The organism is Aminobacter sp. J41, from assembly GCF_000526635.1.
Taxonomy (GTDB): domain Bacteria; phylum Pseudomonadota; class Alphaproteobacteria; order Rhizobiales; family Rhizobiaceae; genus Aerobium.
The window spans coordinates 1-114,847 of the sequence record NZ_JAGL01000007.1; the positions used below are offsets into that span (position 1 = coordinate 1).

The 114,847-nt window shown below is 63.0% G+C and carries 101 protein-coding genes, 2 tRNA genes and 4 pseudogenes (1 of these 107 cut by a window edge); 62 read left to right on the forward strand and 45 right to left on the reverse strand.

All coding sequences use genetic code 11. From position 1 onward, the window contains the following. The 3 genes and pseudogenes from L630_RS0106805 to L630_RS0106815 all read right to left on the reverse strand — a co-directional run. Positions 1-309, reverse strand: a pseudogene (locus L630_RS0106805) (transposase); the annotation flags it as partial. A gap of 27 nt (positions 310-336) precedes the next feature. Then, entirely contained in the window at positions 337-1,248 is a 912-nt protein-coding gene (locus L630_RS0106810; RefSeq protein ID WP_024847524.1) for a carbohydrate porin, read from the reverse strand. Positions 1,249-1,308: 60 nt separating this feature from the next. Continuing rightward, positions 1,309-3,378 (reverse strand): beta-glucosidase, encoded by a 2,070-nt coding sequence (locus tag L630_RS0106815; protein ID WP_024847525.1) that lies wholly within the window; start codon positions 3,376-3,378, stop codon positions 1,309-1,311. A 197-nt stretch (positions 3,379-3,575) separates the two neighbouring features. Here L630_RS0106815 and istA point away from each other — a divergent pair. Beyond that, positions 3,576-5,062 (forward strand): annotated as a pseudogene (gene istA, locus L630_RS21085) (IS21 family transposase). Then, complete coding sequence (gene istB / locus L630_RS0106825; protein WP_024847526.1) at positions 5,059-5,955, forward strand: IS21-like element helper ATPase IstB; 897 nt, start codon at positions 5,059-5,061, stop codon at positions 5,953-5,955. The pseudogene istA and the gene istB overlap by 4 nt, the downstream one beginning before the upstream one ends. Positions 5,956-5,959: 4 nt before the next feature. Here istB and L630_RS0106830 read toward each other — a convergent pair whose 3' ends face one another. After that, on the reverse strand, positions 5,960-6,247 hold the full coding sequence (locus tag L630_RS0106830; protein WP_024847527.1) for a hypothetical protein: 288 nt from the start codon (positions 6,245-6,247) through the stop codon (positions 5,960-5,962). Positions 6,248-6,529: 282 nt separating this feature from the next. Between L630_RS0106830 and L630_RS22400 the strand changes: the two genes are divergently transcribed. Both L630_RS22400 and L630_RS0106840 read left to right on the forward strand, forming a co-directional pair. Beyond that, positions 6,530-6,736 carry a DUF1236 domain-containing protein gene (locus L630_RS22400; protein ID WP_084465816.1) on the forward strand — a complete coding sequence of 69 codons (207 nt, stop codon included), beginning with the start codon at positions 6,530-6,532 and terminating at the stop codon, positions 6,734-6,736. Positions 6,737-6,867: 131 nt separating this feature from the next. Then, complete coding sequence (locus L630_RS0106840; protein WP_144708893.1) at positions 6,868-7,761, forward strand: MBL fold metallo-hydrolase; 894 nt, start codon at positions 6,868-6,870, stop codon at positions 7,759-7,761. Positions 7,762-8,057: 296 nt separating this feature from the next. On the opposite strand, the gene L630_RS0106845 is transcribed toward L630_RS0106840, so the two are convergent. The 12 genes from L630_RS0106845 to L630_RS23370 all read right to left on the reverse strand — a co-directional run bounded on the left by L630_RS0106845 (position 8,058) and on the right by L630_RS23370 (position 21,084). Continuing rightward, the gene (locus L630_RS0106845; RefSeq protein ID WP_024847530.1) at positions 8,058-8,423 is read right to left on the reverse strand and encodes a hypothetical protein; all 366 of its coding nucleotides are present in this window, start codon (positions 8,421-8,423) and stop codon (positions 8,058-8,060) included. A gap of 52 nt (positions 8,424-8,475) precedes the next feature. Next, positions 8,476-9,420 (reverse strand): toll/interleukin-1 receptor domain-containing protein, encoded by a 945-nt coding sequence (locus tag L630_RS21090; RefSeq protein WP_034329592.1) that lies wholly within the window; start codon positions 9,418-9,420, stop codon positions 8,476-8,478. 451 nt (positions 9,421-9,871) lie between these two features. Then, the gene (locus L630_RS0106855; protein ID WP_024847531.1) at positions 9,872-13,672 is read right to left on the reverse strand and encodes a vitamin B12-dependent ribonucleotide reductase; all 3,801 of its coding nucleotides are present in this window, start codon (positions 13,670-13,672) and stop codon (positions 9,872-9,874) included. A gap of 675 nt (positions 13,673-14,347) precedes the next feature. Then, entirely contained in the window at positions 14,348-15,913 is a 1,566-nt protein-coding gene (locus tag L630_RS0106860) for an inorganic phosphate transporter (protein WP_024847532.1), read from the reverse strand. A 101-nt stretch (positions 15,914-16,014) separates the two neighbouring features. Continuing rightward, positions 16,015-16,509, reverse strand: a complete 495-nt coding sequence (locus L630_RS0106865; RefSeq protein ID WP_024847533.1) for an NUDIX hydrolase — start codon at positions 16,507-16,509, stop codon at positions 16,015-16,017. A 139-nt stretch (positions 16,510-16,648) separates the two neighbouring features. After that, entirely contained in the window at positions 16,649-17,146 is a 498-nt protein-coding gene (gene gpt / locus L630_RS0106870; RefSeq protein WP_024847534.1) for a xanthine phosphoribosyltransferase, read from the reverse strand. 154 nt (positions 17,147-17,300) lie between these two features. After that, positions 17,301-18,140, reverse strand: a complete 840-nt coding sequence (locus L630_RS0106875; protein ID WP_024847535.1) for a universal stress protein — start codon at positions 18,138-18,140, stop codon at positions 17,301-17,303. 133 nt (positions 18,141-18,273) lie between these two features. Then, positions 18,274-19,017: a competence/damage-inducible protein A gene (locus tag L630_RS0106880; RefSeq protein ID WP_024847536.1), complete on the reverse strand. Its 744-nt coding sequence runs from the start codon at positions 19,015-19,017 to the stop codon at positions 18,274-18,276. 67 nt (positions 19,018-19,084) lie between these two features. Beyond that, positions 19,085-19,570 (reverse strand): hypothetical protein, encoded by a 486-nt coding sequence (locus L630_RS0106885; protein ID WP_024847537.1) that lies wholly within the window; start codon positions 19,568-19,570, stop codon positions 19,085-19,087. An 84-nt stretch (positions 19,571-19,654) separates the two neighbouring features. Beyond that, positions 19,655-19,903: a hypothetical protein gene (locus L630_RS0106890; RefSeq protein WP_024847538.1), complete on the reverse strand. Its 249-nt coding sequence runs from the start codon at positions 19,901-19,903 to the stop codon at positions 19,655-19,657. A gap of 134 nt (positions 19,904-20,037) precedes the next feature. Continuing rightward, positions 20,038-20,469, reverse strand: coding sequence for a hypothetical protein (locus L630_RS23575; protein ID WP_024847539.1), 432 nt, complete (start codon positions 20,467-20,469; stop codon positions 20,038-20,040). A gap of 75 nt (positions 20,470-20,544) precedes the next feature. After that, the gene (locus L630_RS23370) at positions 20,545-21,084 is read right to left on the reverse strand and encodes a hypothetical protein (protein ID WP_245263670.1); all 540 of its coding nucleotides are present in this window, start codon (positions 21,082-21,084) and stop codon (positions 20,545-20,547) included. Between L630_RS23370 and L630_RS23375 the strand changes: the two genes are divergently transcribed. After that, complete coding sequence (locus tag L630_RS23375; protein ID WP_245263671.1) at positions 21,079-21,549, forward strand: hypothetical protein; 471 nt, start codon at positions 21,079-21,081, stop codon at positions 21,547-21,549. The two genes, L630_RS23370 and L630_RS23375, sit on opposite strands and share 6 nt — an antisense overlap. Here the strand turns inward: L630_RS23375 and L630_RS23380 are convergent. Both L630_RS23380 and L630_RS0106905 read right to left on the reverse strand, forming a co-directional pair. Further along, on the reverse strand, positions 21,511-22,152 hold the full coding sequence (locus tag L630_RS23380) for an FAD/NAD(P)-binding protein (RefSeq protein WP_245263672.1): 642 nt from the start codon (positions 22,150-22,152) through the stop codon (positions 21,511-21,513). The genes L630_RS23375 and L630_RS23380 overlap by 39 nt on opposite strands. An 86-nt stretch (positions 22,153-22,238) precedes the next feature. Further along, positions 22,239-22,328: transfer RNA gene (locus tag L630_RS0106905), tRNA-Ser, on the reverse strand. A 214-nt stretch (positions 22,329-22,542) separates the two neighbouring features. Here L630_RS0106905 and L630_RS0106910 point away from each other — a divergent pair. Further along, positions 22,543-22,627: transfer RNA gene (locus L630_RS0106910), tRNA-Leu, on the forward strand. 8 nt (positions 22,628-22,635) lie between these two features. Here the strand turns inward: L630_RS0106910 and L630_RS0106915 are convergent. Continuing rightward, positions 22,636-23,808: an alpha/beta hydrolase gene (locus L630_RS0106915; protein ID WP_024847540.1), complete on the reverse strand. Its 1,173-nt coding sequence runs from the start codon at positions 23,806-23,808 to the stop codon at positions 22,636-22,638. Positions 23,809-23,942: 134 nt separating this feature from the next. Between L630_RS0106915 and ilvA the strand changes: the two genes are divergently transcribed. From ilvA to L630_RS0106930, 3 genes are all read left to right on the forward strand, one after another. Next, the gene (gene ilvA / locus L630_RS0106920) at positions 23,943-25,199 is read left to right on the forward strand and encodes a threonine ammonia-lyase IlvA (RefSeq protein WP_024847541.1); all 1,257 of its coding nucleotides are present in this window, start codon (positions 23,943-23,945) and stop codon (positions 25,197-25,199) included. A 338-nt stretch (positions 25,200-25,537) separates the two neighbouring features. Then, a complete protein-coding gene (locus L630_RS0106925; protein WP_024847542.1) occupies positions 25,538-26,959 on the forward strand; it encodes a DEAD/DEAH box helicase in 1,422 nt (473 codons plus the stop codon). A gap of 101 nt (positions 26,960-27,060) precedes the next feature. Then, positions 27,061-28,263 (forward strand): MFS transporter, encoded by a 1,203-nt coding sequence (locus tag L630_RS0106930; protein WP_024847543.1) that lies wholly within the window; start codon positions 27,061-27,063, stop codon positions 28,261-28,263. Here L630_RS0106930 and L630_RS0106935 read toward each other — a convergent pair. Beyond that, positions 28,253-29,068 carry an SDR family NAD(P)-dependent oxidoreductase gene (locus L630_RS0106935; protein WP_024847544.1) on the reverse strand — a complete coding sequence of 272 codons (816 nt, stop codon included), beginning with the start codon at positions 29,066-29,068 and terminating at the stop codon, positions 28,253-28,255. The genes L630_RS0106930 and L630_RS0106935 overlap by 11 nt on opposite strands. Positions 29,069-29,217: 149 nt before the next feature. Between L630_RS0106935 and L630_RS0106940 the strand changes: the two genes are divergently transcribed. The 6 genes from L630_RS0106940 (at position 29,218) to L630_RS0106965 (ending at position 35,313) form a co-directional block, all read left to right on the forward strand. Then, on the forward strand, positions 29,218-30,252 hold the full coding sequence (locus L630_RS0106940) for a cysteine synthase A (RefSeq protein ID WP_024847545.1): 1,035 nt from the start codon (positions 29,218-29,220) through the stop codon (positions 30,250-30,252). After that, a complete protein-coding gene (locus L630_RS0106945) occupies positions 30,252-30,995 on the forward strand; it encodes an alanyl-tRNA editing protein (protein WP_024847546.1) in 744 nt (247 codons plus the stop codon). The genes L630_RS0106940 and L630_RS0106945 overlap by 1 nt, the downstream gene beginning before the upstream one ends. A 95-nt stretch (positions 30,996-31,090) precedes the next feature. After that, positions 31,091-31,942 carry a 3-mercaptopyruvate sulfurtransferase gene (sseA, locus tag L630_RS0106950; RefSeq protein ID WP_024847547.1) on the forward strand — a complete coding sequence of 284 codons (852 nt, stop codon included), beginning with the start codon at positions 31,091-31,093 and terminating at the stop codon, positions 31,940-31,942. Continuing rightward, positions 31,943-32,485 (forward strand): GNAT family N-acetyltransferase, encoded by a 543-nt coding sequence (locus L630_RS21110; protein ID WP_034329597.1) that lies wholly within the window; start codon positions 31,943-31,945, stop codon positions 32,483-32,485. Positions 32,486-32,601: 116 nt separating this feature from the next. Beyond that, complete coding sequence (locus L630_RS0106960; RefSeq protein WP_024847549.1) at positions 32,602-33,159, forward strand: OmpA family protein; 558 nt, start codon at positions 32,602-32,604, stop codon at positions 33,157-33,159. Between the two features lie 186 nt (positions 33,160-33,345). Beyond that, positions 33,346-35,313, forward strand: a complete 1,968-nt coding sequence (locus L630_RS0106965) for a bifunctional 2',3'-cyclic-nucleotide 2'-phosphodiesterase/3'-nucleotidase (RefSeq protein WP_024847550.1) — start codon at positions 33,346-33,348, stop codon at positions 35,311-35,313. A 44-nt stretch (positions 35,314-35,357) separates the two neighbouring features. Here the strand turns inward: L630_RS0106965 and L630_RS0106970 are convergent, their stop codons facing one another. Continuing rightward, positions 35,358-36,611, reverse strand: coding sequence for a cyclopropane-fatty-acyl-phospholipid synthase family protein (locus L630_RS0106970; protein WP_024847551.1), 1,254 nt, complete (start codon positions 36,609-36,611; stop codon positions 35,358-35,360). 156 nt (positions 36,612-36,767) lie between these two features. Between L630_RS0106970 and L630_RS0106975 the strand changes: the two genes are divergently transcribed. Beyond that, positions 36,768-37,715: a nicotinate-nucleotide--dimethylbenzimidazole phosphoribosyltransferase gene (locus L630_RS0106975; RefSeq protein ID WP_024847552.1), complete on the forward strand. Its 948-nt coding sequence runs from the start codon at positions 36,768-36,770 to the stop codon at positions 37,713-37,715. 12 nt (positions 37,716-37,727) lie between these two features. Here the strand turns inward: L630_RS0106975 and L630_RS0106980 are convergent, their stop codons facing one another. Continuing rightward, positions 37,728-39,266 carry a HAMP domain-containing sensor histidine kinase gene (locus L630_RS0106980; RefSeq protein WP_024847553.1) on the reverse strand — a complete coding sequence of 513 codons (1,539 nt, stop codon included), beginning with the start codon at positions 39,264-39,266 and terminating at the stop codon, positions 37,728-37,730. Positions 39,267-39,517: 251 nt separating this feature from the next. Between L630_RS0106980 and L630_RS0106985 the strand changes: the two genes are divergently transcribed. From L630_RS0106985 to L630_RS0106995, 3 genes are all read left to right on the forward strand, one after another. After that, entirely contained in the window at positions 39,518-40,129 is a 612-nt protein-coding gene (locus L630_RS0106985; protein WP_024847554.1) for a glutathione S-transferase, read from the forward strand. Continuing rightward, positions 40,129-40,758, forward strand: a complete 630-nt coding sequence (locus L630_RS0106990; RefSeq protein WP_024847555.1) for a uracil-DNA glycosylase family protein — start codon at positions 40,129-40,131, stop codon at positions 40,756-40,758. The genes L630_RS0106985 and L630_RS0106990 overlap by 1 nt, the downstream gene beginning before the upstream one ends. 100 nt (positions 40,759-40,858) lie before the next feature. Further along, positions 40,859-41,350, forward strand: coding sequence for an Lrp/AsnC family transcriptional regulator (locus L630_RS0106995; RefSeq protein ID WP_024847556.1), 492 nt, complete (start codon positions 40,859-40,861; stop codon positions 41,348-41,350). 45 nt (positions 41,351-41,395) lie between these two features. Here the strand turns inward: L630_RS0106995 and L630_RS23135 are convergent, their stop codons facing one another. Further along, the gene (locus L630_RS23135) at positions 41,396-41,584 is read right to left on the reverse strand and encodes a DUF2735 domain-containing protein (protein WP_024847557.1); all 189 of its coding nucleotides are present in this window, start codon (positions 41,582-41,584) and stop codon (positions 41,396-41,398) included. Between the two features lie 362 nt (positions 41,585-41,946). Here L630_RS23135 and L630_RS0107005 point away from each other — a divergent pair, with 362 nt between their 5' ends. Continuing rightward, entirely contained in the window at positions 41,947-42,981 is a 1,035-nt protein-coding gene (locus L630_RS0107005; RefSeq protein WP_024847558.1) for a glutamine synthetase beta-grasp domain-containing protein, read from the forward strand. Between the two features lie 949 nt (positions 42,982-43,930). Here the strand turns inward: L630_RS0107005 and glnA are convergent. Both glnA and L630_RS0107015 read right to left on the reverse strand, forming a co-directional pair. Next, complete coding sequence (gene glnA, locus L630_RS0107010; protein WP_024847559.1) at positions 43,931-45,340, reverse strand: type I glutamate--ammonia ligase; 1,410 nt, start codon at positions 45,338-45,340, stop codon at positions 43,931-43,933. A 43-nt stretch (positions 45,341-45,383) separates the two neighbouring features. Next, positions 45,384-45,722: a P-II family nitrogen regulator gene (locus L630_RS0107015; protein ID WP_024847560.1), complete on the reverse strand. Its 339-nt coding sequence runs from the start codon at positions 45,720-45,722 to the stop codon at positions 45,384-45,386. 267 nt (positions 45,723-45,989) lie between these two features. Here L630_RS0107015 and L630_RS21115 point away from each other — a divergent pair, with 267 nt between their 5' ends. Continuing rightward, a complete protein-coding gene (locus L630_RS21115; RefSeq protein ID WP_245263673.1) occupies positions 45,990-47,438 on the forward strand; it encodes an NAD(P)H-hydrate dehydratase in 1,449 nt (482 codons plus the stop codon). On the opposite strand, the gene L630_RS0107025 is transcribed toward L630_RS21115, so the two are convergent. Both L630_RS0107025 and uvrA read right to left on the reverse strand, forming a co-directional pair. Beyond that, positions 47,433-48,239 (reverse strand): DUF72 domain-containing protein, encoded by an 807-nt coding sequence (locus tag L630_RS0107025; protein ID WP_024847561.1) that lies wholly within the window; start codon positions 48,237-48,239, stop codon positions 47,433-47,435. The two genes, L630_RS21115 and L630_RS0107025, sit on opposite strands and share 6 nt — an antisense overlap. Positions 48,240-48,249: 10 nt before the next feature. Next, complete coding sequence (gene uvrA / locus L630_RS0107030; protein ID WP_024847562.1) at positions 48,250-51,174, reverse strand: excinuclease ABC subunit UvrA; 2,925 nt, start codon at positions 51,172-51,174, stop codon at positions 48,250-48,252. An 827-nt stretch (positions 51,175-52,001) separates the two neighbouring features. Between uvrA and L630_RS0107035 the strand changes: the two genes are divergently transcribed. Continuing rightward, positions 52,002-52,511, forward strand: coding sequence for a single-stranded DNA-binding protein (locus tag L630_RS0107035; protein WP_024847563.1), 510 nt, complete (start codon positions 52,002-52,004; stop codon positions 52,509-52,511). Positions 52,512-52,863: 352 nt separating this feature from the next. Here the strand turns inward: L630_RS0107035 and L630_RS0107040 are convergent, their stop codons facing one another. Both L630_RS0107040 and L630_RS0107045 read right to left on the reverse strand, forming a co-directional pair. Further along, positions 52,864-54,354 carry a lipopolysaccharide biosynthesis protein gene (locus L630_RS0107040; RefSeq protein WP_024847564.1) on the reverse strand — a complete coding sequence of 497 codons (1,491 nt, stop codon included), beginning with the start codon at positions 54,352-54,354 and terminating at the stop codon, positions 52,864-52,866. Between the two features lie 189 nt (positions 54,355-54,543). Further along, positions 54,544-55,035: pseudogene (locus L630_RS0107045) on the reverse strand (tripartite tricarboxylate transporter permease); the annotation flags it as partial. Positions 55,036-55,214: 179 nt separating this feature from the next. On the opposite strand from L630_RS0107045, the gene L630_RS0107050 reads away from it, so the two are divergent. Next, complete coding sequence (locus L630_RS0107050; protein WP_024847566.1) at positions 55,215-55,763, forward strand: GyrI-like domain-containing protein; 549 nt, start codon at positions 55,215-55,217, stop codon at positions 55,761-55,763. A gap of 8 nt (positions 55,764-55,771) precedes the next feature. On the opposite strand, the gene L630_RS0107055 is transcribed toward L630_RS0107050, so the two are convergent. Next, positions 55,772-56,251, reverse strand: a complete 480-nt coding sequence (locus L630_RS0107055) for an isoprenylcysteine carboxylmethyltransferase family protein (RefSeq protein ID WP_024847567.1) — start codon at positions 56,249-56,251, stop codon at positions 55,772-55,774. Then, positions 56,241-57,224, reverse strand: coding sequence for a DUF1624 domain-containing protein (locus tag L630_RS0107060; RefSeq protein ID WP_024847568.1), 984 nt, complete (start codon positions 57,222-57,224; stop codon positions 56,241-56,243). The genes L630_RS0107055 and L630_RS0107060 overlap by 11 nt, the downstream gene beginning before the upstream one ends. Positions 57,225-57,310: 86 nt before the next feature. Here L630_RS0107060 and L630_RS0107065 point away from each other — a divergent pair, with 86 nt between their 5' ends. Beyond that, the gene (locus tag L630_RS0107065) at positions 57,311-58,141 is read left to right on the forward strand and encodes an aldo/keto reductase (protein WP_024847569.1); all 831 of its coding nucleotides are present in this window, start codon (positions 57,311-57,313) and stop codon (positions 58,139-58,141) included. Positions 58,142-58,160: 19 nt separating this feature from the next. Here L630_RS0107065 and pncB read toward each other — a convergent pair whose 3' ends face one another. Continuing rightward, on the reverse strand, positions 58,161-59,465 hold the full coding sequence (gene pncB / locus L630_RS0107070; protein ID WP_024847570.1) for a nicotinate phosphoribosyltransferase: 1,305 nt from the start codon (positions 59,463-59,465) through the stop codon (positions 58,161-58,163). Between the two features lie 212 nt (positions 59,466-59,677). Here pncB and L630_RS0107075 point away from each other — a divergent pair, with 212 nt between their 5' ends. The 26 genes and pseudogenes from L630_RS0107075 (at position 59,678) to L630_RS0107200 (ending at position 85,289) form a co-directional block, all read left to right on the forward strand. Then, positions 59,678-60,880, forward strand: coding sequence for a TadE/TadG family type IV pilus assembly protein (locus L630_RS0107075; protein WP_024847571.1), 1,203 nt, complete (start codon positions 59,678-59,680; stop codon positions 60,878-60,880). Between the two features lie 71 nt (positions 60,881-60,951). Beyond that, positions 60,952-62,004: an aldo/keto reductase gene (locus L630_RS0107080; protein ID WP_024847572.1), complete on the forward strand. Its 1,053-nt coding sequence runs from the start codon at positions 60,952-60,954 to the stop codon at positions 62,002-62,004. Between the two features lie 64 nt (positions 62,005-62,068). After that, a complete protein-coding gene (locus L630_RS0107085; protein WP_024847573.1) occupies positions 62,069-62,596 on the forward strand; it encodes a protein-tyrosine-phosphatase in 528 nt (175 codons plus the stop codon). A 207-nt stretch (positions 62,597-62,803) separates the two neighbouring features. Continuing rightward, entirely contained in the window at positions 62,804-63,169 is a 366-nt protein-coding gene (locus tag L630_RS0107090; protein WP_024847574.1) for an NADH-quinone oxidoreductase subunit A, read from the forward strand. Beyond that, entirely contained in the window at positions 63,160-63,741 is a 582-nt protein-coding gene (locus L630_RS0107095; protein WP_024847575.1) for an NADH-quinone oxidoreductase subunit B, read from the forward strand. The genes L630_RS0107090 and L630_RS0107095 overlap by 10 nt, the downstream gene beginning before the upstream one ends. 9 nt (positions 63,742-63,750) lie before the next feature. Further along, positions 63,751-64,356: an NADH-quinone oxidoreductase subunit C gene (locus tag L630_RS0107100; protein ID WP_024847576.1), complete on the forward strand. Its 606-nt coding sequence runs from the start codon at positions 63,751-63,753 to the stop codon at positions 64,354-64,356. An 8-nt stretch (positions 64,357-64,364) separates the two neighbouring features. Beyond that, positions 64,365-65,555 (forward strand): NADH-quinone oxidoreductase subunit D, encoded by a 1,191-nt coding sequence (locus L630_RS0107105; RefSeq protein WP_024847577.1) that lies wholly within the window; start codon positions 64,365-64,367, stop codon positions 65,553-65,555. Next, a pseudogene (gene nuoE, locus L630_RS0107110) lies at positions 65,556-66,401 on the forward strand (NADH-quinone oxidoreductase subunit NuoE); the annotation flags it as partial. It lies immediately after the preceding gene. A gap of 76 nt (positions 66,402-66,477) precedes the next feature. Continuing rightward, on the forward strand, positions 66,478-67,782 hold the full coding sequence (gene nuoF / locus L630_RS0107115) for an NADH-quinone oxidoreductase subunit NuoF (RefSeq protein ID WP_024847579.1): 1,305 nt from the start codon (positions 66,478-66,480) through the stop codon (positions 67,780-67,782). A 56-nt stretch (positions 67,783-67,838) separates the two neighbouring features. Beyond that, a complete protein-coding gene (locus L630_RS0107120; protein WP_210164326.1) occupies positions 67,839-68,378 on the forward strand; it encodes a helix-hairpin-helix domain-containing protein in 540 nt (179 codons plus the stop codon). 66 nt (positions 68,379-68,444) lie between these two features. After that, positions 68,445-70,526 carry an NADH-quinone oxidoreductase subunit NuoG gene (gene nuoG, locus L630_RS0107125; protein WP_024847581.1) on the forward strand — a complete coding sequence of 694 codons (2,082 nt, stop codon included), beginning with the start codon at positions 68,445-68,447 and terminating at the stop codon, positions 70,524-70,526. Positions 70,527-70,535: 9 nt separating this feature from the next. Next, complete coding sequence (nuoH, locus tag L630_RS0107130) at positions 70,536-71,585, forward strand: NADH-quinone oxidoreductase subunit NuoH (protein WP_024847582.1); 1,050 nt, start codon at positions 70,536-70,538, stop codon at positions 71,583-71,585. After that, the gene (locus tag L630_RS0107135) at positions 71,582-71,773 is read left to right on the forward strand and encodes a hypothetical protein (RefSeq protein WP_024847583.1); all 192 of its coding nucleotides are present in this window, start codon (positions 71,582-71,584) and stop codon (positions 71,771-71,773) included. Before nuoH ends, L630_RS0107135 begins: the two co-directional genes overlap by 4 nt. Before the next feature lies 1 nt (position 71,774). Further along, positions 71,775-72,266 carry an NADH-quinone oxidoreductase subunit NuoI gene (gene nuoI / locus L630_RS0107140; protein ID WP_024847584.1) on the forward strand — a complete coding sequence of 164 codons (492 nt, stop codon included), beginning with the start codon at positions 71,775-71,777 and terminating at the stop codon, positions 72,264-72,266. A 133-nt stretch (positions 72,267-72,399) separates the two neighbouring features. Then, positions 72,400-73,020, forward strand: a complete 621-nt coding sequence (locus L630_RS0107145) for an NADH-quinone oxidoreductase subunit J (protein ID WP_024847585.1) — start codon at positions 72,400-72,402, stop codon at positions 73,018-73,020. Between the two features lie 4 nt (positions 73,021-73,024). After that, positions 73,025-73,333, forward strand: coding sequence for an NADH-quinone oxidoreductase subunit NuoK (nuoK, locus tag L630_RS0107150; RefSeq protein ID WP_024847586.1), 309 nt, complete (start codon positions 73,025-73,027; stop codon positions 73,331-73,333). Between the two features lie 7 nt (positions 73,334-73,340). Beyond that, positions 73,341-75,323, forward strand: coding sequence for an NADH-quinone oxidoreductase subunit L (gene nuoL, locus L630_RS0107155; RefSeq protein WP_024847587.1), 1,983 nt, complete (start codon positions 73,341-73,343; stop codon positions 75,321-75,323). Next, positions 75,323-76,828, forward strand: coding sequence for an NADH-quinone oxidoreductase subunit M (locus L630_RS0107160; protein ID WP_024847588.1), 1,506 nt, complete (start codon positions 75,323-75,325; stop codon positions 76,826-76,828). Before nuoL ends, L630_RS0107160 begins: the two co-directional genes overlap by 1 nt. A 9-nt stretch (positions 76,829-76,837) precedes the next feature. Continuing rightward, positions 76,838-78,274: an NADH-quinone oxidoreductase subunit NuoN gene (gene nuoN / locus L630_RS0107165; RefSeq protein ID WP_024847589.1), complete on the forward strand. Its 1,437-nt coding sequence runs from the start codon at positions 76,838-76,840 to the stop codon at positions 78,272-78,274. Between the two features lie 4 nt (positions 78,275-78,278). Then, on the forward strand, positions 78,279-79,109 hold the full coding sequence (locus tag L630_RS0107170; RefSeq protein WP_024847590.1) for a biotin--[acetyl-CoA-carboxylase] ligase: 831 nt from the start codon (positions 78,279-78,281) through the stop codon (positions 79,107-79,109). A gap of 17 nt (positions 79,110-79,126) precedes the next feature. Then, the gene (locus L630_RS0107175) at positions 79,127-80,794 is read left to right on the forward strand and encodes a ribonuclease J (RefSeq protein ID WP_024847591.1); all 1,668 of its coding nucleotides are present in this window, start codon (positions 79,127-79,129) and stop codon (positions 80,792-80,794) included. Between the two features lie 79 nt (positions 80,795-80,873). Next, positions 80,874-81,278, forward strand: coding sequence for a methylmalonyl-CoA epimerase (mce, locus tag L630_RS0107180; RefSeq protein WP_024847592.1), 405 nt, complete (start codon positions 80,874-80,876; stop codon positions 81,276-81,278). A 12-nt stretch (positions 81,279-81,290) separates the two neighbouring features. Continuing rightward, on the forward strand, positions 81,291-81,560 hold the full coding sequence (locus L630_RS0107185; protein WP_024847593.1) for a DUF1467 family protein: 270 nt from the start codon (positions 81,291-81,293) through the stop codon (positions 81,558-81,560). A gap of 440 nt (positions 81,561-82,000) precedes the next feature. After that, positions 82,001-83,323 carry a proline--tRNA ligase gene (gene proS, locus L630_RS0107190; protein WP_024847594.1) on the forward strand — a complete coding sequence of 441 codons (1,323 nt, stop codon included), beginning with the start codon at positions 82,001-82,003 and terminating at the stop codon, positions 83,321-83,323. Next, on the forward strand, positions 83,320-84,606 hold the full coding sequence (locus L630_RS0107195; protein WP_024847595.1) for a lipoprotein-releasing ABC transporter permease subunit: 1,287 nt from the start codon (positions 83,320-83,322) through the stop codon (positions 84,604-84,606). The genes proS and L630_RS0107195 overlap by 4 nt, the downstream gene beginning before the upstream one ends. Beyond that, on the forward strand, positions 84,606-85,289 hold the full coding sequence (locus L630_RS0107200) for an ABC transporter ATP-binding protein (RefSeq protein WP_024847596.1): 684 nt from the start codon (positions 84,606-84,608) through the stop codon (positions 85,287-85,289). The genes L630_RS0107195 and L630_RS0107200 overlap by 1 nt, the downstream gene beginning before the upstream one ends. Before the next feature lie 187 nt (positions 85,290-85,476). Here the strand turns inward: L630_RS0107200 and L630_RS0107205 are convergent, their stop codons facing one another. From L630_RS0107205 to L630_RS0107215, 3 genes are all read right to left on the reverse strand, one after another. Next, on the reverse strand, positions 85,477-86,091 hold the full coding sequence (locus L630_RS0107205; RefSeq protein ID WP_024847597.1) for a transglutaminase-like cysteine peptidase: 615 nt from the start codon (positions 86,089-86,091) through the stop codon (positions 85,477-85,479). A 261-nt stretch (positions 86,092-86,352) separates the two neighbouring features. Continuing rightward, positions 86,353-86,952, reverse strand: a complete 600-nt coding sequence (locus L630_RS0107210) for a PilZ domain-containing protein (RefSeq protein ID WP_024847598.1) — start codon at positions 86,950-86,952, stop codon at positions 86,353-86,355. Positions 86,953-87,080: 128 nt separating this feature from the next. Further along, a complete protein-coding gene (locus tag L630_RS0107215; RefSeq protein WP_024847599.1) occupies positions 87,081-87,722 on the reverse strand; it encodes a PAS domain-containing protein in 642 nt (213 codons plus the stop codon). Between the two features lie 452 nt (positions 87,723-88,174). Between L630_RS0107215 and L630_RS0107220 the strand changes: the two genes are divergently transcribed. From L630_RS0107220 to L630_RS0107240, 5 genes are all read left to right on the forward strand, one after another. Further along, entirely contained in the window at positions 88,175-88,921 is a 747-nt protein-coding gene (locus L630_RS0107220; RefSeq protein ID WP_024847600.1) for a rhomboid family intramembrane serine protease, read from the forward strand. 76 nt (positions 88,922-88,997) lie between these two features. Further along, the gene (locus L630_RS0107225) at positions 88,998-89,429 is read left to right on the forward strand and encodes a CBS domain-containing protein (RefSeq protein ID WP_024847601.1); all 432 of its coding nucleotides are present in this window, start codon (positions 88,998-89,000) and stop codon (positions 89,427-89,429) included. A 231-nt stretch (positions 89,430-89,660) separates the two neighbouring features. After that, on the forward strand, positions 89,661-91,160 hold the full coding sequence (gene gatB / locus L630_RS0107230) for an Asp-tRNA(Asn)/Glu-tRNA(Gln) amidotransferase subunit GatB (RefSeq protein ID WP_024847602.1): 1,500 nt from the start codon (positions 89,661-89,663) through the stop codon (positions 91,158-91,160). Between the two features lie 2 nt (positions 91,161-91,162). After that, the gene (locus L630_RS0107235; protein ID WP_024847603.1) at positions 91,163-91,663 is read left to right on the forward strand and encodes a GNAT family N-acetyltransferase; all 501 of its coding nucleotides are present in this window, start codon (positions 91,163-91,165) and stop codon (positions 91,661-91,663) included. Between the two features lie 98 nt (positions 91,664-91,761). Further along, the gene (locus L630_RS0107240; protein ID WP_024847604.1) at positions 91,762-92,595 is read left to right on the forward strand and encodes an EamA family transporter; all 834 of its coding nucleotides are present in this window, start codon (positions 91,762-91,764) and stop codon (positions 92,593-92,595) included. A 5-nt stretch (positions 92,596-92,600) separates the two neighbouring features. On the opposite strand, the gene L630_RS0107245 is transcribed toward L630_RS0107240, so the two are convergent. Continuing rightward, complete coding sequence (locus tag L630_RS0107245) at positions 92,601-93,032, reverse strand: hypothetical protein (RefSeq protein WP_024847605.1); 432 nt, start codon at positions 93,030-93,032, stop codon at positions 92,601-92,603. A gap of 152 nt (positions 93,033-93,184) precedes the next feature. Between L630_RS0107245 and L630_RS0107250 the strand changes: the two genes are divergently transcribed. Then, a complete protein-coding gene (locus L630_RS0107250; RefSeq protein WP_024847606.1) occupies positions 93,185-93,583 on the forward strand; it encodes an NADH:ubiquinone oxidoreductase subunit NDUFA12 in 399 nt (132 codons plus the stop codon). Positions 93,584-93,693: 110 nt separating this feature from the next. Further along, positions 93,694-94,110 (forward strand): DUF2155 domain-containing protein, encoded by a 417-nt coding sequence (locus L630_RS0107255; protein ID WP_051473128.1) that lies wholly within the window; start codon positions 93,694-93,696, stop codon positions 94,108-94,110. Between the two features lie 6 nt (positions 94,111-94,116). Here the strand turns inward: L630_RS0107255 and aat are convergent, their stop codons facing one another. The 6 genes from aat to L630_RS0107285 all read right to left on the reverse strand — a co-directional run bounded on the left by aat (position 94,117) and on the right by L630_RS0107285 (position 99,370). Beyond that, positions 94,117-94,734, reverse strand: a complete 618-nt coding sequence (gene aat, locus L630_RS0107260; RefSeq protein WP_024847608.1) for a leucyl/phenylalanyl-tRNA--protein transferase — start codon at positions 94,732-94,734, stop codon at positions 94,117-94,119. 21 nt (positions 94,735-94,755) lie between these two features. Next, positions 94,756-96,114 (reverse strand): acetyl-CoA carboxylase biotin carboxylase subunit, encoded by a 1,359-nt coding sequence (accC, locus tag L630_RS0107265; RefSeq protein WP_024847609.1) that lies wholly within the window; start codon positions 96,112-96,114, stop codon positions 94,756-94,758. A gap of 8 nt (positions 96,115-96,122) precedes the next feature. Further along, the gene (accB, locus tag L630_RS0107270) at positions 96,123-96,593 is read right to left on the reverse strand and encodes an acetyl-CoA carboxylase biotin carboxyl carrier protein (RefSeq protein WP_024847610.1); all 471 of its coding nucleotides are present in this window, start codon (positions 96,591-96,593) and stop codon (positions 96,123-96,125) included. A gap of 35 nt (positions 96,594-96,628) precedes the next feature. Further along, positions 96,629-97,066 (reverse strand): type II 3-dehydroquinate dehydratase, encoded by a 438-nt coding sequence (aroQ, locus tag L630_RS0107275; protein WP_024847611.1) that lies wholly within the window; start codon positions 97,064-97,066, stop codon positions 96,629-96,631. A gap of 111 nt (positions 97,067-97,177) precedes the next feature. Then, positions 97,178-97,972, reverse strand: coding sequence for a DsbA family protein (locus L630_RS0107280; RefSeq protein ID WP_024847612.1), 795 nt, complete (start codon positions 97,970-97,972; stop codon positions 97,178-97,180). 24 nt (positions 97,973-97,996) lie between these two features. Further along, positions 97,997-99,370 (reverse strand): M48 family metalloprotease, encoded by a 1,374-nt coding sequence (locus L630_RS0107285; protein ID WP_024847613.1) that lies wholly within the window; start codon positions 99,368-99,370, stop codon positions 97,997-97,999. Between the two features lie 126 nt (positions 99,371-99,496). Here L630_RS0107285 and L630_RS0107290 point away from each other — a divergent pair, with 126 nt between their 5' ends. Further along, complete coding sequence (locus L630_RS0107290; protein ID WP_024847614.1) at positions 99,497-100,642, forward strand: aminotransferase class I/II-fold pyridoxal phosphate-dependent enzyme; 1,146 nt, start codon at positions 99,497-99,499, stop codon at positions 100,640-100,642. Between the two features lie 97 nt (positions 100,643-100,739). On the opposite strand, the gene L630_RS0107295 is transcribed toward L630_RS0107290, so the two are convergent. After that, complete coding sequence (locus L630_RS0107295; protein WP_024847615.1) at positions 100,740-103,739, reverse strand: ribonuclease E/G; 3,000 nt, start codon at positions 103,737-103,739, stop codon at positions 100,740-100,742. A 644-nt stretch (positions 103,740-104,383) separates the two neighbouring features. Between L630_RS0107295 and L630_RS0107300 the strand changes: the two genes are divergently transcribed. The 3 genes from L630_RS0107300 (at position 104,384) to prfB (ending at position 109,566) form a co-directional block, all read left to right on the forward strand. Beyond that, the gene (locus L630_RS0107300; RefSeq protein ID WP_051473117.1) at positions 104,384-105,628 is read left to right on the forward strand and encodes an N-acetylmuramoyl-L-alanine amidase; all 1,245 of its coding nucleotides are present in this window, start codon (positions 104,384-104,386) and stop codon (positions 105,626-105,628) included. A gap of 246 nt (positions 105,629-105,874) precedes the next feature. Continuing rightward, complete coding sequence (locus L630_RS0107305; RefSeq protein ID WP_024847617.1) at positions 105,875-108,340, forward strand: penicillin-binding protein 1A; 2,466 nt, start codon at positions 105,875-105,877, stop codon at positions 108,338-108,340. Positions 108,341-108,434: 94 nt separating this feature from the next. Continuing rightward, positions 108,435-109,566, forward strand: a protein-coding gene (gene prfB, locus L630_RS0107315) for a peptide chain release factor 2 (RefSeq protein WP_144706127.1) whose coding sequence is annotated in 2 segments (ribosomal slippage) — positions 108,435-108,500 and positions 108,502-109,566 — 1,131 coding nt in all. Because the reading frame shifts where the segments join, the coding sequence is not laid out codon by codon here. A 77-nt stretch (positions 109,567-109,643) separates the two neighbouring features. Here the strand turns inward: prfB and L630_RS0107320 are convergent. Continuing rightward, positions 109,644-110,876: a M23 family metallopeptidase gene (locus L630_RS0107320; protein ID WP_024847619.1), complete on the reverse strand. Its 1,233-nt coding sequence runs from the start codon at positions 110,874-110,876 to the stop codon at positions 109,644-109,646. 81 nt (positions 110,877-110,957) lie between these two features. Further along, positions 110,958-111,425: a peroxiredoxin gene (locus L630_RS0107325; protein WP_024847620.1), complete on the reverse strand. Its 468-nt coding sequence runs from the start codon at positions 111,423-111,425 to the stop codon at positions 110,958-110,960. A 91-nt stretch (positions 111,426-111,516) separates the two neighbouring features. Between L630_RS0107325 and L630_RS0107330 the strand changes: the two genes are divergently transcribed. Further along, a protein-coding gene (locus L630_RS0107330) for a DUF3971 domain-containing protein (protein WP_024847621.1) crosses the window boundary here: on the forward strand, positions 111,517-114,847 show its 5' portion. Its footprint extends 41 nt past the window's final position; 3,331 of the gene's 3,372 nt are visible here — the first part of the coding sequence; it begins with the start codon at positions 111,517-111,519; its stop codon lies off the right edge, out of view.

A 114,847-nucleotide genomic window follows, 5' to 3' on the forward strand; every position in this document is an offset into this window, starting at 1 on the left:
GATCGACGCAACGGCGACGGCGAGCGGGGCTCAGAAGTTTCCCGAGGCAGCCTCTTTCAGGATCAGCTTCTCGAGTGTCAGGTCCGACACCGCCTTGCGCAGCCGGTCATTCTCTTTCTCAAGCTCNTTNAGNCGCTTTACCTGGTCACCCTTCAGGCCGCCGAACTCCTTGCGCCACCGGTAATACGTAAACTGCGTCACGCCGATCAAACGGACCGCTTCTCCGACCGATCGGCCTTGCGACAACAACACGTCGACCTTGCGCAGCTTCGCCACGATCTCTTCGGGTTTGTGCTTCTTCTGGGGCATTCAAACGTCCTCCTACGGCTCAATAGCCTACTTCAGGGAGGACCACTTTTCAGGGGGCAGACCAATCTCGCTGAAATCGGTCCCCGTCCTCGTACTGTAGACGCCCTTTATCGAGTAGTATCCGGGCAGCCCGCCAATGGACGTCGCCAGTGTGGCCCCACCATTGATCGTGACGCCGTTCTCGAACAGGTCCGAGAACAGAGGTTGGTTGGTTGCGTCAGTCGGATCGTAGATCATCAGGGAGTAACTAACCGGCTTGGTGGGTACGCTGATTAGTGCCCCGTTGAATGTAGCCGGGGTTATGCCGGAGATCGGGGCGGCCAGATTCCCCCAGAACGTATCGATGCCACCGCCGCCCTTGAGTGGTGTCGCACGCGCCAGTTCGAGGCCTTTGAACTTGCCGACGCTCACGCTGACCTGGTCACTCAGTCGTTGGGTGACGAACAGCGCCATCAGATCCCATCGCTCGTCCCATTCCGTGCCGGGAAACAAAAGAGCGACGTTGACCGGGAGCAAGCCGCCACCCATCCCGTTGATGCTGTCCCCATGATTGAAGTAGCCCTGCGCGGTGACGCTCAGCCCATCCCAGAAGCCGAGCTTCGAAAGATCGATCCGCGCCAGCGCATCCACCTTGCCGCCGTATTGCCAGGAGCCGTCGCCCTCTCCCCTGACCATGCCCTGGTAGAACTGGCTCCATTCCAGGCGAAAGTCCAAGCCTGCGTCACGAAGTGCCGGCCCTTGGCCGAACCAGTCGCCAGTAAGTGTTGGAGGCCCTTGGGGCTCGGAGCCCGGCGCGGCATCGGTCGCAAAGGCCGCTCCGACGCCTGGCAACAACAATGCAACCGACAAAAGGCAGCCGCGTATCCCGCGGGTGCTTTGCAGGCGGTGCGGCAGGAATGCTTGCGGGCGCGAGCCTCGCGAGCGTGACAAGAGATCCATGGTCGCTCTCCGATCCCGAGTCATTCTCGAGTCCATCCGGCTGAGACCCGTTCCTTCAGGTCAACGGTCGAACAGATGCTCGTCCAGTTCCGCGGTCCCCGTAAGCACAAGGTCGCCTGCGGATCTGCCGAGCGCGATGTGATGCACGCCTTCCATGATGCGCCACTGGTTCGCCTTGCCCTCAAAGCGGGCAAGCAGGCGCGGGTCGACGGTAAGCGTCACCTGCTTCGACTCGCCCGGTTTGAGCACCACGCGCTCGAAGCCGAGCAGCCGCATGCGCTTCTCGTTCGGAGCTGCGGTCAGATAGAGCTGCGGCACGTCGGCACCCTCCCGCTCGCCCGTGTTGGTCACGGTGAAGGTCGCGGTGACGGTCTCCTCGCCGGAGAGGAGACTGGCTTTCGCTTCGGTCGTGGTAACGGGCGCGTCCGCGCTGGCGGATGTCACCGCCGGCTGCCCGCTTCCCGCCGCCGCGGTTTCAGCGGTGCCGCCGGATATTCTAAGGTCGCTATAGGCGAAATTCGTGTAGCTGAGACCGTGCCCGAAGGGGTAGAGCGGCTTGACATCCTTCTTCGCGTACCAGCGATAGCCCTCGTCGTATCGGATTGTGACGGGCGTGCGCCATGGGGTGCCAAGCCCCGACAGCGTCGGCCGTGGCGTATCGGCCAGGCTCGCAGGCCAGGTGATCGGCGTTCGGCCTGACGGATTGACCTTGCCGGCAAGCAGCTCGGCGACCGCCTGTGCGCCTGCCTGGCCCGGATACCAGGCCTGCACGATTGCGTTCACCTTGTCCCGCCAGGGCATCGATACCGGATTCCCGGTTTCGAGCACGACGATGGTGTCAGGGTTTGCCGTCGCAACCGCATCGATCACCGCATCCTGGCCCCAAGGCAGCGACAGGTCGGGCAGGTCGAATCCCTCGCCCTCGACGCGGATGTCAAACGCTATGACGGCATCGGCACGCCTCGCCGTCAACGCGGCCTCCGCCGGCGTGTAGCCGGGGTCGAATTCGACCTGAGCGTTCGGGAACGCCTTCTGTAGGGCCTCCACCGGGGATGGTTGGAACAGGTAGAGGTTGCGGTGTTTGCCCATGACGCCGGCGCCGCCGATCTTGGTCGTGCTGGCAAAGCCGCCGACCGGCGCAACCGCGCCGGAGCCTGTCCCGCTGATCACTCCCTGCTGAGCGTAGCCGCCAATGACGGCGATCTTCAGCGGCTTGTCGGCCGGAAGCGGCAGCACGTTTTCGTTCTTCAGAAGGACGATGCCCTGACGAGCAATTTCAAGCGCGATCTCGTTGTGCCTCGCCATGTCGACCGCCGGGGCCGCTTCCCACTGGTCGATACCCACCGCATAGGCCGAGCGAAGGATGCGGCGCACCATGTCCGACAGACGCTCCTTGGGGAGTTTGCCCTCAGCATAGGCTTGCCGCAGCGGTGCCGCGAAAGGCTCGGCATCCAAGCTCCACATGAACCGATCGGCCTGGGCGCCGGACTCCTGGTCGAGACCGTGGAGCGCGTATTGCCATTCCGGCGTCGCACCCCAGTCTGACATCACGTAGCCTTGGTAGCCCCAGGTGCCCTTGAGCACTTCGTTGAGCAGGTGATGGCTGCCGCCGGCATACTCGCCGTTGATCTTGTTGTAGCCGCTCATGATCGCGCCCGGCTCGGAAAGCTCAATAGCTATCTGGAATGCGAGCAGGTCCGACTCGCGATGTGCTATCGGGTCGATGATCGCATCGAGCCAGTGACGGTTCGTCTCGTTGGCGTTGAGCGTATAGTGCTTGAGGGTCGAGATGATCTGCTGGCTCTGGATGCCGTTCACCTGCTCGGAAGCGAGGATCGCGCTCAGCAGGGGATCTTCGCCGTAATATTCGAAGTTCCTGCCATTGCGGACCTCCCGGGTCAGGTTCATCCCGCCGGCGAGCATGATGTTGAAGCCGCGGCTGCGCGCCTCGCGCGCGATTGCGATGCCACCTTCGCGAGCGAGCTCGGGGTTGAAACTGGAGCCGACGACAATGGATGCCGGGAATGCCGTCGCCCCCGGGTCGTCAGGCCGATAGCCAGGGTTCGTAATGCCCATGCTGGCATCGCTGGACTGCAGATCCGGGATGCCGAGCCGCGTGCTGCGCGTCAAACAGGGTGAGACTCAGCGTCAATCAGGATGAGACGGAGCTGTTGGTGCGTGTCGCAGGCAGGGCGTAGCCCGACCGGAGGCACGTACCAACAGCTTTGCCCGATTACGGGGTCTGTGATCGCGGTCGTCCCAGTACAGTGGTGGTTTTCAGGAGGGGAACCACCTTTGTGCCGGGGCGCCATGTAACCGATCATCAGATGAGGCTTTTCATGAAGCTCAGACAAAACCACACCACCGAGACGGCGTCAGCCAAGGCCGGGCTAAGCCGCGCGACAGGCTACCGGCTGCTCCATAACCCGGTTTGCCTTCCCAGAGGCGAGAACCCCGAGGACGCCGACGTCCCGATCCCCTGGAGCACATCTTCGAGGCTGAAGTTGTGCCGTTGCTGCAGGCAGCGCCGGGGCTGCGAGCTGTGGCCATTTATGAGGAACTGTTGCGCCGCCATCCCGACCTGCAGCCTGGTATCCGTCGCACGCTGGAGCGTCGTATTCACGCCTGGCGCGCCATCCATGGCGCCGAGCGAGATGTTATTTTCCGGCAGGTTCACGAACCGGGACGGCTGGGGCTTTCGGATTTTACCGATATGGGTGGGCTTGGTGTGACCATTGCCGGGCAGCGGCTGGATCACCTGCTGTACCACTTCCGCCTACCCTGGTCTGGCTTCGAACACGCCCATGCCATTCTGGGCGGGGAAAGCTTTGTTGCTCTGGCCGAGGGGTTGCAGAATGCCTTGTGGTCGGCCGGTGGTGCTCCTCATTATCACCGCAGCGACAGCCTCTCGGCCGCCTTCCGCAATGTCGACGCCGAGGCTCGAACAGATCTCACGACGCGATACGAGGCCCTTTGCTCGCACTATGGGATGACCCCGACGCGGAATAACAAGGGTGTGGCCCATGAGAACGGTTCGATCGAGAGTGCTCATGGCCATCTCAAAGGCGCGATCCGGGATGGTTTGCTGATGCGTGGCAGCCCCGACTTCGAGGATCTGGGCTCCTACCGCGCCTTTGTCGACGAGATCATCGGCCGCCGCAATGCGAACCGCGGTAAAGGCATCGAGGCGGAGCGAGCGCATCTGCAGGTCCTGCCTGAGCGCCGCACCACGGACTTCGAGGAGGTGATCGTCACCGTTTCCAGCACGGGCGGGTTCACCTTGCGTAAGGTGTTCTACACCGTGCCTTCCCGTCTGATCGGCCACCGGTTGAGGGTACGTCTGTTCGATGACAGGCTGGAAGTGTTCATGGGCGGAACGCATTTGCTGACCCTGCCCAGAGGGCGCGCTCAGGCCAACGGCAAGCATGACCAGGTGGTGAACTACCATCACGTCATCCACTCCTTGCGCAAGAAGCCCATGGCGCTGCTGCACCTGGTTTATCGCGACAAGCTCTTCCCCCGACCGGAATATCGTCGTGCGTTTGAGGCGCTGTGTGCCGCGATGCCGGAACGGCCAGCCTGCAAGATCACAGTCGAACTCCTGGCGCTTGCCCATGAGCGCAACTGTGAAGGAGAGCTGGCCAATGAGTTGGGTCAGGTGCTCCGTTCCGGTAGCCTGCCGGATCTGGCGACATTGCGGACAAAGTTCTCTCCAGATCCCGCCGACTTGCCCCAGGTCTGGGTGCAGCCCGTCTGTCTGGACAGCTACCAGGTCCTGGTCGGAACCCAGGGCATGGCGGGAGAAAGCGCATGAAAGCCAATACCCATCCAGTCGATGAAGCTCGCCTCGGCATCATGCTCAACGAGCTAAGATTGCCCACTATCAAGACCCTCTGGCCCAGGTTCGCCGAGCAATCCGATCGCGAAGGCTGGCCCGCGGCACGATTCCTGGCGGCCATTGCAGAGCATGAGCTTGCCGAGCGAGCCCACCGGCGGATCGAGCGGCATCTGGCCGAAGCCCACTTGCCGCCGGGAAAAACGCTGGACAGCTTCGACTTTGAAGCCGTGCCCATGATCTCGAAGGCTCAGATCGTCGCCATGGTGGCCGGTGACAGCTGGCTCGCCAAGGGCGCCAATGTGTTGATGTTCGGCCCGCCGGGCGACGGCAAAAGCCATCTCGCCGCAGCCATCGGCCTGGCGTTGATCGAAAATGGCTGGCGCGTGCACTTCACCAGGACCACCGATCTCGTCCAGAAGCTACAGGTCGCCCGGCGCGAACTGCAGCTCGAGGCGGCCATTGCCAAGCTCGACAAGTTCGATCTGCTGATCCTGGATGATCTCGCCTACGTCACCAAGGACCAGGCCGAAACCAGCGTTCTGTTCGAGCTCATCTCGGCGAGATACGAGCGACGCTCGGTCATGATTACCGCCAACCAGCCCTTTGGAGAATGGAACAGGGTCTTCCCCGATCCAGCCATGACGCTGGCCGCTGTCGATAGGCTGGTCCATCACGCGACCATCTTCGAAATGAACGTCGAAAGCTACCGGCGGCGATCGGCCCTCGAGGCTAAACGGCAACGGGGAAGACCGGCATCTTTTGCGACAATCAAGAACACACCTGTGACTGACGCTCCGCGTCAATCACAGGAAGACGGCGAGGTTGCCCGCGACAAACAACCTGATAACATCACAAACGCCGCGACGTAGAATCTCATCCTGATTGTCGCCAGCGTCTCATCCAGATTGCCGCGCTATACCGCGGGACTCCGGGCGTCCAGCCCGCGCTGGCGTTTTCGAGATCGGCGACTCGCGGGTCCGCAGGGACCGAGGCGCCCGGCACGTTACCGAGAACGCTGATGAGGAGCGAGAACCGCTCGTCATCGGTCATCTGCTGCTCGGTTTCCCGAGCCCGCACATCAGCGTCCGATTCCTGCGAAAACGCCTGCATGCCGCCGAGGATCAGCGGCAACCCGGCGAGAGATGCGAGCAACCTGCTCATGTCATTCTCCTTGGGATCCTCAGCCTCTGGGCAGCAGTCGAGGTCCCCACACTCGGCCCTGCAGGGAGGATGAGTGGCATCTTAATCATTATCACAATCGAGCGGCACGAGCCAGACAGTCCCCCTCCGGCGCGATCTGGAAGTGGGCGAATCGATCTGCCCGCGGATCCGAAGGAGCCACCGCCCGCTGATGGTCAGTTCCTGAAAAGGCAGCTTCTGGGAACGCACCGGACGGACGAACCTACGGTATGAGGTCGGTGCCGAACTGCGGTATCTGGCACCTTGAAGCCGGTCGCCGACAGTCCGGTACCAAGTGAATGTCAGCGTCGTGTTGAAGTCCCGCGCACGATTGAGCTGCGGCCTCTTCCACCGCGAATTGTAGAAATCGTTCCAGCCTACGAAGGCTACGAGTTCTTCTTGCTGCCCGACGGCCGGATCGTCATTGTTGAACCGGACACGCCCAAGGTGGTTTACGTCCTTGTCAGCTGATGTCTGGTGCGCGGAGGTGCGGGGGGCCTCCGCTGCCATCACGTGGTTTCGAGTTCGCCGCTCCAAGGCCTTCTCCACGTCACTGGAACCATCACCAGCTGCCCATGTTGGGGTGGTAGAAGGAGAACTCCCTGATGGCTCAGATACCGCTCGACCGTGACCAGCAGGCCTTTGACGAGCGACTTGACGCTGCACGGAACGACCATACCCATGAGATCGCACCTGACATTGCTTATCGCCGTCTTGGCATCGTCAATGTTGTCTATATCGGCCCTCCCGGCGCGGGCGACCGGAGGTGGGTCCTGGTTGATGCGGGGCTAACGGGTACAGCCCGCTTGATCATGCAGGCTGCCGAGGAACGGTTTGGCGTCGCGGCGCGTCCCGCCGCTATCGTGATGACGCACGGGCACTTTGACCATGTGGGCGCGCTCGAAGAACTGGCAGAGCACTGGGATGTTCCGGTCTACGCGCATCCCCTGGAAGAGCCCTACCTCAACGGAAGCGCATCCTATCCAGACCCGGATCCAAGTGTCGGCGGCGGCCTGATGGCGCGGCTCTCCTCGTTCTATCCAACGAGCCCTGTCGATGTGGGCAGCAGGCTCAGGATACTTCCTCCTGACGGTGGCATTCCCGATCTGCCGGATTGGCAATGGCTTCATACCCCGGGTCATGCTCCGGGACACATCTCGCTTTGGCGGAAGGCGGACAAGGTGCTGATCGCCGGAGATGCCTTCATCACGACGCGCCAGGAATCTGCCTACGCAGTGGCAACCCAGACTCCCGAAATGCACGGCCCGCCGATGTATTTTACCCCCGACTGGCCAAGCGCGCGATCATCGGTGCAGATGCTGGCCGATCTCGAACCGGAGATTGTGGTCACTGGACACGGCCCCGCGCTGGGAGGGGCGGATATGCAGCGGGCCCTGCATGAGCTTGCCCGGAATTTCGACAAGATCGCTGTGCCGGAACAGGGCGTCTATATCGGCAACCCGGCGCGTGCAGCGGATGGTAGCGCGTATAGGTAGTCGATCACCCTTTCGCGGACTGAGTTCAGCCCGCAGCCTTCGAAGCTCTCGATTTAACGCCAGGAGCGCTATAGCCCAGTTCTGCGGTGTCCGCGACGATGTCCCTGGAATCCTTTCAGATTCGTGCGTATCCGCTCACGGTTGGGCTTAAGTTAAGCTTTGTGCTGCGCGCGCATCGTCTTAAGCGGCGGCTTCAACGACTCTTGAAAAATCTAAAGTGATGCCATATACAGTATGCATGGCTTTGCCACGGGGTCAGGCTTTACGCCGACCGCCTTAAGGGACCTTCGGGTCCCTTATGTGTTTCTGGGGTTCATCCATACCTTGTACGGACCATCATAGCAGGAGTACTTAACAGCGATCGTCTCGTCGCCGTTGCTTCTGAAGTCGATGATCTGCCCTGCTTCAGACATACGGTCATGTGCTCGATTTTTTAAGCCAGTTGGGCGGTGACCGAGGGGGTGTAGCACGAGATCGGCCAATTGCAGCATGGGATTGCTTTTGCCGTCTGGCCAAATTGTCAGAAGCGTCTCCGTCAGCTCATCTTTCGTCAAAGGCCTATGCTTTGCTGAGCTTGTAGCGTCAAAGCCAGTTCCGTTTTTGAGAAGTCCCTCGAAATAGTTCTCGATTAGGCGGTCTTCCTTTTCTGGTGTAGAAGTCATTCAGGGTCCTTCGTTGTGCCGCTCATATCACAATGCTCGCTTCACGCTTTCGCTACTGCAAGGGCGCGATCAGCATCTCCCAGAAGTATTCGGCACTCCCTTCGAAGGTCAGGTGCTGCTTACCTCCGGAGCCGAAACGAGCCGGCCCCATCAGCGGATTTAGGTAGAGGCCTTGATCATCATCCACGACACTGAGGCCATCATTCATTGTATTGTCTGGAGCCTGATCGTTGCTGGCGTAGTAGATGCCGGTCCCCATCATGCCTCCTAGGCCGATCTTACACCTCGCCCGTGCTTTGCCGTCTCGATATACGACGGCGGTGAACCTGTTTGCATCCACACGCTTGAAGGTCGTCTCGATGCCCTCGTTCCGGGCAGACAACTCCGCCAAGGAACCCTCAAAGAAGTCCGCAATGTATTCGAACGTTTGCTGTAGAAAGCGATCGCGATCCGATTCCGTGAACTGTTTTGAAAGGCGCAGATTGCTAGACCTCGGCAGCGCCTTAGCCACTGGGAATTGCATTAGGTCGGCGGCCGTCGGCTTGCGAGCAGGCGCGTTCTGCTGCTTGGGCAGGGCCTTCCGGATCGCGCTCACGATGTCCTGAAAGGCTTCATCAGGGTCGGGCCATTTGGTGACTGGCTTCCCATCCCTAGGTGCTGCAAGGAGCTTGGCGAGGGGCGACACTTCCCAGTCGCAAGGCCGGAGGATGATCGGCATTACACGGGCTTCGCCTGCCTCGTGCCGTTGCAGGGCTCGCCCCATCTCGACATCGTAGCAGTATTTCGAGGCGAGAAAGTCAGGCGAGACAAGCAGCAGGATCAGGTCCGCGCTTTCGATTGCCGCGCTGATTGAGCCGCCGAGCTCGTCGCCAGCGAGGATTCTTCTGTCGTGCCAGGTGTCGATTGCACCTTGGTGTTTCAGCATCGAGAGGCACTTCTCGAGCTGATTTCGCAGGCCTTCGTCGGCGTGGGAGTAGGAAAAGAAGACTGAAGTCATGATTCCTCTGATGCTTACCAGCCGGGACGTAGGTCGGTGCGCTTGCATTCGGGGCATTGGACTAGTCCTGCCCGACGGAATTCCTTCTCGAGTTCTTCCACCTCTTCACGGGTGAGAACCTCTGCGGCGAAACGATGCCCGCAGTTCAGGCACTGGTAGCGACGGAATTCAGGCACGTGACCTCCTGGATGCTACGGGTTTCCGTTTCGTTCCCTCTGCCATTTCCCAGGCGCATGGCCGCGCCTGGGGAGCCTTGTTTTTGAGGCTCACCCGACCCTTTGCGGCCGGGTGAGCAGACTTCGTGTGTCGAATGAACAGTCTACCCTGACGTTGAGCGAGCTTCAGTGACGCGTCAGGGCGTGAGAGACAGACCTTAAGTCGCACTGGAGCCAGAATGCATCACCGAGAGCCAAAATCAGGTCGCATCGTCAGGCCTCTAAGTTTTGATTGATCAGCTGCAGCCGCTGGTCGCGCCGCAGGTGTCGCACTTCTCGCAGGTGCCGTTGCGCACCATCGTGAAGTTCTGACACTCCGAGCACGAGTTGCCGGTGTAGCCTTGCATCATCGACTGCTGGCGGCGCTCGGCGGCGATCGCCTTGGCGTCAGCTGCCTCGCGGGCCGCCGCGTCGGTGAAGAGGCCTGCGGTCGCCGTATCGGCGGCTGCTGCCTCGGCAACATCCTTTGCACGCTCCTCATAGTCGCGCTTGAAGGCCGTGGCGCTGTCCGGCTGCTCCGACGTCAGCGGCTTCAGGGCCGTCACAGTCGCACCCGAGCTGATCGAGCGCACGTTGGAGGCCTGGGCCGAGCCGGCGGGGGCGGTGCGGCCTGCCGTGTTGCCCGCAGGAGCGTTGGTGGCCGGGGTGGTTGTGGCGCCAGAGACGATCTTCAGCGGCGAGGCGCCACGGACGAGACCGCGCGAGTACGGGCTTGCCTTGCCCTCGTTGATCCCCTTGCCGAGTGCCGTGTTGGAGAAGTCCGACAGGTCGACATGGGCGAGGTCGTGGCGGCCGAGATAGGACACCGCCAGCTCGCGGAACACGTAGTCGAGGATCGACGTCGCGTTCTTGATCGCGTCGTTGCCGATGACCATACCGGCCGGCTCGAACTTGGTGAAGGTGAAGGCCTCCACATATTCCTCGAGCGGCACGCCGTACTGCAGGCCAAGCGAGATCGCGATGGCGAAGTTGTTCATCATCGCACGGAAGGCGGCGCCTTCCTTGTGCATGTCGATGAAGATCTCGCCGAGGCGGCCATCGTCGAACTCACCCGTGCGCAGGTACACCTTGTGACCGCCGATGACGGCCTTCTGGGTGTAGCCTTTGCGGCGGTTCGGCAGCTTCTCGCGCAGCGACCGCACCTCGCGCTCGACGATCTTCTCGACGATCTTTTCGGTGACCTGGATCGCCTTGGCTGCGGCCGGGGCGGCTGCGATCTGCTCGACCGCCTCTTCCGCTTCCTCCTCGTCGTCGGAGATCAGCGAGGCATTGAGCGGCTGCGACAGCTTGGAGCCGTCACGGTAGAGCGCGTTCGCCTTGAGGCCGAGCTTCCACGACAGCATGTAGGCGTTCTTGCAGTCCTCGACGGTTGCCTCGTTCGGCATGTTGATCGTCTTGGAGATCGCGCCCGAGATGAACGGCTGTGCCGCCGCCATCATGCGGATGTGGCTCTCGACCGAGAGGTAGCGCTTGCCGATCTTGCCGCACGGGTTCGCGCAGTCGAACACCGGCAGGTGTTCTTCCTTCAGGTGTGGGGCGCCCTCGAGGGTCATCGCGCCGCAGACGTGGATGTTGGCGGCCTCGATGTCCTTCTTCGAGAAGCCGAGCGCCGGCAGGATCTCGAACGAGAAGTCGTTGAGCTGCTCGTCGGTGAAGCCGAAGGTCTGCTTCAGCCAGTCGGCGCCGAGCGTCCACTGGTTGAAGACGAACTTGATGTCGAAGGCGGAACCGAGCGCGGCGTTGATCGCCTCGATCTTCTCGTCGGTGAAGCCCTTGGCCTTCAGCGTCGACGGGTTGATGCCGGGCGCCTGGTTGATGTTGCCGTGGCCAACCGCGTAGGCCTCGATCTCGGCGATCTGGCTCTCGGTATAGCCGAGCGTACGCAGGGCTTCCGGAACGGCGCGGTTGATGATCTTGAAGTAGCCGCCGCCGGCCAGCTTTTTGAACTTCACCAGCGCGAAGTCAGGCTCGATGCCGGTGGTGTCGCAGTCCATGACCAGGCCGATCGTGCCGGTCGGAGCGATGACGGTCGCCTGCGCGTTGCGGTAGCCGTACTCGGCGCCGAGGTCGAGCGCGCGATCCCAGGCAGCGCGGGCGCGCTGGACGAGTTCCTTCTGCCAGACATGCTCTTCCTCGAGCGGCACCGGGGTGACCGCCAGGTTCTCGTAGCCTTCCGTCTCGCCATAGGCGGCGCGGCGGTGGTTGCGGATCACGCGCAGCATGTGCGGCGCATTCGCGGTGTACTCGGGGAAGGCGCCGAGTTCGGCGGCCATCTCGGCCGAGGTCGCATAAGCGACGCCGGTCATGATCGCGGTCAGCACGGCGCAGAGCGCGCGGCCCTCGTCGGAGTCATACGGAATGCCGGAGGTCATCAGCAGGCCGCCGATATTGGCGAAGCCGAGGCCGAGCGTGCGGTATTCGTAAGACAGCTTGGCGATCTTCCACGACGGGAACTGTGCCATCATCACCGAGATCTCGAGGACGATGGTCCACAGGCGCACGGTGTGCTCATAGGCGTCGACGTCGATCGAGCCGTCGCTGTTGCGATAGGTCAGCAGGTTGATCGAGGCGAGGTTGCACGCCGTGTCGTCGAGGAACATGTACTCCGAGCACGGGTTCGACGCGCGGATCGGGCCGGCAGCCGGGCAGGTGTGCCAGTCGTTCATCGTCGTGTTGAAGTGCAGGCCCGGATCAGCCGACGCCCAAGCGGCGTAGCCGATCTTCTCCCACAGGTCGCGTGCCTTGAGCGTCTTCAGCACCTTGCCGTCCTTGCGGGCGGTCAGGTTCCAGTCGCCGTCCTGCTCGACTGCGCGCAGGAAGTCGTCCTTGACCGACACGGAGTTGTTCGAGTTCTGGCCGGAGACGGTCAGGTACGCCTCGGAATCCCAGTCGGTGTCGTAGGTCTTGAACTCGATCGAGGTGTAGCCCTGCTTGGCGAACTGGATGACGCGCTTGATGTAGTTTTCCGGCACCGCGTTCTTCTTGGCGGCGCGGATTTCGCGCTTCAGGACCGGGTTCTTGGCCGGGTCGTAGCAGTCGTCGTTGTCGCCTTCGCAGTTGACGCAGGCCTTCATGATGGCCGTCAGGTGCTGCTTGACGATCTTCGAACCGGTGACGAGCGCAGCAACCTTCTGCTCCTCGGTCACCTTCCAGTCGATGTAGGCCTCGATGTCCGGGTGGTCGATGTCGACCACGACCATCTTGGCGGCGCGGCGGGTGGTGCCGCCCGACTTGATCGCGCCGGCGGCGCGGTCACCGATCTTGAGGAAGCTCATCAGGCCCGACGACTTGCCGCCGCCCGACAGGCGCTCGCCTTCGCCGCGCAGCTGCGAGAAGTTGGAGCCGGTGCCCGAGCCGTACTTGAACAGGCGTGCCTCGCGCACCCACAGGTCCATGATGCCGCCCTCGTTGACGAGGTCGTCGGCAACCGACTGGATGAAGCAGGCGTGCGGCTGCGGATGCTCGTAGGCCGAGGTCGACTTGGTCAGTTTTCCGGTGAACGGGTCGACGTAATAGTGGCCCTGGCCGGGGCCGTCGATGCCGTAGGCCCAGTGCAGGCCGGTGTTGAACCACTGCGGCGAGTTCGGTGCGACACGCTGGGTCGCGAGCATGTACGCGAGCTCGTCACGGAAGGCGAGGGCGTCTTCTTCGGAGTCGAAGTAGCGGCCCTTCCAGCCCCAGTAGGTCCAGGTGCCAGCGAGACGGTCGAAGACCTGACGCGCATCGGTCTCCGAACCATAACGCTTGTCCTCGGGAAGCTCGGCGAGCGCCTCCTCATCGGCCACCGAACGCCAGAGGAACGAAGGGACGTCGTTCTCCTCGACCTTCTTCAGCCGTGCCGGGACGCCGGCCTTGCGGAAATACTTCTGCGCGAGAATGTCAGCCGCGACCTGGCTGAACTGCGCGGGAACGTCGATATCGGCCAGGCGGAACACGATGGAACCGTCGGGATTCTTGATTTCGCTGGTCGCCTTGCGGAACTCGATATCCGCGTATGCCGACTGGCCTGCCTTGGTGAAGCGACGTTCGATGCGCATCTTTTTAGTCCCTATGGTCCCCAAATGTAGTGCCCGGAGATCGCTCGCGCATCTGCGCTGAGCGACTCTCCTGACACCGGTCCGCCGTCTGCCGTCGCCTTGTGGCGGCGGCTCTCTCCTGCCGCAGCGGTTCGAAAAAGATCGGGAAGCCCAAACATGCCGGCTCCCAACGATTTTTCCGCCTGCGGCGGGTCCTGAATCTTACTCGTTTCCGCTACTAGCTCACCGCAGCCGGTGACCCATCGAGCACATTATCTAGTGTTATCTTGGGACGCAAATACTAAATGTACGGTTAACAGCCAATTTACACACCACTTCGTGTACCCCCGGCCGCAGGGCATGGACGCACGAAAGCGCGCCCGGAGATTGAGTCCCCACGACGTTGCCAGCATCTGCAAGACACAGACAGATCGGAAAAATACGGCCAGTGAAAGTACGCGCCGGCCACGTCCGCGAACGGGACGCGCCGACCATAAAAGGCGACTCGAACACCCTCGTCAAGCAGTCGTTTGGAGCACGTTGTGCGCCCCAATATGTTGTGCAGCGGCGTGTGGATAACGGGGAGAAGAGGGGATCTGGCGTTGCCACTTAGGGGGGCCGCTGGGCCGGCCCCGATGGCTCTGAATTCCCGGTGGAAAAGGTACTTTTCGCACCGATTTCCGGAGCTATCTGCCTTTACGGCAGCATATTAAGGGAGACGAACACCAGCGCGGCGAGTGCGGCCGCAGCCGGAACGGTGGTCACCCAGGCGGTTGCGATGGTCGTCACATGCGCTCGGCGGACCAGCTTGCGGCGGGCAATTTCCTCGCGCGACATCGGCGGTCCCTTCTCCTCGAGATCGTAGGCATCCTCGGTGGCGTCATTGCCGTTTTCGCCATTCGCGGCTGCACGCTCGGCGCGGGCACGTGCCACCTTGCGCTCGAGATAGGCGCGGCGGCGGCCGGAATGAGCGGTGTACCACTCCCGGAAGAAGCCGACCCCGAACACGGCGCCGATTGCGATGTGCGTCGAGCTCACCGGCAGGCCAAACCACGACGCCACGATAACCGTGACTGCAGCCGACAGCGCGACGCAGAAGGCGCGGATCGGATTGAGCTTGGTGATTTGCTGGCCGACCATGCGGATCAGCTTCGGGCCGAACAGGACAAGGCCAACCGAGATGCCGAGGGCGCCGATCACCATCACCCACAGCGGAATAACCACTTCACCGCTCGTCGTTCCATCCTGCGTCGCGTGGACGAGCGCGGCCAGCGGGCCGACGGCGTTGGCGACGTCATTGGCGCCGTGGGCGAAGGAAAGCAGGGCAGCCGACAGGATCAGCGGCATGTTGAACAGCTTGCGCAGCGACTGGTTTCGGTTCTCCATGCCCCGCGACTGGCGGTTCACGCTGATGCGCGAAAAATACCAGGCGACGACGAAGCAGGCGACGCCAACCAGCGTGATCTGCAGTGCCGAAAGATCGATGACGCGCTTCAGGCCCTTAGTCACGAGATAGGCGGCAAACGAGCCCGCCATGATCGCGATCAGGACCGGCACCCAGCGGCGCGCGGCCGTGATCTTGTCGTCCTGATAGATGATCGTCGTCTTGATGAAGAACAGGAATAGGGCGGCAATGATACCGCCGAGGAGCGGGGAGACGACCCAGCTGAGGGCAATGTTTCCGATCATCGCCCAGTTGATGGAGTAGAAGCCCGCCGCGACAATGCCAGCACCAACCACGCCGCCGACCACTGCATGGGTGGTGGAGACGGGCGCGCCGATCCAGGTGGCGAGATTGACCCAGAGCGCGGAAGAAAGGAGGGCCGCCAGCATCAGGCGGATGAACGCGTCGCCGGTCGGCAGGCTGGCGGGCGCGACAATGCCACTGGAAATCGTGGTGACGACGTCGCCGCCCGCAATAAGCGCGCCGGCACTCTCGAACACGGCAGCGATGGCCAACGCGCCGCCCATGGTCAGCGCCTTGGCGCCGACGGCCGGGCCGACATTGTTGGCGACGTCGTTGGCGCCGATGTTGAGCGCCATGTAGCCGCCGATTGCGGCCGCGATGATGACGAGCACCGCGCGCGGCTCACCGATGGCGAAGAAGGAGGCGACGATCGCGGCGAGCGCCAGGAACAGCAGGCCGAGGCCAGGTGCCACCAGCCCGCGTGACAGAAACGACGCCGCTTCCTCGACATGGACGAGCTTGTCCAGATCCTTGTCGAGCGTTTCTTTGCGCGCTTCCGTGGCGTTGACAGTCATCGAGCGTCCTATCGGTTAGCCGCCGCCAGCAACTGTGACAGCGGCCCCTCGCTTAAGAAAGCGGCATTCCGATAGCAAGACGACTTTCTTGTGTCAGATGCTCAGGCTGCAGATTGCCGTGGATTGGCGGCGAAATATTCAATGAGCTCGCTAAGGTCCGGCTCGTCGACGAGCCGGGCCGCGTCCCTCGGCGCAAACCAGCGCCGCTTGCGCTTCTTCCGCTCCGGCCACTTGTCGGCAACCTCGTCGACCTCGAGTGGGAAGACTGAAACCTCGCAGCCCCATTCCATGCCGGAGGGCAGCTTCTTCTGGTAGAGGTAGGTGCCGATCGGGCGCCGGGAGATGCCGCCGGAAACGCCCGCTTCCTCTGCCGCCTCGCGCGCGGCGGCCTCGTAGGGCTCCTCGCGCTTTTCCGGCCAGCCCTTGGGCAGCACCCAGCGGCCGGTGCCGCGGCTGGTGACGAGCAGGATCTCGAAGTCACCTTTTTCCGTCAGCCGCCAGGGAAGGGCAGCGACCTGCACGCGGCGCGGCAGCCCGCCGAAGAGACGCCTGACACGCTCCTTCAGCCATTTGCGCCTGCCACGGGTGAACACCATGATCTCCTCAACCAAACAATTTTGCCGACTTACGAATATTGCCGGCACGGTGCCCGGAAGGGAAGCGCAAAATGTGTGAAATTCAATAAGATCGCGAAGCCCTGCATCAGCGTCAGCAAGCTCGCGCAAGATCTGGCGGTCAGCGAACCGCGCTGTCTGCAATCGGCTTCTGGTAGGTGAACCCCATGTCCCACGGGAAGTAGATCCAGGTGTCCTGCGACACTTCGGTGACGAAGGTGTCGATGATCGGGCGGCCTTTCGGCTTGGCATAAACCGCGGCGAAGTGCGCCTTCGGCATCATCGCGCGAACGATTGCGGCCGTCTTGCCGGTGTCGGTGAGGTCGTCGACGATCAGCACGCCTGCGCCCTCTTCCTTCATAAGCTCGGCGTTGATTTCCTTCAGCACGCGCAGGTCACCCTGGTCGGTGTAGTCGTGATACGAGGCAACGCAGACTGTCTCGATCAGGCGGATGCCGAGCTCGCGTGCAATCACTGCTGCCGGAACGAGCCCGCCGCGCGTGATGCAGACGATCGCCTTCCACTGCATGTTCAGGCCGGACAGGCGCCACGCCAGAGCGCGGGCGTCACGATGAAACTGATCCCAGGAGACGGGGAAAGCCTTTTCGGGAAGGGACATGAGACTGCACTCCGGTTGGCGCATATGCGTAGGCTGGAATGCAGCCGGAATTAGCCGGAATACTGGTCTCTTGGCAAGATGGGCTCGCCGAACCGCGGCATTACATGCAGCGCCGGCAGAATTACTCTGCGGGCAAGACTGCGAAAACTGGCTGCTATCGGGCCATCAGCGTCGGAACCAGCATCGAGCGCATCATGGTGCGCGTGGTGCCGCCGAAGAACAGCTGCTTCAGCCAGGACTGGCTGTAGGCGCCCATCACCAGCAACTCGGCGCCGCTCTCGGCGACGCGGTTCTCGATCGCTGCACCCACTCCGATCTCGCCGGAGGTCGAGGGCGAATAGGTGATCTTCGCACCGTGGCGGGCAAGCGCAGCAGCAATGTCGACGCCGGCAAGCGCACCGTCTTCATGACCGCTGTCAGACGCGTCGAGGGTAAGGATTTCCGTCTCCTCAGCCTCGCGGATGAAGGGCAGGGCGTCGAACACGGCGCGTGCTGCCTGCTGCGTGCCGTTCCAGGCGATCAGCACCTTGCGGAATGAGGTCTTCGCCGGCATCGCATAAGGCACGAACAGCACCGGGCGGCCGCTCTCGAACAGCAACGCCTCGACATCCGCGTAGGAGCCCGCTTCGGCTTCCGGATTAACCTGCTGAACGATGATGAGGTCGCAGGCGCGGGCGACGATCAGGGAGCCGACGGCGCTGTCGCCCGAGACGCTTTCAAGCGCATGCCACTCATGCGAGATCCCTTCCCGCTCAGCGCGACTCTCGAACAGCTTCTTCAGCTCGTCGCTGTGCTTCTGGTTGGCCTCGGAGTCGAGGGTCATGAAATTGGTGTCGGGGAAGCCCATCGGCGAGACGTAGGGCAGGGGGATTGCCTCCGCATGCACGGCAATGACGTGCGCGGAGAAGCGACTGGCGAGGGGCAGCGCGCAATCTAACACGCGCTCGGCATCCGACTTGTCCTGCAGTACGACGAGAATGGTCTTGTAGCTCATACTGGCCTCCGGCTCCTGCGCTGATCGCGCATCCACTGCAACACTCTGCGCACCCCGAAGGTTTCGCTTTGACCGAGGTCAATGGCGGATCATAAACCTGCCGTTGGGGCATTCAAGCCGGAGGAAGGGTAGCTCAGGGCTGCTTCGACTTCAGCGCGTCGACCATCGTCTGCACCTCGCCAGCGGCGGCATCCAGTGCCTCTTGCGTGCGGGCACGCACCACGAGCTCCGTCCAGAAGCTGCCGTCCAGAAATTTTGGGTACGACCCGATGATCGTGTCGGGATGCGCCTTCTGGATCTCGGCGAGCGGTCCGCCGATGACGCCTTCGCCGAACGGGCAGTGGATCATCGCCGACAGCATCTTGGTACCGGTCTTCAGCGTCGGCACGACATTGTCTAGCATCGCCTGGAAGATCGAGGGCACGCCCGCCATGACATGGACGTTGCCGATCCGGAAGCCGGGGGCGATGGAGATCGGGTTGTCGATGTGCTCGGCGCCAACCGGCATGCGCGCCATGCGCTTGCGCGCCTCGGTGAACTCGAGCCCGCGCTGGGCGTAATGCGCCTCAAGCAGCTTGTAGGCCTTCTCGTCGTATTCGCACGGGACGCCAAAGGCCTTGGCGATCGAGTCTGCGGTGATGTCGTCATGCGTCGGGCCGATGCCGCCGGTGGTGAACACATAGGTGTATCGCGCCCGCAGCGCATTCACCGCCGCGACGATGTCGTCCTCGTCGTCGGACACGATCCGCACTTCCTTGAGGTCGATGCCGATAGCCGTCATCACGTCCGCGAGGTGTCCGATGTTTTTGTCCTTGGTCCGGCCGGAGAGAATCTCATCTCCGATGACGATCATGGCGGCGGTAATGATTTCGGACATGGCGTGCCTCTCGGGAAACTGCGTCGAGCAATATCCCCGCGCGCCGGCCGCAGCAATGGGCCTCGTGCTAGAGCCGGAATGTCCAGAACAGGCAGGCCAGGCACGCCGCGAGGAAGACGACGAAGAACAGCGTGCGCAGCAGCACGTTCCGCCTGAGCTCGTTCATGGCGAGATGGGCACCGATGATGACCACCGCGAAGATGAACTGCCAGTCGATGAGCACCGACAGCGCGCCGCTGTTGCCGAAGGCGAAGCGCGCCAGCTGCACGCCGATGATCGTCGCAAGCAGAACCAGCGTCGTGGAAAAGACCGGCACGGCGCCATTCGCCATCACAAAGCCCGCCGCGCGCAGCGGCAGCAGCATCATCAGCGCGCCGCAGATGGCGTAGAGAGCAGCAAGCGGAATGAAGGTGGCCGCGCTCGCGACATTGTCGAGGCGGGCGATTCCGAACTTGCCGAAAGGATAGCCCTTGAGTTCGACGGCGATGCTGAGGGCGGCAAGCAAGCCGGTCAGCACCAGCACGAGGGCAAAGGCGGCGAAGGTGCGGTTCATGCGTGGTCCCCGAAGCAGAATCGGTCTTCACGCATAAGACAGCGCCGATGCTTAACGAAATCGCACCGGCGCCGGATGATAGCTCTACCTGATCAGGTAGTAGGTCGAGACGAGACCGAGGACGCACGCGCCAGCCAGCAGCCAGCGAAAGGCGCTCGGCTTGTTGTAGATCATCGCGTAGCCCGCCACCCATGCGCAGGTGGAGCTGCCGAGCGCAAACAGGACGCCAGTCCTGTGCCCATAGACGAGATTTGCCGCCATCAAGCCGCCGAGCGTGAGCGCACCGAAAACGACGATGATGAAAATGGCGGATTTCTCGAAATCGTCTGTCATATGGGTCTCCTGAATTGGCTTGCGCCACGGATACGAAATCGCCGGTACAATACCGGGCATCCGCGGCGCATTCCACCCGTCGCGCACGACTTTTGGGAACGTGCGACGCAAAGGTCACAGGAGATGGTTCTGCATCAGCGGCGCCACGCGTCCTTGTCGTGATGCCCCGTCTCGCGGCCGCCGCCCGGCAGCGGCTGCTGCGAGGCGGGCTCGGCATTCACGCCATCGGAATGCCGCGTCTTCGCGTCGACATCGTCGGCAGGTTCACTGTTGCCAAAGCCCTCTGGCGGCTTGTTGCCGGCGGCATCCTGGGAAAACTCCTCGTGGCCGGTATACTGCGTGTCCTGCGGCGCCTTTGCCGCCTGCTCACGGTTGCGCATTGCAACGGCATCGGAAAGCGAGTTGCGGTCCGGATTGGCGTTGGTCTCGCCGGCAGCATCCGGCTCATGGTCGGGATCATCGATTGCCGGCAGGTATCCTGAGGGACGGGTCTCTTCCGGACCCTCCCAGCGCGGGGACTGGTCGGTGGTGCCGGGCTTACCGTCTCTTGGGGAATTGGGGGACATCGTTGCCTCCTGTCGTGGTTTTGTTAAGACCAACAGGAGGCGAGGCGGATGGTTCCGCATCGGGGCTTCACGTTCTCACGCCGCTTCGAGCCGGCGCCGCTTGCGGCTTGATTGCTTGCGCACGGCATGGCCCATGGCAGCGCCGATCTCGGCACACGCAGTGATGCCCTGCACGAACGGCCGGTCGTGCATCAGGAAAGGCAGCGCGCCCAGGCTAACCAGCCCCTCGAGCTCGGGCGGATCGAGCAGGCTGTAATCGTCTCCCACTTCCGGAACCTCGCTGCCGGCACCCAGCAGGAGTTCCCGCAGCGTGGGGAAGGGGATGTCTTTTGAGCCAAGACGCTGCTGTCCGCGCGCGTCGATGAACACCGTGAACCGGTATGTCCTGTCTTCGGCTCGGATAACCGTCTCGTCCTCCCGCACGTCCATCTTGTAGTCGCTGCCGATCCCCGCGACCTTCAGCAGCCCTGCGTCGCGTAGCGCCAGCAGACGGCGGATCGATTCCGGCGGCACCGCCGCGTAGTTGTCGACGAACACCCGCTTCAGCCCGCGGTCAAACCGCTTGCGGTCCTCCTCGTCGAGTTCCGGGTAGAGATCCTCGAACTCCTCGTGCATGCGCAGGATCGCGTAGCGCCAGGCGACCGTGACTTTTGCCTCTCGGTTCCGCTCGACCTCGATCAGGTTCTTTCGCGCCCAGCGGAACGGGTCGCTTTGGAGGCGCGCCGCGAAATAAGCGTCGGCGAAGCTGTCAGCGTCGAGCTCATCCAGACCGATCGATTTCGACCAATCGGGATCGTCGTGCTCCAGTTCCTCGGCGAACAGAGCGTAGGCGCGATCGAGCAGCCCCCTGGCCCCGAGTTCTCGTTCAGTGGCGAGCGCGTCGGGCGTGCAGACCGCAAGCGGTTCGTAGGGGATCGGGCAGTAGAAATCGGCCTCGGGCAGAACGCCGGAGCGGGAAAGCAGCGTGATCCGGAGCTTCGTTTCCGCGTCTTTCGGCCGGAAGGAAAGCTCGCCGTCGGGATCCTGCAGGAACTGCCCGTGCTAGCACGCGACCGCCATCGCCGCGTCGATCGCACTTAGCGACGTGCCCATGGCCCCGACCTCCGCCGCCGGAATGTCCGCATCGATGAGGCCGGACCATGGACTCGGATAGTAGTGGTCGGTTGGGTCGTCATCGATCGGGAACATGTGCCCCGTGGCGAGGATCACCCGGTCGAAGTTTTCGTCCGCCGGACCGACCGTCGTTTCCAGCCGAACATGCCGGCCTTCCGGAACGACATCCGCGATTTCGGTTCCTTCGTGGATCGAGACGAAATGCCCCCGCGCCTCCGCCTTGCCGACCAGCGACACGAACTGCGCGCGGAAGTATTCGCCGAGCAGCATGCGCGGCGTGAACGTCCGCACGTCGAAGGTGTCCGGATCGACACCATAGCTGCGCAGGATGGCCTTTGGCTGGCTCGTCAGCCAGTCATGGTAGGACTGGTTGAGCGGCGGGATTTCGATGCTGGCAATGTTTGCCAGCATGCGCCGATCGGCCGTCTCCGAGGTATAGGGCATGCCGATGCCGGCCCGGTCGCCCTTTTCGAAGATGAAGATCGAAAGCGGCTCGGCGGTCTCGATAAGTTTCTGGAAGGTGTAAAGACCCGTGGGGCCGGAGCCCACGATCGCAACGCGCAGTGTCATACGGTCCCTCAATCAACCGGAAATGCGCGGCAGGAACGTTGAGGAAGATGATCCGGTTCCTGAAGAAGCTGGTGAAGAGGAGGAAATGGCAGAAGGGGTGGGATTCGAACCCACGGAGAGCTCACACCCTCGCCGGTTTTCAAGACCGGTGCCTTAAACCGCTCGGCCACCCTTCCAGCACTGGCTTCGCACGCGACGTTGCAGTCGGCGAATGCCCGTGTGCTCCGGCTTTACAGCGCATGCATTCGCCGCGTCAACCTGTTCTGAGAGGGGCGTAGCGATGAGATCGGGCAGAGCCCGAAGGAAACCCCGCAATTTCCCACAACGGCTGACGCGCATCCGCAATAACCGTTGACGTCGGCGCGCAAACGCATGAGAAACGGCGACGTTGCGGACGTGGCGAAACTGGTAGACGCAGCGGACTTAAAATCCGCCGCCTTACGGCTTACGGGTTCGACCCCCGTCGTCCGCACCAGCCGCTGATCAGCGCTCCCCGCCCACTGCAATATTGATCACTTCGAAGGGTGTCGTGATGACGATCTCTGCCGCCGAGCCAAGCGTGCGGCCGACGCCCCGTGTCAGGCGGCCGATGCTTCGGGAGATCTGGTCGCCGCTGCCGCCGAAGTCGTCGCCGGCGTTGAGCCGTTCGCCGAGGAGCTGGATCAGGAGAGGGTTGTCGGCAAAGCGCGCATGGTTGAACGAATCGCCGCTGGAGAGCGACGAAACATCGACCGTGATGATGCCAAGCTCGGCGAGGGCCTTGTCGTCGCCGTAGTCGCCGACGCGGGGCCTGCTGCCGGCGATGATGGAAGAGACCAGCAGCGCGCGGTCGTCGCGCGAGACCATGACGATGAACGGTCGCTCCGGCTTGCCGATGCGGCGCAGCTGGCTCTTGAACACGTCGACGTCGATGTCGGGCGAGGCCAGCACCACGTCGCCGAGGCCGAGCGCCGACTGCTTTTCGCCGGAAATGGCAAACTGGCGCAGGGCTTCCATCGTCAGCCAGTTGCCCATCGAGTGCGCGACAACGTCGATGCGCGTGGCGCCTGCGTCCCGCAGCGTGCGCAGCGTACGCTCCAACCCGTCGCGCGCCATGGTCGCGGAATTGTTGTCGTAGATGTAGTCCACGGTGCGGCCGGTCGAGGCCCAGGAGAACAGGACGGGCGTGCCCTTGTAACCAGAGTCGTGGATGATCTGGGCGGCGCGATAGACGGAGTCGTCGAACAGCGTGCGGTAGCCGTGGATGAAGATCAGCGCGCGTCCCTGCGTCTGCTTCAACCGCTTCTTCAGTTCCGCCTTGAACGCGTCGCCGTCGCGATAAACCGCAACTTCGCTTGGCGCGAAATGCTTGGCCGCGTCACGCTTTTGGCCCGATCCCGGCTGTTCGACTTTCCCTGCCTGGTGGACCGCAGGGATCGTCACGTTGACGCGGGCGTAGGAAAGGTCGTCGGCGCGCGAGCCGTCGAACACGTCGGCCGGGTTGGCCGCCTTTCCGCGCGAGGTCGCGATCAGGATCGAGTGTTCGGCGGCGATCGCCTTTTCCTCCGCCGGGATCGCATCGTAAAGGCTGTGTGACTGCGCGGCGCAACCGGCCAGCCCCAGCGACAGAACCATAGCAAGGACGATACGCGACTTCAGGCCGAACTCGAGGAACATGCAGACGGATCCGGTACGCAAGCTGGTGACAGTTCTACCGCAAGGCGATATTCGAGGTTCATCAATACTGAGCTGCGGCTATTAGACAACCCGTCTCGGCAAGGCCAGAGGCGCAGGATCAACAAGAGGAAGTCATGACCGGCTTTGAATCGAGCGTGGCGCGCGCTGGCGCGGCGATGCGCGAGCTTTTCCCGGAGACGCCGCTGCAGGAGAACGTCTACCTCTCGCGCAAGACCGGCGCCCGCGTCTTCCTCAAGCGCGAGGACCTGTCGCCGGTGCGCTCCTACAAGATCCGCGGCGCCTTCAATTTCTTCCGCAAGCGAGTCAGCGAAGGCGAGGGGGCACACCTCTTCGTCTGCGCCTCGGCCGGCAATCATGCCCAGGGCTTTGCCTATGTCTGCCGCCACCTGCGGAAGAAGGGTGTCGTCTTCATGCCGGTGACCACACCGCAGCAGAAGATCGACAAGACGAAGATGTTCGGCGGCGGTCAGGTGGAAATCCGGCTGGTCGGCGATTTCTTCGACGACTGCTATGCCGCCGCGCGCGCGTTTGCAGAGGAAGCCGGCGGCGTCATGGTGCCGCCCTTCGACGACAAGGACATCATCGAGGGGCAGGCGACGGTCGCGCAGGAGATTCTGGAGCAACTGCCGGAAGGCGTGAAGCCCGATATCGTCATCCTGCCGGTCGGCGGCGGTGGCCTGTCTGCAGGCATTACCCGATATCTGGAAGCGAAGGGTGTGCAGCCGCGCTTCGTCTTTGCCGAGCCGGCGGGCGCGGGGAGCCTGCATCGTAGCCTGGAGGTCGGGCGTCGCGTAAAACTGCAAACGGTCGACAACTTCGTCGACGGCGCGGCCGTGGCCGAGATCGGCAGCGAGAACTTCAAATACCTGAAGGCCTTCAGTCCCGACGACGTCAAGCTGGTGCCGGAGAACCGGCTCTGCGCAACGATGATCGAGATACTCAACGTCGAGGGCATTGTGCTCGAGCCCGCGGGCGCACTGTCGATCGACGCGATGAAGGACATCCCGCGCAAGGAGCTGCAGGGCAAGGTCGTCGTCGCCGTCGTCACGGGTGGCAATTTCGACTTTGAGCGCCTGCCGGATGTGAAGGAGCGGGCGCTGCGGTTCGAGGGGCTGAAGAAATATTTCATGTTCCGCTTCCCGCAGCGGCCGGGCGCATTGCGCGACTTCCTCAATCTGCTCGGCCCCGAAGACGATATCACACGCTTCGAGTATCTGAAGAAGTCGGCCCGCAATTTCGGCTCAGTCCTGATCGGCATCGAGACCAAAGATCCCAGGCAATTCAAGGTGTTGTTGAAGCGTTTTGATGAAGCCGGCTGGACATATCGCGACATCACCGACGACCCGATGATGGCGGAATTCATCATCTAGCGACGGTTGTATCTGCTGCGCTGCACAAGAAAGGGTTTGCTATTCTTCGCAAACTCCCCCATATCCGGCCTCACGAGGCGCATGGGCCGGTTGATCCGGCTTTCCTGAGGGACTGGTTGCGCATCTGTCCGAAGCTGGGTCAGCGATGACTCGCAACGGGCGAGCCCCGCGGCAATGACGCTGCGGGCACGACAGCGCAGCCGAGCGAACCGGAACGTGTTCGCCGCCTTGTCGTCCAAAAAAAAGTTTCGGCCGTGGCAGGTTGCGCCGCGCCGGTGTTGTTTGCAGCGCGAGCCCGCGTGGCCGGCTGCATGAAAGAGATGAATTTGAAAAACGAAATGACTACCGCTGTTGCTCAGGCGACCGAAGGCTTCGGCGCGCTCGGCATTGAAGGCGCGCTGCTGAAGGCAACGCATGCTGCCGGCTTTACTGATCCGAAGCCGATCCAGGTCCAGGCCATCCCGGCGCAGCTTGAGGGCCGTGACATTCTCGGCATCGCCCAGACGGGCTCCGGCAAGACGGCGGCGTTCAGCCTGCCGATTCTCGCGAAGATCGTCGGCCTCGGCACCAAGCGCTCGCCGCGCACCGCGCGTGCCCTGGTTCTCGCACCGACCCGCGAGCTCGCTGTCCAGATCGAGGAGACGATTCGTATCCTCTCCAAGGGCCTGCATATTTCGACAGCGCTGGTCCTCGGCGGCGTGTCGCGCAACACCCAGGTCAAGAAGATGCTTCCGGGCGTCGACGTGCTGATCGCGACGCCGGGCCGCCTCACGGACCTCGTCCGCGAGAAGGAAATCAGCCTCGCCGAGACGCGCTGGCTGGTCCTCGATGAAGCCGACCGGATGCTCGACATGGGCTTCATCAACGACGTGCGCCGCATCGCCCGCGCGATCCACAAGGATCGCCAGACGGCCCTGTTCTCCGCGACCATGCCGGCCGAGATCGAGAAGCTCGCCCGCGAGCTGCTGAACGATCCGGTCCGCGTCGAGGTCGCGCCGCAGGGCACGACCGCCGGCGAGATCAAGCAGAGCGTCATCCTCGCCCGCACCAAGCAGAAGCGTGTGATCCTCTCGAAGATGCTCGCCGACGATGCGATGAAGTCGGTGATCGTTTTTGCCCGCACAAAACACGGCGCCGACCGCGTGGCGCGTGACCTCGATCGCGACGGCTTCGAGGCCGCGGTCATCCACGGCAACAAGTCGCAGAACGCACGCCAGAAGGCGCTGAATTCATTCCGCGATGGCTCGGTTCGCGTTCTCGTTGCGACCGACATTGCCGCGCGTGGCATCGACGTGCCGGGCATCACCCATGTCGTCAACTTCGACCTGCCGGACGAGGCGGAGAGCTACGTTCACCGCATCGGCCGGACTGGCCGCAATGGCGCCGATGGCATTGCCATCACGCTGTGCGATCCGACCGAGAACTCGAAGCTGCGTCAGGTGGAAAAGATCATCCGCATGAAGCTCGATGTCGCGGAATCCTATCTCGACCAGCCGGATCCGGCGCCGGCACCGCGTCAGCCGCGCACGGATGTCAAGCATCCGGAGGCAGCCAACGACGACGTCCAGCACAGGCGGACCCGCAACGGCCCGTACCGGAACGGCCCGAAAGCTGGCAAGCCGAAGCGCTTTGGCGGAAAGCCGAGCAAGAATGGCGGCGCCCCGCAGGAAGGCGAGCGCCCGGTTGCGGCAAAGCCAAATGCGGGCAAGCCGTTCCGCTCGCGTCGTCGCGGCCAGGGTGGTCGTCGGGCTGCTGCCTGATCCGCTTCAGCATTGGGCCAGTGTTGCTGGCCCAATTGCGCCGGCCAGTCCCATGCTTTACGCGTTGCCCCTGACTGTGGAGGACATGGAGGGGGAATCGCATGGCAGGACTGGCTGCGCTGGCGATCGGATACGTTCTGTCGCAATTCTATCGCTCGTTTCTGGCCGTCCTGACGCCGTCGCTCTCGGCTGATCTCGGCGCCAGCAACGCCGAGCTTTCGCTCGCGTCCGGCGCCTGGTTCATTTCCTTTGCACTGTCGCAGTTCGTGGTCGGCGTCTGCCTTGACCGCTATGGACCCAAGCGCACCGCTGCGACGCTGATGGGCGTGTGCGGCGGTGGCGGCGCGCTGCTGTTCTCCTTTGCGACCTCGCCCTGGATGATCACCATCGCCATGGTGCTGATCGGCATGGGTTGCTCGCCGGTGCTGATGGCCTCCGTCTACATCTTCGCCCGAACCTGGTCGCCCAAGCACATGGCGGTGCTGATCTCGTCCTTCGTCGGCTTCGGCTCGCTCGGTAACGTGGTCGGTGCTTCGCCGCTGGCGGCTGCGGCCGATGCATGGGGCTGGCGTGCGGTGATGATGGGCCTCGGTGTCCTGACGATCGCCGTGGCGGTCGCCATCATCCTCTTCGTCAGCGATCCCAAGCGCGACGGGCACGCGGCGGAAGACAACGGCTTTGCCGGCTACATCGATCTTTTCCGCATCCGCGCCCTGTGGGCGATCTTCCCGCTGATGGGCCTCAACTACGTGGCTGCCGCCGGCATCCGCGGTCTGTGGGCTGGCCCCTTCCTGTCTGAGGTGCATGGCGCCGACACGATGCTGATCGGTCAGGTGACGCTCTTCATGGCGATCGCGATGGTCGTCGGCAGCTTTGCCTATGGCCCGCTCGACGCGCTATTCGGCACACGCAAGTGGGTTGCCTTCGTTGGCAACACGATCGGACTCGTGGCGCTCGCCTTCCTTGCCATGCAGCCGCTGGCGGACCTCACGACCGTTACGGTGCTTCTCGTCATCATCGGCCTGACCGGCTCGGGCTTCGGCCTGCTGATGGCGCACGGACGCGCCTTTGTGCCGGCGCATCTCACCGGCCGCGGTGTTACGCTCCTCAACTTTTTTGCGATTGGCGTGGTGGGCGTCGTGCAGTTCGCGTCTGGCGCGGTGGCAACAGCCGCCGCGGTCGAGGGCGAGCCTGCAGCGACCTATTCCGTGCTGTTCTGGTTCTACGTGGCGCTGTTGGCGATCGCGCTCGTCATCTACCTGTTCGCGCGCGACGCAAGGCCGGAGAAGAAGGCTAGCGCCTGACCTTGCGCCGGCTGAGCCGGTGCCGGTCCCATCCGGTGATGCGCCGGATGAGGGCGTGAGCGGCGTCGACAGGCAGGAGCCGCATCGCCTTCATCGGCCAGACGAGTCGCCGCGGAAAGGCGATCTCGAAACCGCCCGACTGCAGCCCGCGCGCAATGCGGCAGGCAGCGTCCTCGACCGTCATCTTCATCGGCATCGGGATGCGGTAGCGCGTCGTCAGCTGCGTTTCGACGAAGCCCGGATTGATGATCTGCAGGCGGATGTTGAGCCGGTCGAAGTCGTGCCGCAGCGATTGCGCCATGTTGTTGAGCGCGGCCTTCGTGGCGCCGTAGGCGGCGGCCGTCGGGAAGCCGAAATATGCCGTCACCGAGCCGATGATCGCGATTTGCCCGAAGCCGCGGTCGCGCATGCGGTCGGCCAGCGGCACCAGCCCGTTCAGCACGCCGAACACGTTGACGGTGAAGGTCGAGGTGAAGTTCAGCGTCTCCAGTCGCTCGCCCAGCGTTGGCGAGTAGATGCCGGCGTTGAAGACGGCAAGCACGACCGGCCCGAGCTCCTTCTCGATCCGGCAGAGCGTGCTCTCCATGCCGGCCTCATCGGTGACGTCGCAGAAGTATTCGACGATTTTCCCCCGCGTCGACTTCGACTCATCTACCAGCTGCGCGAGCCCCTCCTGATCACGTGCGGTCGCCGCGACGACGAACCCCTGGTCTGCGAGGTGAAGCGCAAGCTGGCGCCCAATTCCGGTACTAGCCCCTGTGATCCAGGCTACGCCGTCTCCTGGTGCCGCCCTGTATAATGCCATAAGCCTGGAAAGCCGTTGAAGCGTTGCTGAGAAGATGCTGGTAGAAACTGTTCTACGGAATAAGCTGCCTGCGGGCAAAAACCAACCTTGAAAGCGCGCACGCACATTTCTAGTTTCGCGCCAACGCATGCAGCAGGAAGGACGCGCAAATGACCGCTTCAGTGATTGACGTTATCGGCAACACGCCGCTGATCCGGCTCAACCGCGCGTCCGAGGAAACCGGCTGCGAAATTCTTGGCAAGGCCGAGTTCATGAACCCTGGCCAGTCGGTCAAGGACCGCGCCGGCCTGTTCATCATCCGTGACGCCGAGAAGAAGGGCCTCCTGCGGCCCGGTGGCGTCATTGTCGAGGGCACGGCCGGTAACACTGGCATCGGCCTCACCCTGGTTGCCAAGGCACTCGGCTACCGCACCGTGATCGTGATCCCGGAGACTCAGAGCCAGGAAAAGAAGGATGCGCTTCGCCTGCTCGGCGCCGAGCTGATCGAGGTTCCGGCGGTGCCATATCGCAATCCGAACAACTACGTGAAGCTGTCCGGCCGTCTTGCTGAGCAGCTCGCGCGCACCGAGCCGAACGGCGCCATCTGGGCCAACCAGTTCGACAACGTCGCCAACCGCGACGGCCACATCGTCACCACGGCGCAGGAAATCTGGCAGCAGACCGATGGCAAGATCGACGGCTTTGTCGCTTCGGTCGGCTCCGGCGGGACGCTTGCCGGCATCGCTGCCGGTCTGCGCGAGAAGAGCAAGTCGGTGAAGGTCGGTCTCGCCGATCCGCGTGGTGCTGCGCTCCACAGCTTCTACACCAATGGCGAGCTCAAGGCCGAGGGCGACTCGATCACCGAAGGCATTGGCCAGGGCCGCATCACAGCCAACCTTGAAGGCTTCCGGCCGGACTTCTCGTACCAGATCCCGGATGACGAGGCGCTGCCGATCATTTTCCGCCTGATCCAGGAAGAGGGCCTCTGCCTCGGCGGCTCCTCGGGCATCAACATCGCCGGTGCGATCCGTCTTGCCCGCGACCTCGGACCCGGCCATCGCATCGTGACGATCCTTGCCGACTACGGCACCCGCTATCAGTCGAAGATGTTCAACCCGGCCTTCCTGCGCAGCAAGAACCTGCCGATTCCGACCTGGCTCGAGAAGAAGGTCGAAATCGACGTCCCGTACGAGCAGGTGGCCTGATGGCTGCGACGACTGAGCCGCTATTCCGCGACGATGCTTATCTGAAGTCGATGTCGGCGAAGGTCGCCGACATCACGCCCACGGGCGGCATCGTGCTTGACCGCACGGTGTTCTACGCGACGTCCGGCGGCCAGCCGGGCGACACCGGCTTCCTGCTCCGTGCCGACGGGACCGAGATCCGCATTGCCGGCACGGTGACGGGCGAAACCAAGGACGACATCATCCACCTGCCGGTGGACGGCGCGCCGCAGCTTGCGGTCGGCGACGAGGTCACCGGCGAGATTGACTGGGAGCGCCGCCACAGGCTGATGCGCATGCACACCGCCTGCCACCTTCTGACGGTCGTCTGCCCCTTTCCGATTACCGGCGCTTCGGTTGCCGAGGACGACTCGCGCGTCGACTTCGACATTCCAGATGCCAGCTTCACCAAAGAGGACATCAGCGAGCGGCTGATGGAGCTCGTGCGTGCCGATCATCCGGTCTTCGTGAACTGGATCACCGATGACGAACTGATCGCCAACCCGTCGCTGGTGAAGTCGAAGAACGTGCGGCCGCCCGTCGGCTCGGGCCGCATCCGGCTCGTCGGCATCGGCGAAAACGGCAAGGTAGACACCCAGCCCTGTGGCGGCACGCACGTGCGCTCGACGGCCGAGGTGGGCGAGATCCACATCGGTAAGATCGAAAAGAAGGGGCGCGAGAACCGTCGCTTCCGTATCCGTTTTGGCCCAATGCCGGCGGCCTGATCCGCACATTGCCGGATCAGTCACCGGCGCATAATCTGCCCGCGTCGAAGCGGGATGTGCCGGGCTTTTCCGGCGGACAGGCAACGGAGCGTATGATGAGTGAGACCAGCCCCTTCTTGGTGTCGGCAGACTGGCTGCAGGAACGGCTCGGCACGCCGGGACTGACGATCATCGATGCCTCCTGGTACCTGCCGCAGCACAACCGCGACGGCCGCCAGGAATACGATGCAGCCCACATTCCGGGCGCGGTCTTCTTCGACCAGGACAAGGTGGTGGAGCCGGGCAGCAACCTGCCGCACACCCTGCCGCGCCCGGGCGTCTTCGGCCAGTACGCTTCCGCGATGGGCATCGACGAGAAGGATACGATCGTCGTCTATGACGGCCCCGGCCTGTTTTCGGCTGCGCGCGTGTGGTGGATGCTGCGCATCATGGGCGCGAGGGAAGTCTACATCCTCGCCGGCGGCTTCGATCGCTGGAAAGCCGACGGCCGTCCTGTCACGAGCGAACCGACGAAGATTGCTCCGAGCTTCTTCGAGGTCGACTTTGACGCCGAGCGCGTCGTCTCGCTCGACGAGATGCGTAAGATCGTCGAAAGCGGTTCAAAACAGATCGCCGATGCGCGTTCGGCAGGCCGCTTTACCGGCGAAGAGCCCGAGCCGCGTCCCGGTATGCGTTCCGGGCACATGCCGGGCGCGAGGAACGTACCGGTGACGTCGCTGACGCGCGACGGCACGCTGCTGCCGCTGCCTGAGCTCAAGGAGCGCCTGGTGGCTGCCGGCCTCGACCTGTCGCGCCCGGTCGTCACGTCGTGCGGGTCTGGCGTCACCGCCGCGATCATCACGCTGGCGCTGACCTCGCTCGGCCATACGGATAACGCGCTCTATGACGGCTCATGGAGCGAATGGGGCGGGCGTCAGGATACGCCCGTCGTGACTGGAAACGAGTGAATGACCAACGAGTCCGGACCGGGCGGCGGCACGCTGCTCGCCCGCATCACCCATCTCGAAATGCTGGCGCCGCCGCCGCACCGGGTGCAGATGCCGATGGGGCCGCGCCTTGCCGTGTTCCGCGTCAGGAACATGCCGGCTTCCTTCTACCGCTATCTCTACCGCGAGATCGGCAAGCCGCATCACTGGATGATGCGACGCAACGAGCCGGACGCGGAGTTGTCGGCCCTCATCAATGCCGACACCACCGAAATCCACGTGCTCTACGTGGACGGATGTCCGGCCGGCTTCGTAGAGCTGGACTTCTCGCGCATGCCGGAGGAGGCCGAGATTCTCTATTTCGGCCTCATGCCGGAATATCAGGGCAGGGGGCTGTCCAAGTTCTTCCTTTCCGATGGGATCTTCGCTGCCTGGGAGAAGTCGCCCGAACGCGTCGTGATCCATACCAACACGCTCGACAGCCCGCGCGCCCTGCAGCTCTACCAGCGGATGGGTTTCACGCCCTTTGCCTGGTCGCAGGAAGAGGTTGAGCCCTGGCTGTGATTACTCACCTGCGCTGTTAACGAAGCTGAATGCCAGACAACAACGCATTCAGGGTCGCTTCAGTCGCCACCGCAGATAGTCTCACCACAATCCAGCTTTTTCGGAAGGAGACATCCATGAACCGTCGTTTCGTCATTGCCGGTCTTGTCGCTGCCCTGGTCGCTCCTACCGCGGCCATGGCACAGCCTCGTGAAATGCCGTCCGCAGATCGCATCTTCCGCGAGCTCGAGCGGCAACCGCGCATGCAGGTGCCGCCGCAGCGCCGCGTGACCATCAACGAGTTCAAGCGCCGGCCGGAACTGCGCCGCGCTGCCCCGTCGATCGACATTCAGTCGATCAATTTCGCGACCGGCTCGGCGACCATTCCGGCCTCGCAGTATCCGAAGGTCGAGCAAATTGGCATCGCGCTCCGCCGCATCATTGATCGCAACCCGCGTGCCCGCTTCCTCATCGAGGGCCACACCGATGCGGTCGGATCGTGGGAGTCGAACCTCGATCTTTCGGAACGCCGCGCCGCTTCGCTGCGCCAGATTCTGGTCCGCGAGTTCGGCATTTCGCCGCGCGCCCTGGAGACCGTCGGCTATGGCGAGGAATACCTGCTGGTGAACACGCAGGGCGACAGCTGGCAGAACCGCCGCGTCACCATCCGCCGTATCGACCAGTTCCTCCGCTAATTTTCCCTCCTGCTTCCCTGTCTCTGAGCTTGCCCGCCGGACCCTCCCGGCGGGCTTTTTGCTTGAGTACTTTCGCTGCGGAAGGATTCAATTCTGTGTCATGCGAAAGTGCTGGACTGGATTTCAAGGCAGCGCGACAGTCAAGCGCCTGACAGGGCCAGATGAAGCGTTCAAGAGGAGAGGAAAATGCCAGTTGCAGTGTCCCGACGTACTTTTCTGACCGGTTCCGCCGCTGCAGGCGCGCTTGTCGTCATGCATCCTTTCTCGGCGAGGGCGCAGGCCAACCAAGCCCATCTCCGGATCATGGAGACGACGGACCTCCACGTTCACGTCTTTCCATACGATTACTACGCCGACCGCGAGAACCCCACGATGGGGCTCGCGCGCACGGCATCGATCATGGACGCGATCCGCGCCGAAGCGACCAACTCGCTGCTGATCGACAATGGTGACTTCCTGCAGGGCAACCCGATGGGCGATTACATCGCCTATGAGCGGGGCATGAAGGACGGCGACATCCATCCGATCATCGCCGCAATGAACGTGCTCGGTTATGAGGCCTCGACCCTCGGCAACCACGAATTCAACTATGGCTTGGGCTTCCTCGAAAAGACGATCGCCGGCGCAAACTTCCCGGTTGTTTGCGCCAACATCGCCAAGGGCAAGCTCGCCGCCAATGCGCGCGACGACGACCTGCTGCTCGAGCCCTACATCATCCTCGACCGCAAGCTGAAGGACGGCGCAGGCAACGAGCACCCGATCCGCATCGGCCTGATCGGCTTCGTGCCGCCGCAGGTGATGAACTGGGATTCCCGCCATCTCGCCGGCAATGTCGAGGCGCGCGACATCGTCAAGGCGGCTGAAGCCTGGGTGCCGCAGATGAAGGAGGAGGGCGCCGAGATCATCATCGCCATGTCCCACTCCGGCATGGGGCCCGCCAAATATGAAGAGTATCTCGAAAACGCCTCGATCCACGTCGCCGGCGTCGAGGGCATAGACGCGATCGTCACCGGCCACAGCCACCTGGTCTTCCCCGGCCCGCAGTTCGAGGGCGTAGAGGGAGTGGACATCGCGGCCGGTACCGTCAACGGCAAGCCCGGCGTGATGGGCGGCTTCTGGGGCTCGCATCTCGGCTTGCTTGACCTCCTGCTCGAGCGGGATGGCAATACGTGGAAGGTCGTCTCCTCGACCAGCGAGGCGCGGCCAATCTCCGAGCGCGTCGACGGCAAGAACCAGCCGCTGGTCGAGAGCAAGAAGGAGGTCGAGGACGCAGCGCGGCCGTTCCATGAGGCGACGCTGGCCTACGTCCGTGCGCCGGTCGGCAAGACCTCGGCGCCACTGCATTCCTACTTCGCGCTGGTGGCGGACGACCCGTCAGTGCAGATCGTCTCCAAGGCGCAGACCTGGTACATCTCCGACATGCTGAAGGACACGCAGTACAAGGACCTGCCGGTCCTCTCGGCTGCGGCTCCGTTCAAGGCCGGCGGCCGCGGCGGTCCGGACTACTACACCGACGTTCCGGCGGGCGACATCGCGATCCGCAACGTCGCCGACCTCTACCTCTATCCCAACACCGTCCAAGCAGTGGTCATCACCGGCGCGCAGGTAAAGGAATGGCTGGAAATGTCTGCCGGCATCTTCAACCAGGTCGAACCCGGCAAACAGGACCAGCCGCTGATCAACCCGGACTTCCCGTCCTACAACTACGACGTCATCGACGGCGTGACCTACAAGATCGACCTGTCGCAGCCGCCCAAGTACACGCCGAAGGGCGAAGTCGCGAACCCGGAGGCAAGCCGCATCGTCGACCTGCAGTTTGACGGTAAGCCGATCGACCCCGAAGCTCGCTTCGTCGTCGCGACGAACAACTATCGCGCCGGCGGCGGCGGCAACTTCCCGGAGATCGGCCCGGACAAGGTGGTGTTCGAAGCGCCCGACACCAACCGCGACGTCATCGTCCGCTACATCGTCGAGCAGGGCACCATCAATCCGTCGGCAGACGCGAACTGGTCGTTCGCGCCGCTTGAGGGAACCACAGTGCTTTTCGAGACGGGGCCGAAGGCGGCCGCCTTCATCGACAAGGTCGAGGGCGTGAGGATCGAGGCTGCCGGTGACGGCGAGGGCGGCTTCGCGAAGTACCGCATCACGCTCTGACAAACGGACGGGCCGGGGCGCGCTGGCGTCCCGGCCGCTGCCCGTTACGCCTTGTAGATCACCTGCCGCACGTCGATGTACTCGGCGCGGAAGCCTGCCTCGCAGTAGTGCAGGTAGAACTCCCACAGCCGCTTGAATCGGTCGTCGAAGCCGAGCGGCACGATCCTCTCCCATGCCGTCCAGAAGCGCTCGCGCCATTCGGCGAGTGTGCGGGCATAGTCCTGCGGGAAGATGCGCTCGCGCGCGAAGGTAAGGCCGTGCTGAGTACCGAGCTGCTTGAGGATGGCCGGCGTCGGCAGCATCCCGCCCGGAAATACATAGCCCTGGATGAAGTCAGGCCGCACGCGGTAGCTGTCGAACACCGACTCCTTGATGGTGATGATCTGCATGCCGGCCGAGCCGCCCGGCTTCAGGCACTCGCGCACCTTGCCGAAGAAGACCGGCCAGTACTTTTCACCGACCGCCTCGAACATCTCGATCGACGCGATACGGTCGTACTTGCCCGTCTCGTCGCGATAGTCCTGAAGCTTGATGTCGACCTTGTCGGCGAGTCCCGCATCGAACATGCGCTGGCGCGCGAAATCGTACTGCTCGCGGCTGATGGTGAGGCCGGTCACCTTGCAGCCGATCTCGCGTGCGGCGAACTCGGCGAAGCCGCCCCAGCCGCAACCGATTTCCAGCACATGGTCGTTCGGCCCGATGCCGGTGTCGCGAGCCAGTGCGCGGTACTTGGCCAGCTGCGCGCTTTCGAGATCATTGGCTCCTTCGGCATAAAGCGCCGAGGAATAGGTCATCGAGTTGTCGAGCCACTGCCGGTAGAAGCCGTTGCCGAGGTCGTAGTGCGCGGCGATGTTGCGCCGGGAGCCTGACTTCGTGTTCTCGTTCAGCCAGTGGCGCACGCGCTGAATCATGGTGAGCAGCCAGTTCGACCCGCCGGCCAGCGTCTCGCCAGCCTCCTCGTTGATGACGAAGAGTTCGAGAAGCGTCGTAACGTCCGGGCTGTCCCAGTCACGATCGATGTAGGACTCGGCGACGCCAATGGTCGCGGCGGTGAAGGCGCGCGAGGGCAGCTTCCAGTTGTGAAGGATGAGCTCAGCGTGCGGGCCAGGGCCGTTGCCGCCAAGCTCGAGCAAAAGCCCTTCAGGTGTGGTCACGGTCAGCGTTCCGCGCGGAAGCTGCATGACGACGCCAAGCACGAACCGCGCGCGCCGCGGCAGCGGTCGCACGACCTCCTCGAAATTTTCCCTGGTCAGCTTGAGCCCCTTCCTGGGCTCCAGTATCGGCGTCCCTTCCGGCATTGCATTCCCCTCTCTCTGCAAGCCGTAGACCGGCTCTTTTTTCTGGCGAGTTTTCCACGGCATGGGCGCTAACATCAAGAGAGCAGTCGTCAGTGCCATTGTGCCAGCGGCTTTGAGGGGGTATTCCCTCGCCAACCCCTCATTACCGGAGCCGACATGACCACCGGTCTGCCTTTTGACGATTACCGTAACCTGTTGAAATCAATGCCGGGACCCGACGAGCGGGCGCGGGAGCGTGCTGCAAGCCGCAACCAGCAGCTGTCGGCGCAGGGCCCGGCACTCGGCCGCCTCGGCCGCGTCGCAGAGTGGCTTGCCGCCTGGACGGGCCGCGATCCGCAGGTACTGCGCCCGCTGGTCGCGCTGTTTGCGGGCACGCACGGCCTTGCCAAGGCGGGCGTCCAGCAGACCCAGGCAATGGTCGAGCACGCTGCCGCTGGCGGTGCTGCCGTCAATCAGATTTGTGCGGCGCACGACCTTGGCCTGAAGATCTTCGACCTCGCCCTGCACCTGCCGGTCGGCAACATCGCAGTCGAGCCGGCGCTGGACGAGCGTGGCTGCGCCGCCACCATGGCCTTCGGCATGGAAGCGATCGCTGGCGGCATCGACCTCGCCTGCGTCGCGGGTGTCGGCATCGGCGGCAATGTTTCGGCTGCGGCGATCATGGCTGCCATCTTCGGCGGCGAGCCGTCGCAGTGGGCCTCGAACGAGGAGGGGGCGCAGATCGTCGCCGCGGCGCTGGCGCTTCATGGCGCGAACCTCAAGGATCCGCTTGAGGCGCTGCGCCGACTTGGCGGGCGCGAGATCGCGGCGATGGCTGGCGCCATCCTCGCTGCGCGCATGGAGAAGATCCCGGTCGTTCTGGACGGCTACGCGGCCCTCGCCGCAGCCGCCATCCTGAAGGCAGCAGAGCCGACCGCGATTGATCACTGCATCCTCTCGCACATCTCGACCGAACCGGGCATGGCGCTGGCGGCCAAGAAGATGGGCCTTGCGCCGCTTCTTTACCTGCACCTTGGCGACGGCGAGGGCATGGGGGCCGCGCTGGCAGCCGACCTCATCAAGAACGCGGCACTGATCCACTCGGGAATGGTGATCCGGGGCTGATCGCCCGAAAGACTAAGCGACGCGGCGGCGCGGAGCTGCCGCGGGTTCGTCGACGGGAAGGGCAGGCAGCTCTTCCATCACGCGGTGGGGCGGGAAGATCGCAATGGTTTCCGTCCCCTCGCGCAGCTTCGAGCGAAGCTGGAACTCGCCGCCGTGCAGCTTCATCAGGCCTTGCACGATCGGCAGGCCGAGGCCGGTACCCTGTTCCGCGCTCTTGATCGCGATGGTGCCCTGGCCGAAGGCCGACAGCACGATCGGGATTTCCTCATCCGGAATGCCCGGACCATTGTCCTTCACCGCCACATACTGGCCGCCGCCGGCGGTCCAGCCGACGCGCACCAGAACTTCGCTGCCGCTTGGCGCGAACTTGATGGCGTTGGAAAGCAGGTTCAGCGTGATCTGGCGCAGCGAGCGTTCGTCCGCGAACAGGCGCGGCAGGGTCGGCTCGTACTGCTGGACGATGCGGATGTCCTTGTTGCGCGCCCTCAGCTCCATCAGGTGGCAGCACTCCTCCACCGCCGCCGGCAGCGAGACGGGCTCTTCGGTCAGCTGGTAGCGCTCGGCCTCGATGCGGGAGAGGTCGAGGATCTCGTTGATCAGGTGCAAGAGGTGCCGGCCCGAGCTGTTGATGTCGTTCGCGTATTCCTTGTAGGTGTCGTTCTGTAGCGGACCGAGCACCTCGTTTGCCATCACCTCGGAGAAGCCAAGAATGGCGTTCAGCGGCGTGCGCAGCTCGTGACTCATGGTCGCGAGGAAACGCGACTTGGCAAGGTTTGCTTCCTCGGCGCGGCGGCGCGCCTCGTCGCTCATGGCATTCGCCGTTTCAAGCTCCGCGATCAGCGCGTCCTTTTCCGAGCGGAAGGACAGCAGCATCAGCGTCGACTGGTGCAGGTGCCCGGCGACATAGGAGAAGAATGGCAGCGAGATGATCAGCACTGCTGCCATGATCGCTTCAACCGGCTCCCATGGGTGGTTGAGTGCAAGCGTCACCGCAAACACGCCGATTGGGATGACGAAGGTTGTGACCAGCGCGCCCGAGAGCGCGGAAGAGATGATCGCCGTCGCGGCAACAGCCATCAGCAGGATCACCGCCTGCAGCACCGGAAACTGGTCGATCTGGCACTCGGCGCACTCCAGCCACGCGAAATAGGTCCAGCCGATGCTGCTGACGAGGTGGCCGAGCAGGAAGCCGCGACGCACCTGCTCCGGCTTGAGGTCGGCAATATCCGCCTGGTCGACCTGCCGCGCGATGAGCGCAAGGCCCGCGTAGCTGCAGATGGTGATCAGCGCCCAGATGATGATGTTGCTGCCGAGGCCGGCGAGTAGCCCGCCCGACAGGATGCCGAGCACCAGGATCGGGATGGCGATGGTGCTGTTGGAGATCGACCGTGCATGGAGCTTGAGCAGTTCGCGGTCATAAGCGGGATTACCCGCCTGCTGCGAGAGCTTGTCGCGGGTTTTCTTGATGGCGCGTACGACATCGCCGTTGCGGTGCACCTTGGTGCGATCCACAATGTTCTTGTCAGCGATGGTCGAGCTTTGCAGCGCCATTGCCTGCGGACAGCCTGCCTGAGTTGTACCGCTTGCACGCTAGCCGGCAATGATTAAGAAACTTCATCTTCAGCCGGCACAATCCTTCGCAAACCCCGCAATAACCTGCGGATTTCCGCCGTTCTGAGCGTATGTGACCCTTCTCTCCGTGACTGAGGTTGATTGCGCGCGCTGTTCATGCTCGCTTCAGGAAGAGAGGTTCATGGCTAGCTCCCCGCGTCGCGGGAGAGGGCCTGTAGCGGGAGGAAAAGATGAAGCTGTACGACGGAGGCAAGGCGCCCAATCCGCGCCGGGTGCGTGTGTTCCTGGCGGAGAAGGGGATCGAGGTGCCGCTGGTACCCGTCGACATGGGCGCGATGGCGCACCGTGGACCGGACATCGCGCAGAAGAACCCGATGCAGCGCCTGCCCGTGCTGGAGCTTGATGACGGCACGGTGCTCACCGAGTCCGTCGCCATCTGCCGCTACTTCGAGGAATTGCATCCCGAACCTGCCCTGTTCGGCCGCAGCGCGCTGGAGCGTGCACGGGTCGAGGAATGGCAGCGGCGGATGGAGCTCGACCTGTTCCTGCGCGTGGCTCATGCCTTCCGCCACACCCATCCGGCCATGAAGGACTGGGAGGTTCCGCAGGTCGCCGAATGGGGCGAGGCGAACCGGCCGAAGGTGATCGACTTCCTCGCCTTTCTCGACGGCGAATTGGCCAATCGTGAATTTGCGGCCGGGGACGGCTTCTCCATTGCCGACATTACCGGCATGATTGCGGTAGACTTCATGAAACCGGCAAAGATCCAGATGCCGGAGGAATTTACCCATGTGCGTCGCTGGCACGCGCAGCTTGCCGCGAGGCCCAGCGCCAAGGCGTGATGACACCTGAACTCGAGGACCTTGTAGCGCAAATACGCGCCTGCCGGATCTGCCGCGATGCCCCCTTCGCCGGCCCGCCGCTGCCGCACGAGCCGCGCCCCGTTGTGATGGCCTCGTCCCAGGCGAAGATCATGATCGCCGGTCAGGCACCGGGTACCAAAGTGCACGTCAGCGGGGTGCCGTTCACCGACCGCTCCGGCGACCGCCTGCGCGAATGGCTTGGTGTCACCTCGGACGAGTTCTACGACACGCGCAATTTCGCGATCGTGCCGATGGGGTTCTGCTTCCCGGGGCAGGATGCGAGGGGAAGCGATCTGCCGCCGCGGCGCGAGTGCGCGATCACCTGGCGGGCGCGGCTGATGCAGCTAATGCCGCAAGTGGAGCTCGTGCTTGTCATCGGCCAGTACGCGCAGGCCTGGCACATGCCAGACGAGCGCAAGGCAAACTTGACCGATACAGTTGCCAACTGGCGCGCTGTTTTCATGCGCAATGTAACGCCCCGGGTGCTGCCGCTGCCGCACCCGTCCTGGCGCAACACAGCCTGGCTCAAGCGCAACCCGTGGTTCACCGAAGAATTGCTGCCGGTGCTGCGAACCGAAATAGCGATGCGCCTGCGGCGTCGCGAGTAACGCACACGTGCTGAAATGAGGTCTCGTTCTGAGAAAATTTTTCTTGTCGAGGTATAGGTTCGCGACCAGAATAGGGTAATTATTCTAACGGAGCCCCCTCATGGATCGTCTCGACAGAAAAATTCTGCGCCTTCTGCAGGAAGACTCCACGCTTGCCGTGGCTGACGTCGCCAAGAAAGTCGGCCTGTCGACGACGCCTTGCTGGCGGCGCATCCAGAAGCTGGAAGAGGAAGGGGTCATTCAGCGTCGCGTCGCGATCCTTGACCCGGCCAAGGTGAACACGCGCGTGAACGTGTTCGTCTCCATCCGCACCAACAGCCACAGCATCGAGTGGCTGAAGCGCTTCTCGGAGGTGATCCAGGAATTTCCGGAGGTGGTCGAGTTCTACCGCATGAGCGGTGACGTCGATTATCTGCTGCGCGTCGTGGTTCCGGATATCGCGGCCTATGACGCCTTCTACAAGCGCCTGATCGCGAAGATCGAGATCCGCGACGTGTCGTCCTCCTTCGCGATGGAGCAGATCAAGTACACGACGCAGCTGCCGCTGGACTATCTCGTCCTGGACAAGGAGACGGGCGCGAACGCAGCCTGAGCCGCAGCTTGAGCTTGCGGGCATAGCGGGGCGGCTGACAAAACGTCAGTCCGCCTTCTTCATTTCTTCCTTGAGAGCTTCGTCGTGATACCAGCATTCGCTGTCTGCCACGGCGCGCGATACCTCGATTGGCATTCGAGGCTGCAGCAGCTGACGGCGGCCGAGCAGCGCTGCCCGAAAGTCGATGATCTGGGCAGTCTTGCCGCTGCTCGAGGTCTGGGTTCCGTACTTCATCGCGACGGTCCTTCCAGTTGCAGGCATTCCGCTAAGGCACAGCATACGCCATGCCCCGCCGCGATCAATGAAATTGCACATAAATTGTTCCGCAACATTGCCTTTGTTGAGTGCTTGCGAAAGCATCTCTGCACAGATTGTAGGCATAGTGATTTTGTTCTGTGCATTTGGATTGGCCGCGCAGCGTGCAACCGCCAGACGTGGCCCTCTGCCCAACCTTCAATGAATCCGCGCCCTTAACCGGCTTTTCATCGCGGATTCAAAGTTGGCACGCCCCTTGCATTTCTCTTAGCGAACGCCCGGACGGCCGGTGGGGTCCGCCGGGCAGGACCAAAAGACTAAGAGCGGCATGAGAGGCTCAAATGACGAAGTATAAGCTCGAATACATCTGGCTCGACGGCTACACGCCGGTTCCGAACCTGCGCGGCAAGACGCAGATCAAGGAATTCGCCGAGTTCCCGACGCTGGAGCAGCTGCCGCTTTGGGGATTTGATGGCTCGTCGACCCAGCAGGCCGAAGGCCACTCCTCGGACTGCGTGCTGAAGCCGGTTGCTCACTACCCGGATCCGGCTCGCACCAACGGCGTGCTGGTCCTCTGCGAGGTCATGATGCCGGACGGCGTCACCCCGCATCCGTCGAACAAGCGTGCGACCATCCTCGACGACGAGGACGCATGGTTCGGCTTCGAGCAGGAGTATTTCTTCTACAAGGACGGCCGTCCGCTTGGCTTCCCGGAGCACGGCTACCCGGCACCGCAGGGCGAGTACTACACCGGCGTCGGTTTCAAGAACGTCGGCAGCGTCGCGCGCCAGATCGTTGAGGAGCACCTCGACCAGTGTCTTGCCGCCGGCCTGAACCACGAGGGTATCAACGCCGAAGTCGCCAAGGGCCAGTGGGAATTCCAGATCTTCGGTAAGGGCTCGCGCACCGCTGCTGACCAGATGTGGGTCGCCCGCTACCTGCTGATGAGGCTAACCGAGAAGTACGGCATCGACATCGAGTGGCACTGCAAGCCGCTCGGCGACACCGACTGGAATGGCTCGGGCATGCACTGCAACTTCTCCACGAAGTACATGCGCGAAGTCGGCGGTAAGGAGTACTTCGAGGCTCTGATGGCGCAGTTCGGCAAGAACCTGATGGAGCACATCGCCGTCTACGGTCCGGACAACGACAAGCGCCTGACCGGCAAGCATGAGACCGCGCCGTGGAACAAGTTCAGCTACGGCGTTGCTGACCGCGGCGCTTCGATCCGCGTCCCGCACTCCTTCGTCAACAACGGCTACAAGGGCTACCTGGAAGACCGTCGCCCGAACTCGCAGGGCGACCCGTACCAGATCGCTTCGCGTATCCTGAAGACGATCTCGGAAGTCGAGCTTCCGGCAGTCAAGGCAGCGTAAGTCCTCCCAAGACAACGCACCGACAAGAGCAGGGGAACGCTCAACAGGCCCGGCGGCAACGCCGGGCCTGATTTTTTTGGTTATTTGAAACTGAAGTGAATGGAGTTAAATTTCAAAGTACCTGCGGATTACTGCAATTACTCCTACTTTGGTGGCTGCTGTGCGGGAGGGGGGGGGCAGTGCGGAGAGCTATCCTGTACTTAGTTGCTGCGGCTTTTGTTTCCATTCTAATCAGCAAGAATGGGCAGGAAGGACCATCGCGAGGCGGAGAATCTACCAGTTTCGGTGCTGACCAGACCCAGCAAGTGGAAAAAACTGCATCCTCACAGGCGGAAGGGGAGGCTGCGCGGATGTGGGTAGTAGTTGATCGATTGCGTAGGCGGACATGCCCTTCCACAAATTGTGGGATAGTGGGGGTATACTTTTTTCGAGAAGCAGTCGACGTCTTTGAGCGGAAAGATACCTGGGTACGCGTTACCAAGTACTATGATGCGTGGTGCGTGAATGGTCGAAGTAGATATGTTGATTCTGGAAACGGCAGTTGCTCGTCGGAGAACGGGATTTCAAACGGGCAATTCGCTGAGTGGGTTGACTCAAGATATCTAAATAGGACAGAGCCGCCTGATCCCGCAGTCGGGGCCGTGGGTCTACATAAGCTGGTTGCGGCATCAGACGATTACCGGATTTATTCTGGAGCATTCGCAGCTGCTGCGGAGAAGCTCATCGCGAATAGCACCTGCACGGAAGCCGACTTCAAAGAGATGGGCGGCTTTGTCAAGTCGACGAGTAAGAAAGGGTCAGTCTATTTCATCTACTGCGGAGGCTTTACCGTAGCAAACCGAATTTACCTAGACGCTAAGACCGGTCGCACTTTTCGCTGAATAAGTATTGTATAAAGAAACCGGCGGAGTTGCCTCCGCCGGCACGTTAAACCGAAATCCGGTCCGGATCAGACCGAGTAGTACATGTCGAACTCGACCGGGTGCGGGGTCATCTCGAAGCGCATGACCTCGGCCATCTTCAGCTCGATGTAGGAGTCGATCTGGTCGTCGTCGAACACGCCGCCGGCCTTGAGGAAGCCGCGGTCCTTGTCGAGGCTCTGGAGAGCTTCACGCAGCGAGCCGCAGACGGTCGGGATCTTCTTGAGCTCCTTCGGCGGCAGGTCGTACAGATCCTTGTCCATCGCCTGGCCCGGGTGGATCTTGTTCTTGATGCCGTCGAGGCCGGCCATCAGCATCGCAGCGAAGGCGAGGTACGGGTTCGCGGTCGGGTCCGGGAAGCGGACTTCGAGGCGCTTCGACTTCGGGCTGGAGCCGAACGGGATGCGGCAGGAAGCCGAACGGTTGCGTGCCGAGTAGGCCAGCAGCACCGGAGCCTCATAGCCCGGGACCAGACGCTTGTAGGAGTTGGTCGACGGGTTGGTGAAGGCATTCAGCGCCTTCGCATGCTTGATGATGCCGCCGATGAAGTACAGGCAGTTCTCGGAAAGGCCAGCATACTCGTTGCCTGCGAAGGTCGGCTTGCCTTCCTTCCAGATCGAGATGTGGACGTGCATGCCCGAGCCGTTGTCGCCAAAGATCGGCTTCGGCATGAAGGTCGCGGTCTTGCCGTAGGCATTGGCGACCTGGTGCACGGCGTACTTGTAGATCTGCATCTTGTCGGCGTTGCGCACCAGCGTGTCGAACTTGATGCCAAGCTCGTGCTGTGCGGCAGCAACCTCGTGGTGGTGCTTCTCGACCACGACGCCCATCTCGGACAGGACGCTCAGCATCTCGGAGCGCATGTCCTGCAGGCTGTCGATCGGCGGAACCGGGAAGTAGCCGCCCTTGACGCGCGGACGGTGGCCGAGGTTGCCGGTCTCGTAGTCGGTGTCGTCGTTGGACGGCAGCTCGCTGGAGTCGAGCTTGAAGCCGGTGTTGTACGGGTCGGCCTTGTACTTGACGTCGTCGAAGACGAAGAATTCAGCTTCCGGACCGACGAAGACGGTGTCGCCGATGCCCTCGGCCCTCAGATAGGCCTCAGCCTTCTTGGCCGTGCCGCGCGGGTCGCGGTTGTAGGCCTCGCCCGAGACCGGGTCGAGGATGTCGCACATGATGACCATGGTCGACTGTGCGAAGAACGGGTCCATGTGAGCCGTTTCCGGATCCGGCATCAGGACCATGTCGGACTCGTTGATTGCCTTCCAGCCTGCGATCGAGGAGCCGTCGAACATCACGCCATCAGCGAACATGTCCTCATCGACTGCGATCACGTCCATCGTGACGTGCTGCAGCTTGCCCTTGGGGTCGGTGAAGCGGAGATCGACGAACTTTACTTCGTTGTCGGCAATCTGCTTCATGATATCAGCGGCTGTCGTCATTTCCTGTTTCCCTGTGAAAAATTCGTTCTTGTTGCGGCAGACGTCAGATAGCGTCGACGCCGGTCTCGCCGGTGCGGATGCGGACAACTTCCTCGACGTTGGAGACGAAGATCTTGCCGTCACCGATGCGGCCCGTCTGGGCGGCCTTGCGGATTGCGTCGATCGCCGTTTCCACGTTCTCATCGGCCAGCACGACTTCGATCTTCACCTTCGGGAGGAAGTCGACGACGTACTCGGCACCGCGGTACAGCTCGGTGTGGCCCTTCTGGCGGCCAAAGCCCTTGGCCTCGGTGACGGTGATACCCTGAAGCCCGACTTCCTGAAGGGCTTCCTTCACCTCGTCGAGTTTGAAGGGCTTGATGATCGCCTCGATCTTTTTCATGCGCTGGTAGCCTCCGGTGGGATAAAGAGGATGTCAGGTCCCGCTTCGCCGACATGAATGCAGGAAGCATGCCAATCCGGCGAAGCGACATGCTAGCGTGGCAACGCTGCGTAACCGCAGGAAATGCAACGATTAGCCGGCCTGCCGCATCGCATCAGGCATCGTAGCTGCCTGGGGTGCATATGCGGTGGGCTTGGGGAGTGATGAAATAGTATGCAAAGTGCTCATGCAATAGGCAATTCTGTCATGCTGTTGACGCCTACAGAAATGGCAGAAGCTGATCGCCTGACAATCGAGCGCGGACCATTCAACGGCTACGGGCTGATGCGCAATGCCGGAAGCGCCATTGCTGCCGAGCTGCTGCGCCGCTATCCGGACGCGCCTTCCTTCGACGTGCTGTCCGGTCCCGGCAACAATGGCGGCGACGGCTATGTGGTCGCGCGGTTGCTGGCCGAGGCGGGTGCTGGCGTCCGCCTCTTCGCCTATGGCACGCCACGAAGCGGCAGCGATGCGGAGCTTGCGGCTCGCGATTGTCCGCTCCGGGCGGAACTGCTCGAAAGCTTTGCGCCGGAGAAGGGGCATGTGGTTGTCGACGCGCTCTACGGCGCTGGCCTTTCTCGCGAGCTTGATGATGTCGTCGCGAGAGTGGCTGAGGCCTGCCGCGAGGCCGGTGTCCGCGTGGTGGCCGTCGATCTTCCCTCCGGCCTGTCGGGCGAGACCGGAATGCCCCTTGGAACCTCCTTCGAGGCCGAACTGACGGTCACTTTCTTCCGCCTGAAGCCGGGGCACCTGCTGGAGCCGGGCAGCAGCCTTTGCGGCGAGACGCTGGTGGTCGACATCGGCATTCGCGACGACGTGCTGGAGGCAATCCGGCCGAAAACCTTCGTCAACCGGCCCGATCTCTGGAGTCATGCCTTCCCGCGGCCCGCCCGCGACCAGCACAAGTATTCCCGCGGACATGCCGCGGTCTTCTCGGGAGGCACATCCTCGACGGGTGCTGCCCGCCTGTCGGCGATGGCTGCCGCTCGTGCCGGGGCAGGGGCCACGACGGTTTATTCGCCAGCCAGCGCGATATCGACCAACGCGGCGCACCTGACCTCGATCATGCTGCGCAAGGTCGATGATGCCGATGACCTGCGCGAAATCTTCTCCGACCGGGAGCCGGAGGCGATCGTGCTCGGTCCCGGCTATGGCCTGCGCCGGCCGGTCCGCGAGATGGTGCTGGCGGTGCTGGAGCAATCAGGCAAAGGCCTACTCGTGCTTGACGCAGATGGCATCACCGCATTTCGCGAGGAGCCTCAGGCGTTGTTTTCCGCAATCGAGCAGTCGGCGCGCGAGGTGGTGCTTACGCCGCATGAGGGCGAGTTCGCCCGCCTGTTCCCTGATATCCCTGGCATCTCCAAGCTCGATCGTGCCCGCGGGGCCGCGGCGCTTTCAGGCGCGGTGGTCGTCCTGAAAGGGGCGGACACGGTCATCGCGGCGCCGGACGGCCGCGCCGCCATCAACGCCAACGGCACGCCGTGGCTGGCGACAGCCGGGTCCGGCGACGTGCTGGCCGGTATCATTGCAGGCCTTGCCGCTCAGAGCATGCCAGCCTGGGTGGCTGCATGCGCCGCCGTCTGGCTGCATGCAGAGGCCGGAACTCGCTTCGGTCCCGGCCTCATCGCCGAAGATCTGCCGGGTTTGCTGCCGCCGCTGCTTGGCGAGCTCTTATAGGCCGACGGCTTTCTGCAGCGCTATCGCGCCATGCGGAGCGCGGACCTTGCCCTCGTGAATGAAGTAGACGAACACGTCGCGCGGCTTCTTTTCCGCCTTCGTCGACGGATCTGCATAGGGCAGGTCGTCCGGCTGGCCGCCTGTCGCCCATTCCTTCACCCGTTCGGCCCAGCGTTTTAGCTCGGCGTCGGCATAGCAATGCTCGTTGTCGTCCTTGCCGCGCTGCAGGCGGGCATAGACGAAGCCGCCGGTGACGTCGGCGATTTCTGGATAGGTGTCGTGATGGGCGTAGACGATCGCCGCGCCATAGTTGCGCGCCAGCGCGACGAAGTCCGGCGAGATGAAGCTGTCATGCCGCACCTCCAGCGCGTGGCGCAACGGAACGCCGTCCTGCTTGTCGGGCAGCAGCTTGAGAAACCCCTCGAAATCGTCGGGGTCGAACTTTTTCGTATGCGCGAATTGCCAGAGGATCGGCCCAAGCTTGTCGCCCAGCTCGCTGATCCCCGAGCTGAGGAACTTTGCGACGGACTCTCCCGCTTCGGCCAGCACTCTGCGGTTTGTCGAATAGCGGATCGCCTTGATTGAGAAGACGAAGCCGTCGGGCGTCTCGGCGCCCCACTTCGCGTAGGTCGCCGGCTTGAAGGTCGAGTAGTAGGTGCCGTTGACCTCGATGGTCCGCACGTGCTGGGCGGCATATTCCAGCTGCCGGGATTTCGGAAGCTTGTCAGGATAGAAGGATTCGTCCCAAGGCTCGAAGGTCCAGCCGCCCATGCCGGCACGAATCTCTCCCGACTTCGCCATTCCGTTCTCCCTATTCGGCCGCTTCCGGCCGCTTGATGCCCGGTCGCCGCTCCAGCAGCTCCTTCAGGAACTGGCCGGTGTAGCTGCGCGGCTCGGCAACGATGTCCTCTGGCGTGCCGGCTGCTACCAGCTCGCCGCCGCCGTCGCCGCCGTCAGGACCAAGGTCGAGCAGCCAGTCGGCGGTCTTGATGACTTCGAGATTGTGCTCGATGACGACCACCGTGTTGCCCTGATCGACCAGTTCCTGCAGCAGCTCAAGCAGCTTGGCGACGTCGTGGAAGTGAAGGCCCGTTGTCGGCTCATCGAGGATGTAGAGCGTCTTGCCCGTCGCCCTGCGTGACAGTTCCTTGGCGAGCTTGATGCGCTGCGCCTCGCCGCCTGACAGCGTCGTCGCCTGCTGGCCGATGCGGATGTAGCCGAGGCCCACCTTGTGCAGCGTCGCCAGCTTGTCGCGCACCGCCGGAACTGCCGAGAAGAACTCGACGCCTTCCTCGACGGTCATGTCGAGCACGTCGGCGATCGACTTGCCCTTGAACTGCACCTCGAGCGTCTCGCGGTTGTAGCGCTTGCCGTGGCAGACGTCGCAGGTCACGTACACATCCGGCAGGAAGTGCATCTCGATCTTGATGACGCCGTCGCCCTGGCAGGCTTCACAGCGGCCGCCTTTGACGTTGAACGAGAAGCGGCCCGCCTGGTAGCCACGCGCCTTGGCCTCCGGCAGTCCCGCGAACCAGTCGCGGATGTGGGTGAATGCGCCGGTATAGGTCGCCGGGTTCGAGCGCGGCGTGCGGCCGATCGGCGACTGGTCGATGTCGATGACCTTGTCGATGAGTTCGAGGCCTTCGATGCGATCATGGTCGGCAGGTTGCTCGCGCGAGCCCATGATCCGGCGCGATGCGGCTTTGAAGAGGGTCTCGATCAGGAAGGTCGACTTGCCGCCGCCGGACACGCCGGTCACGGCCGTGAAGGTGCCGACCGGGATTTCCGCCGTCACGTTCTTCAGGTTGTTGCCACGTGCACCCACGACACGGATGTACTTGCCCTTCTTGGGCTTGCGGCGTTCGCCCGGCACGGCAATTCCCATTTCGCCCGACAGGTACTTGCCGGTGAGCGAGTTCGGGTTGGCCATGATCTCGGCCGGGGTTCCCTGCGCCACCACCTGGCCGCCATGGACGCCGGCTGCCGGGCCGATGTCGACCACGTAGTCGGCGTGCAGGATCGCATCCTCGTCGTGTTCGACGACGATGACGGTGTTGCCAAGGTCGCGCAGGTGCTTCAGCGTGTCGAGCAGCCGCGCGTTGTCGCGCTGGTGCAGGCCGATCGACGGCTCGTCCAGCACGTAGAGCACGCCGGTGAGACCCGATCCGATCTGCGAGGCAAGACGGATGCGCTGGCTTTCGCCGCCCGACAGTGTGCCCGAGTTGCGGGACAGCGTGAGGTAATCGAGGCCTACGTCGTTCAGGAAGCGCAGGCGCTCGCGGATTTCCTTGAGCACCCGCACTGCGATCTCATTCTGCTTGTCGGTCAAAAGGCCGGGCAGCCCACGGAACCACTCGTCCGCCTTGCGGATCGACATTTCCGTGACCTGGCCGATGTGCAGCCCGCCAATCTTGACCGCCAGCGCCTCCGGCTTCAGGCGATAGCCGTTGCAGGCAGGGCAGGGCGTCGCCGACATGTAGCGCTCGATCTCCTCGCGCATCCAGGCGGAGTCGGTCTCCTTCCAGCGGCGGTCGAGATTGGTGACGACGCCCTCGAAGGTCTTCGTTGTCTTGTAGGCGCGGGTGCCGTCGTCGTACGAGAACTCGATCTTGCGGTCGCCGGTGCCATGCAGGATGGCGTGCTTGGCTTCCTCGCTCAGATCGCGCCAGCGGTCGCCGACCTTGAAGCCGTAGGCCTTGCCGAGCGCTTCCAGCGTCTGCAGGTAATAGGGCGAAGAGGACTTCGCCCACGGGGCGATCGCGCCCTCGCGCAGCGAGACGTGCTCTTCGGGAACGACGAGGTTCGGGTCGATGGCGCGCTGCGAACCGAGGCCGTCACAGGCAGGGCAGGCGCCAAACGGGTTATTGAACGAGAACAGGCGCGGCTCGATCTCCGGGATCGTGAAACCCGAAACCGGGCAGGCGAACTTTTCGGAGAACAGGATGCGCTCGTGCGTGTCGTTCTTCGACTTGTTCACGCCGTCGGCGCTGGTCTGGTCAGCCGGCAGCGGCTTGTCCGCGAACTCGGCGATGGCGAGGCCATCCGCGAGCCGCAGCGCGGTTTCCAGCGAGTCCGCAAGGCGCGAAGCGATGTCGCTGCGCACCACAAGGCGGTCGACCACCACGTCGATGTCATGCTTGTACTTCTTGTCGAGCGCGGGAACATCAGCGATCTCGTAGTAGGTGCCGTCGACCTTGACGCGCTGAAAGCCCTTCTTCTGCAGCTCGGCGAATTCCTTGCGGTATTCGCCCTTGCGGCCGCGCACGATCGGCGCGCTGATATAGAGGCGCGTGCCTTCCTCGAGCTCAAGGATGCGGTCGACCATCTGGCTGACCGTCTGGCTCTCGATCGGCAGGCCGGTGACCGGCGAGTAGGGCACGCCCGCACGCGCAAACAGCAGGCGCATGTAGTCGTAGATCTCGGTGACGGTGCCGACCGTCGAACGCGGGTTCTTCGACGTCGTCTTCTGCTCGATGGAGATTGCCGGCGACAGGCCGTCGATCTGGTCGACGTCCGGCTTCTGCATCATCTCGAGGAACTGGCGCGCATAGGCCGAGAGGCTCTCGACATAGCGGCGCTGGCCTTCCGCGTAGATCGTGTCGAAGGCGAGCGACGACTTGCCGGAGCCCGATAGTCCCGTCATCACGATCAGGCTGTCACGCGGCAGGTCCAGATCGATGTTCTTGAGGTTGTGCTCGCGCGCGCCGCGGATGGAAATGAATTTATGGTCAGCCATGAGCCGTCCGTCGCCCTGCCAGGTGGTTGAGGCCGGCATCGGACCGGCCGAACCTATATGGTACTTGTGATGCTCCCCGTCGAGCCTGACCGAGGTAGGCGGATAGAGCTTCTCGCGCGTTCCAGCCCGAAGCGCAAGAAAAAAGAACAGAGAGCGAACGACTTCCTGACAGTGTTATGGCAGGAGCCCGCCCGGAGGAACAGTTGGGGATCACGAATTGTTTCGCTCGACCCTTTGCGGGTTGACCTTGCGACACGGCATCTTAGACTCATACCTGTTGGATGAGCTCGCGGAGCTACCGCTCGCAGAAGCCTCGGAGGCGCGAGGTATGCGGCTCAGCTTGAAGTCACCAACACAGGATGAAACCTAGCACGGAGTGAGGCATGACCCCGCCTGACCAACGTTATAGGCTTCGCCCCGTAGCGAAGCCACAGTAGTCCAAACCCTGGATTTGTGGCGCTGGCCCGCTTGAACCAGCGGAGTTGGCTACTGCTTCACCCACAATTTGGCTCATAGTCGGATCTTCGGGCAGCGGCCCGAGACGCATCCGAATTAAATCCGGCAGTTCCGTGCCGGTACAGGGAACAGAGGTTCCTATGGCCCCGTCTGGATCTTGAGTGATCGGCGGGGCCCTATCTTTTGCTGGCGAGTGTGGGAGTTCGCGGCACCATGGTTGCTGCCAGGTCAATGATCTGGTAAAGAACAAAGAGCGAACAATATAACTGTGGACGAGATGCGCCGGCCCGGAAGCGGGCGGCGCACCGCCGGCCCACTTGTTCTAAGGTGCAGAACATTTCTTTGGTTTCGGACGAGCGCAGGAGAGAGTCATGGCCGGCAGTGTGAATAAGGTCATTCTGGTAGGAAATCTGGGCGCCGATCCCGAAATCCGGCGCCTGAATTCGGGTGATCCGGTCGTCAATCTCCGCATCGCAACCTCGGAGACCTGGCGCGACAAGATGTCGGGCGAGCGCCGCGAAAAGACCGAGTGGCACAATGTCGTGATCTTCAACGACAACCTTGCCAAGGTCGCGGAGCAGTACCTGAAGAAGGGCATGAAGGTTTACGTCGAGGGCTCGCTGCAGACCCGCAAGTGGACCGACCAGCAGGGCCAGGACCGGTACACGACCGAGGTCGTGCTGCAAAAGTTCCGCGGCGAGTTGCAGATGCTCGACAGCCGCGGCGAGGGCGGCGGCCAGGTCGGCTATGACCGTGGCGGCCAGGGCAGCAGCCGTGGTGGTGACTTCGGCTACTCCGGCGCCGGCGATGATCGCGGCAGCTCGGGCGGCGGCGGTGGTGGCGGCTACTCGCGCGACCTCGACGACGAGATTCCGTTCTAAGAACTTCTCAGGCATCCGAAAGAGGGCTGCACTCGCAGCCCAGGAAAGCCCTGCCGGTCATCCGGCGGGGCTTTTTCGCATTGGGACAGCATTTTCGCGGCAGACGGCGCCACCAACGGCATCGCCTTGGTGGGTGAGGGACTGCCTTCTTGATCACGGTCGAGAATCCGCTCAACGGGCCCGCCGCTGCTGGCGATCGCGGATCGCGGACGTGAGGCCGACAGTCATGCAGATGCGGCGTGGCGCAGGTGGTTGGGGGCAATCGCTGGCGGATTTCTGCCGAGAAACTGGAATATTGCGGTGGGATTGCTGCGGCGATTGAGAGGCTCTCTCGAAATCGCGGGCTGAGGGGCTACCGGTCGGCGACGACCGCTGCCGGTCTTATCCGGTCGAGCACCTTCTGCAGCAGGCGCTTTCCCTCGGCCAACGCGGCTGGGAACAGGAAGTAAACACTCGCCAGCCAGCACAGGCTGATGGCACAGCCGGCGATCACCAGCCTGACAAATGGGCCATGGTCGGTGTCTGCATTGAAGGCGATGTAGCCAGTTGCGCCCGTTGCCGCCGCCAGCAGGATGACCCGCGAAAATTGCCCGGCCAATTGCCCGAGAGAAACGTCGATCTGCGACGTGACCAGCGGCCAGCGTACCAGCGTCGCCACCAGAGCCACGAAGATAAATCCGATCGCCACGGCCTCGAGACCGTGCGCCACCGTGACGAAGGTGACGGCGACGGTGAGTGCATCGATGATGACGGCGTAGATGAACCAGGTTCCCGGTTTGCCGAGGCCGTAGAGCAGGCCGTGGTCGAGGGCCGCGCCAATGGTCATGATGCCGGCAATCGCAAAGCCCTGTGCCGCGCCGATGCTCGGCTGCCACTGCGGGCCGAAGATGACCGGCACGAGAAGCGGCGCGCAAACCGCGATGAACACCATGATCGGCGTCACCAGCGCATAGGCCACCGCCTGCGCCATGTCGTAAGCCGACGCGATCCTCTTACGGTCCACCCGAAGCTGCGAGAACACCACCGTCGAGACCGGCGTGATGGCCGTCACGGTCAGGTCCTGCGCGACCTGGATCAGCCGCTGCGCGACGTTGAGATAACCCAGTCCGTTGAGCCCAAGCGTTGCGGCAACGATCGTGTTCTCGGCCGAGGCCCGTGCCATGGCCGTGAATTCAACCGCGACGACATTGAAGCCGAACACGGCCATGCGGCGGAATTCGCCGAAGTGGAAGGCGCTTGACGGCACCCATCGCGCGGCGATCCAGATCATCACCGTGCCGGCAAGCTGGGCAATCAGCGTCTGCGCGACCAGGGCCCAGACTCCAAAACCGCTCAGCGCTAGGGTTATTGCGACAATCTGGCCGATCACGCCGGACAGCATCGCCTGGCGGGCGATCAGATCGAACCGCATCCGGCGGCGCAGCATGGCATTGGGCACCGAGCCCAGGGCAGCGAACAGGACGACCGGCGCGAGCCCCCACAGGATCGGCACGACGTCCTTCACCTCCAGTAACATCTGCAGCGGATAGCCCAGCAGGCCAAGCCCGAAGGAGAGAATCGTTCCTGCGATGCAGGAGTACCAGAACGCGGTGCTGAAGTGCTCCGCCGTCGGGTCCTGCGCCTGGACCAGGTACGTGGAAAAGCCGAGGTCGGAGAGCAGCGTAAGGAAAGGGATGATCGACAGCGCGATCGCGACGAGCCCGAAATCCGCAGGCGCGAGCAACCGCGCGAGGATCACGACGGTCAGCAGCCCGCTCAGCCTGCTGAACCATTTTTGCGCGGTCATCCAGAGGACGCTGCCTGCTGCCGTGCTGGAGAATTTTTGCTGGGGTTCGGATGTCACGTTACGCAGCCTTCGGGACGGCAGCTCAGTTGCCCGCCAGCATATTCATGCCCCGACAGCTGCGTCCATTTAGCCGAAAGGCTAACGGCGTTGGCTCGTCGCCAATCCAAGGCGCGATAGGTGAGGACGGACAGGAAAAAGGCGCCGCGGTGACCCGCGGCGCCCTGATTTTCGCAGTGGGACGAGCGGCTAGTCCTCGTCGCGGCCCATCCGCGCCAGCCCCTTGAACACGTAAGGAGCGAGCAACGCGATGATGGCGATGCCGATCATCGTCGCCGAGCTCCAGTGCTGGAACAGGATCATTGGGTCGCCCTGACTGATCTGCAGCGAGCGGCGCAGCGCCAGCTCCGCCATCGGTCCGAGGATCAGGCCGACGATCGCCGGCGCGATCGGGTAGTCGTATCGCCGCATCAGGAAGCCGAGCACGCCGAAGGCGACGAGCAGCAGCAGTTCCACCACGGACGGATTCGCGGCTATCGTGCCCATGGTCGCGAAGACGAGGATGCCCGCGTAAAGCCATGGCAGTGGGATCTTCAGAAGCTTGACCCAAAGGCCGACGAGCGGCAGGTTGAGTATCAGCAACATCACGTTAGCGATGAACAGCGAGGCAATCAGCGCCCAGACGAGGCCGGCATGCTGCGCGAAAAGCAGCGGGCCGGGCTGGATGTTGTACTGCTGGAAGGGAAAAATCCCATGCAGGGCCTTTCAGATCGGAGCCGTTCCGGCCGATTACTTCAGTGATAATGGGGTACGATATGACGTTTGTCACCCCGAGCGGTGCCAGATGCGCTTTCGCATGTTGACGCGGCCGTGCGCGAGGGCCATTTCCAAGCAAGTTTTGAAGGAACGTTCAGCCGATCATGTGCCAGCTTTGCGGAGAGTCCAGCTTTGGGGCGCATGCCATCTCGATCTCCGAGCGTCCGCGCCAGCTTCTTGGCGGCTTGCGCTGGAGCGGCACGCATGAGCAGGCGGCGTCCGGCGAGACAGAAGCCTTGCTCCGTCGCGTGCAGGCTTTTTCTGCAAGGCGCAGTGCTGCCTGGAAAAGCCCGATCGTCGCGCTCTCTCGTGCGCTGGGCGAGGGGAGCTTTGAGTATTTCGCCGGCATCGCGGTGGAGCCGGGTGAGGCACTTCCCGCAGGCTTCGACCTGCTGGATCTCGTCGAGATGACGGTCGCGAGCTCCTGGCATGGGCCGCAGGACGGCGATGTCGTCACCCACTATGGCCACATCCTCGACTGGATCCGCACCAGCGATTACCGCCGCGACCGCACCCACTACGACCACCGCGAGGAATATCCGCACGACGCGGATCTCGATGCACCGCCTGCGCTGCGGCTGATGCTGCCGGTGCAGACGGTTAGCGTGGCGACGCCGAGAACGACCGGCGGCTTCAGCGCGACCTCAGTCTGACTTGCTCCTCACAGCCACCGCCTGACTTTCTTCGCATAGTCGCGCCAGCGCTTGCCGAACTTCGCCTCGAGGTGCTTTTCCTCCCGCTCGATCGCGAGTTTTTGCGTGAGGAACGCCGCGATGATCGCCAGCGGCAGGAACCACGCGATGCCGCTGATCAGCCCGATGGCGATCATGATCATGGTGTTGCCCACGTAAAGCGGGTTGCGGGTAAGCGCGAAGGGACCGGTCGTCACGAGATGGTCGGCACCCCGGTGCGGTCTCAACGTCGTGTTCGCGCGACGCATCGCCCGGACAGCCATAGCGATCATGGCGATGCCGCCGGCGGCGATCAGCCACCCGAACGCGAACAGGATTTCCGACAGCGGCCGGGTGATCCATGGAAGCGGGAACAGCCAGTTCAGGATGAATCCGAGCGCCACGCCCGGAAGGTAGATCAGTGGCGGCCAGGGAATGGTATTTGGCTGGTGGCTGATGTCATTGGTCATGTTCCTCCCCCTTCGTCACGAACTCCGCATCAACTGTGCATGCGGAGATGATCTCCTGCAATCTCTGCGCGGTCTCGGTGCTTGGCGTTCCCTCATACACCTCGTTGAAGCGGCTTTCGTTTTCGAGAGTGCCCATCACGCAGACGCAATAGTACTCGCAGAAAGGCGTCTCTTTCACGTCCTCACACTGCGCCTGGCAGGCGCGCATGAACTGCGCGTCGCGCGCCGGCTCGGCTGCCGGCATCACCTGCGAGAACAGCCACACGAGGCCGATAAGCACCGGCTGGTGGATGAGGTAGACGGCGAGGCTGTGCCGTCCCGCGAACTGCAGCGGGTGCGTCCAGTTCGGCATGCGCCAGTGCGCTATCCGCTCGAACAGGCCGATGCTTTTTGCGATCCGCGCCCCCGAAATGCCGAACAGCACGGCCGCGAACCACGGGAACAGCGGCACATAGTCGTTGGATCGCGGATTGATGCTCGACAGCCCCACCCACCACAGCGCCGGGTGGTCGAAGAAGGTCGAACGAAGGAAATTCGGCGCGGCCAGGACAGCAATTGCGACGAGGATGGTGACAAAGCTCGGCAGGCGCAGGAAGGCGAGGCCAAGCACGCTGGCGAGCGCGATTTGGTGCAAGATGCCGAAGAAGATGAAGCCGCCTGGCACCGCCAGCCACGTCACCAGCGAGATCGCCGCCGCGGCGCCCGCGACCATTGCCAGGCGCCGCAGGAACGGCCGCCAGCGAATGCCCCTGGCGTGGCCGAGAAACAGGCTGACACCAACCAGAAACAGGAACGACGAGGCGATGCAGCGGGCAAACAGCTTCCAGCCGCCTTGCGCCGTCATTGCATGAGGAACATAGCCGAAGAACTCGAGATCCCACGCAAAATGGTAGATCGCCATGGCCACGAGAGCGAGGCCTCGCGCGACGTCGATGGCCTCCAGCCGGGGTTTGTCGATTGCGGAACGCTGCACTAGTCTCTCTTCCCGAGTCAGCCCCTTACGCCGTTGCCAGCGATAGCACGAAACGGCGGCAGCGGGCCAAGCAGAAGGGAGAATGCATGCATAACGTTGAAGCCAACGGCGCCTCGATACCAGCTCTCGGCATGGGCACCTGGACCCTCGAGGGAGAGGCGTGCGCCTCGCTGGTCGCGGACGCGCTGGCGCTCGGCTACCGCCATATCGACACGGCGGCGGCATACAAGAACGAGCAAGCGGTGGGCGAGGGGCTGCGCGCTTCGGGCGTCTCGCGCGACGACATCTTCGTCACCACCAAGGTCTGGTGGACGGATCTGTCGGCGGGTGACCTGCGCCGATCCGCGGAGGACAGCCTGCGCCGCCTCGGCCTCGACTACGTGAACCTGCTGCTGATCCACTGGCCGAACCCGGAAATTCCGCTGAAGGAGTCGATCGCCGCGCTGAACAAGGTGAAGTCCGAGGGCCTCGCGCGCCATATCGGCGTCTCGAACTTTCCGACCGCGCTGCTCGCCGAGGCGCTTGCGCTGACCAATGAGCCGCTGGTCGCCAATCAGGTCGAGAACCACCCCTATCTCGACCAGCGCAAGCTCTACCAGGCCTGCCGCGCCGCCGGCATGGCGATGACTTCCTATTGCCCGATCTATCGCGGTGGTAGGCTCCTCAGCGAGCCGGTGGTGCAGGCAGCCGCCAGCGCCCATGGCAAAACACCGGGCCAGATCGTGCTGCGCTGGCATGTGCAGCAGGACGGCATCGTCGCCATCCCCCGCACGTCGAAGAAGGAGCGCCTCGCCGAGAACATCGACGTGTTCGACTTCGCGCTGAGCGATGAGGAGATGGCCGGCATCACTGCGCTGCGCGGCAAGGCGCCACGCATCTGCGACTACGCGTTCTCCCCGAAGTGGGACGCAGCCTGATTGACTGCTTGCAGCCGGTCTAGACGAGGACCGGCTGCCTCGTCCGCGCTTCCTCGCCGAAGACACGCAGGTAGCGCTCGATTTCCCTCGGATCGCCGGTGGTCTTTTCCGGATTGTCGGAGAGTTTGACTGCGGGGCGTCCGTTGGCTTGCGTCACCTTGCAGACGAGTGAAATCGCCTTGAGCCGGTCATTGTGCGCCGGCGCGCAATCCTTGAAGTCGTTGGTCAGGTTGGTGCCCCAGCCGAACGACATCCGCACGCGGCCCTTGAAGTGCTGGTAGGTCTTCTCGATGGTGGCGACGTCGAGACCGTCGGAGAAGATGAGCAGCTTTTCGTGCGGATCGCGTCCGCGTTCTTTCCACCACTGGATGATGCGCTCGCCGCCCTCGATTGGCGGGGCGCTGTCGGGACGGAAGCCGGTCCAGTCAGCCACCCAGTCCGGTGCATCGCGCAGGAATGAAGCGGTGCCGAAGGTATCCGGCAGCACGATTAGCAGGTTGCCGCCATAGTAGCGCTGCCATGCTTCCAGCACCTTGTAGGGAGAGGCGCGCAGCTCCTCGTCGGATTTCGTCAGCGCTGCCAGCACCATCGGCAGCTCGTGCGCGTTGGTACCCAGCGCTTCCAGATCGGTGTCCATCGCCAGCAGCACGTTCGACGTGCCGGTGAAAGCGGAACCGATGCCTTCCTTCAGCGCCTCGACGCACCAGCGCTGCCACAGGAACGAGTGGCGACGGCGGGTGCCGAAGTCGGAAATGCGCAGTTCGGGATATTTCCTGAGCAGTTCGACCTTTTCCCACACCTTCGCCTTGGCGCGGGCATAGGTGACGTCGAGCGCGAACGGCCCCATCGACTTCAGCGCCGCGCGTGAGCGCAGCTCGTTGATGATGGCGAGCGCCGGAATCTCCCACATCGTCGTTTCGTGCCAGCGGCCGTGGAAGTGCAGCTCGTACTGGCCGTCGCGCTTGAAAAGCTCGTATTCAGGCAGGCGGAAGTTCTCGAGCCAGGCGAGGAAGTCCGGCTCAAAGATCTGTTTGCGGCCGTAGAAGGTGTTGCCGGCGAGCCAGATCATCTCCTTCTTGGTGAAGCGCAGCGTCCGCGCATGATCGAGCTGCGCACGCAGCTCCTGCTCCTCGATCTCCTCCGCAATTCGCACCGACTTCGTGCGGTTGATCAGCGAAAAGGTAGCGTCGACATCGCGATACAGCCCCCAGATCATCTGCAGCATCAGGAGCTTGTAGAAGTCCGTGTCGAGCAGGCTGCGCACGATCGGGTCGAGCTTCCAGGTGTGGTTGTAGACCCTGCGGGCGATGTCGGTCTTGGTCATGTCGTGTCTCGCGACGAGCGCGTGGGAGAAGTTGCGCTCACGGTGTCCTCATGCTCGGCCATCCTCCCAATGGCGCGTGGGGAACGGAACCTATGCGGGCTCCATTGTCAATTCCGTAACCCTGGGCGCAACGAGACAGCGCCGGATTCAGCGGAATTTTACGCCTTACCTATAGTCAGTGGCGCGTGAGTATACACGGCTGGGGGGCCGACATGGAGTTTTTGCGCCTTGGTGAGCGCCTGCGCGCGCTCTTCTCAACGTTTGCGCGCGACCGAGGCGGCAATTACGCCGTCATCACTGCGATCGCGAGTCTGCCGCTTCTCGGGGCGGTGGCACTGGCAGTTGAATATACCAATGCGTCGCGCATGCGCTCCGACCTGCAGCAGCGGCTTGATGCTGCGGTGCTGGCGGGCGCAGCCGCCGAGAGCAACCAGACAACCGCGGCAGAGCAATTCTTCGATCGAACCTATTCGGACGCGGGCGTCACTACGGTCCGCTTCGAGCTTGGGGATGGGGTCCTGAACGGCTGGGCGACCCGCCCGATGGCGGCCACTTTCAGGATCCCGGGGATGACCGAGGGCAAGGAGATCGGCGTCTATTCGCAGGCTCGGTTCACGACGGCGACCACGCCGGTGCCCTGCGTGACCGTTCTCGGCAGCACACACCAGGCGCTGCTGGTGAATTCCGGGGCCAACGTTTCCGCCAAGGACTGCGAAATCCACGTCCATTCGAAGTCGAACCCCGCGATGATCATGAACGCTGGCGCGACCATCGACGTCGCGAAGACCTGCGTCGCTGGCACCAACATCATCAAGAATGGCGGCACGCTCGGCGGGCTCGAGACCAACTGCAAGGTCGATAACGATCCGTATGCAAACGCGATCCCGGCGCCGTCCATCCCCGCCAACTGCTCATCGGGTCCGTCGAAGAACGGCACGACCTACACGATCAGCCCCGGCAAGCACTGTGGTTTCAACATCAACGAACCGTACAAGGTTGTCTTCGAGCCGGGACTGCACATTATCTCGAGCACGATCATCATTCCCGCAGGTGCTACGGTGATCGCCGAGGGCGTGACCTTCTACTTCACCAGCCCCTATGCGGAACTGCGCATGAACGGCGGCATCACGATGAAGGCTACCGCACCGACATCCGGACCCTACAAGGGCATCCTGATGTTCGAGACAAAGGGCACGAACAAGGGACCGTTCATTTTCAACGGTTCGGTGAGCGAGCATTTGGAAGGCGTGATCTACCTTCCCAACCGCGACGCTATCTACAACTCGAAGACCAATATCGGCCAGAACAAGGTCGCGATGGTCTTCAATACGCTCATCATCAATGACGCCGATTGGAACATGACCGGCATTTCCTCGCCGGGCTCGGGTCACAAGACGGTTTATCTTTCGCACTGACACCGCGGAAATTGACTTTTGTGGCCGGCGAGTCCAACTCGTCGGCCACCCATCATTCTGGAGTACGGCAAATGGAAAAGCGCAGGCTCGGGCGCACGGATATTTTTGTCTCGAAGATCTGTCTCGGGACCATGACTTTCGGCGAGCAGAACACGGAAGCCGAAGGCCATCAGCAGCTCGACCTCGCGATCGACCGCGGCGTCAACTTCATCGACACCGCTGAGCTATATCCGATCCCGCCGAAGGCGGAGACGCAGGGCCGCACCGAGCGCATCATCGGCAACTGGATGAAGGCGCGCGGCAACCGCGACAAGCTGGTGCTCGCAACCAAAGTTGTCGGACGCACCGCCAATGAGTGGTTCCGCGGCGGCCGCCCGTCGAGGCTGGTGCGCGCAGACATCATGGACGCGATCGACAAGTCGCTGCAGAAGCTGCAGACCGACTACGTCGATATCTACCAGATCCACTTCCCCGACCGTCTGGTCCCGTGGGGCTCCAACCCCAACCGCGTGACGGATTGGCCGGCTAAGCGCGCCGAGGACGAGACGCCGATCGCCGAAACGCTCGCCGTGTTCGACGAGCTGGTGAAGGTCGGCAAGATCCGCCATCTGGGGCTCTCGAACGAAAGCTCCTGGGGCGTGATGAAGTTCATCGCCGAGTCGGAACGCGGCGTGGGCCCACGCCCGGTGTCGCTGCAGAACGCCTACAACCTCGTCAACCGCACCTTCGAGGTGAACCTCGCCGAGGTTTGCGACCGCGAGGAGGTGAGCCTGCTCGCTTATTCTCCGCTGGCGCAGGGGTACCTCACCGGAAAATACGACGATGGCGCTCTGCCGGCCGGCTCGCGCAAGCAGCTGTTCGATCGCCTGCAGCGCTACGAGACGCCTGGTGCTGCCGACGCGCTCAAGGCGTACAACAACATGGCTCGCCAGTTCGGTATGGAGCCGGCACTGTTCGCCAACGCCTTCGTCACGCATCAGCCGTTCGTTACCTCGAACATCATTGGCGCGACGTCCATCGAGCAGCTTGAGCTCGCGCTGTCCTTGGCGGAGGTGAAGTGGACCGAAGAGATGCAACAGGCGGTCGACGCTGAGCACCAGTTGCGCGGCAACCCTTGCCCCTGATGTCTCGAGTACCTATTTGGCTGGCAGGCGCAGGGCTTGATGAAGGCGCCGCAAGATTAGTCCAATGATCTACGTTTGTCCGAAGACGAGGGTTGAGGAGACCATCGCGCTGGCAGGCGCCACACGGCTGGTTACCCTTTTGACCCACAGGGCGGAGTTCCAGCGTCCTGCCAGCATCGTCCCGGCGAATCATCTCTTCCTCGAGATGAATGACGTGGTCGCCGAAGAACCGGGCATGGTCGTGCCCGCCAGGGCGCATGTGGAGAGCCTGCTCGCCTTCGTCAGGGAGTGGGACCGAGCGCAGCCGCTGGTTATCAACTGCTTTGCGGGGATCAGCCGCTCGACCGCGGCAGCCTACATTGCCGTTGCGGCACTTGCTCCGCATCGCTGCGAGGCAGAACTCGCGCAGGAATTGCGCCGTGTTTCGCCGTCCGCGACGCCAAATTTGCGGCTCATCGGTCACGCTGATGAGCTTCTCGGGCGTGAAGGACGGATGATCGCTGCAATAGAGGCAATCGGGCGGGGCGCTGATGCTTTTGAAGGCACCCCGTTTTCAATTGCTGTGGACAGGAAAGGTAACGTTAACTTGTAACCGCCTCAGGGGCAGGACGTCCTTCGCCAGGGCCGTTCAGCGCAAAATTCTGGCAAATCTTGGACTTGCTTCGCGGGGTCGCCTGCGCTAACGCTCGCCCCGCATATATCCTCGCTTCAAGAACTCCTGTCGGAGAATCTGTTGCGGTCACGCCCTTGGGTCGCTGCTTTGGTAACGAGCCAGGTTGAGGTGCAAACGGAAAATACGATGAGCGAACTTCTGAGTTCCTACCTTCCAATCGTGATCTTCCTCGGCGTTGCGCTGGTGGTGGGTCTCGCGCTCCTGGTGGCGCCGTTCCTGGTCGCCTTCCGCAACCCTGATCCGGAGAAGCTGTCCGCCTACGAGTGCGGCTTCAACTCCTTCAGCGACGCGCGCATGAAGTTCGACATCCGCTTCTATCTGGTGTCGATCCTGTTCATCATCTTCGACCTCGAAGTGGCCTTCCTGTTCCCCTGGGCCGTCTCCTTCGGTCAGATCGGGTGGCTGGGATTTTCTTCGATGATGGTCTTCCTCGCTGTGCTGACCATCGGCTTCATCTATGAATGGAAGAAGGGAGCACTGGAATGGGATTGAACGACGCCTCCCAGACTTTGGTTGCCCCAAAGCCCAAGGGTCTCATTGATCCGAACACCGGGAAGCCGATCGGTTCTGATGATCCGTTCTTCGGCGAGCTGAACAACGAGCTGTCGGACAAGGGTTTCCTTGTCACCTCGTCGGAAGCCCTGATCACTTGGGCCCGTACCGGCTCGCTGATGTACATGACCTTCGGTCTGGCCTGCTGCGCCGTGGAGATGATCCACTCAGCAATGCCGCGCTACGACAGTGAGCGCTTTGGCGTCGCGCCGCGCGCTTCCCCGCGCCAGTCGGACGTCATGATCGTCGCCGGCACGCTGACCAACAAGATGGCGCCCGCGCTCCGCAAGGTCTATGACCAGATGCCTGAGCCGCGCTATGTGATCTCGATGGGTTCGTGCGCCAACGGCGGCGGCTATTATCACTATTCCTATTCGGTGGTGCGCGGCTGCGATCGCGTCGTCCCGGTGGACATCTATGTTCCTGGCTGCCCGCCTTCGGCGGAAGCGCTGATGTACGGCATTCTTCTCCTGCAGAAGAAGATCCGCCGCACCGGCACCATTGAGCGGTAAGAAGCGACTATGAGCGAAGCCCTTTCCAGCCTCGGTTCCTATGTGCGCGAACGTCTGGCCGACCAGGTCCTGGACGTCACCGTCGCATATGGCGAGCTCACTGTCCTCGTGGTGCGCGAGGCGATCGTCGACGTAGTGCAGTTCCTGCGTGACGACGCCAACTGCCGCTTTGTCTCGTTCATCGACGTTTCGGGCGCCGACTATCCGGCGCGCGAGGATCGCTTCGACGTCGTCTACCACCTGCTGTCGCCGACCAGGAACCTGCGTATTCGCGTCAAGGTCCGTACCGACGAGGATACGCCGGTGCCGTCCGTGACCTCGGTGTTCCCGGGCGCAAACTGGTACGAGCGCGAGGTTTACGACCTCTATGGCGTGCTGTTCTCCGGTCATCCGGAGCTGCGCCGCATCCTCACCGACTACGGCTTTGAAGGGCATCCGCTGCGCAAGGATTTCCCGCTCACCGGCTTCGTGGAAGTCCGGTACGATGACGAGATCAAGCGCGTGGTCTACGAGCCCGTGGAGCTCAAGCAGGAGTTCCGCAATTTTGACTTCCTGTCGCCGTGGGAAGGCACTGACTACGTGCTGCCCGGCGATGAGAAAGCCAAGCCGAACTGAGGCGCGTTATGGCTGAGACATCCGTTCGTAATTTCAACATCAACTTCGGTCCGCAGCACCCGGCGGCGCACGGCGTTCTGCGTCTCGTGCTCGAGCTGGATGGCGAGATCGTCGATCGCGCCGATCCGCATATCGGCCTGCTGCATCGCGGCACCGAGAAGTTGATGGAGTACAAGACCTACCTGCAGGCCGTTCCGTACCTCGACCGCCTCGACTACTGCGCCCCGATGAACCAGGAGCATGCATACTGCCTGGCCGTCGAGCGCCTGCTCGGCATCGAGGTGCCGAAGCGCGGTCAGCTGATCCGCGTGCTCTACTCCGAGATCGGCCGCATCATGTCGCACATCCTGAATGTGACGACGCAGGCCATGGACATTGGTGCTCTCACCCCGCCGCTGTGGGGCTTCGAGGAGCGCGAGAAGCTGATGGTGTTCTACGAGCGCGCATCCGGCTCGCGCATGCACGCGGCTTACTTCCGTCCGGGTGGCGTTCACCAGGACCTGCCGGAGCGCCTCATTCAGGACATCGGCAACTGGATCGATCCATTCCTGAAGACCATCGACGACCTCGATGCGCTTCTGACCGAAAACCGCATCTTCAAGCAGCGTAACGTCGACATTGGCGTCGTCAGCCTCGAAGATGCGTGGGCGATGGGCTTCTCCGGCGTCATGGTCCGTGGCTCGGGCGCTGCGTGGGATCTGCGCAAGTCGCAGCCTTACGAGTGCTACGACGAGCTCGAGTTCGACATCCCGGTCGGCAAGAACGGTGACTGCTACGACCGCTACCTCATCCGCATGGAAGAGATGCGCCAGTCGGCCCGCATCATGCGCCAGTGCGTCGAGCGTCTGCTCGGCAGCGAGCGCGTCGGCCCCGTCTCGACTGTTGACGGTAAGGTCGTCCCGCCGAAGCGCGGTGAGATGAAGCGTTCGATGGAAGCGCTGATCCACCACTTCAAGCTTTACACCGAGGGCTTCCGTGTTCCGGCCGGCGAAGTTTACGCCGCCGTGGAAGCGCCCAAGGGCGAGTTCGGCGTCTATCTTGTCTCGGACGGCACCAACAAGCCGTACCGCTGCAAGCTCCGCGCGCCGGGCTATGCGCATCTTCAGGCGATGGATTTCCTGTGCAAGGGACACATGCTCGCCGACGTATCCGCCATCCTTGGCTCCCTCGACATCGTGTTTGGTGAGGTCGACCGTTAAATGTCCGTTCGCCGTCTCGCAGAGCCAGCCTTGCAGCCAGCCAGCTTCGCCTTCAACGAGGCGAACCTGGCGTGGGCAGAGCAGACCATCAAGAAATACCCGGCAGGGCGCCAGCAGTCCGCTGTGATCCCGCTTCTGATGCGGGCGCAGGAACAGGAAGGCTGGGTGACCAAGGCCGCGATCGAGTACGTCGCCGACATGCTTGGCATGGCGTACATCCGCGTCCTCGAAGTTGCGACCTTCTACACGCAGTTCCAGATCAAGCCGGTCGGCACCAAGGCTCATGTCCAGGTTTGCGGCACGACGCCCTGCATGCTGCGCGGCGCCGAAGACCTCAAGCAAGTCTGCCGCAACAAGATCCATCCGGAGCCGCATCACTGCAACGAGTCCGGCACGCTGTCGTGGGAAGAGGTCGAGTGCCTCGGCGCCTGCGTCAACGCGCCGATGGTGATGATCTTCAAGGACACCTACGAGGATCTGACGCCTGAGCGTCTCGCCGAGATCATCGATGAGTTCGAGGCTGGCCGCGGCGAGCAGGTTCCGACCGGTCCGCAGACCGACCGCTTCTTCTCCGCGCCGGCCACCGGTTTCACCGCGCTGACCGACGAGGTCAACGTCCTGAAGACGACCCGCGATGCGCTGGCCCGCGAGGCAGCGGCTGCTGCTGCTGCCGCCGAGGCAGGTTCGGCTGAGCTCCCGCCGAGCGAGGCAGGTCGTCCGAAGACCGATGCGATCGAGACCAACCCGGCTGTGAAATCGCCGTCGCCGGTCAAGGCGAGCCCGGCTGCCGAAGCTTCGGCGAGCGTGGCGGCACCTGCGACCAACCAGGTCGAGGCGAACAAGTCTGTCACCGGTGAGCAGCGTGCAGACGCTGACAAGCCGGCTGAAGACGCCGACAAGAAGTCGGTTTAAGGAGGTCGGGATGCTTCAGGATAAAGACCGCATCTTCACCAATATCTACGGTCGATTTGACAAGTCGCTCGCTGGCGCGATGCGCCGCGGTCTCTGGGATGACACCAAGGGCCTGATCGACAAGGGCCGCGACTGGATCATCAACGAGATGAAGGCGTCGGGCCTGCGTGGCCGCGGCGGCGCCGGCTTCCCGACCGGCCTGAAGTGGTCCTTCATGCCGAAGGAAAGCGACGGCCGTCCGCACTACCTCGTCGTCAACGCCGACGAATCCGAACCGGGCACCTGCAAGGACCGCGAAATCCTGCGCAACGACCCGCACACGCTGGTTGAAGGCTGCCTGATCGCCGGCTTCGCGATGGGCGCACACACCGCCTACATCTACGTCCGCGGTGAGTTCATCCGCGAGCGCGAGGCGCTGCAGCGCGCGATTGACGAGGCTTATGACGCAGGCCTCCTCGGCAAGAACAACAAGTGCGGCTGGGACATGGACGTCTTTGTCCACCATGGCGCCGGCGCTTACATCTGCGGTGAAGAGACCGCGCTGCTCGAAAGCCTAGAGGGCAAGAAGGGCCAGCCGCGCCTGAAGCCGCCGTTTCCGGCCAACATGGGCCTCTACGGCTGCCCGACGACCGTCAACAATGTCGAGTCGATCGCGGTTGCTCCGACCATCCTGCGCCGTGGCGCATCCTGGTTCTCGTCGATTGGCCGTCCGAACAACGTCGGCACCAAGCTGTTCATGCTCGTCGGTCACGTCAACACGCCGTGCACCGTCGAAGAGGAGATGGGCATCACCTTCCGTGAGCTCGTCGAGAAGCATGGCGGCGGCATTCGCGGCGGCTGGGATAACCTGCTGGCGGTGATCCCCGGCGGCGCATCCTGCCCGGTGGTCAAGGCCGAGGACATCATCGACTGCCCGATGGACTTCGACGGCCTGCGCGAGCGCAAGTCGTCGTTCGGTACGGCGGCCGTCATCGTGATGGACAAGTCGACCGACATCATCAAGGCGATCGCGCGCCTCTCGTACTTCTTCAAGCACGAGAGCTGTGGCCAGTGCACGCCGTGCCGCGAGGGTACCGGCTGGATGTGGCGCGTGATGGAGCGTCTGGTTCGTGGCGAGGCGCATAAGCGCGAGATCGACATGCTGCTGGACGTGACCAAGCAGGTGGAAGGCCACACGATCTGCGCTCTGGGCGATGCGGCGGCATGGCCGATCCAGGGTCTGATCCGCAACTTCCGCCCGGAGATCGAGCGCCGCATCGACGAATTCACCCGCAACTCCCATCGCACCGAGCCGGTGCTGGTCGCTGCGGAATAGGGCGAAGGAAAGTCTTACGCAGGGCCTCCGCCAGGGGACCCCACGGAATGATGCCGATGATGCAGTATGGTGACATAGCCAGCGTCAAGCCGGCCGGGATGCCGCAGGAGATCGCCTCCGCGATCAACCTGATGGCGCACCCGACGGGCGGCGCTGCGGCTGTCGGAGCTATCGGCTTCGGCGTTGCCAGTCACGCCTTTGGGGTGTGGCTCGGTACGATGTCTGCTGCTGTCGACGCGACGCGCCGCTTCTTCGAGGAAGCAGCGCCGGCGACGCCCGCACCGGCGGCTCCGGCACCGCGTTCCAACGTCACGCGGCTGAAGCTGGTCGAGAAGGCAACGCCTGCGAAAGCTTCGTCCGCTAGCAGAGCTTCCGCAACGGCAAAAACCGAAGCGGAGGACGACCTGAAGAAGATCTCCGGCATCGGTCCGAAGCTCGAACAGGTGTTGAAGAAGCGCGGTATCCAGACGATCCGCCAGATCGCTGAGCTCGATGCAGAGGCGATTGCGGCACTCGATGCCGAGTTTGGCCTTTCGGGCCGTATTGAACGTGATGACTGGGTAGGGCAGGCGAAGGCGCTATCCGGTCGCGAGTGACGAACTACTGGGGCGGCCAGCCGCCCCGAAGCAGGGTTTTGCGGGTATCCGCGGAGTTGAGGCAATATGGCTAAACTGAAGGTCGACGGCAAAGAGATCGAGGTACCCGATCACTACACGCTTCTTCAGGCGGCGGAACATGCCGGCGCAGAAGTGCCGCGTTTCTGCTTCCACGAGCGGTTGTCGATCGCCGGCAACTGCCGCATGTGCCTCGTGGAAGTGAAGGGTGGTCCTCCCAAGCCGCAGGCATCGTGCGCGATGAACGTGCGCGACCTCCGTCCGGGCCCGAACGGCGAACTGCCAGAGATGTTCACCAACTCGCCTATGGTGAAGAAGGCCCGCGAAGGTGTGATGGAGTTCCTGCTCATCAACCACCCGCTGGATTGCCCGATCTGCGACCAGGGTGGCGAGTGCGACCTTCAGGACCAGGCCATGGCCTTCGGCGTCGACGCGTCCCGCTATGCGGAGAATAAGCGCGCCGTCGAGGACAAGTACATTGGCCCGCTCGTGAAGACGGTGATGACGCGCTGCATCCACTGCACGCGCTGCGTCCGCTTCACCACTGAAGTTGCTGGCATTTCCGAGCTCGGCCTGATCGGCCGCGGCGAGGATGCCGAGATCACGACCTACCTCGAGCAGGCGATGACTTCCGAGCTGCAGGGCAACGTTATCGACCTGTGCCCGGTCGGCGCGCTGACTTCGAAGCCGTATGCATTCCAGGCGCGTCCGTGGGAGCTGACCAAGACCGAGTCCATCGACGTGATGGACGCCGTGGGTTCTGCGATCCGCGTCGATACACGCGGTCGCGAGGTCATGCGCATCCTGCCGCGCGTCAACGACCAGGTGAACGAGGAGTGGATCTCCGACAAGACCCGCTTCATCTGGGACGGCCTGCGTTCGCAGCGTCTCGACCGCCCCTATGTGCGCCGTGACGGCCGCCTCCAGCCGGCAAGCTGGGGTGAGGCATTCGCCGCTATCAAGGACGCTATCTCGCGCACCAGCGGCGACAAGATCGGCGCGATTGCCGGCGATCTCGCCGCGGTCGAGGAAATGTACGCGCTGAAGCTGCTGATGCAGTCGCTCGGCTCGGCGAACATCGACTGCCGCCAGGACGGCGCCGCGCTGAACCCGACCAACGGCCGTGCAAGCTACATCTTCAATCCGACCATCGAAGGCATTGAGGATGCGGACGCGATCCTGATCATCGGCTCGAACCCGCGCTTCGAGGCATCGGTGCTCAACGCCCGTATCCGCAAGCGCTGGCGTGCGTCCGACCTGCCGATCGCCGTCATCGGCGAGGCCGGTGACCTGCGCTACGATTACCAGCCGCTGGGTAACGGCGGTGACACGCTGGCGCAGCTGGCGTCCGGCTCGATCGCCTTCCTGCAGACGCTGAAGGACGCCAAGCGTCCGCTCATCATCGTCGGCCAAGGCGCGCTTGCTCGCGAGGATGGCGCTGCCGTCCTCTCACTGGCCGCGAAGATCGCGACGGATGTCGGTGCCGTGTCGGAAGAGTGGAACGGCTTTGCCGTCCTGCACACCGCAGCCGCCCGCGTCGGCGGTCTCGACCTCGGCTTCGTGCCGGGTGAGGGGGGCAAGGATATTGCTGGCATGATGGGCGCGCTCGATGTGCTCTTCCTGCTCGGTGCCGACGAATTCGACATGAAGCAGATCGGCTCTGCCTTCACGGTCTACATCGGCAGCCACGGCGACGCCGGTGCGCACCGCGCCGACGTCATCCTGCCGGGCGCGACCTACACCGAGAAGTCGGGCACCTACGTCAACACGGAAGGCCGCGTACAGCTGGCTAACCGCGCCGGCTTTGCGCCGGGCGACGCCAAGGAAGACTGGGCAATCCTGCGTGCCCTCTCCGACGTGCTCGGCAAGCGCCTGCCGTTCGACTCGCTGACGCAGCTGCGCGCCAAGCTTTATGCGGAGTATCCGCATTTTGCGGCGATCGATGAAATCGCTCCGGGCAATCCGGCCGACGTTGCGGCGCTTGCCGGCAAGGGCGGCTCGGTTTCGGGTGCGGCTTTCGTTTCGCCAGTGACTGACTTCTATCTGACGAACCCGATCGCCCGGGCGTCCGCTGTCATGGCCGAGTGCTCGGCCCTGGCGCGCGATGGCTTCAGGCAGGCGGCGGAATAGGGCGGGGCAATGGATTCCTTCTTTGCATCATACGTGCTCCCGGCGCTGATCATTCTCGGCAAGTCCGTCTTGCTGATCGTGGTCCTGCTGATCCTGGTTGCTTATCTTCTCTACGCCGACCGCAAGATCTGGGCGGCGGTTCAGCTACGCCGCGGCCCGAACGTGGTCGGCCCATGGGGCCTGCTGCAGGCGTTCGCCGACTTGCTGAAGTTCGTCTTCAAGGAGCCGGTCATTCCGTCCGGTGCCAACAAGGTCGTCTTCCTGCTGGCGCCGCTTGTTTCGGCGGTTCTCGCGATTGCCGCCTGGGCGGTGGTCCCGGTCTCGGAAGGTTGGGCGATTGCGACGATCAACGTCGGCATCCTCTACATCTTCGCCATCTCCTCGCTTGAGGTCTATGGCGTGATCATGGGCGGCTGGGCCTCGAACTCGAAGTACCCATTCCTCGGCGCGCTTCGTTCGGCGGCGCAGATGGTGTCCTACGAAGTCTCGATCGGCTTCGTGATCGTCACCGTGCTGCTCTGCGTCGGCTCGCTGAACCTCACCGACATCGTCTTGTCGCAGCGCGATGGTCTTGGCACGCGTCTCGGCCTGCCGAACACGTTCCTCGACTGGCACTGGCTCGGCCTGTTCCCGATGTTCGTGATCTTCTTCATCTCGGCCCTCGCCGAGACGAACCGTCCGCCCTTCGACCTGGTGGAAGCCGAGTCGGAGCTGGTCGCCGGTCACATGATCGAATACTCGTCGACGCCGTTCCTGCTGTTCTTCCTTGGTGAATACGTCGCCATCGTCCTGATGTGCGCGCTGACCACCATCCTGTTCCTGGGTGGATGGCTGCCGCCGTTCGACTTCGCGCCGTTCACCTGGGTGCCGGGCGTCATCTGGTTCGTGCTCAAGGTCTGCATGGTCTTCTTCATGTTCGCCATGGTGAAGGCTTTCGTCCCGCGCTACCGCTACGACCAGCTGATGCGCCTTGGCTGGAAGGTGTTCCTGCCGATCTCGCTGTTCATGGTCATCGCTACTGCCATCTTCCTCAAGGTGCTGGAGCTGACGGCGGCATGATCGGAGGCGCAACAGGAGCTTTGCTCGGGCTGGTGACGGCGCATGCTGACGCCAGCTTCCTCTGCGCGAAGTCGCGGCGGGTGGAACTCGCCGGGGCGAGGAATGCAACGAAGGTTTCGGGAGCGGCTAAGACGGCCGTGTTCCCGGTGATGGGCTGGTTCGCCGGCTCTTTGTTTGGTGGAGAATAACATGTCAGCGCTAGCCCAGGCTGCCAAGTCGCTGCTGCTCAAGGAGTTCGTCGGGGCCTTCTTCCTGTCGATGCGCCAGTTCTTTGCGCCGAAGTACACGATCAACTACCCGTACGAGAAAGGCCCGATCTCGCCGCGCTTCCGTGGCGAGCATGCGTTGCGCCGCTATCCGAACGGTGAGGAACGCTGCATCGCCTGCAAGCTGTGCGAAGCGATCTGCCCGGCGCAGGCGATCACCATCGAGGCCGGCCCGCGCCGCAATGACGGCACCCGCCGCACGGTTCGCTACGACATCGACATGGTCAAGTGCATCTACTGCGGCTTCTGCCAGGAGGCATGCCCGGTCGATGCGATCGTCGAAGGCCCGAACTTCGAATTTTCTACCGAGACGCGCGAAGAGCTCTACTACGACAAGGAGAAGCTGCTCGCCAACGGCGACCGGTGGGAGCGCGAGATCGCGCGAAACATAGCTTTGGATGCGCCCTACCGCTGAGTGGGGTGAAGTGGACGGCCGGTAACGGCTGTTCTAAGGAACACGCGAATCTGCCGGAGCCGACGGGCTGCAGCAGTCGTGGAGCAGGGCGTTGCAAGATGCATAGTGCCTTTATTGGAACCCGGGGGAACCCATGCTGACAGGACTTGAGGCGATCTTTTTCTACGTGTTCGCCTTCATCGCGGTCGCGGCGGCCTTCATGGTCATCTCGTCGCGCAACCCGGTGCACTCTGTGCTCTTTTTGATCCTCACCTTCTTCAACGCGGCTGCCCTGTTCCTGCTGACGGGCGCCGAGTTCCTGGCGATGATCCTGTTGGTGGTCTATGTCGGCGCGGTGGCGGTTCTCTTCCTCTTCGTCGTGATGATGCTCGACGTCGACTTCGGAGAGATGAAGCAGGGCGCCCTGCAGTACGCCCCGATCGGCGCGCTGGTCGGCCTGATCCTCGCCGCCGAGCTGATCGTCGTGCTGGGCGGCTACACCTTCGCGCCGGAACTCGCCGGTTCGACCTCGCGGCCGACGCCGCCGGTCGACCAGCGCCACAACACCGCTGCGCTCGGTGACATTCTCTACACGGACTATCTCTTCTTCTTCCAGATCGCCGGCCTGGTGCTGCTGGTGGCTATGATCGGCGCGATCGTGCTGACCCTGCGCCACAAGGCGAAGGCCAAGCGCCAGAGCGTCGCGGCTCAGGTTGCCCGCACGACGGCTACCGCGATCGAAGTCAAGAAAGTCGAGACGGGCAGGGGAATCTGAGACAATGGAAGTCGGTATCGCACACTATCTCACCGTCTCGGCGATCCTGTTCACGCTCGGCGTGTTCGGCATCTTCCTGAACAGGAAGAACGTGATCGTCATCCTGATGTCGATCGAGCTCATCCTGCTCGCGGTGAACATCAATTTCGTGGCCTTTTCGGCCGTGCTTGGCGACCTCGTCGGCCAGGTCTTCGCCCTGTTTGTCCTGACAGTGGCGGCGGCCGAGGCGGCGATCGGTCTGGCAATCCTCGTCGTCTTCTTCCGCAACCGCGGCTCGATTGCCGTGGAAGACGTCAACATGATGAAGGGCTGAGCGGGCAATGTATCACGCCATCGTCTTCCTTCCGCTCGCGGGCTTCCTGATCGCCGGCCTCTTCGGCCGCGCGATCGGTGCCAAGGCATCGGAATTCGTAACTTCCGGCTTCATGCTCATCGCGGCCGTCCTGTCGTGGGTGGCCTTCTTCCAGGTAGCCCTCGGCGATACGCCGGCCTTCACCGTTCCGGTGCTGCGCTTCATTGAAGTCGGCAGCTTCGATGTTTCCTGGGCATTCCGCATCGATACGCTGACTGCGGTGATGCTGGTCGTCGTGAACTCGGTCTCTGCGCTGGTTCACATCTACTCGATCGGCTACATGCACCACGATCCGCATCGGCCGCGCTTCTTCGCCTACCTGTCGCTGTTCACCTTCGCGATGCTCATGCTGATCACGTCGGACAACCTCGTCCAGATGTTCTTCGGCTGGGAAGGCGTGGGTCTGGCCTCGTATCTGCTGATCGGCTTCTGGTTCAAGAAGCCGTCGGCGAATGCGGCCGCGATCAAGGCGTTCGTCGTCAACCGCGTCGGCGACTTCGGCTTCCTGCTCGGCATGTTCGGCGTCTACGTGATCTTCGGCTCGGTGAACTTCGACACGATCTTCGCCAACGCCGCATCGATTGCCGCGAACCCGGACACCACCGGACAGGTCGTCTTCCAGTTCCTCGACTGGTCGTTGACCCAGGCTGGCGCACTGACCGTGATCTGCCTGCTGCTCTTCATGGGCGCGATGGGTAAGTCGGCGCAGGTTCCTCTGCACACCTGGCTGCCGGACGCGATGGAAGGCCCGACCCCGGTGTCGGCGCTCATCCACGCGGCGACGATGGTCACCGCCGGCGTCTTCATGCTGGCTCGCCTCTCGCCGATCTTCGAGCTGACCCACACCGCCCTGATGGTCGTCACCATCATCGGCGCGATCACCGCCTTCTTCGCGGCGACCGTGGGCCTCGTTCAGAACGACATCAAGCGCGTGATCGCGTACTCGACCTGCTCGCAGCTCGGCTACATGTTTGTCGCGCTCGGCCTCGGCTTCTACTCGGCCGCGGTGTTCCACCTCTTCACGCACGCCTTCTTCAAGGCGCTGCTGTTCCTTGGCTCGGGCTCGGTGATCCACGCCGTCTCCGACGAGCAGGACATGCGCAAGATGGGCGGGCTGCGCAAGCTGATCCCGACCACCTACTGGATGATGATCATCGGGACGATTGCGCTGACCGGCGTGGGTATCCCGGCGACCGTGATCGGTACCGCGGGCTTCTTCTCGAAGGACGCGATCATCGAGGGTGCGTTCGCTTCGCATAGCGCCGTTGCTGGCTTCGCCTTCACGCTGCTGGTCATCGCCGCGATGTTCACGAGCTTCTACTCGTGGCGCCTGATCTTCCTGACGTTCCACGGCAAGCCGCGCGCGTCGGAAGAGGTCATGCACCACGTCCATGAATCGCCGCCGGTCATGCTGGTGCCGCTGTACCTGCTCGCAGTCGGTGCGCTGTTCGCTGGCTTCGTGTTCTCGGGTTACTTCATCGGCGACAACTACGATGCTTTCTGGCAGGGAGCGCTGTTCACGCTGCCGGACAACCACATCCTGCACGATGCACACCACGTGCCGTTCTGGGTGAAGCTGTCGCCGTTCGTCGCGATGGTGCTGGGCTTCCTGGTTGCATACCAGTTCTACATCCGCTCGCCGGAGACGCCGAAGCAGCTCGCCCAGCAGCATCAGGGGCTCTACCAGTTCCTGCTGAACAAGTGGTACTTCGACGAGCTCTATGACTTCCTCTTCGTCCGTCCTGCAAAGCGCCTCGGCTACTTCCTCTGGAAGAAGGGCGACGGCGTCGTGATCGACGGCTTTGGTCCCAATGGCGTCGCGGCACGCGTCGTCGACATCACCGACCGGGTCGTCAAGATGCAGACCGGCTATCTCTACCACTATGCATTCGCAATGCTCATCGGTGTCGCTGCGCTTGTCACCTGGATGATGCTCGGAGGCTCCTTCTGATGACCGGCTGGCCGCTCCTATCGACCGTAACCTTTCTGCCGCTGGTAGGCGTGTTCCTGATCCTGCTGGTCAGGGACGAGGGCACCGCCGCGCGCAAGAACATCCGCAACATCGCGCTGCTGACGACGGTCGTCACCTTCCTGCTGTCGCTCTTCATCTGGGCCGGCTTTGACCGGACCTATGCAGGGTTCCAGTTCGTGGAGAAGACCGCGTGGCTCGACACCGGCATCTCCTACCACATGGGCGTCGACGGCATTTCGGTGCTGTTCGTCATCCTGACCACGTTCCTGATGCCGATGTGCATCCTGGCCTCGTGGGAAGTGGAGAAGCGCCTCAAGGAGTACATGATCGCGTTCCTCATCTTGGAAACGATCATGATCGGCGTGTTCTGCGCGCTCGACCTAGTGCTGTTCTACGTCTTCTTCGAGGCGAGCCTCGTGCCGATGTTTATCATCATTGGCGTCTGGGGCGGACCGCGCCGCGTCTACGCGTCGTTCAAGTTCTTCCTCTACACGCTGCTCGGCTCGCTGCTGATGCTGCTCGCCATGATGGCGATGTTCTGGAACGCCGGCACCACCGACATTCCGACGCTGCTGGCACATGACTTCCCGGCTTCGATGCAGACCTGGCTGTGGCTCGCCTTCTTCGCGTCCTTCGCGGTGAAGATGCCGATGTGGCCGGTCCACACCTGGCTGCCGGACGCGCACGTCGAAGCGCCGACCGCTGGTTCGGTTCTGCTTGCCGCGATCCTGCTGAAGATGGGCGGCTACGGCTTCCTGCGCTTCTCGGTGCCGATGTTCCCGGATGCGTCGCTGTACTTCCAGCCGTTCGTGTTCACCCTGTCCATCGTCGCGATCATCTACACCTCGCTGGTGGCGCTGATGCAGGAGGACATCAAGAAGCTGATCGCGTATTCGTCGGTCGCCCACATGGGCTACGTGACGATGGGTATCTTCGCCCTCAACATCGAAGGCACCCAGGGCGCGATCTTCCAGATGCTGTCGCACGGCCTGGTCTCGGGCGCGCTGTTCCTCTGCGTCGGCGTGATCTACGACCGCATGCACACTCGTGAGATCGACGCCTATGGCGGTCTGGTCAACAACATGCCGAAGTACGCGGTCGTGTTCCTGATCATGACGATGGCGAATGTCGGCCTGCCGGGCACCTCGGGCTTCATCGGCGAGTTCCTGACGCTGGCTGGCGTCTACCGGGTCAACACCTGGGTCGCCCTGTTCGCGGCAACTGGCGTGATCCTGTCGGCCGCCTACGCGCTGTGGCTCTACCGCCGCGTGGTCTTCGGTGCACTGACCAAGGAGAGCCTGAAGGGCCTGATGGACCTGTCGGGCCGCGAGAAGGCCATTCTCTACCCGCTGGTCATTCTCGTGATCTTCTTCGGTGTGTATCCGTCGGCGGTCTTCGACTTCACGACCGCGTCGGTGGACGCTCTCGTCAACAATGTAACCCTGTCGATCGAGGCCACTCAGGCCGCGATGGCGAGCCGCTAAGGTAGTAAGATGACGGCAGAACTCTATTCGAGCCTGAGCCTCGCTACGCCGGAGCTGATCCTGGCTGTCGGCGCGCTGGCGCTGCTCATGATTGGCGTTTTCTCCGGGGAGCGGTCTTTTTCGACCGTGACCGGGCTTGCCATCGCACTCATCCTTGCGGCCGGTGCATGGCTGTTCCTGTTCACCCCGAATGGCCTTGCCTTCGGCAGTGCCTTCATCAACGACCCGTTCGCCCGCTTCATGAAGCTGCTGACGCTGGGCGGCTCCCTGGTCGCGCTGGCCATGTCGGTGGGCTTTGCCCGCCGCGAGGGCTTCGACCGCTTCGAGTTCCCGGTTCTGGTCGTGCTGGCAACCGTCGGCATGCTGCTGATGGTCTCGGCCAACGACATGCTCACCCTCTACATGGGCCTCGAGCTCCAGTCGCTGGCACTTTACGTCATCGCCGCGGTCAGCCGCGAGAACGTCCGCGCAACTGAAGCCGGCCTCAAGTACTTCGTCCTCGGCGCGCTTTCCTCGGGCATGCTGCTCTACGGCGTGTCGCTGGTTTACGGCTACACCGGCCACACCGGCTTCAACGAGATCGCAGCCGCGCTCTCGGGCTCCGAGCGCCAGCTTGGCCTCGTCTTCGGCCTGGTTTTCGTGCTCGCGGGCCTTGCGTTCAAGATCTCGGCGGTTCCGTTCCACATGTGGACGCCGGACGTCTATGAAGGCGCGCCGACCCCGATCACGGCATTCTTTGCCTCGGCTCCGAAGATGGCGGCAATGGCGCTGATGGTGCGCGTCACCATGAGCACATTCGGCCCCATCACCCCGGACTGGACGCAGATCATCGTCTTCATCTCGATCGCCTCGATGCTGCTCGGTTCGTTCGCCGCGATCGGCCAGCGCAACTTCAAGCGACTGATGGCGTACTCATCGATTGGTCACATGGGCTTTGCGCTCGTCGGCCTCGCGGCCGGTTCGGAAGCAGGCGTCCGCGGCGTTGTGATCTACATGCTGATCTACCTTGCGATGACGCTCGGCACCTTTGCCTTCATCCTCGGCATGCGCCGCAACGGCAACAACGTCGAGCAGATCAACGACGTTGCAGGTCTTGCCGCGACCAATCCGGTCGTCGCGACGATCCTCACCGTGCTGATGTTCTCGCTCGCCGGTATCCCGCCGATGGCTGGCTTCTGGGCGAAGTGGTACGTCTTCCTTGCCGCGATCAACGCCAACCTCTATGCGCTTGCCGTCATTGGCATGCTGGCGTCCGTGGTCGGTGCGTTCTACTACCTTCGCATCATCAAGATCATGTGGTTCGACGAGCCGGCAGGTGCGCTGGAGCCGATGGGTGGGGACCTTCGCGTCGTGCTCGGCGTGTCCGGTGCGTTCGTCCTCTTCTATGTGCTGATCGGTGGCCCGATCGGTCGCATGGCGGAAGCGGCGGCGAAGACGTTCTTCTGATCCGTTGGCGGGCTTCCGCATATCACCCATTGCCGAGGCGAACGGGTTTCGCCTCGAGGCATTTGAATCGGTGGGGTCCACCAACACGCTGGCGCTGGAGCGCGCGCGTGCTGGGGACCCCGGCCGTTTGTGGCTGGTGGCAAAACGCCAGCTCTCAGGTCGTGGCCGCCGTGGCCGGGCTTGGGAAACGCCGGAAGGGAACCTCGCAGCCACGCTGCTGCTCGTTCCCGACTTCGACATCAAGTACGCGGCAACGCTCGGTTTCGTCGCCGGCCTCGCCCTGTCTGATGCCCTCGATGCCGTGTTCCCGAACGCGGGCGCGCGGGTTGGTCTGGATGGTGGCACGCTGCTCGGCGAAGGACGGTTCACCCTCAAGTGGCCGAACGACGTTCTGGCCGATGGGGCGAAGCTCTCCGGCATCTTGCTGGAGTCGACGATGCTTGAAGGCAGGCGTTTCGCGGTCGCTATCGGCATCGGCGTCAACGTCGTCGCCCATCCGGAGGGGCTGCCGTACCCGGCAACCTCGCTGGCGCAGCTTGGCGCAAACTGCGATGGGGAGACACTGTTTCTCGCGCTCTCGGATGCCTGGCTCGAGAACGAGCGTCTCTGGAACGGGGGCCTTGGCCTCTCCGCAATCCGCGAACGCTGGATTGCACGTGCCGCCGGGCTTGGGTCGGAAGTGGCGGTAAAGATTGAAGGACGCGTCGTGCGCGGTATTTTCGAGACGATCGACGACGAGTGTCGTTTCGTCATCCGAGAGCACGACGGCGGGATCGTAACGGTCGCAGCTGGCGACGTACATTTTGGCGCGGTCGCCTCGGCTGGATCCGCCTGAACAGGAAAGGTGCCGGTATGGCTGACAAGAACGGGAACGAGCTCGTCTTCTGCCCGCTGGGTGGCGTGGGTGAAATCGGCATGAACTTCGCGCTGTATGGCCTGGGGCCATCGCATGCGCGCAAGTGGCTGATCGTCGACGTCGGCGTGACGTTCCCCGATGCGCATCTGCCGGGCGTTGATCTGGTGCTGCCCGACACGCGCTTCATCGAGAGCGAGCTGCATAACGTCGTCGGTATCGTCATCACGCATGCGCACGAAGACCACTATGGCGCGCTGCTGGACCTTTGGCCGCGGCTGAAGAAGAAGGTCTGGATGACGCCGTTTACGGCTGGTCTCCTGGAGGCCAAGCGTCGCTACGAGGGCGGCCCGGAGGTCGACGTTGAGGTCTACCGCGCAGGCGAGCGCTTCCAGATCGGTCCTTTCGAGCTCGAGGCAATTCCCGTCACCCATTCGATCCCCGAGCCGGTTTCGCTCGCAATTCGCACGCCGCTTGGCACGGTTGTGCACACCGGCGACTGGAAGATCGATCCGGCACCGGCCATCGGGCCGATGACTGACGAGAACCGGTTCCGCCAGCTCGGCGATGAAGGGGTGACGGCGCTCATCTGCGACTCCACCAACGCGCTGCGCGAAGGCGATTCTCCGTCGGAACAGGACGTGGGGCAGGGGCTTCGCGAGGTGATCGAGCAGGCTTCTGGACGGGTCGCCGTAACGACCTTCTCATCCAACGTCGGCCGCATTCGCTCGATTGCAGAAGCCGCGCGTGACGCCGGTCGTCAGGTGCTGGTGCTGGGCTCCTCGCTCAAGCGAGTCATCAACGTTGCGCAGGAACTCGGCTACCTGGACGGTCTGCCGGAATTCGTCGACGAGCAGGACTACGCTTACATCCCGCGCGAAAACCTCGTCATCCTCTGCACCGGCAGCCAGGGCGAGCCGCGCGCGGCACTTGCCAAGCTCGCCCGTGACGAGATGAAGACGGTCTCTCTGACACCGGGCGACACCGTCGTCTATTCGTCCCGTGTCATTCCGGGCAACGAAAAGGCGATTCTGGAGATCAAGAACCTGCTGATCGAGCAGGGCATCAAGATCATCGAAGACGGCGATGCGCTCGTTCACGTTTCCGGCCATCCCCGCCGCAACGAACTCAAGCGCATGTACGAATGGGTGCGTCCGCGTATCCTCGTGCCCGTCCATGGCGAGGCGCAGCATCTGGTCGCGCACGGTGCGCTCGGCGCCATGTCCGGCATCCCGGAGGTCGCACAGGTCCGCAACGGCGACATGATCCGTCTAGCGCCCGGACCTGCTGAGATCATTGATCAGGTCCCGTTCGGCCGCATCTTCAAGGACGGCAAGGTGATCGGTGGCGAGGAGGATGTCGGCATCCGCGACCGTCGCAAGCTGAGCTATGTCGGCCATGTTGCGGTCAATGTCGTGCTGGATGACCGTTACGACCTTGCGGGCGATCCGGACCTCGTTGCGATTGGCGTCGCCAAGTTCGACCGCAACGGCGAGCCGATGGAAGAAATCATGCTGAGCGCGGCCATCGGTGCGATCGAGAGCATCCCGCGCGTGCGCCGTAAGGATCTGGACCTTGTCGCCGAGGCGGCGCGCCGGGCTGTCCGGGGTGCGGCAAACGATGCCTGGGGCAAAAAGCCCATAGTGACGGTTTTCGTCACGCGGTAAAAAGCCGGCGGTTTTTCAGCGGCTTGGCAGAAGAACCGGAATCAGTCTGGCAACGCGTTGAATCAGAAGGTGAGGAACGATGATCGGACGTTTGAACCACGTTGCACTGGCCGTGCCGGACCTTGCCGCCGCTACCGCGCTCTACCGCAATACTCTGGGCGCTAAGGTTTCTGAGCCGCAGGCGCTGCCTGAGCATGGCGTCACCGTCGTCTTCGTTGACGTCGACAACACGAAGATCGAGCTGCTCGAGCCGCTTGGTGAAACCTCGACAATTCGTGCGTTCATCGAGAAGAACCCGTCGGGCGGCATGCACCATGTTTGCTATGAGGTCGAGGATATCATCGCCGCCCGTGATCGCCTGAAGGGTGAGGGTGCCCGCATCCTCGGTGATGGCGAACCAAAGATTGGCGCGCACGGCAAGCCGGTCCTGTTCCTTCACCCGAAGGATTTCATGGGCACCCTTATCGAGCTTGAGCAGGTCTAGGAGCGCCGCCCGATGACTTTCGTTTCCATGGCCGCTGTCTACTTCATCCTCTGGTGGGTCGTGTTGTTCGCGATGCTGCCCTTTGGACTGCGTACCCAGGACGACGACGGGGAGGTAACGCTTGGGACCGTGTCGAGCGCCCCGACCGGTTCCCACATGCTGGGAGCCTGCATCCGCACGACGATCGTGTCGGCGCTGATCTTCGCGGCTGGATATATCGCAGTCGAATACTACGGCTTCTCGCTGGACGACATTCCGCGCATTGGGCCGAACGCCAGCTAATTCAGCGCTTTAAATTGTGATGCTGAGGAAGGCCGGGAAGTACGGCACCGGCGCTGCCTTGTGCCCAAAAAAAATGCAAGGCCGAAGCCTTGCAATTTGAACGCGTCCGATCTGTTCCGTTACCGGCGGCTGCGGAAAATCGCGCCTAGATCGCATCCTCCCAAGACTTTGACCGCGCAGGAGAACGGTTATTTTTCCGTCCTCTCGGTTATGTAGCTACATTAGACCAAGCATCGCGGGAATGTCATCAAGAATTTTGCGTTCTCTGACTGCCTCTTGTGCTGCAATGCACAAAAGGTTCCCAAGGCCTGCCTAAACGGTAGTCATGGGAGCCATGTCGGCGTCCGGGTTTCCAAGCTGCCATGAAATCGCTATGAAGCCCACGACTATTCAGCCCCGCGCGCGCTGATTCCTGGCGCGGCCTTTTCATGGACTTGCCGATGCGTCTTTCGCGTTATTTTCTGCCGATCCTCAAGGAGAACCCCCGCGAGGCCGAGATCGTCTCCCACCGCCTGATGCTGCGCGCCGGCATGATCCGGCAGCAGGCTGCCGGTTCGTTCGCGTGGCTGCCGCTCGGCAAGCGCGTGCTCGACAAGGTGTGCAACATCATCCGTGAGGAGCAGGACCGCGCCGGCGCGCAGGAGCTCTTGATGCCGACCATCCAGTCGGCCGACCTGTGGCGCGAGAGCGGCCGCTACGACGACTACGGCAAGGAGATGCTCCGCATTGTCGACCGTCACGAGCGCGACATGCTCTACGGCCCGACCAACGAGGAGATGATCACCGACATCTTCCGTTCGTACGTCAAGTCCTACAAGGACCTGCCGCTGAACCTTTACCACATCCAGTGGAAGTTCCGTGACGAGGTCCGCCCGCGCTTCGGCGTCATGCGCTCGCGCGAGTTCCTGATGAAGGACGCCTATTCGTTCGATATCGACTATGAGGCCTCGAAGGCGGCCTACAACCGCATGTTCGTATCGTACCTGCGCACCTTTGATCGCGTCGGCATGAAGTCGATCCCGATGCGCGCCGACACCGGCCCCATCGGCGGCAACCTCAGCCACGAATTCATCATTCTCGCTGACACCGGCGAGAGCGCCGTCTTCTGCCACCGCGACTTCCTGACGATGAAGGTGCCTGGCGTTGACGTCGACTACGCGAATGACGCCGAGATCGCCGGCATCGTCGATGCCTGGACGAAGCCCTATGCGGCAACCGAAGAGATGCACGACGAAGCTGCGTGGGGCTCGATCAATGGGGACCAGCAGGTCGCAGCGCGCGGCATCGAGGTCGGCCACATCTTCCACTTCGGCGAAAAGTACTCGAAGCCGATGAACGCCAAGGTCATGGGTGCGGACGGCAAAGAACACTTCGTGTCGATGGGCTCCTATGGAATCGGTCCGTCGCGTCTCATCGCCGCGATCATCGAGGCAAGCCACGACGAGAACGGCATCATCTGGCCGGAGTCGGTCGCGCCGTTCGACATCGCGCTGATCAACATGAAGGCCGGCGACGAAGCCTGCGACAAGGCATGTGATGAGCTCTATGCGCAGCTCACCGCTGCCGGCAAGGATGTGCTATACGACGACACCGACCAGCGCGCGGGCGGCAAGTTCGCCACCGCTGACCTCATCGGCCTGCCGTGGCAGGTCATCGTCGGTCCGCGCGGCATCGCCGCCGGCGAGGTCGAGGTCAAGAACCGCAAGACCGGCGAGCGCGAGACGATGCCGCTGTCCGGTGTGGTCGCACGGTTCGCCGCATGAGTGACGCTGCCGCGAAGAGACCTGCGGGGGCAGGACCGTTCTCAACGTTCGAGCGCATGGTGGCCTGGCGCTACCTGCGCTCGCGCCGGAAGGACACGGTCATTTCGGCCATCTCGCTGATCTCCTTTCTCGGCATCATGCTGGGCGTAGCGACGCTAATCATCGTAATGGCGGTGATGAACGGTTTTCGCGCCGAGCTTCTTACCCGCATTCTCGGCGTCAACGGTCACCTGATCGTGCAGCCGATTGACCGTGCCTTTGACGACTACGCACCCGTGGCCGGCCGCATCGAGGGCGTCGAAGGCGTCCGCTACGCCATCCCGCTGGTGGAAGGTCAGGTGCTGGCCACAGGCCGCATGGGCCCGGGCTCCGGCGCATTGGTGCGCGGCGTCTCGGACGAAGACATCATGAAGCTGGAGCTTGTCTCGCGGAATGTCCGCCAGGGCTCGCTCGTCGGCTTCGCCGCCAGCGAGGGTGTCGCCATCGGCAAGCGCATGGCCGATAATCTGGGACTGGCGGTCGGCGACGGCCTGCAGCTCGTTGCGCCGGAAGGCGATGTGACGCCCTTCGGCACCACGCCGCGGCAGAAAACCTATCCGATCGTCGCCATCTTCGAAGTCGGCATGTCGGAATACGATTCCTCGATCATTTACCTGCCGCTTGCAGAGGCGCAGATGTTCTTCAACAGCGAAGGCGTCGCGCAGAGCATCGAGGTGTTCGTTGACAATCCGGACGCGGTCGACGAGCTTCGCACTCCGATCGAAGTGGCCGCGCAGCGGCAGATTCTCATCACCGACTGGCGCCAACGCAACCAGACCTTCTTTTCGGCCCTGCAGGTCGAGCGCAACGTCATGTTCATGATCCTCACCCTGATCGTGCTGGTGGCGGCTTTGAACATCATTTCCGGCCTCATCATGCTGGTGAAGGACAAGGGCAGGGACATCGCCATCCTGCGCACCATGGGCGCGACCAGCAGCTCCGTCATGCGCATCTTCATGATGACGGGCGCCGCCATCGGCGTGCTCGGCACGATCGCCGGTGTCGTCCTTGGCGTGATCGTCTGCCTCAACGTCGAGTCGATCCGTCAGTTCTTCTCCTGGCTGTCCGGCACGACGCTGTTCAATCCCGAACTTTACTTCCTGTCGACCCTTCCGGCGAAGATGGACCTGAGCGAAACGGTCTCGGTCGTCATCATGGCGATCACGCTGTCGTTCATCGCTACCCTGTTCCCGGCCTGGCGCGCCGCCAAGCTCGATCCCGTTGAAGCGCTGCGGTACGAATAATGGCACAAAAGCTGCTGCTGGAACTCAAGGCCGTCGACCGGATCTACCACGAGGGCGACCGCAAGCTGGTCATCCTCGATAAGGCTGACTTTGTCCTGCGGCCGGGCGAGATGGTTGCGCTTGTGGCGCCATCGGGTGCGGGTAAATCGACGCTGCTGCACACCGCGGGCCTGCTCGAGCGTGCTGACGGCGGCGAGGTCTTCCTGTCCGGTGTCCCGTGCGGGACCCTGTCGGACGACGACCGTACCGCTATCCGCCGCAACGACATCGGCTTCGTCTACCAGTTCCATCACCTCCTGCCGGAATTCACAGCGCTGGAGAACGTGATGATGCCGCAACTGGTCGCGGGCCTGTCACGCCAGGAGGCGAAGGAGCGCGCGATCCAGCTGCTCGACTACATGAAGATCGGCCATCGTGCCGTTCACCGCCCGGCAGAGCTGTCGGGCGGTGAACAGCAGCGCGTCGCCATTGCCCGCGCTGTCGCCAATGCGCCGTTGCTGCTGCTTGCGGACGAGCCAACCGGCAATCTTGATCCGTCGACGGCGTCCTATGTCTTCGACGCGCTTGAGGCGCTCGTGCGCCAGTCAGGCCTGTCGGCCCTGATCGCGACGCACAACCACGATCTTGCGAACCGCATGGACCGGCGCGTGACCCTCTCGCAGGGCAAGATCGTCGAGTTCTGATCTTCTTTTCCAGCTTCGCCTGAAAGTGCGGAGCCGACCCTTGGGGAAAGGGCCGGCTCCTGAACCCGGTCTATGGGGACGGGGAGGGTGGGGACTCGACCGGGTTTTTCCGTCGCCTCGGTGAGGCTAATCCGTTCAGAAACGTGCGCGCAGCGAGGCGCGAACTGCGCCTCGCTGGTATCTGCGATTAACGCTTGCCGCCGACGCTGCCGACGAGGACGTTGCGGCCGTCGTCGATAGCGACCCACATGCCGGCATGCTTGGACGACTGGCGCTTGAGGAAGCGGTAGTCGGTATCATGCCAGGCAAGGACGCGGCCCTCGAGATTGTCGAGGATGAAGTCGCCCATGCTGGTCTGGACGGTGAGGACTGCATGACCGTCGCCGTTCGGCTGGCGGACGACGGTGATCAGCAGGTTCGCCGCTGGAACACCGGCCTTCATCAGGAGGCGGCGCTTCTCAAGGACATAGTCCTCGCAGTCGCCAATCCCGTTGACCGGGTAGGACCAGTGCTCCTCGACGCCCCAGATCTCGTAGTCGGTGCGCGGCGTGATCATGGTGTTCACGACGTTGTTGATCTCGATGATCTTGGCCCACAGCTCGCGGGTGAGTTCTACTGGACGTGTCTCACGCAGGCGCTGGCATTCCTGTGGCGCGCGCTGGCAGAACTCGTAGTGGCCAACCGGCTGGGTGGACAGGCCGCCCGTCTGCATGAAGGGTTGCGCGGCGTTAGCTGCTCCGGCGGTGGAACCTGCAACCGCCATGAAGAGAGCTGCCAGCAGCTTGTTGGTTGTTTTCCCCATTTGCGTCTCCCCTGTGTTGAGGAGACTATGGCAGATGCGAATTTATTCGATGCAAAGGTGCGAAGTACAAATTGGTTCAAATTCGAATGAATCGGTTGTAGATCTCGTTAAGCGTAAGAACAGGGTAAGAATAAAATTGTATTCGATTTTTCGATAAAATTTGAGTGGAACGGATATGCGTCTGGAAACGGTTTGCCGGACGACCAAAAGCAAAGGGCCAGCACGCGGCTGGCCCTTGTCTCGATGCGGATGTGAGGATGATCAGCGGCGGCCGGAGAACTCGGCGACGAGAACCTCTTCGCGCTGCACGGCCGCGAACTCGATGGCGATGCCTTCCTGAAAGTGACGCACCACACGGCCCCGCATGGTGCCGAGCAGAACCGGCTGGCCGAGTTCCGGCTTGGCGTCGACCTCGATCGCGGCGCCCGACAGCGACAGGTCGATGATGCGGCACTTGTACTGGCTACCGTCGGCAAGCTCGAGCGTGGTCATCGGATTGCGTGGCGACACGCGTTCGTGGCGGCGATCCTCCGGCAGGTCGAGTTCATGGCGGTTGGCGAGCCAGGTGAGCTGCGCGGCGAGCTTATCGCGCTTTCGCTCCGAGGCGATCAGCTGCATGGCGAAGCCGCCGTCGATGATGCGCGTCACCACGCCTTCGACACGGCCGATGTGGTCGAGATAGGCGATCACCTTTTCACCGAGCGCGCCGGGACGGTCCGCGCGCAGGGCGACGTCGCCCGGCGACATGTCGATGACATGGCACGGATACTCCGAGCGATCCTCGAGCATGTAGCGGCCGTAGATCTTCACGCGTACGCGCTGGAACCTGCGTCGCTCTGTTCTGCCCGGCGCAATCATCATCGCTGCCGCTACCCCGATCTAGCCGTTCCAAACCCAGTTGTTCCTGTTTGACACAGGAAGTTCGGGCGCAGACTAACGGAAGGCCGGTTAAGAAGCAGTAATGCCCCAAAAGAGGACGAAGTAACGCCTTAGCGCTCTCGTCCGCCCTCGATCACGACCAGATGGCGAACGCGCCGTCCCGCTTCGGGTGTTTCCGGCGTGACGGGCAGCATCTGGTTCTCTGCTGGTGCAATCGGCGGTACGGTGACTGCTGGCCGGGTGGCAAGCAACGCAGGTTCCCGGGCCGGGTCGACCACGCGCAGCGTGTCGATCGAAGCCTCGATGATCGGGTCGGTTCCCAGCCAGTAGGGGCGGTGGAGGGGGGTGATCGCCCCCAGCACGCGCGGACTGCCGAGCCCTCCCTCGAGCGGCAGCAGCACCATCTCAAACTGGTTGGAACGGCCGGAAAGGGTGGCGCCCTCGAAGGTGATGGCGATCACCGACTTGTTGTGAAAGGCGGAATGGGTGAAGCGCGACAGCACGCGCTGGTCGCGATGAACCCAGGCGGAAAGGAACGAATAGCCCTTCAGCTCCCGGCCGAATGTGGCGCAAAGCCGCGTGCCTGCCAGGCGAAATACTGGTTCGCCGCGGGAATCTTTCTCAAGAATAAAAGTATCTGCCAGCAAGGACTTGATGTCCGCCGGTTCGATCTCGGTGCGTCGCGGCGCGGGACGCTTGCCCCGCAACCTGTTCCAATACTGGAACAATGCGATCGTTCCTTCGTGCTTCATAAACTCTTACCGCCCCTGTCCCTCTTGCGGTTGTCCCATGGGCGAACAGAACTTTTGATTCCCATGAGAGTCATGCCTGCACAAGCAGGAGCCATGCCAGTACCGTTAACCGTTTTGCACGCGGTTCCGATCCGTTAGGGTTAATAAAGGGTATACGTTGCCGAACTCACTTTCCTGTGACAAGTAACACCCACTTCAAAGCGACGGGCTCGGGTGGGGACTCGACCGGACATCTTTGGGGCGGAGCTCGGGGGGGCTCCAACCTGCGGCCGTTCAGGGGAAACCCTGGACGGCTTTTCATTTTGGTCGCGCTCTGGCACGGTCACGGCATTGTCAGTTAGCGTGCGGCAACATGGTTCTGGTCTCTGACGCGATGCGTCGTAGGGTCAAAATGGTTCCCGCAAGGCGCTTGCCGGCAGACAACACCTGACCCTCTAGCCAGAACAGTTTGCATGACCGCCGAACACCAAGTCCCGCCGCCATCCGCTTCCGACCCGCGGGCCCAGGACGTGCCGCCACCGGCACGCGAACCGGTTTTCAACCTGGCGGGCGTGGTGATTGCGCTGATCGCCCTGTGCGTGGCGATCCACCTGGTGCGCATGTACCTGCTGAGCGAGGCCGACGACTTCGGCGTGATGTTGCGCTTCGCCTTCATCCCGTTGCGTTATACCGGCGGCTACCAGATGGACATCTTTGCCTGGCTGGCGCCGGTCACTTATTCGCTGCTTCATGGCAACGCCGCGCACCTGATCATCAATATGATCTGGCTTGCCGCCTTCGGCTCGCCCTTGGCAAATCGAATCGGCGTCGTCCGCTTCCTTCTGTTCTGGATCGTCACTTCGGTTGCGGCGGTCGCGCTGCATTTCGTTCTGCATCCTACCGATGTCGCGCCGCTGGTTGGCGCGTCCGGTGCGATCTCCGGAATGATGGGCGCCGCCGCGCGCTTCCTGTTCCAGATCGACCGCAGGCGCCGGCGGCCGTGCTTCAGCGGCAACGTCCGCTCGTTCAGGCAGGTATTCAGCTCGCGCTCGGCCCTTACCTTCCTTGGGGTCTGGCTCATCGTGAACGTGTTGACGGCATTCGGCTTCGGCGCGCCCGACGACGGGGGCAGCATTGCCTGGGAGGCGCATATCGGCGGCTTCCTCGCCGGCTTCTTCCTAATCCGGCTGTTTGACCGGCAGCCTCTACGCGAGCCTTGAAAAGCCCTGCATCTCGGCGCACCATGAACTCGGGGTCAGGGCAGCAGTTGGGGCACCGCCAACGGAGGAGATGCTGATGACCGTTAAGTCCATTCTCGACGCGAAGGGCCGGGATGTCGTTACGATCGAGCCCGACGCAACGCTGCAGGAGGCGGCGCGCCTGCTTGGCCTCCGCCGCATCGGTGCCGCCGTCGTGACACGAGCGGACCGGACAATCCTCGGTATCCTGTCGGAGCGCGATATCGTCCGCCTGATCGGCGAGCGTGGCGCTGATGCGCTGGCCATGAACGTGCGCGAGGCGATGACCTCGAAGGTGAGCACCTGCAGGGAAACGAGCACCATCAATGAAGTGATGGAAGTCATGACCCATGGCCGCTTCCGCCACCTGCCGGTGGAGAAGGACGGCAAGCTTGATGGCATCGTCTCCATTGGCGACGTGGTGAAACGGCGAATCGAAGACGTCGAGCGCGAGGCCGAGCAGATCCGCGAGTACATCGCGACCGCCTGACGCCGGAGCATCCGCGAGCCGGACCGCGCGGCCCCGGCTCGCCATAGAGCTTTCATCCCTAACATCCCGGGGGACCCGCTTTGGCACAGCGGTTTGCGGCGCCCCTGCGACCCTGCATGCAGCGCTGATTGGCCCGAAGCGCTTGCATGAGCGCGCGCTTTGATCTAGCGAAACCCAATGTTTTTGTGGCGCGCTCGCGCCTCCGGACCCTGCAGCGACGAACGGACTTCCATGACCATCATCGATACGCGCACACCTGACCCCAAGCGCCTCATTCCCGGTGCAACCGGTGACTGGGAGGTGATCATCGGCATGGAGGTGCATGCCCAGGTGAAATCCGCCGCCAAGCTGTTCTCCGGCGCCTCGACTGCGTTCGGTGCTGAGCCGAATTCGAACGTCAGCCTCGTCGACGCCGCCATGCCCGGCATGCTGCCGGTGATCAACGAGGAGTGCGTGCGCCAGGCTATTCGCACCGGCCTCGGCCTCAAGGCGCAGATCAACCTGAAGTCGGTCTTCGACCGCAAAAACTATTTCTATCCGGATCTGCCACAGGGCTACCAGATCTCGCAGTACAAGCAGCCGATCGTCGGTGAGGGCACGATCATCATCTCGGTCGGCCCTGACCGTCAGGGCAACTTCGAAGACATCGAGGTTGGCATCGAGCGTCTGCACCTCGAGCAGGATGCGGGCAAATCGATGCACGACCAGCATCCGACCATGTCCTATGTCGACCTGAACCGCTCGGGCGTGGCGCTGATGGAAATCGTCTCGAAGCCGGACATGCGTTCGGCTGACGAGGCCAAGGCGTTCCTAACCAAGCTGCGCACGATCGTCCGTTACCTAGGCACCTGCGACGGCAACATGGACGAAGGCTCCATGCGCGCCGACGTCAACGTCTCGGTCCGCCGTCCGGGCGAGCCGTTTGGCACCCGCTGCGAGATCAAGAACGTCAACTCGATCCGCTTCGTCGGCCAGGCCATTGAATATGAGGCACGCCGCCAGATCGCCATCCTCGAGGACGGGGGCGTGATCGATCAGGAGACCCGTCTGTTCGACGCGGTGAAGGGCGAGACCCGCTCGATGCGCTCGAAGGAAGAGGCGCACGACTACCGCTACTTCCCGGATCCGGACCTGCTGCCGCTCGAGTTTGACCAGGCCTACGTCGACGCGCTGGCTGCCGACTTGCCGGAGCTGCCGGACGACAAGAAGGCCCGCCTGATCAAGGAACTTGGCCTCTCGGCCTACGACGCGTCGGTCCTGGTTTCGGAGAAGGCGATCGCCGACTACTTCGAAAAGGCCGCCGCCGGCCGCGACGGCAAGACGGTCGCGAACTGGGTCATCAACGACCTCCTGGGCGCTCTCAACAAGTCCGGCAAAGACATTGAAACGACTCCGGTTTCGCCCGACCAGCTCGGTGCGATCGTCGACCTGATCAAGGAAGGCACGATCTCCGGCAAGATCGCCAAGGACCTGTTCGAGATCATCTGGAACGAGGGCGGCGATCCGCGCGAAGTCGTCGAGACACGCGGCATGAAGCAGGTGACCGACACCGGAGCGATCGAGAAAGCCGTCGACGAAGTCATTGCTGCCAACCCGGACAAGGCCGAGCAGGCCAAGGCTAAGCCGACGCTGGCTGGCTGGTTCGTCGGCCAGGTGATGAAGGCTACCGGTGGCAAGGCTAACCCCCAGGCCGTCAACGACCTCGTCAAGGCACGCCTCGGGATCGAATAGCCATGTTTGTCCGCACCGCTTCGGAACGCGATCTTGAGGCGGTGCGCCAGCTCCTCATTGAGGCCTGGCACGACACCTACGACGCGATCTACGGTTCTGACCGGGTCGCGTCGATCAACAGCGACTGGCATTCGCTGAGCGCGCTGCGAGCGCGCATTGACATGCCGCAATCCGAGTTCCTGCTCGCCGATGACGGCGAGACGATCGCAGGCGTCGCGTTCGCGACCGTTGCTGATGACGGCAAGACCGTCAAGCTCCACCAGCTCTACGTTCATCCGGCCCATCAGGGCAGGGGTATCGGTGGCCTGCTGCTCGACGAGGTCGAGGGTTGCTTTCCCGACGCCGACAAGGTTCGCTTGGAGGTCGAGGAAGCAAACATGCGCGCTGTGCGCTTCTATGTGGGACAGGGCTTTTCCAAGGTGGGCGAGACCGGCAATTGCGGCAAGGAAGGCTCCGGCATCAAAGCCGCCATTTTCGAGCGTCCTATTCTCTGGGCTGAATAGTCGCCAACAAGTCCTTCTGGACTAACGCTATTTTCTTGATCCTTCTGCCAGATTGATCTGGAAATGCAGCCAGATCCTACCCGTCCGAAAGCATCCCTATGTCGGCTCTAGCTCTCGCCCTTGTCCTGCTGGCAGCGCTCCTGCATGCATCCTGGAACGCAATGGTCAAGGCGAACGGCGACCGTGCCATCGTGCTGGCTGGCGTAGCCTTCGTGCATTTCGTTGGCGGTACGATTGTCGCGATCCTCGCGCCGATGCCTGCGCCGGAGAGCTGGCCGTTCATCATTGCCTCGGCGATCATCCACTATTTCTACTACGCCCTGATTTTCTTCGCCTACCGATGGGGCGACCTCTCGCACGTCTATCCCGTGTCTCGCGGTATCGCGCCGGCGCTGGTGACGCTCGGCGCCTGGTTGTTCGTCGGCGAGACGCTGACGCCTCTCGGCTGGGCGGGTGTGACGACCGTCTCGCTCGGCATCCTGTTCCTGACGGCCGGCAAGCGCATCGCCGGCACTGACCCGCGTGCGTTGTTCGCCGCGCTGACCACCGGCGTCGTGATTGCCATTTATTCCGTGGTCGATGGCGTTGGCGTTCGCCTGTCGGGCGCGCCGATGGGCTATATCGGCTGGCTGTTCGCCAGCGAGGTGCTGATCACCGCCTTCGTGCTTGCACGCCGGCGTAAGACCTTGCCGTCGGTTCACAACAAGCTGGTGTGGGTCGGGCTTTTGGGCGGCGTGTTCTCGGCAGCGGCTTACGGCCTGGTGATATTCTCGGCGACGATCGCGCCGCTCGGCGGAATCTCGGCCGTGCGCGAATCGAGCGTCATCATCGCCGCCCTGATCGGCGTGTTCATGTTCGGCGAGCGGCCAATGGCCAAGCGCCTCATCGCGGCGGTGATCGTCGCGGCGGGCGTCCTGATGCTGGCCGCCTGAGGCGCTTACTCGTCGTCGAGGATGATCTCGTTGCCTTCGGGATCGTAGACAACACCCGCGAAGCAGGAGTCGATATTCTCACGGAAGCTGAGGTCGCAACGCACCTTGGCCGCCGCCAGCGCCGCTTCACGAGAAGGCCACCCGCAGGTGAACTCGCTCCAGTGGATGCCCTCCTTGTGCATCACCCCGACGCCGGCCGACCAGCCCGGGCCTTCGCACCACGCCATCGGCGCGCAGTCCTCAATGGAGCCGGCGCGCTCGGCGCATTTCTGGCGGGCGCAGTCGATGGTCGACGCCGCATCCTCGCCGACGCAGACGCCGCCACCCTGTTCGGGCGCATAGGCGAATGCGATGCCGTTGGCCTGCGATGGCAGCGCTGCCCCGCCGAGCATGAGACATGCGGCCGAAAGCACAGCCGCACACTTGCGAAGGTTCATGGAAGTCCTCCCCGACGATGGATGTTGTCGGGCCAGAGAATGCGTCAGGCAAAAGCCGTTGCCAATTGAAATCCTGTGGCTTCAGAACCCTTGTAATTGGCGTCGTGTGAGGCCATAAGCGGGGCTACGGCGATACCTTGCCGGAGGAATCTATGACGACCTTTTTGAAACAGTTCTTCACCTGGTGGAACGGCCAGACGCTCGGAACCCGCTTCCATACCTGGCGTCACGGCACCCGCGTCGGCACCGATGAGTTCGGCAACGTCTACTATGAGGGCGGCAAGGATTCTGAAGGCCGCACCCGCCGCTGGGTCATCTACAACGGCTATTCGGAAGCGTCCTCGATCCCTCCGGGCTGGCATGGCTGGATCCATCACCGCGTGGATACCCCGCCGTCCAGGGAGAACTACCAGCCGCGCGAGTGGCAGAAGCCGCATAACCCGAACCCGACCGGTACGCCGAACGCATACCGTCCGAAGGGCTCGCTGCTGAACACCGGCGAACGCCCGCGCGTGACCGGCGACTACGACGCCTGGACCCCGGGCAACTGAGTGCAATGCGAGGCTGTGGCGAGGTTTTTCTCGCCACAATCGTCCTGTACCCAGACGCAGTTCCTTCCTGAATCACCGGATCGTACCGCCGCATGGGCACTCGCAATTCGATGACATCTCTGCGCCGCCTGCTGCTCACCGCCGTGGGCTGCCTTGCAGTTGCGGCTGTTCCTGCGTCTGCCGAGCGGATCAAGAACAAGGTCGCGGAGTTTACCGGTGTCGACAAGATCACCGGCCGCATCATCACCTTCGACGTCTACATCAACGAGACGGTGCAGTTCGGCGCGCTGCAGGTCACCCCGCGCGTCTGCAATTCCTCGCCCGAGACGGAAGAGCCCAAGACCGACACCTTCGTTGAAGTTGACGAGATCACCCTCGACCGCAAGATCCGCCGCATCTTCACCGGCTGGATGTTTGCCGAAAGCCCGGGCCTGAACGCTGTCGAGCACCCCGTCTATGACGTCTGGCTGAAGACCTGCAAGCAGGAGTCGGACGTTCCCGCGCCCGAGGCGCCGAAGACCAACTGAAGCCGCTCAGGGCGCGAACTGCGCGTCACCCTGCAGCGCTTCTTCCAGCATCTGCTCGTATTTCTTGCGCGGAACGTCGATTGCGCCGAAGCGCTTGAGGTGCTCGGTGGTGAACTGCGTGTCGAGGAGCACGAAGCCGCGTTCCCTGAGCCGCTCGACCAGGTAGACCAGCGCCACCTTCGACGCATCGGTCTCGCGCGAAAACATGCTTTCGCCGAAGAAGGTGCGCCCGAGGCTGACGCCATAGAGGCCGCCCACCAGCTTGCCGTCCCGCCAGCTTTCGACTGTGTGGCAGTAGCCATGCTCGAAGAGGGCAGTGTAGGCTTCGCGGATCGGCTCGTTGATCCAGGTCGACATGCGCCCTTCGCGCGCCTCCGCACAGCCGTCGATGACGCCTTTGAAGTCGGTGTTGACGCGGATTTCGAAGATCTGCTGCCGGACCGTCTTCCTGAGGCTGCGCGGCACGTGGAAGGAGTCGAGCGGCAGGATGCCGCGCGACTCGGGTCGAACCCAGAAGATTTCCGGATCGTCGGCGCTTTCCGCCATCGGAAAGACGCCTGACGCGTAGGCACGCAGCAGGAGGTCGAGGGGAATTCGACGTCCTGGTGCGATGGGGCGGCTCATGATGCCAGCCTGTGCCCGTTGTTATCCGTCGTTGCCCGGCGTGGTCGAAGCCAGATACTTCTCCAGCCAGTGAATATCGTAATCGCCATTGGCGATGTCGATATTGCCAACGAGGTCACGGAACAGCGGCAGCGTTGTGTTGATGCCGTCGACGACGAACTCGTCAAGCGCGCGGCGCAGGCGCATCATGCACTCAACACGGTTGCGGCCATGCACGATCAGCTTGCCGATCAGGCTGTCGTAGTAGGGCGGAATCTTGTAGCCCGAGTAGACGCCGGAATCGACACGCACGCCAAGGCCGCCAGGCGTATGGAAGTGCGTGATCTTGCCAGGCGACGGCACGAAGGTGCGCGGGTCCTCGGCATTGATGCGGCACTCGATCGCGTGGCCGTGGAAGCGCACGTCTTCCTGGCGGACCGAAAGCCCGCCGCCTGATGCAACGCGGATCTGCTCATGGACGAGGTCGATGCCGGTGATCGCTTCCGTGACCGGATGCTCCACCTGCAGGCGGGTGTTCATCTCGATGAAGTAGAACTCGCCGTTCTCGTACAGGAACTCGATCGTGCCAGCGCCCGAATAGCCAAGGTTGGCGATCGCGTTTGCGCAGATCATGCCGATGCGGTCACGTTCCTCTGCATTGAGGGCAGGGGAGTTCGCTTCTTCCCACACCTTCTGGTGACGGCGCTGCAGCGAGCAGTCGCGTTCGCCAAGGTGGATCGCCTGGCCCATGCCGTCGCCCATGACCTGGACTTCGATGTGGCGCGGCTTCTCGAGATACTTCTCGATGTAGACGGCGTCGTCGCCGAACGCGGCACCAGCTTCCGAGCGGGCTGTTGCAAGCGCGACCTCAAGGTCAGCTTCGCTGCGCGCGACCTTCATGCCGCGGCCACCGCCGCCGGCCGAAGCCTTGATGATGACCGGGTAACCGATCTCGGCGGCAATGCGCTTGGCTTCCTTTTCCTCGGTCACGGCGCCGTCGGAGCCGGGAACGACCGGGATGCCCAGGCTCTTCGCGGTGCGCTTCGCCTCGATCTTGTCGCCCATCACGCGGATGTGGTCGCCCTTCGGGCCAATGAAGGTGATGTTGTGCGCGGCGAGAATGTCGGCGAACTTCGCGTTCTCCGACAGGAAGCCGTAGCCCGGATGGATCGCATCCGCGCCGGTGATCTCGCAGGCCGCCACTATCTGGTGGATGTTGAGGTAGGATTCGCGCGACGGCGGCGGTCCAATGCAGACGCTCTCATCGGCGAGGCGCACATGCATGGCATCCGCGTCGGCGGTGGAATGCACCGCGACCGTCTTGATGCCGAGCTCCTTGCAGGCCCGCAGGACGCGAAGCGCAATTTCACCGCGGTTGGCGATCAGGATTTTCTGGAACATCGCCCGGCCTATTCGATGACTACGAGCGGCTCACCGTATTCCACGGGCTGCGCATCTTGGCACAGGATCGCGGTGACGGTGCCCGCACGCGGTGCAGGAATCTGGTTCATCGTCTTCATCGCCTCGATGATGAGAAGGGTCTGGCCCTCCTTCACCTGCTGGCCGACGGTGATGAACGGCGCGGCGCCCGGAGCCGGAGCGAGGTAGGCGGTGCCGACCATCGGCGACGGGACGGCGTTCTTGGAGACGTCTGCCGGTGCCGCCGCTGCGGGAGCAGCAGGAGCCGCCGGGGCAGCCGAAACGGGTGCCGGAGCAGGCGCAGCTGCCGGGGGAAAAGCCTGGACCGCAGCCGGAGTGCGCGAAACGCGAATCCGCAGATCGTCCTGTTCGACCTCGATTTCGGTCAGATTGGTTTCATCCAGAATGCTGGCGAGGTCGCGGATCAGCTGCTGGTCAACGCCGTATTTCTTGGTCGACATCGAGTTGGGTCCCTTATCGTGTTTCTTGGCGCCGGTCATGACCGGGCGGCGAGCGCGTGAAGTGCCATGATGTACCCGTATGGGCCGAATCCACAGATCATGCCGGTGGCAACGGGCGACACCCATGAATGGTGCCTGAATTGTTCGCGCGCGTGAATGTTGGAAAGATGCACTTCCGCGACGGGCAGGGGCTGCACGGCCCGGATCGCGTCGTGGATGGCGATGGAAGTATGACTGTAGGCGCCGGGGTTGATGATCAGCCCCTTGGCCTTGGCACCGGCTTCCTGAATCCAGTCGACCAGAACACCCTCGTGGTTGGACTGGCGGAAATCGACCTCAAATCCGAGCTCGGTGCCGGCCTTGCGGCAATCCTCGCCGATCTGGTCCAGCGTCTTGCCACCATAGATGCCGGGCTCTCTGACGCCGAGCATATTGAGGTTGGGGCCGTTCAGAACGAAAATGACATTTGACATGGATAGATGGTCCCTGCGCGCCGGCATCTATAAAGGGCTTAGTCCGGGAGGCAAAGAGCGCAAGTGCCTTCTTCGCCTGTCCACAACGACAACAGCGCGTCCGCTTCACGGTTAATTCGTCGCGCGGGCCTGATCAACCTTTTCTGACAAAACCTCGTGTCCGAGCGCGCCGAACACGACTTCATCACCCACCACATAGGAAGGCGTACCGGTGATCGCGAGCCGGTTGGCAAGGTCATAGGTCTGGTTGAAGGCCTCGATGATCTCGGGGTTCTTCATCTCCTGGCGCAGCGTCGCCTCATCGACACCGAGCGAGACGGCGGCGAGGATCGCCGCGCCTTCCGAAGCGCGGGCGCCGCCGACGAGCAGGCGCTCGTGGAACTCCTGGTACTTCTCCGGCGCCAGCGAGCGGAATGCCATCGAGACGATGTGCGCCTTCTGCGAGTCGGGCCCGAGGATCGGGAATTCCTTCAGTACGAAGCGCAGGTCCGGATTGTTGGTGACGAGCGCCTTCATGTCCTCGTGCGCGCGCTTGCAGAAGCCGCAGTTGTAGTCGAAGAACTCGACGATCGTCGTGGTACCGTTCGGATTGCCGATCACGCCGTCATACTTTGAATTGAAGATGACGTCGGCCGACTCGGCGATGGTCGCGCGCTGCAGCTCGGCCTGCATGTCCTGCTGGCGCTGTTCGAGCGCCACCTGCATCTCTGCAAGGATCTCCGGATTTCCGAGGAGATATTCGCGCACGATCTGCTCGATCTGCTGCTGTGGCAGGCCGGCCGATGGTGCGGACGCCTGCACGGCGGCAGAGGAGGACGCCTGGTTGCCGGCATAATAACCTGCGCCGACCATTAGTGCGCTGGCGGCGAGGCCTGCGAGAGCGAAGGGGATTGCTTTGATGCTCATGTCGGATTGGCCTGTTCTCTGCGCCTAGCGCTTTGGTGCCTTGTAATTGAGGATGTCCTGCGCGCGCAGCCAGGAGGGTGATCCCTTCTTCAGCTTCAGCTGTGCCCGCGCGGCGAATTTCTTCGCTTCGTCGTACTTGCCCGAATAGAAGTGCCCGTCGGCGGTTGCAAGCTCCGCCTGGCCGATATCGCCCAGCTGTCCGTAGGCCTGCGCGAGATAGCGGTAGCCGGCGGAAAAATCCTTCGCGCGCGTCAGCCCCGCCTGCAACTCGACAACTGCCTTGCGGATATTCTCGGGCTTGCCGGTGGCGAGCAGCGCCTGGCCGTAGCCGATCTGGATAAGGCCGGAATTGCCGCGCTCGAGGCTCTTTGCGCGGCCAAAGGCTTCAGCGGCCTCAGCCGGACGGCCGGCCTTCATCAGGATCTCGCCACGCATTTCGTGGAAATAGGGGTTCTTCGGGTTCTGTGCGACCACGGCGTCGATCTTGCCGACTGCGGCGCGGGCGCTGCCGGAAATGAAGGTAGCGATGGCGTCGGCGTAGAGAGCAGGCAGACCGCGCGGATCGTTGCGGAACAGCCGCATTGCCGCCTGGTGGCCCTGCGTGTAGGCGGCGATCTTGGCCCGCATCAGGTCGTGGCGCAGCTGCAGGGCAGGGGGATCCTTGCGCTCGAAGTGCTTGCTCTGGCGCGCCAGGGTTTCGAGCGTCGCAATGCGCTCCTGCGGCGTCGGGTGGCTGATCTGGTAGGGATCGACGCGAACGCCGGCGAGCGCCATCGACTTGCCGAGCCGCTCGAAGGTCTTCAGCATGCCTTTGGCCGACTGGCCGGTGCGCTCAAGATAGGTGATGGCCGAGCGGTCGGCGGTGGCTTCCTCGGTGCGCTGGTAGCTTAGCAGCGAACGGCGGGCAGCTTCCGTGCCACCCATGAGGATGCCGGTGCCGGAGCGGGCAAGGCCGTCGGAGCCCGCTTGCGCGCCGGCCACCATCGCGCCCGCGCCAAGAATCGTCGAAATGATAGCCATGGTCTGCGCGCGCGACAGCTGCTCGCGCAGGCGCTGCTGGTGGCCGCCGGCGATATGACCGGCCTCGTGCGCGATCACGCCGATAATCTCGTTCGGCGTTTCCGACATCAGCAGCGCGCCGGTGTTCACGAAGATGCGACGCCCGGCCACGAACGCGTTGAACGAGTTGTCGTTGACCAGAATGATTTCAATGCCGGACTTGCTGAGGCCCGCAGCCTCGAGAATCGGTCGGGCATATTCGGCAACCAGTGCCTCGATTTCCGCGTCGCGGACGAGAGAGATGCCGCGCTGGGCATGGGCCTGCGCGGAAACGGCCACCGACAGGATCGTGGCAAGGAACAGGCGCAAGACGTTGCGGAGCGAAGCAAATCGACGCATGGAAGTCAGAGCTAACGGACCTTGGGTAAGCTGAAAAGCTGCGGCGTTGGTTTTCATCAACTTGTGATCCGCACATGTTTCAGGCATTTGTGCGGCCACTCCCCCTTCTGGTTACCGAGGTTATACATGGCGGTCGCCATTTCCAGACGCGGCGCAGTCGAGCCGTTTCACGCAATGGACATCCTGGCAGAGGCGAACCGCCTGCGTGCCCAGGGGCATCCGGTGGTGTCGCTTGCCGTCGGCCAGCCTTCCGATCCCGCTCCGCGCGCGGTGCGAGAGGCTGCAGCGCGTGCGGTTCAGAACGGACAGATAGGCTACACCGATTCGCTGGGCCTGATGGACCTGCGAAAGGCAATCGCCCAGCACTATGGCGATGCCTACGGCCTCGACGTACCTGCCTCGCGCATTGCCGTAACAACCGGCTCGTCGGCCGGCTTCAACCTCGCCTTCCTCGCGATGTTCGACGCAGGCGACCGCGTTGCGATCACCACGCCCGGCTATCCCGCCTACCGCAACATCCTCGCGGCGCTGGGCCTTGAGGTCGTCGAGATCAGGCTGGGCGACGAAGGCTACCTTACCGCGGAAATGCTGGAGCGTACCCATCGTGAAAAAACGCTCAAGGGCGTGCTGTTCGCCAGCCCCGGCAACCCGACCGGTGCTCTGATCCCGGCAGAGGCGCTGCGCGAGCTGGTCGAAGCTGCCCGCAACCTCGGCATCGCCGTCATCTCGGACGAGATCTACCACCGACTGTCCTACACCGGCGCCGATGTCAGCGCGCTGAGCTACGGCGATGATGTAACGGTCATCAACTCGTTCTCGAAGTACTATTGCATGACTGGCTGGCGCATCGGCTGGATGGTGCTGCCGGAGGAGCTGGTTCGACCCGTGGAGCGCATTTCTCAGAGCCTCTACATCTCTGCACCGGAAGTCTCGCAGATCGGCGCGATCCAGGCGTTCGGCGCGAGCGAGGAGCTCGATCTCGTCAAGCAGCGCTACATCGCTAACCGCGCATTGCTGTCGGACGCGCTGCCGAAGCTCGGCCTGCCGCTGGCAGCACCCATGGACGGCGCGTTCTATGCTTATTGCGATGTTTCGCGGCACACGAATGACAGCATGGACTTCGCGAAGCGTCTGCTCGCAGAGGCGCATGTCGCGGCAACGCCGGGTCTCGACTTCGACATTAGCGAAGGCCATCGTTACCTGCGCCTGTCCTATGCGGGTAGCGGCGCGGACGTTTCCGAAGCCATCGAGCGGCTGACGCGCTGGCTTTAACCAGCTCGGTCGGGTGCCGTCTGCCCGCTAACCAATCCTTGAAAACAAAGGAACCGGCGCGTGCGCCGGTTCCTTTTTGTCTGATCGGTTGTGCGGCTTAGAAGAAGCCGCGACGCTGCCACCATCCTTTGCGTGGCTTCGGCTCCTCGCCGGCAGGGGCCGACGAGGTCACGACCGGCTCGGTCGCGATCGGCTTGGGGTCCGCCTTCGGAGCCGGTTCCTCTGCCTTGGCCTCCGGCTCGGATTCGGCCGGCGCCTCCGTTACGTCCGCAGCCACTTCCGACGGCGCTGCTTCTGCGGCCGGTTCCTCAGCAGGGACGGCAGCAGGTTCGGCGACGGGCTCAGCCGGAGTCTCGACAGCCTCGGCGGCAACCGGCTCGGCCGGCGCTTCGGCCTCGGCAGTTGCCTTCTTGCGACGCGTGGTGCGCTTCTTCGGCTTCTCTGCCGGCTCCTCGGCAGCTGGTGCCGCCTCAAGTTCGGTCGCAGCCTGTGCGACTTCTGCTTCGGCAGCCTCGGCCTTCTTGGAGCGCCGGCGTGTGGTCTTCTTCTTCGGCGCTTCCTCGGCTGGAGCCTCTGCGGCAGCCTCAACGGCAGCTGCCGGTTCGACCGAACCCTCGACGGTCTCCATCGCGGCCGCATCGGCGTCGCCGGTCGCCGCAGGCGCTTCTGAGGTTGCCTCGGCTACAACCTCGGCGGCAGGTGCTTCAGCCTCGCCCTCAGCCTCTTCACCGGAAGCTGCTGCCAGCGCGTCCTCGTCACGACGGTTGCGGCGTCCACCGCGCTTGCCGCGACGGCGCTTCTTTGTCTCGCCATTGCCGGCAGCCGACCCTTCAGCGCTGGCCTCGCCAGCGGATTCGCCCTCATCGTCGGTCTCGGCAACGGCATCGGCCGTCTCGCCGGCATCGTCGTCGACGGTGGATTCACCGTTCGTCGCTGCCTGTGCTGCGTCCTGCTCACCGCGATCGCGACCGCCACGACGGCGGCGGCGACGCTTGCGCTTGCGCTGGCCGCCATTGCCGTTTTCTTCCTGCGTAGCGGCAGCAACCGGCTCCGCAGCCTCTTCTTCTGCCTCTTCCTCGACCTCAACGTCGATGATGTCGTCCTCAGGCTCTTCCTCGTAGGCGATGGTCGGCATGACCGGCACGAAGCCTTCCGGCCGCTCTGCAATGGCGCCCTTGACGATGAGGTAGTGCTGCGAGCGCACCGACTCGTCGGCCTCGATGGTGATCGTCAGGCCGAAACGCCTCTCGAGGTCGATCAGCGTCGAACGCTTGTGGTTGAGAATGTAGATCGCGGTGGCCGTCGGCGTACGCACGATGATGTGGTTGCGCGAGTCCTTGAGGAGGTACTCCTCGATCGCGCGGATCACCAGCAGACCGACCGACGAATCGGACCGGACATGACCGGCGCCGCCGCAATGCGGGCAGACCTGCATGGTCGATTCGAGCACCGAGGCGCGGATGCGCTGGCGCGACATTTCGAGCAGACCGAAATGCGAGATCCGGCCGACCTGGATGCGGGCGCGGTCGTTCTTCAGGCATTCCTTCAGCCGCTTCTCGACCGCGCGGTTGTTGCGGCTCTCCTCCATGTCGATGAAGTCGATCACGATGAGGCCGGCAAGGTCGCGCAGGCGAAGCTGGCGGGCAATTTCCTCCGCTGCTTCGAGGTTCGTCTGCAGCGCGGTGTCCTCGATGGAGTGCTCCTTGGTGGAGCGGCCCGAGTTCACGTCGATCGCAACCAGCGCTTCGGTCTGGTTGATGATGATGTAGCCGCCGGACTTCAGCGTCACCTGCGGCTGCAGCATCTTGTCAAGCTGCCCCTCGATGCCGTTGCGCGCGAAGATCGGCACAGTGTCGCGATAGGGCTGAACCACTTTGGCGTGGCTCGGCATCAGCATGCGCATGAAGTCCTTCGCCTCGCGGTAGCCCGACTCGCCGGCGACGAGGATCTCGCTGATGTCCTTGTTATAGAGGTCACGCACCGAACGCTTGATGAGGGAGCCTTCCTCGTAGACGAGGGCAGGGGCCGTGGACTTCAGCGTCAGATCGCGGACGTTGTCCCACAGGCGCATCAGGTATTCGTAGTCGCGCTTGATCTCGGTCTTGGTGCGGCTCTCGCCGGCTGTGCGCAGGATGACGCCCATGCCCTGCGGGACATCGAGCTCCTTGACGATTTCCTTGAGGCGCTTGCGATCCTGGGCGTTGGTGATCTTGCGGGAGATGCCGCCGCCACGGGCGGTATTGGGCATCAGCACGGAGTAGCGCCCGGCAAGCGACAGATAGGTCGTCAGCGCGGCGCCCTTGTTGCCGCGCTCTTCCTTGACCACCTGCACCAGCAGGATCTGGCGGCGCTTGATGACTTCCTGGATCTTGTACTGGCGGCGATGCGGCCGGCGGCGCTCTTCGTGGACTTCCTCGAAGGCATCCTCGGCACCAACGGACTCGATCTCGTCGGCGCCGTTATTGTCGTCGCCGTCGTGAGAGTCGCTGTCGTCGTGATTGTCGTCGCTCGGCGCTTCGGCTTCTTCGGCAAAGTGGCCTTCGGCAGCAGCAGGAGCTTCCTCGGAAACCACGTCGACTTCCGCGGCCTCGGCCAGCACCTTTTCGCGGCTTTCCTCGCCTTCGGCCTCTACGGCCTCGCCAGCTTCGTCGTCGTGGCTTTCGCCCTCGGCGTCGGCCTCAGCGCCGTTCGTCTCGCCGGCGGCGTGTGCGCCTTCGCCATTGCGGTCGCGGTTGCGGCCACGGCGACGGCGGCGGTTGCGGCCGTTGCGCTCCTCGCCGTCCTCGTCGTCATCATCGGCATCGCGTGCGTCCTCGGCTTCTGCACGCAGCAGCGCCTGACGGTCGGCAACTGGGATCTGGTAGTAGTCCGGATGAATCTCCGAGAAGGCCAGAAAGCCATGACGGTTGCCGCCATATTCAACGAAGGCGGCCTGAAGCGACGGTTCGACCCGGGTTACTCGGGCGAGATAAATGTTACCCTTGAGCTGCTTCTTGTTTTCCGACTCAAAGTCGAACTCTTCAATGCGGTTACCGCGAACGACGACTACCCGCGTTTCCTCCGGGTGGGAGGCATCTATGAGCATTTTGTTGGGCATTATGTCTTGTCTCCCCGGCGCGGGCAGACGGACGCAACCGCGGATCTGCGCGGAATACATGCGCTGTTCTTGCCAGCACGCCGGAATATTGGGGGGTCGCACGCACAAGGAGAAGCCGACCTGCCGCACCGGCCGCGGCCATGAAGGCGCGGTTTCTTTCGGTCTGGAGCAGGGTCTGGCTTGCGTTCATTGCGTTACATGCGAAACCATTATTTGAACCAAGGCCCATCTGGTGGAAACGGGCCCGCCGATTTTGCTCGTACAGAGCCGGCTGGAACCTGGTCCCAACCGTCTTTCCTCACGCCAGGGGCCCCGTTCTGCGGGTACCTCCTGCAAGAAAATTCTTTGGAAACACCTGTCCCGCCATCGACGTGCCTTTGATCCGCGGTGGCACCGTTGCTGCCAAAGCAAGGCATGGGCGGCAGGCTCGACCGATCACGACATTGCGGTGATCCGAACTTGCTTTTATGATTTGCAGAAGGTCATGGCAACCCACAATCGTTGGCGGCCTCGCTGAGCGAAAGGTTGGGGATCATCCGGCATATGGTGTTTAATCCGGCATATGGTGTTTAAAGAGTTGCTTAACCATAGGCCGTTACCAATCCTTAACTCCGGCCTTCGGCCAGATATTTGAACAGGATGCCATGCCGCAGACTTGCAGCCCCCAGTTTGACGCCCGTCTACGCCAGATGCTGACGCGCATCGTGGCCGTCCTGGTGATGTTGCTGAGTTTTGCTCCTTTCTCTGTGTCCGCATCCGAACTGCTCGTTGCGCACAGCTACAAGATGGCCGGTGATACCTCGCGCATGCGCCTTGTTGTGCATTTCGACAAGGAGCCGGACCTGCGCTGGTTCCTGCTACGCGATCCACATCGCCTTGCCATTGAAATGCCGGAGGCGGAATTTCGTTTCGACGCCGAGGAGCTGACGGCGCGCAGCATGGTCACGGGCGTGTATTATGGTAACACTGGTCCCGGTACCTCGCGCCTGATCCTTTCCTTCGACGGGCCGTTCGCCGTCGAGCGCGTCGAGATCCTGCAGAACGAGAGCGAGCCGGGCTACCGGATGGTGGCCGACATCGGCGCTGCCTCCGAGGAAGCGTTCCAGACGGCGATGGCCGAGCAGGTCGCCACGACTGGGGCCACCGCTGCCGCCAAGGGCGACCGTCTGGTGAAGCAGGCGGTTCGGCAGACCCGACCGTTCCGCGTCGTGATTGATCCGGGCCACGGTGGTATCGACACGGGGGCAGCCGGCGTAAGCGGCACTCAGGAAAAGACGATCACACTCGCCTTCGCGCTCGAACTTAAGAAGCGACTGGAGGATGTGGGCGGCCTCGACGTGTTCCTCACCCGCGACCGCGACCTGTTCCTGCGTCTCGACGAGCGCGTGAAGATCGCGCGCCAGAATGAGGCCGACCTGTTCATTTCGATTCATGCTGACTCGATCCGGCAGAAGTCCGTTCGCGGCGCGACCGTTTACACCGTCTCCGACAAGGCGTCGGACCCGGAAGCTGCCGCCAAGGCTATCCGCGAGAACCTCGCCGACGAGATCGCCGGCGTCGTGGTCGAGGAGGAAAACGAGGAAGTCGCGGACATTCTCGTCGACCTCATCCGCCGGGAGACCCAGGGCTTCTCGATCCGCTTCGCGCGCTCGCTCGTCGAGGAGCTGAAGGGTGCAATCGCCATGATCCCGACCAATCCGCATCGATTCGCCGGCTTCCGTGTGCTGCGCGCGCCCGACGTTCCCTCGGTGCTGCTTGAACTGGGTTACCTGTCGAATCCGGATGACGAAGCACTTCTGCGCGATCCCGAGTGGCGGGCAAAGGCTGCCAATGGCATTGCATCTGCCATCGGTTACTTCGCCGCAGCCCGTCAGGGTGCGGGTGGCTGAACCCGGCTCCTGAATTTGGTGTATTGCCCCCGCGCCGGAGCTCTAGTAGCGGAAGGGGCGGTGGCGATTGCGTTGCAGCAACACAACACTGTGTTATCTAATGCAGGAATCGCAAAACAGGCCTTTTCTATCGCCGCATTTTGCCCACAAGGGCGGAGCATCAGGTGTCGTTGAGACGATGCATGGTCGCGACCGGCGGTTGCGGTCATGGCGCGAGGGCTCGTTGGTCCTCCAGGTGGAGCGGGTATGATAAGGCTTATCGGATATTTCTTCGGTGTTGGTGTCGCGCTGGCGCTCGCAGTTGCCGCTGGCGTGGCCATTTACCTCACCGCAATTACCAGGGATCTGCCTGACTACGAGGTGCTCGCCCGCTACGAGCCGCCGGTAACGACCCGCGTGCATGCGTCTGACGGCGCGCTGATGGCAGAGTTCGCCCGCGAGCAGCGCCTGTTCCTGCCGATCCAGGCGATCCCGGACCGCGTCAAGGCCGCCTTCATCTCCGCGGAAGACAAGAACTTCTACACGCACCCCGGCATCGACGTGACGGGACTGATCCGCGCGATCGCCACCAATCTCCAGAACATCGGCAGCGGCCGCCGCCCGGTCGGCGCCTCGACCATCACGCAGCAGGTCGCAAAGAACTTCCTGCTCGATTCCAGCCTCTCCTATGACCGCAAGGTCCGGGAGATGATCCTGTCGTTCCGCATCGAGCAGGCGTATCCGAAGGACCGCATCCTCGAGCTCTACCTCAACGAGATCTATCTCGGCTTCGTCTATCCGGGTTATGGCGCCTACGGCGTCGCTGCCGCTGCGCTGGTCTACTTCGACAAGTCGGTCAACGAGCTGACAGTCGCCGAAGCAGCCTATCTCGCCGCGCTGCCGAAGGGCCCGACCAACTACCATCCGTTCCGCCATACCGAGCGAGCGCTGGAGCGCCGCAACTGGGTGATCGACCAGATGGTCGAGAACGGCTACGTCGACCGGGAGGAGGGCGAGCGCCAGAAGGCGCTCCCGCTGGGCGTCAACCCGCGCCGCGGTGGCAACTACCTGTTCGCCGGTGAGTACTTCACCGAGGAAGTCCGCCGCCAGATCATTTCCCGCTACGGCGAGAACGCGCTTTACGAAGGGGGCCTCTCGGTCCGCACCACGATCGAGCCGCTGATGCAGCGTCAGGCCCGCAAGGCGATGCAGAACGGCATGATCCGCTACGACACGCTGCGCGGTTACCGCGGCCCGGTCACGCATATAGACGTTTCCGCCGACTGGGGTGTCGAGCTTGGCAAGGTCCAGCGTCTCTCCGACGTGCCGGAGTGGCAGCTGGCCGTCGTGCTCGAATCCTCGCGCGAGGGGCTGAAGATCGGTCTGCAGCCTGCGCGCCAGACCTCCGGCGATCTTGTGCCGGAACGTGAAACCGCCACTGTCTCCGCCGAGGATATGAGCTGGGCGATGCGTCTGGTGCGCGACGGCAAGATGGTCAAGGTCAAGTCGCCTGAAGAGGTCGTGCAGCCGGGCGATGTCGTCTATGTCGAGAAGAAGGGCGAGGGTGACGGCTACATGCTCCGCCAGGTGCCGGAAATCTCCGGCGGCCTCGTTGCGATGGACCCACACACGGGCCGCGTGCTGGCGATGGTCGGCGGGTTCTCCTTCTCGCAGTCCGAATTCAACCGCGCGACGCAGGCGATGCGCCAGCCGGGCTCGTCCTTCAAGCCGATCCTCTACGCTGCCGCGCTCGACAATGGTTACACGCCGGCGTCGGTGGTCATGGACGCGCCGATCACCATCCGCATCGGCAATCAGGTGTGGGAGCCGAAGAACTACGGCGGTGGCGCTGCTGGCCCGTCGACGCTGCGCGCCGGCATCGAACGTTCGCGAAACCTGATGACAGTGCGCCTCGCCAACGACATGGGCATGAACCTCGTCGCCGAGTATGCCGAGCGCTTCGGTGTCTACGACAAGATGCTGCCGGTGCTGGCAATGTCGCTGGGCTCCGGCGAGACGACCGTCATGCGCATGGTCTCGGCCTATGCGATCATGGCGAACGGCGGCAAGTACATCCAGCCGTCGCTGGTCGACCGCATCCAGGACCGCTACGGCAAGACCGTGTTCCGCCACGATCAGCGCAAGTGCGAGGGGTGCAACGCGACTGAATGGGATCCGAACCTGCCCGAGCCCGAGCTCATCGATGATGCCGAGCAGATCCTCGACCCGATGACCGCCTACCAGATCACGTCGATGATGGAAGGCGTCGTCCAGCGGGGTACCGCCGCGGCTCTGGCCGAACTCGGCTATCCGCTCGCCGGCAAGACCGGCACCACCAACGAGGAGCGCGACGCCTGGTTCATCGGCTACACGCCGGACCTCGTCGTCGGCCTTTACCTCGGCTACGACCGCCCGCGCCCGATGGGCAAGGGCTCGACCGGCAGCGGCCTTGCCGTCCCGGTCTTCAAGGAACTTATGAAGGATGTCCTCAAGGACAAGCGTCCGGTGCCGTTCCGCGTGCCGGAAGGCATGACCATGATCTCGGTCGACCGCAAGACGGGCATGCGCGCCGACGGTCCAGGCTCGATCGTCGAGGCATTCAAGCCGGGCACCGGTCCTGCCGACAGCTACTGGGTCATCGGCATGGATGACTTCCAGGCAGCCGAGCGTGCGCGCGAGCTTTCGCCGGGTGCCAGCGAAGCGATCATGCAGGGCGGCGGCGGCCTCTACTGACGCCGGACACCGCCCGGCCATTTCACCTTTACAGGCGCGGACCTGCCTCCTATGTTCCGCGCCGATTCAGCTTTTTGAAGGAAACAACCGCTTCATGCGCGCGGAAATCGAGAACATCGTCGACGAAATCAAGCAGGCGATAACCCTGCTGAGGAGGCATCTTTGACTGGGATCAGGCCGTAAAACGACTTGATTACCTGAACATGCGTGCCGAGGATCCCTCCCTTTGGAATGATCCTCAGGAAGCGCAGAAACTGATGCGCGAGCGCCAGACGCTCGAAAACGGCATCAATGCCGTGAAGTATGTCACCCAGGCTCTGAACGACAACGTCGAGCTCATCGAGATGGGTGAGGAAGAGGGCGACCAGACGGTCGTCAGCGATGCCGAGGATGCCATCCGGGCGCTGCGCGCCGAGGTGAGGGCGCGGCAGATCGAGACCCTGCTTTCGGGCGAGGCTGACGGCAACGACACCTATCTCGAAGTTCATGCCGGTGCCGGCGGAACCGAGAGCCAGGACTGGGCAAGCATGCTCCTGCGCATGTACACGCGCTGGGCCGAGCGCCGCGGCTTCAAGGTCGAGGTGCTGGAAGTCCATGACGGCGAAGAAGCCGGCATCAAGTCGGCGACCATCCTCGTCAAGGGCACCAACGCCTACGGCTGGCTGAAGACCGAGTCGGGCGTGCACCGCCTGGTGCGCATCTCGCCCTACGATTCGAACGCCCGTCGCCATACCTCTTTCTCGTCGGTCTGGGTCTATCCGGTGGTCGACGACTCGATCAATATCGAGGTCAGTGAGAGCGATTGCCGCATCGATACCTACCGTGCCTCGGGCGCAGGCGGCCAGCACGTCAACACGACCGACTCGGCAGTGCGCATCACGCACATCCCGACCGGTATCGTCGTGGCCTGCCAGCAGGAGCGCTCGCAGCACAAGAACCGCGCCAAGGCTTGGGAAATGCTGCGTTCGCGCCTGTACGAGGAAGAGCTGAAGAAGCGCGAGGCAATCGCCAACGCTTCCGAGGCCTCCAAGACGGACATCGGCTGGGGTCACCAGATCCGGTCCTACGTGCTGCAGCCGTACCAGCTGGTGAAGGACCTGCGCACGGGCGTCGAGAGCCCCAGCCCCTCGGACGTTCTCGACGGCGACCTCGACGAGTTCATGGAAGCAGCCCTGTCGCAGCGCATCGAGGGTGGTGCCGGACAGGTTGTCGAGGATATCGACTGATTATGGGAATAGGGGCTTAGTTGAATAGGGCAGTATGCCTGCTTGATGACCTAAGCCCCCATTCACCTATTCCCCCTCTACAGCAACGCCTGTACCTGCTTGCCTGCCTTCAGGAAGCGCACGGGATCGATCGCCGTGCCGTTACGGCGCACTTCGAAGTGGAGGTGCGGGCCGGTCGAGCGGCCAGTCGAACCCGCTTCGCCGATGATGTCGCCGGTCTTTACTTCCTGGCCTTCCTTCACGTCGATACGGCTCAGGTGCGCGTAGCGCGAGGTGAGGCCGTGGCCATGGTCGATCTCGACCATGCGGCCGTAGCCGCCGTTGAGGCCAGCGCGGACGACCTTGCCGGCGCCGGCGCTGCGTATCGGCATGCCGACCGCCGCGCGGAAGTCGATGCCGGTGTGCATCGCCGGGCGGCGGATCAGCGGGTCGCGGCGTACGCCGAAGCTGCTGGTGACTGCCTGGCCAGGAACCGGATGATGTATCGGCAAATGCATGGCCGCAGCCTTGGCACTTTCGAGCTTCGCCAGCGCGGCATCGAGCTCGCGCACGCGGGTTTCGAATTCGAGGCTGCCATCAAGCGGCATCAGCGGGCCGCCCGTTGCCTCCTCCGGCGATTCGACGGCCGAGCTCAGGCCTGCGGCCTCAAGCGCTTCGGTGATCTGGTCAGCCGTCTGGAAGGCGGCCTCGGCAAGCTTGTCGAGACCTTCGAGCTGCTCTTCCTCGATCGCGCGCAGCGACCGGTTGATCGAAACGAACAGGCGATCAGCGCCGTCGGCGGCACTTTCGCCTTCATCCTTGCCGGGCCACGACAGGGAAGGGGCCGACGCGAACACCGGCGCATCGCGCGAGGCGCGCAGCTGCGGCTTTTCCTTCGTGCCGATCGTATCGTCGATGGCCGCACCGACTTCGCGTGCGCGTTCGAGGATCGGCTCGATCAGCCCTTGGCGCTCGGAGAGCTGCGACTGGCGGGCGAGAAGCTGGGAAACCTTGTTGACGACCAGTTGCTGGTCGAGGAGCTGGCGGCTGGTGATGCGATCGACCTGGCCGCGCAGCATCGAGATGCGGTCTTCGTAGGCCTGCTGCATGCGTGCCTGTCGCGCGGCGGCCGCACCAATCAGGTCGTCACGCAGCACGAGATAGGAAGTTGCGATAAGATAGCCGATCGCAGCAATTGCAACCAATGAACCGCACAGCGCAGCTAGCCACGGCCGCACGATGAAGTGCCGGATCTCGTCGCCTCGCGCTATGATGATTGTATGCGGTTCCTTGCGTCTGCCGAAGACGGAAGCCTGCCGATACCTTGCCACTTTACACACCCGATCGCAGGAAGTTGCGAGGGTGGATTACACATTATTAGGGTTAACAAACCTTGAGCGAGGCGGCGGTTCTCAAAGCGCGCGCGCTGCCTCCAGCACCTGCTCGGCATGGCCGCGCACCTTAACCTTCGGCCAGATCCGAACGATCTTGCCCTCACGGTCGATGAGGAGGGTGGTGCGCTCGACGCCCATGAATTTGCGGCCGTACATGCTCTTTTCCTTCCAGACGCCATAGGTCTGGAGGACGCTCTTATCCTCGTCTGCCGCGAGGATCAGATCGAGGCCGTGCTTGGTGCGGAACTTGTCGTGCAGGGCGACGCTGTCCGGCGAAATGCCAATCAGCACAGTGCCGGTTTTGTCGAACTCGGGCTTCAGCGCGGTGAACTCCAGCGCCTCTGCGGTGCAGCCCTGGGAATCGTCTTTCGGATAGAAGAACAGCACCACATTGCTGCCGCGAAAGGCGGATAGGGAGACGCGCTCCACCCCACTGCCGGGCAGATCGAACTCGGGCGCAACCTGGCCTGTCTTGATCTCGTCCATGATGGTGCTCCGTTTCAGGTTACGCTCGTGCGCCGGGCAGATATAGTGGCTGGCAAAGATTCGTCCAACTGCAGGAACGGACCATCGCGGCGTGCACAGCGAAATACCGCCTCACGAAAAGATCCGCTTTCGCCGCGGCGACGTCGCCTGTCTCGATCAGCTGCCTTCTGCCATTGCCACACCTCGCCGCCGCCAACGGTCGATGGCGCGCGCGATCAGCAAGGTTGCTGCTAGCATTACCGTTCTTTTCCTGCTGTTCGCCTCCGTTGGCATAGCGGCAATTCTAGGGGGTATCGGCGATGAGCGCCTGCGCTCGGAGGCGCAGGCCGCACTGCATCGGTTAGGCGGCGACGAATTTTTGCCGACGATCGGCGCGACCAGTGTCTCCCTCGACGGTTTTGCCACGCTCGGGCTGAAGGCAGAGGACGTTCGCGTTGGCACAGCCCATTCCGCCGAGCTGATGCGTATCGGCTCGCTTAATATGGGGCTGCGGGTTCTGCCGTTAGCACGCGGCGACGTCCGGGTTTCCAGCGTCAGTGTTGCAGACGCACGCGTCGACGTTTCCGCGCTGCCGGGTGCGGAATCTTCGCGCGCACTGCCCATCTTCGATGACGACGGTCTCATCGATCCCGATGCAGCAATCCAGCTGGTCTTCAAATCTGCCCGGCAGATGCTTGAGATGCTCGACACGCGCGAGGTCGACCGTATCGCACTCAGCGAGGTCGAGATCATCACAGCGGAGACTTCGCCTCTCGGACCTGTCCATGTCCGTGAGGCAAAAATCGCACGCAGCGGGCCAGGGCAGCTGGCGCTGACAGCCGAGCTCGAATTGGGCGGCCGCACCGCGACGATCGAGGGTACTGCCGCGATCGACGAGGCGGATGACAAGCTCAAAGCACTGTCGCTGATGATCGACGCGCCGGAAGTGCCGGAGGGGACGCAGATATCCGGTTGGGCCGCAAAATTCGCGTCGGCGAGCATCACACTTGGCGGTTCGCAAAAGCTGCAGCCCGAGAGTTTTACCCTGTCGGCGCAGATCGATGATCTTGCTCTGCCGATCGGTCGGGAAGGTTTCGTCGGCGACTTTGCGGTCGATGCGACCGCGGCAGCGGGTGCGGAAAAGCTTGAGATCAACCGGCTGCTAATTGGCAGCGGACGCTCCACCTGGGACTTTCACGGTGCGATTGGCCCGATGCCGCGCGACGGAGCTGCCGAGCGCGGCTATCGCTTCGAGTTCGTCACCGATGGTTCGTCCGTCGCGCCTGAAGAATCGCCGGAGCCCGCCATCCATCTGGTCGCGAAGATCTCCGGTCACACCGATGCAGGCCTCCGCACAATCGACATCAGCCAGATAGCGGGGCGCTCCGACAAGGGCGTCATTGCCGGCCGTTCGATCCTGCAGTTTGAGGAAGGAAAGAGCCCTGGCGTCCAGTTCCGCATCGGCGTTCAGGATATGCCCGTCGCTTACACCAAGCAGCTCTGGCCGTGGTTCGCCGCCAATTCCGCGCGGCGTTGGGTACTCGCAAACGTCTTCGGCGGGAGCGTGGAGGACGGACAGGTCGAGCTGAATGTTCCGCCCGGCCGCCTCGGCAATGGCGTTCCGCTCGGCGCCGGCGAAGTTTTTGGCGAGTTCAGGATCCGCAACACTCGCTTCGACGTTGCCGGTCATATACCTCCCGTTCGCGACGCCATCGGCGCGGTAAAGTTCGACGGCACTGATGTCGACATCTCCCTCCAGAGCGGCACGGCCTACATGCCGACCGGCCGCACCGTTGCGGGGAAGGACGGCACGCTGACGATCCGCAACGCGCATGTCCGCCCGGTCATCGGCAAGCTCCAGATCGACATTTCCGGCAATGCTGACGCTGTGCTGGAGATGGCAGGCTACGACCCGATCAATGTCGGCCGCTACATCGATCTCAAGCCAGAGGAGCTTGAGGGGCAGGTTACGGGCTCGGTCACCGCGGACATTCCGCTCCATCGCGATATTCCCGTCGAGACGCTCGGCTGGAAGGTGGAGCTGGACTATGAAGATGTTTCGCTCACCCGTGAGTTCGAGGGCCAGAAGGTCACCCAGGCCACCGGGTCGATCGCCGTTGACCCGAAACTCGCGGTCATCAAGACGAAAGCTCAACTCAATGGCTCTCCCGCGACCCTCGACTTGACGGAGCCGCTCGGCAAAGACAAGTCGCAGCGGAGGCGGCTGGTCGAGCTGCAGCTCGACGACAAGACGCGCCAGCGTCTGGCGCCCGGCCTCAGCGAGATCCTGTCTGGCCCTGCAGGGCTTAAATTCGATCACGCGGCAACCGGCGAACGCGAGATCAGCGTGGCGCTCAACCGCAGCTCCCTCAGCCTGCCATGGATCGGCTGGAGCAAGGGGGCAGGGGTCCCCGCCACCGCCAGCTTCAAGATGAAGAGCGAGGGCAAGACCGTCTCGCTCTCCGACTTCAAGCTGACAGGGGACAGCTTTGGCGCGTCCGGCTCGCTGGTTCTCAACGACGGCGTCCTGCAGAGTGCGCGCTTCGGTTCCGCACGTCTCAACCGCGGCGACGATTTCTCCGTCGACATCTCGGCGAAGGGCAAGGGTTACGCCATCAGCGTCCGCGGCAAGAGCGCCGACGTGCGATCGGTCGTAAAACTCTACACCACCATGTCCGGCAGCGATGGTGGTGGCAGTTCAGGCGGCACACGGTCGATTAATCTTGACGTCCAGCTCGACGCAGTGACTGGTTTTCATGGGGAGACGCTCCGCAATGTCCGGGTTGTATATGCGGGTACCGGCTCCCGCACAGACCGGCTTGAATTCTCCGCCATCACCGCGAGCGGCCGGCCGGTCGCCTATGTCGACACGCTGCAGGGCGGACAGCGCCGGATCGACATGACATCGACCGATGCGGGCGCGGTGCTGCGGTTCCTCGATTTTTACGAATACATGCGCGGTGGCGAGATCGCGCTGGCGCTGGGCAGCCGGGGCGACGGCAACCTTGCCGGCCACATTGACGCGCGCAACTTCTGGATCGTCGACGAGCCTCGCCTTGCCTCGATCGTCTCAAGCACCCCGCCGGGCGACAGCCGCTCGCTCAACCAGGCGGTGCGGCGCGAGATCGACACGCAGAGCGTCGAGTTCGAGCGCGGCTTCTCTCGCATCGTGAAGGGTCCCGGCGGCATCTCGCTCGATAGCGGCGTGCTGCGCGGGCCTCTGATCGGCATGAGCTTTCAGGGCACGCTCGCCGACGCGCAGGGCAACATCGCCATGACCGGCACCTTTATGCCGGCCTACGGCCTCAACCGCATCTTCGGCGAGATCCCGCTGATCGGCGAGCTTCTCGGCAACGGCCGTGACCGCGGCCTGATCGGCGTCACCTTCCGGGTCCTGGGCCGCAAGGACAATCCGCAGCTGGAGGTCAATCCGCTGTCGGTGA

Coding starts and splice junctions, on each gene's coding strand:
- L630_RS0106810 (WP_024847524.1), bottom strand. CDS start 1,248: ATGGATCTCTTGTCACGCTCGCGAGGCTCGCGCCCGCAAGCATTCCTG.
- istB (WP_024847526.1), top strand. CDS start 5,059: ATGAAAGCCAATACCCATCCAGTCGATGAAGCTCGCCTCGGCATCATG.
- L630_RS0106830 (WP_024847527.1), bottom strand. CDS start 6,247: ATGAGCAGGTTGCTCGCATCTCTCGCCGGGTTGCCGCTGATCCTCGGC.
- L630_RS0106845 (WP_024847530.1), bottom strand. CDS start 8,423: ATGACTTCTACACCAGAAAAGGAAGACCGCCTAATCGAGAACTATTTC.
- L630_RS21090 (WP_034329592.1), bottom strand. CDS start 9,420: ATGACTTCAGTCTTCTTTTCCTACTCCCACGCCGACGAAGGCCTGCGA.
- L630_RS0106855 (WP_024847531.1), bottom strand. CDS start 13,672: ATGCGCATCGAACGTCGCTTCACCAAGGCAGGCCAGTCGGCATACGCG.
- L630_RS0106860 (WP_024847532.1), bottom strand. CDS start 15,913: ATGACTGTCAACGCCACGGAAGCGCGCAAAGAAACGCTCGACAAGGAT.
- L630_RS0106865 (WP_024847533.1), bottom strand. CDS start 16,509: ATGGTGTTCACCCGTGGCAGGCGCAAATGGCTGAAGGAGCGTGTCAGG.
- gpt (WP_024847534.1), bottom strand. CDS start 17,146: ATGTCCCTTCCCGAAAAGGCTTTCCCCGTCTCCTGGGATCAGTTTCAT.
- L630_RS0106875 (WP_024847535.1), bottom strand. CDS start 18,140: ATGAGCTACAAGACCATTCTCGTCGTACTGCAGGACAAGTCGGATGCC.
- L630_RS0106880 (WP_024847536.1), bottom strand. CDS start 19,017: ATGTCCGAAATCATTACCGCCGCCATGATCGTCATCGGAGATGAGATT.
- L630_RS0106885 (WP_024847537.1), bottom strand. CDS start 19,570: ATGAACCGCACCTTCGCCGCCTTTGCCCTCGTGCTGGTGCTGACCGGC.
- L630_RS0106890 (WP_024847538.1), bottom strand. CDS start 19,903: ATGACAGACGATTTCGAGAAATCCGCCATTTTCATCATCGTCGTTTTC.
- L630_RS23575 (WP_024847539.1), bottom strand. CDS start 20,469: ATGTCCCCCAATTCCCCAAGAGACGGTAAGCCCGGCACCACCGACCAG.
- L630_RS23370 (WP_245263670.1), bottom strand. CDS start 21,084: ATGCACGAGGAGTTCGAGGATCTCTACCCGGAACTCGACGAGGAGGAC.
- L630_RS23380 (WP_245263672.1), bottom strand. CDS start 22,152: ATGACACTGCGCGTTGCGATCGTGGGCTCCGGCCCCACGGGTCTTTAC.
- L630_RS0106915 (WP_024847540.1), bottom strand. CDS start 23,808: ATGTTCCTCGAGTTCGGCCTGAAGTCGCGTATCGTCCTTGCTATGGTT.
- ilvA (WP_024847541.1), top strand. CDS start 23,943: ATGACCGGCTTTGAATCGAGCGTGGCGCGCGCTGGCGCGGCGATGCGC.
- L630_RS0106925 (WP_024847542.1), top strand. CDS start 25,538: ATGACTACCGCTGTTGCTCAGGCGACCGAAGGCTTCGGCGCGCTCGGC.
- L630_RS0106930 (WP_024847543.1), top strand. CDS start 27,061: ATGGCAGGACTGGCTGCGCTGGCGATCGGATACGTTCTGTCGCAATTC.
- L630_RS0106935 (WP_024847544.1), bottom strand. CDS start 29,068: ATGGCATTATACAGGGCGGCACCAGGAGACGGCGTAGCCTGGATCACA.
- L630_RS0106940 (WP_024847545.1), top strand. CDS start 29,218: ATGACCGCTTCAGTGATTGACGTTATCGGCAACACGCCGCTGATCCGG.
- L630_RS0106945 (WP_024847546.1), top strand. CDS start 30,252: ATGGCTGCGACGACTGAGCCGCTATTCCGCGACGATGCTTATCTGAAG.
- sseA (WP_024847547.1), top strand. CDS start 31,091: ATGAGTGAGACCAGCCCCTTCTTGGTGTCGGCAGACTGGCTGCAGGAA.
- L630_RS21110 (WP_034329597.1), top strand. CDS start 31,943: ATGACCAACGAGTCCGGACCGGGCGGCGGCACGCTGCTCGCCCGCATC.
- L630_RS0106960 (WP_024847549.1), top strand. CDS start 32,602: ATGAACCGTCGTTTCGTCATTGCCGGTCTTGTCGCTGCCCTGGTCGCT.
- L630_RS0106965 (WP_024847550.1), top strand. CDS start 33,346: ATGCCAGTTGCAGTGTCCCGACGTACTTTTCTGACCGGTTCCGCCGCT.
- L630_RS0106970 (WP_024847551.1), bottom strand. CDS start 36,611: ATGCCGGAAGGGACGCCGATACTGGAGCCCAGGAAGGGGCTCAAGCTG.
- L630_RS0106975 (WP_024847552.1), top strand. CDS start 36,768: ATGACCACCGGTCTGCCTTTTGACGATTACCGTAACCTGTTGAAATCA.
- L630_RS0106980 (WP_024847553.1), bottom strand. CDS start 39,266: ATGGCGCTGCAAAGCTCGACCATCGCTGACAAGAACATTGTGGATCGC.
- L630_RS0106985 (WP_024847554.1), top strand. CDS start 39,518: ATGAAGCTGTACGACGGAGGCAAGGCGCCCAATCCGCGCCGGGTGCGT.
- L630_RS0106990 (WP_024847555.1), top strand. CDS start 40,129: ATGACACCTGAACTCGAGGACCTTGTAGCGCAAATACGCGCCTGCCGG.
- L630_RS0106995 (WP_024847556.1), top strand. CDS start 40,859: ATGGATCGTCTCGACAGAAAAATTCTGCGCCTTCTGCAGGAAGACTCC.
- L630_RS23135 (WP_024847557.1), bottom strand. CDS start 41,584: ATGAAGTACGGAACCCAGACCTCGAGCAGCGGCAAGACTGCCCAGATC.
- L630_RS0107005 (WP_024847558.1), top strand. CDS start 41,947: ATGACGAAGTATAAGCTCGAATACATCTGGCTCGACGGCTACACGCCG.
- glnA (WP_024847559.1), bottom strand. CDS start 45,340: ATGACGACAGCCGCTGATATCATGAAGCAGATTGCCGACAACGAAGTA.
- L630_RS0107015 (WP_024847560.1), bottom strand. CDS start 45,722: ATGAAAAAGATCGAGGCGATCATCAAGCCCTTCAAACTCGACGAGGTG.
- L630_RS21115 (WP_245263673.1), top strand. CDS start 45,990: ATGGCAGAAGCTGATCGCCTGACAATCGAGCGCGGACCATTCAACGGC.
- L630_RS0107025 (WP_024847561.1), bottom strand. CDS start 48,239: ATGGCGAAGTCGGGAGAGATTCGTGCCGGCATGGGCGGCTGGACCTTC.
- uvrA (WP_024847562.1), bottom strand. CDS start 51,174: ATGGCTGACCATAAATTCATTTCCATCCGCGGCGCGCGCGAGCACAAC.
- L630_RS0107035 (WP_024847563.1), top strand. CDS start 52,002: ATGGCCGGCAGTGTGAATAAGGTCATTCTGGTAGGAAATCTGGGCGCC.
- L630_RS0107050 (WP_024847566.1), top strand. CDS start 55,215: ATGTGCCAGCTTTGCGGAGAGTCCAGCTTTGGGGCGCATGCCATCTCG.
- L630_RS0107055 (WP_024847567.1), bottom strand. CDS start 56,251: ATGACCAATGACATCAGCCACCAGCCAAATACCATTCCCTGGCCGCCA.
- L630_RS0107065 (WP_024847569.1), top strand. CDS start 57,311: ATGCATAACGTTGAAGCCAACGGCGCCTCGATACCAGCTCTCGGCATG.
- pncB (WP_024847570.1), bottom strand. CDS start 59,465: ATGACCAAGACCGACATCGCCCGCAGGGTCTACAACCACACCTGGAAG.
- L630_RS0107075 (WP_024847571.1), top strand. CDS start 59,678: ATGGAGTTTTTGCGCCTTGGTGAGCGCCTGCGCGCGCTCTTCTCAACG.
- L630_RS0107080 (WP_024847572.1), top strand. CDS start 60,952: ATGGAAAAGCGCAGGCTCGGGCGCACGGATATTTTTGTCTCGAAGATC.
- L630_RS0107085 (WP_024847573.1), top strand. CDS start 62,069: ATGATCTACGTTTGTCCGAAGACGAGGGTTGAGGAGACCATCGCGCTG.
- L630_RS0107090 (WP_024847574.1), top strand. CDS start 62,804: ATGAGCGAACTTCTGAGTTCCTACCTTCCAATCGTGATCTTCCTCGGC.
- L630_RS0107095 (WP_024847575.1), top strand. CDS start 63,160: ATGGGATTGAACGACGCCTCCCAGACTTTGGTTGCCCCAAAGCCCAAG.
- L630_RS0107100 (WP_024847576.1), top strand. CDS start 63,751: ATGAGCGAAGCCCTTTCCAGCCTCGGTTCCTATGTGCGCGAACGTCTG.
- L630_RS0107105 (WP_024847577.1), top strand. CDS start 64,365: ATGGCTGAGACATCCGTTCGTAATTTCAACATCAACTTCGGTCCGCAG.
- nuoF (WP_024847579.1), top strand. CDS start 66,478: ATGCTTCAGGATAAAGACCGCATCTTCACCAATATCTACGGTCGATTT.
- L630_RS0107120 (WP_210164326.1), top strand. CDS start 67,839: ATGATGCAGTATGGTGACATAGCCAGCGTCAAGCCGGCCGGGATGCCG.
- nuoG (WP_024847581.1), top strand. CDS start 68,445: ATGGCTAAACTGAAGGTCGACGGCAAAGAGATCGAGGTACCCGATCAC.
- nuoH (WP_024847582.1), top strand. CDS start 70,536: ATGGATTCCTTCTTTGCATCATACGTGCTCCCGGCGCTGATCATTCTC.
- L630_RS0107135 (WP_024847583.1), top strand. CDS start 71,582: ATGATCGGAGGCGCAACAGGAGCTTTGCTCGGGCTGGTGACGGCGCAT.
- nuoI (WP_024847584.1), top strand. CDS start 71,775: ATGTCAGCGCTAGCCCAGGCTGCCAAGTCGCTGCTGCTCAAGGAGTTC.
- L630_RS0107145 (WP_024847585.1), top strand. CDS start 72,400: ATGCTGACAGGACTTGAGGCGATCTTTTTCTACGTGTTCGCCTTCATC.
- nuoK (WP_024847586.1), top strand. CDS start 73,025: ATGGAAGTCGGTATCGCACACTATCTCACCGTCTCGGCGATCCTGTTC.
- nuoL (WP_024847587.1), top strand. CDS start 73,341: ATGTATCACGCCATCGTCTTCCTTCCGCTCGCGGGCTTCCTGATCGCC.
- L630_RS0107160 (WP_024847588.1), top strand. CDS start 75,323: ATGACCGGCTGGCCGCTCCTATCGACCGTAACCTTTCTGCCGCTGGTA.
- nuoN (WP_024847589.1), top strand. CDS start 76,838: ATGACGGCAGAACTCTATTCGAGCCTGAGCCTCGCTACGCCGGAGCTG.
- L630_RS0107175 (WP_024847591.1), top strand. CDS start 79,127: ATGGCTGACAAGAACGGGAACGAGCTCGTCTTCTGCCCGCTGGGTGGC.
- mce (WP_024847592.1), top strand. CDS start 80,874: ATGATCGGACGTTTGAACCACGTTGCACTGGCCGTGCCGGACCTTGCC.
- L630_RS0107185 (WP_024847593.1), top strand. CDS start 81,291: ATGACTTTCGTTTCCATGGCCGCTGTCTACTTCATCCTCTGGTGGGTC.
- proS (WP_024847594.1), top strand. CDS start 82,001: ATGCGTCTTTCGCGTTATTTTCTGCCGATCCTCAAGGAGAACCCCCGC.
- L630_RS0107195 (WP_024847595.1), top strand. CDS start 83,320: ATGAGTGACGCTGCCGCGAAGAGACCTGCGGGGGCAGGACCGTTCTCA.
- L630_RS0107200 (WP_024847596.1), top strand. CDS start 84,606: ATGGCACAAAAGCTGCTGCTGGAACTCAAGGCCGTCGACCGGATCTAC.
- L630_RS0107205 (WP_024847597.1), bottom strand. CDS start 86,091: ATGGGGAAAACAACCAACAAGCTGCTGGCAGCTCTCTTCATGGCGGTT.
- L630_RS0107210 (WP_024847598.1), bottom strand. CDS start 86,952: ATGATGATTGCGCCGGGCAGAACAGAGCGACGCAGGTTCCAGCGCGTA.
- L630_RS0107215 (WP_024847599.1), bottom strand. CDS start 87,722: ATGAAGCACGAAGGAACGATCGCATTGTTCCAGTATTGGAACAGGTTG.
- L630_RS0107220 (WP_024847600.1), top strand. CDS start 88,175: ATGACCGCCGAACACCAAGTCCCGCCGCCATCCGCTTCCGACCCGCGG.
- L630_RS0107225 (WP_024847601.1), top strand. CDS start 88,998: ATGACCGTTAAGTCCATTCTCGACGCGAAGGGCCGGGATGTCGTTACG.
- gatB (WP_024847602.1), top strand. CDS start 89,661: ATGACCATCATCGATACGCGCACACCTGACCCCAAGCGCCTCATTCCC.
- L630_RS0107235 (WP_024847603.1), top strand. CDS start 91,163: ATGTTTGTCCGCACCGCTTCGGAACGCGATCTTGAGGCGGTGCGCCAG.
- L630_RS0107240 (WP_024847604.1), top strand. CDS start 91,762: ATGTCGGCTCTAGCTCTCGCCCTTGTCCTGCTGGCAGCGCTCCTGCAT.
- L630_RS0107245 (WP_024847605.1), bottom strand. CDS start 93,032: ATGAACCTTCGCAAGTGTGCGGCTGTGCTTTCGGCCGCATGTCTCATG.
- L630_RS0107250 (WP_024847606.1), top strand. CDS start 93,185: ATGACGACCTTTTTGAAACAGTTCTTCACCTGGTGGAACGGCCAGACG.
- L630_RS0107255 (WP_051473128.1), top strand. CDS start 93,694: ATGACATCTCTGCGCCGCCTGCTGCTCACCGCCGTGGGCTGCCTTGCA.
- aat (WP_024847608.1), bottom strand. CDS start 94,734: ATGAGCCGCCCCATCGCACCAGGACGTCGAATTCCCCTCGACCTCCTG.
- accC (WP_024847609.1), bottom strand. CDS start 96,114: ATGTTCCAGAAAATCCTGATCGCCAACCGCGGTGAAATTGCGCTTCGC.
- accB (WP_024847610.1), bottom strand. CDS start 96,593: ATGTCGACCAAGAAATACGGCGTTGACCAGCAGCTGATCCGCGACCTC.
- aroQ (WP_024847611.1), bottom strand. CDS start 97,066: ATGTCAAATGTCATTTTCGTTCTGAACGGCCCCAACCTCAATATGCTC.
- L630_RS0107280 (WP_024847612.1), bottom strand. CDS start 97,972: ATGAGCATCAAAGCAATCCCCTTCGCTCTCGCAGGCCTCGCCGCCAGC.
- L630_RS0107285 (WP_024847613.1), bottom strand. CDS start 99,370: ATGCGTCGATTTGCTTCGCTCCGCAACGTCTTGCGCCTGTTCCTTGCC.
- L630_RS0107290 (WP_024847614.1), top strand. CDS start 99,497: ATGGCGGTCGCCATTTCCAGACGCGGCGCAGTCGAGCCGTTTCACGCA.
- L630_RS0107295 (WP_024847615.1), bottom strand. CDS start 103,739: ATGCCCAACAAAATGCTCATAGATGCCTCCCACCCGGAGGAAACGCGG.
- L630_RS0107300 (WP_051473117.1), top strand. CDS start 104,384: ATGCCGCAGACTTGCAGCCCCCAGTTTGACGCCCGTCTACGCCAGATG.
- L630_RS0107305 (WP_024847617.1), top strand. CDS start 105,875: ATGATAAGGCTTATCGGATATTTCTTCGGTGTTGGTGTCGCGCTGGCG.
- L630_RS0107325 (WP_024847620.1), bottom strand. CDS start 111,425: ATGGACGAGATCAAGACAGGCCAGGTTGCGCCCGAGTTCGATCTGCCC.